Origin of the sequence: Halobaculum sp. EA56, from assembly GCF_051195075.1 — an archaeon.
Classification (GTDB): Archaea; Halobacteriota; Halobacteria; order Halobacteriales; family Haloferacaceae; genus Halobaculum.
Genome location: NZ_JBNTJX010000005.1, coordinates 286,567 through 388,007 on the forward strand (window position 1 = coordinate 286,567; position 101,441 = coordinate 388,007).

At 70.5% G+C, this 101,441-nt stretch carries 99 protein-coding genes (1 of these 99 running past the window's edge); 47 read left to right on the plus strand and 52 right to left on the minus strand.

Annotated elements, in window-relative coordinates; all coding sequences use genetic code 11:
• From ACQUQ1_RS11120 to ACQUQ1_RS11160, 9 genes are all read right to left on the minus strand, one after another.
• On the minus strand, positions 1-692 hold the 5' portion of the coding sequence (locus ACQUQ1_RS11120) for an extracellular solute-binding protein (RefSeq protein WP_435064366.1). 547 nt of this gene lie to the left of the window's left edge; the window shows 692 of its 1,239 coding nt (coding positions 1-692); it begins with the start codon at positions 690-692; its stop codon lies off the left edge, out of view.
• Positions 685-1,866 carry an alpha-1 4-glucan-protein synthase gene (locus ACQUQ1_RS11125; protein ID WP_435064367.1) on the minus strand — a complete coding sequence of 394 codons (1,182 nt, stop codon included), beginning with the start codon at positions 1,864-1,866 and terminating at the stop codon, positions 685-687. Before ACQUQ1_RS11125 ends, ACQUQ1_RS11120 begins: the two co-directional genes overlap by 8 nt.
• A gap of 114 nt (positions 1,867-1,980) precedes the next feature.
• Positions 1,981-3,072, minus strand: coding sequence for a D-xylose 1-dehydrogenase Gfo6 (gene gfo6, locus ACQUQ1_RS11130; protein WP_435064368.1), 1,092 nt, complete (start codon positions 3,070-3,072; stop codon positions 1,981-1,983).
• Between the two features lie 110 nt (positions 3,073-3,182).
• Entirely contained in the window at positions 3,183-3,542 is a 360-nt protein-coding gene (locus ACQUQ1_RS11135) for a hypothetical protein (RefSeq protein WP_435064369.1), read from the minus strand.
• On the minus strand, positions 3,539-3,916 hold the full coding sequence (locus ACQUQ1_RS11140; RefSeq protein WP_435064370.1) for a MarR family transcriptional regulator: 378 nt from the start codon (positions 3,914-3,916) through the stop codon (positions 3,539-3,541). The genes ACQUQ1_RS11135 and ACQUQ1_RS11140 overlap by 4 nt, the downstream gene beginning before the upstream one ends.
• A gap of 52 nt (positions 3,917-3,968) precedes the next feature.
• The gene (locus tag ACQUQ1_RS11145) at positions 3,969-5,585 is read right to left on the minus strand and encodes a GMC family oxidoreductase (protein ID WP_435064371.1); all 1,617 of its coding nucleotides are present in this window, start codon (positions 5,583-5,585) and stop codon (positions 3,969-3,971) included.
• Positions 5,582-6,142 carry a gluconate 2-dehydrogenase subunit 3 family protein gene (locus tag ACQUQ1_RS11150; protein ID WP_435064372.1) on the minus strand — a complete coding sequence of 187 codons (561 nt, stop codon included), beginning with the start codon at positions 6,140-6,142 and terminating at the stop codon, positions 5,582-5,584. The genes ACQUQ1_RS11145 and ACQUQ1_RS11150 overlap by 4 nt, the downstream gene beginning before the upstream one ends.
• A 77-nt stretch (positions 6,143-6,219) precedes the next feature.
• Positions 6,220-6,687, minus strand: a complete 468-nt coding sequence (locus ACQUQ1_RS11155) for a hypothetical protein (protein WP_435064373.1) — start codon at positions 6,685-6,687, stop codon at positions 6,220-6,222.
• Between the two features lie 5 nt (positions 6,688-6,692).
• Positions 6,693-8,834 (minus strand): alkaline phosphatase PhoX, encoded by a 2,142-nt coding sequence (locus ACQUQ1_RS11160; RefSeq protein ID WP_435064374.1) that lies wholly within the window; start codon positions 8,832-8,834, stop codon positions 6,693-6,695.
• Positions 8,835-9,150: 316 nt separating this feature from the next.
• Between ACQUQ1_RS11160 and ACQUQ1_RS11165 the strand changes: the two genes are divergently transcribed.
• Positions 9,151-9,627 (plus strand): HalOD1 output domain-containing protein, encoded by a 477-nt coding sequence (locus ACQUQ1_RS11165; RefSeq protein ID WP_435064375.1) that lies wholly within the window; start codon positions 9,151-9,153, stop codon positions 9,625-9,627.
• A 132-nt stretch (positions 9,628-9,759) separates the two neighbouring features.
• On the opposite strand, the gene ACQUQ1_RS11170 is transcribed toward ACQUQ1_RS11165, so the two are convergent.
• A complete protein-coding gene (locus tag ACQUQ1_RS11170; RefSeq protein WP_435064376.1) occupies positions 9,760-11,193 on the minus strand; it encodes a methyl-accepting chemotaxis protein in 1,434 nt (477 codons plus the stop codon).
• Between the two features lie 156 nt (positions 11,194-11,349).
• On the opposite strand from ACQUQ1_RS11170, the gene ACQUQ1_RS11175 reads away from it, so the two are divergent.
• Complete coding sequence (locus ACQUQ1_RS11175) at positions 11,350-11,676, plus strand: hypothetical protein (protein WP_435064377.1); 327 nt, start codon at positions 11,350-11,352, stop codon at positions 11,674-11,676.
• A gap of 55 nt (positions 11,677-11,731) precedes the next feature.
• On the opposite strand, the gene ACQUQ1_RS11180 is transcribed toward ACQUQ1_RS11175, so the two are convergent.
• Positions 11,732-13,225: an aldehyde dehydrogenase family protein gene (locus tag ACQUQ1_RS11180; protein ID WP_435064378.1), complete on the minus strand. Its 1,494-nt coding sequence runs from the start codon at positions 13,223-13,225 to the stop codon at positions 11,732-11,734.
• Between the two features lie 228 nt (positions 13,226-13,453).
• Here ACQUQ1_RS11180 and ACQUQ1_RS11185 point away from each other — a divergent pair, with 228 nt between their 5' ends.
• Both ACQUQ1_RS11185 and ACQUQ1_RS11190 read left to right on the plus strand, forming a co-directional pair.
• Positions 13,454-14,329 (plus strand): fumarylacetoacetate hydrolase family protein, encoded by an 876-nt coding sequence (locus ACQUQ1_RS11185; RefSeq protein WP_435064379.1) that lies wholly within the window; start codon positions 13,454-13,456, stop codon positions 14,327-14,329.
• Between the two features lie 76 nt (positions 14,330-14,405).
• Positions 14,406-15,896, plus strand: a complete 1,491-nt coding sequence (locus ACQUQ1_RS11190; protein WP_435064380.1) for a DUF3179 domain-containing (seleno)protein — start codon at positions 14,406-14,408, stop codon at positions 15,894-15,896.
• Positions 15,897-15,945: 49 nt separating this feature from the next.
• Here ACQUQ1_RS11190 and ACQUQ1_RS11195 read toward each other — a convergent pair whose 3' ends face one another.
• The 5 genes from ACQUQ1_RS11195 to ACQUQ1_RS11215 form a co-directional block, all read right to left on the minus strand.
• Entirely contained in the window at positions 15,946-17,031 is a 1,086-nt protein-coding gene (locus ACQUQ1_RS11195; RefSeq protein ID WP_435064381.1) for a cupin domain-containing protein, read from the minus strand.
• 189 nt (positions 17,032-17,220) lie between these two features.
• Positions 17,221-17,397 carry a hypothetical protein gene (locus ACQUQ1_RS11200; protein WP_435064382.1) on the minus strand — a complete coding sequence of 59 codons (177 nt, stop codon included), beginning with the start codon at positions 17,395-17,397 and terminating at the stop codon, positions 17,221-17,223.
• A gap of 98 nt (positions 17,398-17,495) precedes the next feature.
• On the minus strand, positions 17,496-17,903 hold the full coding sequence (locus tag ACQUQ1_RS11205) for an acyl-CoA thioesterase (RefSeq protein ID WP_435064383.1): 408 nt from the start codon (positions 17,901-17,903) through the stop codon (positions 17,496-17,498).
• Complete coding sequence (locus ACQUQ1_RS11210) at positions 17,896-18,678, minus strand: acetate--CoA ligase family protein (RefSeq protein WP_435064384.1); 783 nt, start codon at positions 18,676-18,678, stop codon at positions 17,896-17,898. The genes ACQUQ1_RS11205 and ACQUQ1_RS11210 overlap by 8 nt, the downstream gene beginning before the upstream one ends.
• Positions 18,675-20,060, minus strand: a complete 1,386-nt coding sequence (locus ACQUQ1_RS11215; protein WP_435064385.1) for a CoA-binding protein — start codon at positions 20,058-20,060, stop codon at positions 18,675-18,677. The genes ACQUQ1_RS11210 and ACQUQ1_RS11215 overlap by 4 nt, the downstream gene beginning before the upstream one ends.
• 247 nt (positions 20,061-20,307) lie before the next feature.
• On the opposite strand from ACQUQ1_RS11215, the gene ACQUQ1_RS11220 reads away from it, so the two are divergent.
• Positions 20,308-21,732, plus strand: coding sequence for an SLC13 family permease (locus tag ACQUQ1_RS11220; RefSeq protein WP_435064386.1), 1,425 nt, complete (start codon positions 20,308-20,310; stop codon positions 21,730-21,732).
• Between the two features lie 119 nt (positions 21,733-21,851).
• Here the strand turns inward: ACQUQ1_RS11220 and ACQUQ1_RS11225 are convergent, their stop codons facing one another.
• Entirely contained in the window at positions 21,852-23,402 is a 1,551-nt protein-coding gene (locus ACQUQ1_RS11225; RefSeq protein ID WP_435064387.1) for a class I adenylate-forming enzyme family protein, read from the minus strand.
• A gap of 129 nt (positions 23,403-23,531) precedes the next feature.
• Here ACQUQ1_RS11225 and ACQUQ1_RS11230 point away from each other — a divergent pair, with 129 nt between their 5' ends.
• Entirely contained in the window at positions 23,532-24,449 is a 918-nt protein-coding gene (locus ACQUQ1_RS11230; RefSeq protein ID WP_435064388.1) for a UbiA family prenyltransferase, read from the plus strand.
• A gap of 47 nt (positions 24,450-24,496) precedes the next feature.
• Here the strand turns inward: ACQUQ1_RS11230 and ACQUQ1_RS11235 are convergent, their stop codons facing one another.
• Positions 24,497-25,264 carry an IclR family transcriptional regulator gene (locus ACQUQ1_RS11235; RefSeq protein WP_435064389.1) on the minus strand — a complete coding sequence of 256 codons (768 nt, stop codon included), beginning with the start codon at positions 25,262-25,264 and terminating at the stop codon, positions 24,497-24,499.
• A gap of 628 nt (positions 25,265-25,892) precedes the next feature.
• Here ACQUQ1_RS11235 and ACQUQ1_RS11240 point away from each other — a divergent pair.
• Positions 25,893-27,821, plus strand: coding sequence for an aconitate hydratase (locus ACQUQ1_RS11240; protein ID WP_435064390.1), 1,929 nt, complete (start codon positions 25,893-25,895; stop codon positions 27,819-27,821).
• Positions 27,822-27,875: 54 nt separating this feature from the next.
• Here the strand turns inward: ACQUQ1_RS11240 and ACQUQ1_RS11245 are convergent, their stop codons facing one another.
• Positions 27,876-29,099, minus strand: coding sequence for an FAD-dependent monooxygenase (locus tag ACQUQ1_RS11245; protein ID WP_435064391.1), 1,224 nt, complete (start codon positions 29,097-29,099; stop codon positions 27,876-27,878).
• Between the two features lie 112 nt (positions 29,100-29,211).
• Entirely contained in the window at positions 29,212-29,973 is a 762-nt protein-coding gene (locus tag ACQUQ1_RS11250) for an IclR family transcriptional regulator (RefSeq protein ID WP_435064392.1), read from the minus strand.
• Positions 29,974-30,502: 529 nt separating this feature from the next.
• Between ACQUQ1_RS11250 and ACQUQ1_RS11255 the strand changes: the two genes are divergently transcribed.
• The 8 genes from ACQUQ1_RS11255 (at position 30,503) to ACQUQ1_RS11290 (ending at position 34,798) form a co-directional block, all read left to right on the plus strand.
• Positions 30,503-31,276 carry an SDR family NAD(P)-dependent oxidoreductase gene (locus ACQUQ1_RS11255; RefSeq protein WP_435064393.1) on the plus strand — a complete coding sequence of 258 codons (774 nt, stop codon included), beginning with the start codon at positions 30,503-30,505 and terminating at the stop codon, positions 31,274-31,276.
• Positions 31,277-31,442: 166 nt separating this feature from the next.
• On the plus strand, positions 31,443-32,396 hold the full coding sequence (locus ACQUQ1_RS11260) for a 1,2-phenylacetyl-CoA epoxidase subunit PaaC (protein ID WP_435064394.1): 954 nt from the start codon (positions 31,443-31,445) through the stop codon (positions 32,394-32,396).
• A 34-nt stretch (positions 32,397-32,430) separates the two neighbouring features.
• On the plus strand, positions 32,431-32,802 hold the full coding sequence (locus ACQUQ1_RS11265) for a metal-sulfur cluster assembly factor (protein WP_435064395.1): 372 nt from the start codon (positions 32,431-32,433) through the stop codon (positions 32,800-32,802).
• Positions 32,799-33,011: a phenylacetic acid degradation PaaB family protein gene (locus ACQUQ1_RS11270; protein ID WP_435064396.1), complete on the plus strand. Its 213-nt coding sequence runs from the start codon at positions 32,799-32,801 to the stop codon at positions 33,009-33,011. The genes ACQUQ1_RS11265 and ACQUQ1_RS11270 overlap by 4 nt, the downstream gene beginning before the upstream one ends.
• Positions 33,008-33,769, plus strand: coding sequence for a Phenylacetic acid catabolic protein (locus ACQUQ1_RS11275; RefSeq protein ID WP_435064397.1), 762 nt, complete (start codon positions 33,008-33,010; stop codon positions 33,767-33,769). Before ACQUQ1_RS11270 ends, ACQUQ1_RS11275 begins: the two co-directional genes overlap by 4 nt.
• Positions 33,766-33,975, plus strand: a complete 210-nt coding sequence (locus ACQUQ1_RS11280; RefSeq protein WP_435064398.1) for a PaaD-like zinc ribbon domain-containing protein — start codon at positions 33,766-33,768, stop codon at positions 33,973-33,975. The genes ACQUQ1_RS11275 and ACQUQ1_RS11280 overlap by 4 nt, the downstream gene beginning before the upstream one ends.
• 53 nt (positions 33,976-34,028) lie before the next feature.
• Complete coding sequence (locus ACQUQ1_RS11285; RefSeq protein ID WP_435064399.1) at positions 34,029-34,514, plus strand: GNAT family N-acetyltransferase; 486 nt, start codon at positions 34,029-34,031, stop codon at positions 34,512-34,514.
• On the plus strand, positions 34,514-34,798 hold the full coding sequence (locus ACQUQ1_RS11290) for a 2Fe-2S iron-sulfur cluster-binding protein (protein WP_435064400.1): 285 nt from the start codon (positions 34,514-34,516) through the stop codon (positions 34,796-34,798). Before ACQUQ1_RS11285 ends, ACQUQ1_RS11290 begins: the two co-directional genes overlap by 1 nt.
• 357 nt (positions 34,799-35,155) lie before the next feature.
• On the opposite strand, the gene ACQUQ1_RS11295 is transcribed toward ACQUQ1_RS11290, so the two are convergent.
• Both ACQUQ1_RS11295 and ACQUQ1_RS11300 read right to left on the minus strand, forming a co-directional pair.
• Positions 35,156-35,974 carry an enoyl-CoA hydratase/isomerase family protein gene (locus tag ACQUQ1_RS11295; RefSeq protein ID WP_435064401.1) on the minus strand — a complete coding sequence of 273 codons (819 nt, stop codon included), beginning with the start codon at positions 35,972-35,974 and terminating at the stop codon, positions 35,156-35,158.
• A gap of 111 nt (positions 35,975-36,085) precedes the next feature.
• On the minus strand, positions 36,086-36,940 hold the full coding sequence (locus ACQUQ1_RS11300; protein WP_435064402.1) for an acyl-CoA thioesterase: 855 nt from the start codon (positions 36,938-36,940) through the stop codon (positions 36,086-36,088).
• Positions 36,941-37,174: 234 nt separating this feature from the next.
• Between ACQUQ1_RS11300 and ACQUQ1_RS11305 the strand changes: the two genes are divergently transcribed.
• Both ACQUQ1_RS11305 and ACQUQ1_RS11310 read left to right on the plus strand, forming a co-directional pair.
• A complete protein-coding gene (locus ACQUQ1_RS11305) occupies positions 37,175-37,900 on the plus strand; it encodes an ABC transporter ATP-binding protein (RefSeq protein ID WP_435064403.1) in 726 nt (241 codons plus the stop codon).
• Complete coding sequence (locus ACQUQ1_RS11310; protein WP_435064404.1) at positions 37,897-38,589, plus strand: ABC transporter ATP-binding protein; 693 nt, start codon at positions 37,897-37,899, stop codon at positions 38,587-38,589. The genes ACQUQ1_RS11305 and ACQUQ1_RS11310 overlap by 4 nt, the downstream gene beginning before the upstream one ends.
• Before the next feature lie 51 nt (positions 38,590-38,640).
• Here ACQUQ1_RS11310 and ACQUQ1_RS11315 read toward each other — a convergent pair whose 3' ends face one another.
• The 3 genes from ACQUQ1_RS11315 to ACQUQ1_RS11325 form a co-directional block, all read right to left on the minus strand.
• Positions 38,641-39,693, minus strand: a complete 1,053-nt coding sequence (locus ACQUQ1_RS11315) for a branched-chain amino acid ABC transporter permease (RefSeq protein ID WP_435064405.1) — start codon at positions 39,691-39,693, stop codon at positions 38,641-38,643.
• Positions 39,690-40,592, minus strand: a complete 903-nt coding sequence (locus ACQUQ1_RS11320; protein WP_435064406.1) for a branched-chain amino acid ABC transporter permease — start codon at positions 40,590-40,592, stop codon at positions 39,690-39,692. The genes ACQUQ1_RS11315 and ACQUQ1_RS11320 overlap by 4 nt, the downstream gene beginning before the upstream one ends.
• A gap of 120 nt (positions 40,593-40,712) precedes the next feature.
• Entirely contained in the window at positions 40,713-41,996 is a 1,284-nt protein-coding gene (locus ACQUQ1_RS11325) for an ABC transporter substrate-binding protein (RefSeq protein ID WP_435064407.1), read from the minus strand.
• A 213-nt stretch (positions 41,997-42,209) separates the two neighbouring features.
• Here ACQUQ1_RS11325 and ACQUQ1_RS11330 point away from each other — a divergent pair, with 213 nt between their 5' ends.
• The 8 genes from ACQUQ1_RS11330 to ACQUQ1_RS11365 all read left to right on the plus strand — a co-directional run bounded on the left by ACQUQ1_RS11330 (position 42,210) and on the right by ACQUQ1_RS11365 (position 49,760).
• The gene (locus tag ACQUQ1_RS11330; RefSeq protein WP_435064408.1) at positions 42,210-42,431 is read left to right on the plus strand and encodes a hypothetical protein; all 222 of its coding nucleotides are present in this window, start codon (positions 42,210-42,212) and stop codon (positions 42,429-42,431) included.
• A complete protein-coding gene (locus ACQUQ1_RS11335) occupies positions 42,431-43,816 on the plus strand; it encodes a phenylacetate--CoA ligase family protein (RefSeq protein ID WP_435064409.1) in 1,386 nt (461 codons plus the stop codon). Before ACQUQ1_RS11330 ends, ACQUQ1_RS11335 begins: the two co-directional genes overlap by 1 nt.
• 76 nt (positions 43,817-43,892) lie before the next feature.
• The gene (locus ACQUQ1_RS11340; RefSeq protein ID WP_435064410.1) at positions 43,893-45,026 is read left to right on the plus strand and encodes an amidohydrolase family protein; all 1,134 of its coding nucleotides are present in this window, start codon (positions 43,893-43,895) and stop codon (positions 45,024-45,026) included.
• Positions 45,027-45,028: 2 nt separating this feature from the next.
• Positions 45,029-45,418, plus strand: a complete 390-nt coding sequence (locus ACQUQ1_RS11345; RefSeq protein ID WP_435064411.1) for a Rieske (2Fe-2S) protein — start codon at positions 45,029-45,031, stop codon at positions 45,416-45,418.
• Between the two features lie 134 nt (positions 45,419-45,552).
• Positions 45,553-46,458 (plus strand): CoA transferase subunit A, encoded by a 906-nt coding sequence (locus tag ACQUQ1_RS11350; protein ID WP_435064412.1) that lies wholly within the window; start codon positions 45,553-45,555, stop codon positions 46,456-46,458.
• Complete coding sequence (locus ACQUQ1_RS11355) at positions 46,448-47,320, plus strand: CoA-transferase subunit beta (RefSeq protein WP_435064413.1); 873 nt, start codon at positions 46,448-46,450, stop codon at positions 47,318-47,320. Before ACQUQ1_RS11350 ends, ACQUQ1_RS11355 begins: the two co-directional genes overlap by 11 nt.
• 148 nt (positions 47,321-47,468) lie before the next feature.
• Positions 47,469-49,115 carry an acyl-CoA synthetase gene (locus tag ACQUQ1_RS11360; RefSeq protein ID WP_435064414.1) on the plus strand — a complete coding sequence of 549 codons (1,647 nt, stop codon included), beginning with the start codon at positions 47,469-47,471 and terminating at the stop codon, positions 49,113-49,115.
• A 198-nt stretch (positions 49,116-49,313) separates the two neighbouring features.
• Complete coding sequence (locus tag ACQUQ1_RS11365) at positions 49,314-49,760, plus strand: MaoC family dehydratase (RefSeq protein WP_435064415.1); 447 nt, start codon at positions 49,314-49,316, stop codon at positions 49,758-49,760.
• 27 nt (positions 49,761-49,787) lie between these two features.
• On the opposite strand, the gene ACQUQ1_RS11370 is transcribed toward ACQUQ1_RS11365, so the two are convergent.
• Positions 49,788-50,564 carry an enoyl-CoA hydratase/isomerase family protein gene (locus ACQUQ1_RS11370; RefSeq protein WP_435064416.1) on the minus strand — a complete coding sequence of 259 codons (777 nt, stop codon included), beginning with the start codon at positions 50,562-50,564 and terminating at the stop codon, positions 49,788-49,790.
• Between the two features lie 137 nt (positions 50,565-50,701).
• On the opposite strand from ACQUQ1_RS11370, the gene ACQUQ1_RS11375 reads away from it, so the two are divergent.
• On the plus strand, positions 50,702-51,646 hold the full coding sequence (locus ACQUQ1_RS11375) for an MBL fold metallo-hydrolase (protein ID WP_435064417.1): 945 nt from the start codon (positions 50,702-50,704) through the stop codon (positions 51,644-51,646).
• Between the two features lie 84 nt (positions 51,647-51,730).
• Here ACQUQ1_RS11375 and ACQUQ1_RS11380 read toward each other — a convergent pair whose 3' ends face one another.
• Together ACQUQ1_RS11380 and ACQUQ1_RS11385 are read right to left on the minus strand one after the other, a co-directional pair.
• Complete coding sequence (locus ACQUQ1_RS11380; RefSeq protein WP_435064418.1) at positions 51,731-52,885, minus strand: acyl-CoA dehydrogenase family protein; 1,155 nt, start codon at positions 52,883-52,885, stop codon at positions 51,731-51,733.
• Between the two features lie 91 nt (positions 52,886-52,976).
• On the minus strand, positions 52,977-53,462 hold the full coding sequence (locus ACQUQ1_RS11385; protein WP_435064419.1) for an Lrp/AsnC family transcriptional regulator: 486 nt from the start codon (positions 53,460-53,462) through the stop codon (positions 52,977-52,979).
• Positions 53,463-53,630: 168 nt separating this feature from the next.
• On the opposite strand from ACQUQ1_RS11385, the gene ACQUQ1_RS11390 reads away from it, so the two are divergent.
• Together ACQUQ1_RS11390 and ACQUQ1_RS11395 are read left to right on the plus strand one after the other, a co-directional pair.
• Complete coding sequence (locus tag ACQUQ1_RS11390) at positions 53,631-54,572, plus strand: DMT family transporter (RefSeq protein ID WP_435064420.1); 942 nt, start codon at positions 53,631-53,633, stop codon at positions 54,570-54,572.
• A gap of 634 nt (positions 54,573-55,206) precedes the next feature.
• Complete coding sequence (locus ACQUQ1_RS11395; RefSeq protein ID WP_435064421.1) at positions 55,207-55,536, plus strand: hypothetical protein; 330 nt, start codon at positions 55,207-55,209, stop codon at positions 55,534-55,536.
• Between the two features lie 86 nt (positions 55,537-55,622).
• Here ACQUQ1_RS11395 and ACQUQ1_RS11400 read toward each other — a convergent pair whose 3' ends face one another.
• Positions 55,623-55,907: a HalOD1 output domain-containing protein gene (locus ACQUQ1_RS11400; protein ID WP_435064422.1), complete on the minus strand. Its 285-nt coding sequence runs from the start codon at positions 55,905-55,907 to the stop codon at positions 55,623-55,625.
• A 411-nt stretch (positions 55,908-56,318) separates the two neighbouring features.
• Entirely contained in the window at positions 56,319-57,059 is a 741-nt protein-coding gene (gene fer / locus ACQUQ1_RS11405; RefSeq protein ID WP_435064423.1) for a ferredoxin Fer, read from the minus strand.
• Positions 57,060-57,380: 321 nt separating this feature from the next.
• Here fer and ACQUQ1_RS11410 point away from each other — a divergent pair, with 321 nt between their 5' ends.
• The 6 genes from ACQUQ1_RS11410 (at position 57,381) to ACQUQ1_RS11435 (ending at position 61,915) form a co-directional block, all read left to right on the plus strand.
• Positions 57,381-58,406 carry a thiamine pyrophosphate-dependent dehydrogenase E1 component subunit alpha gene (locus ACQUQ1_RS11410; RefSeq protein WP_435064465.1) on the plus strand — a complete coding sequence of 342 codons (1,026 nt, stop codon included), beginning with the start codon at positions 57,381-57,383 and terminating at the stop codon, positions 58,404-58,406.
• On the plus strand, positions 58,406-59,434 hold the full coding sequence (locus ACQUQ1_RS11415) for an alpha-ketoacid dehydrogenase subunit beta (protein ID WP_435064424.1): 1,029 nt from the start codon (positions 58,406-58,408) through the stop codon (positions 59,432-59,434). Before ACQUQ1_RS11410 ends, ACQUQ1_RS11415 begins: the two co-directional genes overlap by 1 nt.
• Positions 59,431-59,694, plus strand: coding sequence for a lipoyl domain-containing protein (locus ACQUQ1_RS11420; protein WP_435064425.1), 264 nt, complete (start codon positions 59,431-59,433; stop codon positions 59,692-59,694). The genes ACQUQ1_RS11415 and ACQUQ1_RS11420 overlap by 4 nt, the downstream gene beginning before the upstream one ends.
• 3 nt (positions 59,695-59,697) lie before the next feature.
• Positions 59,698-60,543: a 2-oxo acid dehydrogenase subunit E2 gene (locus ACQUQ1_RS11425; RefSeq protein WP_435064426.1), complete on the plus strand. Its 846-nt coding sequence runs from the start codon at positions 59,698-59,700 to the stop codon at positions 60,541-60,543.
• Positions 60,544-60,642: 99 nt separating this feature from the next.
• Positions 60,643-61,152 carry an Lrp/AsnC family transcriptional regulator gene (locus ACQUQ1_RS11430; protein WP_435064427.1) on the plus strand — a complete coding sequence of 170 codons (510 nt, stop codon included), beginning with the start codon at positions 60,643-60,645 and terminating at the stop codon, positions 61,150-61,152.
• Between the two features lie 193 nt (positions 61,153-61,345).
• Complete coding sequence (locus ACQUQ1_RS11435) at positions 61,346-61,915, plus strand: HalOD1 output domain-containing protein (protein ID WP_435064428.1); 570 nt, start codon at positions 61,346-61,348, stop codon at positions 61,913-61,915.
• 43 nt (positions 61,916-61,958) lie between these two features.
• Here the strand turns inward: ACQUQ1_RS11435 and ACQUQ1_RS11440 are convergent, their stop codons facing one another.
• The gene (locus tag ACQUQ1_RS11440) at positions 61,959-63,299 is read right to left on the minus strand and encodes an ABC transporter permease (protein ID WP_435064429.1); all 1,341 of its coding nucleotides are present in this window, start codon (positions 63,297-63,299) and stop codon (positions 61,959-61,961) included.
• A gap of 138 nt (positions 63,300-63,437) precedes the next feature.
• Between ACQUQ1_RS11440 and ACQUQ1_RS11445 the strand changes: the two genes are divergently transcribed.
• Both ACQUQ1_RS11445 and ACQUQ1_RS11450 read left to right on the plus strand, forming a co-directional pair.
• Entirely contained in the window at positions 63,438-64,400 is a 963-nt protein-coding gene (locus ACQUQ1_RS11445) for an ABC transporter permease (protein ID WP_435064430.1), read from the plus strand.
• Positions 64,397-64,978, plus strand: coding sequence for a hypothetical protein (locus tag ACQUQ1_RS11450; protein WP_435064431.1), 582 nt, complete (start codon positions 64,397-64,399; stop codon positions 64,976-64,978). The genes ACQUQ1_RS11445 and ACQUQ1_RS11450 overlap by 4 nt, the downstream gene beginning before the upstream one ends.
• 47 nt (positions 64,979-65,025) lie before the next feature.
• Here the strand turns inward: ACQUQ1_RS11450 and ACQUQ1_RS11455 are convergent, their stop codons facing one another.
• The 11 genes from ACQUQ1_RS11455 to ACQUQ1_RS11505 form a co-directional block, all read right to left on the minus strand.
• Positions 65,026-65,595, minus strand: a complete 570-nt coding sequence (locus tag ACQUQ1_RS11455; protein ID WP_435064432.1) for an adenylyltransferase/cytidyltransferase family protein — start codon at positions 65,593-65,595, stop codon at positions 65,026-65,028.
• On the minus strand, positions 65,592-67,043 hold the full coding sequence (locus tag ACQUQ1_RS11460; protein WP_435064433.1) for a hypothetical protein: 1,452 nt from the start codon (positions 67,041-67,043) through the stop codon (positions 65,592-65,594). Before ACQUQ1_RS11460 ends, ACQUQ1_RS11455 begins: the two co-directional genes overlap by 4 nt.
• Positions 67,025-68,320, minus strand: a complete 1,296-nt coding sequence (locus tag ACQUQ1_RS11465) for a hypothetical protein (protein ID WP_435064434.1) — start codon at positions 68,318-68,320, stop codon at positions 67,025-67,027. The genes ACQUQ1_RS11460 and ACQUQ1_RS11465 overlap by 19 nt, the downstream gene beginning before the upstream one ends.
• The gene (locus ACQUQ1_RS11470) at positions 68,320-69,588 is read right to left on the minus strand and encodes an acyl-CoA dehydrogenase family protein (protein WP_435064435.1); all 1,269 of its coding nucleotides are present in this window, start codon (positions 69,586-69,588) and stop codon (positions 68,320-68,322) included. Before ACQUQ1_RS11470 ends, ACQUQ1_RS11465 begins: the two co-directional genes overlap by 1 nt.
• 104 nt (positions 69,589-69,692) lie before the next feature.
• A complete protein-coding gene (locus ACQUQ1_RS11475; protein WP_435064436.1) occupies positions 69,693-70,115 on the minus strand; it encodes a hypothetical protein in 423 nt (140 codons plus the stop codon).
• A gap of 81 nt (positions 70,116-70,196) precedes the next feature.
• Positions 70,197-71,309, minus strand: coding sequence for a 3-oxoacyl-ACP synthase (locus ACQUQ1_RS11480; RefSeq protein WP_435064437.1), 1,113 nt, complete (start codon positions 71,307-71,309; stop codon positions 70,197-70,199).
• Positions 71,302-72,471 (minus strand): branched-chain amino acid ABC transporter permease, encoded by a 1,170-nt coding sequence (locus ACQUQ1_RS11485; RefSeq protein ID WP_435064466.1) that lies wholly within the window; start codon positions 72,469-72,471, stop codon positions 71,302-71,304. The genes ACQUQ1_RS11480 and ACQUQ1_RS11485 overlap by 8 nt, the downstream gene beginning before the upstream one ends.
• Before the next feature lie 163 nt (positions 72,472-72,634).
• On the minus strand, positions 72,635-73,681 hold the full coding sequence (locus tag ACQUQ1_RS11490) for a branched-chain amino acid ABC transporter permease (protein ID WP_435064438.1): 1,047 nt from the start codon (positions 73,679-73,681) through the stop codon (positions 72,635-72,637).
• Complete coding sequence (locus ACQUQ1_RS11495; RefSeq protein ID WP_435064467.1) at positions 73,678-74,370, minus strand: ABC transporter ATP-binding protein; 693 nt, start codon at positions 74,368-74,370, stop codon at positions 73,678-73,680. The genes ACQUQ1_RS11490 and ACQUQ1_RS11495 overlap by 4 nt, the downstream gene beginning before the upstream one ends.
• Before the next feature lie 77 nt (positions 74,371-74,447).
• Complete coding sequence (locus tag ACQUQ1_RS11500) at positions 74,448-75,281, minus strand: ABC transporter ATP-binding protein (protein WP_435064439.1); 834 nt, start codon at positions 75,279-75,281, stop codon at positions 74,448-74,450.
• Positions 75,282-75,284: 3 nt separating this feature from the next.
• The gene (locus tag ACQUQ1_RS11505; protein WP_435064440.1) at positions 75,285-76,712 is read right to left on the minus strand and encodes an ABC transporter substrate-binding protein; all 1,428 of its coding nucleotides are present in this window, start codon (positions 76,710-76,712) and stop codon (positions 75,285-75,287) included.
• 290 nt (positions 76,713-77,002) lie between these two features.
• On the opposite strand from ACQUQ1_RS11505, the gene ACQUQ1_RS11510 reads away from it, so the two are divergent.
• Positions 77,003-77,527: a hypothetical protein gene (locus ACQUQ1_RS11510; RefSeq protein WP_435064441.1), complete on the plus strand. Its 525-nt coding sequence runs from the start codon at positions 77,003-77,005 to the stop codon at positions 77,525-77,527.
• A gap of 130 nt (positions 77,528-77,657) precedes the next feature.
• Here ACQUQ1_RS11510 and ACQUQ1_RS11515 read toward each other — a convergent pair whose 3' ends face one another.
• The 3 genes from ACQUQ1_RS11515 to ACQUQ1_RS11525 form a co-directional block, all read right to left on the minus strand.
• A complete protein-coding gene (locus tag ACQUQ1_RS11515) occupies positions 77,658-78,362 on the minus strand; it encodes a helix-turn-helix domain-containing protein (protein ID WP_435064442.1) in 705 nt (234 codons plus the stop codon).
• 129 nt (positions 78,363-78,491) lie between these two features.
• Positions 78,492-80,126 carry an AMP-binding protein gene (locus ACQUQ1_RS11520; RefSeq protein WP_435064443.1) on the minus strand — a complete coding sequence of 545 codons (1,635 nt, stop codon included), beginning with the start codon at positions 80,124-80,126 and terminating at the stop codon, positions 78,492-78,494.
• A complete protein-coding gene (locus ACQUQ1_RS11525; protein WP_435064444.1) occupies positions 80,119-80,928 on the minus strand; it encodes an alpha/beta fold hydrolase in 810 nt (269 codons plus the stop codon). Before ACQUQ1_RS11525 ends, ACQUQ1_RS11520 begins: the two co-directional genes overlap by 8 nt.
• Before the next feature lie 89 nt (positions 80,929-81,017).
• On the opposite strand from ACQUQ1_RS11525, the gene ACQUQ1_RS11530 reads away from it, so the two are divergent.
• Both ACQUQ1_RS11530 and ACQUQ1_RS11535 read left to right on the plus strand, forming a co-directional pair.
• Positions 81,018-81,416, plus strand: a complete 399-nt coding sequence (locus ACQUQ1_RS11530; protein WP_435064445.1) for a MaoC family dehydratase — start codon at positions 81,018-81,020, stop codon at positions 81,414-81,416.
• A 319-nt stretch (positions 81,417-81,735) separates the two neighbouring features.
• On the plus strand, positions 81,736-81,879 hold the full coding sequence (locus ACQUQ1_RS11535) for a DUF7557 family protein (protein WP_435064446.1): 144 nt from the start codon (positions 81,736-81,738) through the stop codon (positions 81,877-81,879).
• Positions 81,880-82,063: 184 nt separating this feature from the next.
• On the opposite strand, the gene ACQUQ1_RS11540 is transcribed toward ACQUQ1_RS11535, so the two are convergent.
• A complete protein-coding gene (locus tag ACQUQ1_RS11540) occupies positions 82,064-82,879 on the minus strand; it encodes an IclR family transcriptional regulator (protein ID WP_435064447.1) in 816 nt (271 codons plus the stop codon).
• A 331-nt stretch (positions 82,880-83,210) separates the two neighbouring features.
• Positions 83,211-84,458: a Zn-dependent hydrolase gene (locus ACQUQ1_RS11545; RefSeq protein ID WP_435064448.1), complete on the minus strand. Its 1,248-nt coding sequence runs from the start codon at positions 84,456-84,458 to the stop codon at positions 83,211-83,213.
• A 208-nt stretch (positions 84,459-84,666) separates the two neighbouring features.
• Here ACQUQ1_RS11545 and ACQUQ1_RS11550 point away from each other — a divergent pair, with 208 nt between their 5' ends.
• From ACQUQ1_RS11550 to ACQUQ1_RS11570, 5 genes are all read left to right on the plus strand, one after another.
• Positions 84,667-86,319, plus strand: a complete 1,653-nt coding sequence (locus ACQUQ1_RS11550; RefSeq protein WP_435064449.1) for an ABC transporter substrate-binding protein — start codon at positions 84,667-84,669, stop codon at positions 86,317-86,319.
• A gap of 21 nt (positions 86,320-86,340) precedes the next feature.
• Positions 86,341-87,294 (plus strand): ABC transporter permease, encoded by a 954-nt coding sequence (locus ACQUQ1_RS11555; protein WP_435064450.1) that lies wholly within the window; start codon positions 86,341-86,343, stop codon positions 87,292-87,294.
• Complete coding sequence (locus ACQUQ1_RS11560; protein ID WP_435064451.1) at positions 87,294-88,196, plus strand: ABC transporter permease; 903 nt, start codon at positions 87,294-87,296, stop codon at positions 88,194-88,196. The genes ACQUQ1_RS11555 and ACQUQ1_RS11560 overlap by 1 nt, the downstream gene beginning before the upstream one ends.
• Positions 88,193-90,355 carry a dipeptide ABC transporter ATP-binding protein gene (locus tag ACQUQ1_RS11565; protein ID WP_435064452.1) on the plus strand — a complete coding sequence of 721 codons (2,163 nt, stop codon included), beginning with the start codon at positions 88,193-88,195 and terminating at the stop codon, positions 90,353-90,355. Before ACQUQ1_RS11560 ends, ACQUQ1_RS11565 begins: the two co-directional genes overlap by 4 nt.
• A gap of 1,097 nt (positions 90,356-91,452) precedes the next feature.
• Positions 91,453-91,737, plus strand: a complete 285-nt coding sequence (locus tag ACQUQ1_RS11570) for a hypothetical protein (protein WP_435064453.1) — start codon at positions 91,453-91,455, stop codon at positions 91,735-91,737.
• Positions 91,738-92,640: 903 nt separating this feature from the next.
• On the opposite strand, the gene ACQUQ1_RS11575 is transcribed toward ACQUQ1_RS11570, so the two are convergent.
• Complete coding sequence (locus tag ACQUQ1_RS11575) at positions 92,641-94,167, minus strand: amidase (protein WP_435064454.1); 1,527 nt, start codon at positions 94,165-94,167, stop codon at positions 92,641-92,643.
• Positions 94,168-94,383: 216 nt separating this feature from the next.
• On the opposite strand from ACQUQ1_RS11575, the gene ACQUQ1_RS11580 reads away from it, so the two are divergent.
• From ACQUQ1_RS11580 to ACQUQ1_RS11590, 3 genes are read left to right on the plus strand one after another with little or no spacing between them, the layout of a single operon-like run.
• Positions 94,384-96,447 (plus strand): hydantoinase/oxoprolinase family protein, encoded by a 2,064-nt coding sequence (locus ACQUQ1_RS11580; RefSeq protein WP_435064455.1) that lies wholly within the window; start codon positions 94,384-94,386, stop codon positions 96,445-96,447.
• The gene (locus ACQUQ1_RS11585) at positions 96,444-98,306 is read left to right on the plus strand and encodes a hydantoinase B/oxoprolinase family protein (RefSeq protein WP_435064456.1); all 1,863 of its coding nucleotides are present in this window, start codon (positions 96,444-96,446) and stop codon (positions 98,304-98,306) included. Before ACQUQ1_RS11580 ends, ACQUQ1_RS11585 begins: the two co-directional genes overlap by 4 nt.
• A gap of 43 nt (positions 98,307-98,349) precedes the next feature.
• Positions 98,350-98,991, plus strand: a complete 642-nt coding sequence (locus ACQUQ1_RS11590) for an isochorismatase family protein (RefSeq protein ID WP_435064457.1) — start codon at positions 98,350-98,352, stop codon at positions 98,989-98,991.
• A gap of 62 nt (positions 98,992-99,053) precedes the next feature.
• On the opposite strand, the gene ACQUQ1_RS11595 is transcribed toward ACQUQ1_RS11590, so the two are convergent.
• Genes ACQUQ1_RS11595 through ACQUQ1_RS11610 form a run of 4 tightly spaced genes read right to left on the minus strand, consistent with a single transcriptional unit; the run spans position 99,054 to position 101,169 of the window.
• Complete coding sequence (locus tag ACQUQ1_RS11595; RefSeq protein WP_435064458.1) at positions 99,054-99,875, minus strand: ThiF family adenylyltransferase; 822 nt, start codon at positions 99,873-99,875, stop codon at positions 99,054-99,056.
• Positions 99,796-100,557: a hypothetical protein gene (locus ACQUQ1_RS11600; protein ID WP_435064459.1), complete on the minus strand. Its 762-nt coding sequence runs from the start codon at positions 100,555-100,557 to the stop codon at positions 99,796-99,798. The genes ACQUQ1_RS11595 and ACQUQ1_RS11600 overlap by 80 nt, the downstream gene beginning before the upstream one ends.
• The gene (locus ACQUQ1_RS11605; RefSeq protein WP_435064460.1) at positions 100,554-100,904 is read right to left on the minus strand and encodes a hypothetical protein; all 351 of its coding nucleotides are present in this window, start codon (positions 100,902-100,904) and stop codon (positions 100,554-100,556) included. Before ACQUQ1_RS11605 ends, ACQUQ1_RS11600 begins: the two co-directional genes overlap by 4 nt.
• Before the next feature lie 28 nt (positions 100,905-100,932).
• Positions 100,933-101,169, minus strand: coding sequence for a hypothetical protein (locus ACQUQ1_RS11610; protein WP_435064461.1), 237 nt, complete (start codon positions 101,167-101,169; stop codon positions 100,933-100,935).
• Between the last annotated feature and the right edge of the window lie 272 nt (positions 101,170-101,441).

Here is a 101,441-nt window from a genome sequence, read left to right on the forward strand (position 1 = left end):
GTCTCGGGGAACTCCATCACGCTGTCGGGCACGTCGTCACGGGACAGCTCGGCGGTGTTGTACGGCACGGCACGGGCACGCCCCGCCGTCCCCACCCACTGGTCCTCGGGGTGGAACTCCTCGGGGACCGGGTCCACGACCTCGCCCGGCAGTTCGGCGGTCAGGCCCTCGTTCGCGACGGCCGCCAGCGACCCGGCGTCGACCGACCAGAACACGTCGGCGGGCGTCGCCGAGCCCTCGCTGATGATCGTGTTCGCGGCGTCGGCGGTGCCGGACTCGCGGAGCTGCGGGTCGAAGTCCGGGTAGATGTCGCGGAACCGGGCGACGAGGTCGCGGTAGAGGCCGCCCTCGCCGCCGCCGAGGTAGACGGTCAGCTCGCCGCTGAGGTTCGGCAGGTCCTCGATACGGGTACCGCCCAGTTGCCCCCGGCCGGAGGCGAGCGGGCCGGAGCCGCGGAAGTCGTCGAACGCCGCGCCGACGGAGTCGCCGGTACCGTTGCCGGCGCCTCCGCCGCCGGCACCGCCCCCGCCGCCCCCGGAATCGTCGCCGCCGAGGACGCCGTTACAGCCGGCCAGTCCGGCCGCCCCGGCCGCGCCGAGGCCCGCGAGCACCTTCCGTCGCCCGTACGCCCGCCGTCCGTCCGTGTGCGTGTCGTCGTGGGTCATGTCGGTGTCGGTCGTGTCGTCAGTCATCCGCGACCACCTCCGCGGCCTCGCCGGCGGCTGCGCGCGTCGCCGCCCCCTCGACGCGGTCGAGGCAGTCGAGCCAGTCGCGCATGTACTCGCCGCAGTGGTTGAGGAACGCGCCGTTGTTCCACCCGGAGAAGTCGCCCTCCGCGAGCGCGTCGGCCATCTCCGCGAACGCGCCCTCGAAGGAATCGGCGTCGTCGCCGACGCCGTCGAGCACCTCCCAGACGTGCTCGTTCAGCTCCAGACCGGCGACCTCGTTCGCGAGGTCGTCGAACGTCGAGCGCGGCGCCTTGTTGTGCTCGCACAGCGGGCCGCCGTTGTACACCTGCTTGCCCAGCACGTCCGCCGCCCGCTTGAGGAACAGCCCGGACCAGATGTCGTCGAAGCGGCCCACCTCCCACTCGTTGTCGTCCATCGGGAGCTGGTAGAACGCGGGGATCACCTCCCGGCGGAACGCGAGGTTCATCGAGCAGACGGTGAGGTACTCCCCCTCGGCGGCGACGAAGTCGCGCCGGAAGTCCTCGCGGGTCGTCCGGGTCTCCGCCTGCCCCCGCAGGTCGCCGTCCATCAGGATGCGCACGGCGTCGAGGTCGGGGACGTTCGTCCACAGCCCCTGGGAGGCGACCACGCTGTCCACGTACTCGGTGTCGGTCTCGACCGTCTCGCCCATCGCCGCGTAGGGGTAGCCGCGCGGGTAGAGGTCGGTGTCCGACTGGTAGAGCACGTTCACCCACGACTCGTCGGAGCTGACGGACTCGATCTCGCCCTCGAACGCGAGGTTCGCCATGTGCCCCCCGAAGAAGTCGTCCTCCGGGTGCGGGAGGGTGTCGTCGTCGATGAAGACCCCGTACTCGAAGCGCTCGTGGGCCCACATGTACAGCAGCCCGAAGGACGTCTGCGCGTGGCTCGCGGCGGGCACGAGGTGGGAGAACTCGGCGGCGTCGTGCGACTCGAACCACGCCTCGCGCGCGCTGCCGTCGAAGACGGCCCCGTCGACGCCCTCCTCCTCCAGCATCGCGCGCATGTCGGCGGTGTCACAGAAGTCCTCGGTGACGAGGACGAAGAACAGCCGGTCCGTGTCGAAGCCGTGCTCGCGCGCGTTGTCGACGTACGCCCGGAGACACTCGTACTCCCTGATAGTCGGGATGACCACGCAGATGTCCTGCGGTGTGCTCATTCGCCGCCAACATCGATTAGGGACGCCTAAAGCCTGTCGATGTTTCGGCCGGCCGAAATCCGGGGCTACCGCGGTCTGGTCCGGCGATCGCGGGGACGGACCCGGCGCCGCCGCTCAGTCCGTGACGTCGACGGTCGCGCCGGACTCGGCGGACTCGTAGACGGCCGCCAGCGCGCGCATGTCGACCAGCGCGTGCCGGCCGTCCGGGCGGATCCCCGCCCCCGCGAGCAGCTGGTGGCCGAAGTAGGCGAACTCCTCCTCCAGTTGGTGGACCTGCTCGAACGACACGTCGGCGCGGACGCCGTCGCGCTCGACCGCGAGCGCGCGGTCCTCGCGCTCGTAGAACGCCGGGTCGAGGATCAGCCGGCCCTCGGTCCCGGTCACCTCGAACCGGCTGGCGTGGCCGGCGTTCTGGCTGACCGTGCACGTCGCGTCGACGCCGTCGGGGAACGTCAGCCGGAAGGAGGCGTGCTCGTCCACGCCGGCGAACGCCCCGTGTTCGGTGCGCGTCCGGCCCGCCGCCTCGACCGGGTCGGCGTCGAGCACGAACCGCGTCGTGTTGAGCGGGTAGACGCCCAGGTCCATGAGCGCACAGCCGCCCGACAGCTCCGGGTCGAGCCGCCACTGGTCGTGGTCGGCCGACAGCTCCCCGAGCATCGTCTGCGACATCGACGCGTGGACGTGGACCGGGTCCCCGACGAACCCGCCCGCGAGCAGCTCCCGGACGCGCCGGACGGCCGGCTCCGTCTGCATCCGGTAGCCGACCATCAGCGGGACGTCCGCCCCCTCGCAGGCGGCGACGAGCCGCTCCGCGCGCTCGACGGTCGCCTCCAGCGGCTTCTCACACAGGACCGCCTTCCCCTGCTCGGCGGCGGCCTCGACGTACTCCAGGTGCGTCGCGTTCGGCGTCGCGACGTACACCGCGTCGTACTCGTCGGCGACCTCGCCGGCGCGGAACGCCTCAGGCGTCGCGCCGGTCAGGTCGTGCTCGTCGGCGACTGCCGCGACCGCGTCGGGGTTCACGTCGGTCGCGACGGTCGCCTCCGTGTAGGCGGAGCGCTCGATGCCGGGCAGCGCCCACTCCCGGGTGAACCACCCCGCGCCGACGACCGCGATCCGGATCGGGTCCTCGACCGCGGCCGGGTCCAGCGTCTGCCAGTCGCGTCGCGCGAAGTCGTCGACGTAGTCGGCGAGGCGTGTCTCCATCGTCACGGACCGTCGCCCGCCCCGGGCATAAGTCCGGGCGTCATCGGGTCCGTCTCGGTCGGGACCGCGGCGTCGAGCGGGATCCGGTCGGCGCGACGGTCCCTCGCGGCTCAGGGCGCCGCACGCTCCTCGCCCCCGTCGCCGACGACGTACCGTCGTAACCGGTCGACCGCGGAGTCGACGACCTCCCCGGTCGTCCGGGCCACCGCGCGGTCGACGTCGACGTCGCGGAGGGAAACGACGGCCCAGGGCGAGACGAACGACTCGCGGTTCAGCCGTCCCCGCCGGAAGCGCCCGGCGAGCGGGAGGCTCGCCTCGTACTCCTTCGTCGTGATCCCGAGTCCGATGTACTGTTCTCCCGCGAACGGGTGGCTGTCGTCGCTGACGACGAGATACGGGCGTCGCGGCGTCCGTCCGAACGGGTCCGCGGCGACGACGACTGTCCCCCGCGCGTACGCCGGCGCCGTCACGCGTCGCGCTCCCCGTCGTCGCCCCCCTCGCTGTTCAGGTCCGGGAGGTCGGCGTCCCAGTCTGGGTTCTCGTCGTAGTAGTCGCCGGCGAACTCCTCGGCGACCGTCCGGAGGCCGACCGAGCTCGCCGCGTGGGCGTCGAACGCCGTCGGATCGATCGCCCAGTACTCGCCCTTGTGCCGGACGAGCCCCCGCTCCTCAAGCCGGCTCAGCGTCGTTCCGACGCTCCCGCGGGGGATGTCCAGTTCCGCCGCCAACTCGCCCGCGCGGTACCCGAGGTCGGGTCGGTCCGCGAGGAACTCCAGGATCCGCCGCCCGTTCGTCCCCTCGTCCGGAAGGTCCGTCGGACGGTAGCTCTCGAAGTCGACCGGCATACGTAACAGTACGTAACGGGCTGTAATAACGACACCGGAGGACCGCGGGTCCCTACAGCCGCTCCGCGACGTGGTCTGCCGCCTTCAGCGCCAGCGCCGCGATGGTGAGCGTCGGGTTCATCGCCCCGCCGGTGACGAAGGCAGAGCTTCCCGCGATCGTGAGGTTCCCGAGGTCGTGGGTCCGAAGCTGCGGGTTCACGACGCTCTCCGCCGGATCGGTGCCCATGCGCGTCGTGCCCATGTGGTGGTACGCGGGGCCGGTGTTGTCCGGCCCGACCGTCCAGCCGATGTCGGCGCCCAGTTCCGCAAGCACCTCGCGCTGGATCTCGTTGGCCCGCTCGATGGTCCGGCGTGTGATCGGATCGAGGCCCCAGACCACGTCCGGGACGGGGTTGCCGTGGTCGTCGGTCCGCGAGGGGTCGAGCCGGATCCGGTTCTCCCGTCGGGGCAGTTGCTCGACGAGCGCGCCCATCGCGACGTGGGTGCCGTAGGCGCCGCGGATCTCCGCCAGGAGCTCGTCGCCGAAGGTGTCGGCCGTGAGCGCCACGTCCGCGGGCGCCGGGCCGGCGTAGTTGAGGAACTCCAGCTTGATCGCGGTGCGGGAGTCGTCGGGCCGGTCGTAGAACTGGTGGCTCTCGGAGGTGTTGAACCCGACGTGCTTCTGGCGCGTGGGCTCGTCGATCGTCCCGCCCGTCCCCGCGAACAGGTGGTCCATGAAGTACCGCCCCACGAGCCCCGAGGAGTTGGCGAGGCCGTCCGGGTACGTTTCGCTCTCCGAGAGCAGGAGTAGGCGCGGCGTCTCCACGCCGCCGGCGGCGACGACGAACTCCCGGGCCTCCTGTCGGTGCTCCCCGCCGTCGGGCGTCGCGTACACCGCCGCGGTGACGCGGTCGCCTGCGTCGTCGTGTTCGAGCCGCTGGACGGGCACCCGGTCGAGCACGCGCGCCCCGTTCGCCTCCGCGGCGGCGACGTGCCGCGTCGCGTCGTACTTGGCGCCGGAGGGGCAGACGGGCTTGCAGGTGCCGTACCCGACGCAGGCGCCCGCCTCGTCGGTCGGCTCGGAGTTGCGCGCGTTCGGCACCGAGTGGGTGGTCACCCCGACCGCCTCGCACGCCTCCGCGAACAGCGAGTCGCTGTAGGAGGGCGGGAACGCCGGGAGCGGGTGGGGCCGCTCGCGCGGCGGCGCGAACGGGTTGTCCGAGGCGCCCGCCACGGACAGTTCCTCCTCGGCCTCGGCGTAGTACGGCCGGAGGTCGGCGTAGTCGATGGGCCAGTCGTCGCCCAGCCCGACCGACGAGTCCAGCTCGAAGTCCTGCTCGTGCAGCCGCATCACCATCCCCTGCCAGTGGAGGGTGCTGCCGCCGATGCCCTTCACGCGGGCGACGTTGAGCGGGTAGAACCGGTCGCCGCTGGCGCTGAAGGCGTCGCGCTCGCCGCCCATGTCCCACACCGGCGCGTCCACGCCGGGGCGGAGGTGGCGCTCCATCCGCTCGTCGCGGTCGGCAGGGTCGAACCGCGGGCCCGCGTCCAGGACGACCACGTCGTGGCCGGCCGCCGAGAGCCGCGCGGCCACGAGCGCCCCCGCGGGGCCCGCGCCGACGATACAGACGTCGGCCCGCGGCGACGGCGTGCGGTCAACCTCCGGGGCGTCCGCGCCGGCGTCGCTCATCGGTCGGGCCCCCGTCGGTACGACTCCGTCCCGCCGGGGTGGCCGGGCGGGTTCTCCAGCCCCGCGAGCCCCGCGCCCGTCGGCGACGTGTAGAAGGCGTACAGCAGTTCGTTCACGACGTAGTGACGGACGCGCTCGGCGTCCGTCCCCTCCGGATCCGGGTCCACGTCGTCCACGCTCATGTACCCGAGCGCCTCCGCCCGCGTCTCGGTCGACAGGGCCGCGAACCGCTCGTCGTAGAACTCCTCGGCGTACTCGTCGAGTTCGCGGACCGCCTCGGCGACCCCGCGCGCGTAGGCGTCGCCGCCGTCGACCCGGCCGCCGGTGTACGTCCGGACGAACTCCGGGATCCCCTCCACGTCCGACGGGTAGACGGCCTCCGCGACGGCGACGAGCGTCGACAGCTCGTGCTCGCCGACCGGCGTCCCGTCCGTGTCGCCGTCGGCGCCGTCGCTCGCGCCGGCGTCTCGGGACGCCGTCGGCGCTCCGCACCCCGCGAGCGAGCCGGCCCCGGCGGCCGAGAGCGCCGCCAGCGCGTCGCGTCGGGACAGCTGCATTCGACCGCTAATTAGGGCGACCTAAACAAGAGGGTTGTGCTCCGCGCCGGTCCGGGTCGCGACGACGCCCCGGCGGGCTAGTCGTCCGGTTCGTCCGGTTCGTTCGACTCGTCCGACCTGTCCGGACCGATCCCGCGCTCCCGAACGCCGCGGCGGACCTCGGCGGCGCGCTCGCGAACCCAGCCGGCGTACCGCTCGACCGTCGCGGGGTCCTTCCCGAAGTAGGAGGCGACCCACTCCCGCGAGCCCCACGGGCGGGTCAGCAGGTACGCCGCGAGCGTGTCCCGGCCGGCCTGGACGACCTCCGGGGGGATCCCCCGCTCGCCGGTGTCGGCCTCCCGGAACCCGTTCGTGTCGAAGTACACGTCGGCGTACAGCTCCGCGTCGTCGGCGGACTCGAACGCGGCGCCGCGGTGGTCGGGCGCCTCGAAGCGGTATGTCTCGCCGTCCGGACCGCGGTCGACCTCGATCCGCACGCCGAGTACGTACTCCCGATGGACCGACAGGGACCCGTCGGGCACCCCGGAGTGTCGCGTTCGGGACACCGTGATCACCACAGGGGGCCGACGCGGCCCTCCCCGTCGTCGTCCCCGTCCTCGGCGTCGTCCGTGCCGTCGCCGCGGCCGTTTCCGTTGCCGTCGTCGTCCTCGTCGTCGGATCCGCGTCCGCCGTCCCGGCCCCGGCCGGGTCCGCTGTTTCCGTTCGGCTCGTACACGTACAGGCAGTCGTTGCTGTAGGTGCGCCCGAGCTGATCGGCGTCCTCACAGCAGAGGACGCGGCCGTCGTCCATGACGTAGACGTTGTCGACGTTGATCAGCGCGTCGTCGGCCACGTCCGCGGGGTCGGTGCCGTCCGGGCCGACGATGACCGGCTCCAGCTTGGAGACGTTGTAGTCGCGCTCCAGACGGGCGCGGTACACGATCCCGCCGTCGACGCGGTCGAGGCGGACGTCGCCCTCGTCGTTCGCCAGGTCGTCGTTGAACTCCGAGATGCCGAAGTAGACGTAGTCGCCCGGTCCCGCCCCGTCGACGCTGTCGACGCCCTCGGCCTTGTTGAACTCGATGCTGGCTCCGATCTCCTTTGCGGCCGCCCGCGTCTCCAGGAACGGCACCCGACGGAGTTCCTCGTCGACGCCGTCGGGGCCGTTCGCCTCGTACTGCTCGGCCCACCGCAGTATCTCCTCGTCGGTGACGTAGTCGCGGTTGCCGTCCTCGACCACCGCGCGGTCAGCCTCCGCCAGCGCCGCCTCCAGATCGTCGCGCCAGTCGGTCTCGGCGTGTGTCTCCAGGTAGTCCGCCTGCGTGAGGCCATCGTACTCGGCGATCCACGACTCGACCTCCGCGTTGCTCGCGTGTCCCAGTTCGAGCCACTCGACGTGCAGCGGGATCCGGGCCGGCGAGAGCTTCTTGCCCGCCGCGGGGTTGGCGATCTTCGGGGCGTACAGCGTCCCCGAGACGTCCATCGGGTCGTCGTACTCGTCGATCGGCTCGTCGGCGACGAACTTGTAGATCCCCTTGCTGTCGCCGTCGGAGCACTCGTAGACGGTCCGCCGGTCGCTCTGCACGTCCGGCGCCTCCCAGGCGGCACGGCCCATCACGTAGTACTTCACCGGGGTGGGCTCCTCGGCGGTCGGCTCGCGGATGTCCACGTGGTAGCCGTAGCGGTAGGGGTTGGGGTACACGTCCGTGATCGGATCGAGCGTGTTCCCGTCGTCGGCCTGATCGACCGGCTCGGCCCCGAGGTAGTACGCGAGGAACTCGGTTCCCGTCAGCGCCCAGTAGCCCTGCACGTACCAGCTCTCCTCGCCGTACAGCTCGTCGACCGCGTCCTGGATCCCGGAGGGGTTCGGCCGGTTCCAGAACTCGTGTGCGCCGCGGATCCCGACTCCAGAGCCCGCCTCGGCGACGTCGCCGACGGTCGCGGTGAGCGACACCCGCGGGTGGGCGTAGTTCTCCTCCGAGGAGATCATCGTCCCCCACGGGCTCAGGTCGCCGTAGCAGTTGATCCGGGTCCCGCCCACGGCCCGCATCGCGTCCGTGTTCGCGAGGTTCAGCGCCCCGTTGAGGTCGACCGACCACTCCCCTTCCTCTGTCCGTTCGAGCGGGATCCGGGTGACGTTGCCGGGGCTGTTCTCCCAGTTGGTGAACAGGTAGCCGGCACGCCCGTCCTCGTCGGTCGGCACGAACTGGTTGCAGTCCGGGTTCGTCGCCGCTCCGCCGTACTGGGTCCCCCGGAAGGTGTCGAGGGTGATGTCGGTGCCGTCGGGCGTCTGCACCACGCCGAGGCGTTCGTCGCCGCCGGCGATCGGGTCGCCCCCCTGCGCGAGGAGGTCGTAGTCCCCCTCGCTCACGCGGACCCGTTTCCGTTCGGCGTTGTCGGTCGGGACGCTCAGCTCGTCGAAGTCGTCGTTGCTTCCCCCCATTGTGAAGGTGAAGCCCCTCACGACCCCGATCCCGGCGGTGTCGTACGGCGGCGTGTTCTCCCCGCTCGGGTGCTGGAGGCTGTACAGCAGGGTACCGTCCGCGAAGACGAACGGCCCGGTCACCTCCGCCCCGAGCGCGGTCGTCGAGAAGCGCTTGAGGTCGCCGCGGACGCTCGGCGCGCCCTCGGTGTCCGACTCCTCGTACTCCGCGCTCGCCACCCCTGTCCCGGCCACGCTCGCCCCCAGCGCCGCGGCCACTGAACTCTCCATCAGCGTTCGGCGGTTGAATCTCGCCAATTATCCGCCATCTATAACCGATACGTACTGATTATTTATATTTGAACAACTGTGAACGCATGTGGGGTACGGAGCGATACGTTCGGCTCCGTATCCCCCGATCGCCGCTCCGACCGTCACGCCGCGTGTCGAACACACGTGTAGGGCTTTTATCACACACAGCTAACTAATTCGAGTGTATCATGGTACCAATGCACTCGAGTGACCCGACCGCCGACCGCCTCGACCGCCGGAGGACCACGTCGCCCGGGAGGCGCGGTCCGTCGACGGGGCCGGACGACGGGGCTCGATGACCGACGGCGCGAACGGGGACGGGAACGGGACCGGGCGCGCGGACCGGCCGGCCCGCCGGGAGGGACAGTCACGGGTCGCGGACGAGTCGTCGTTCCGCGCCGCCCTCCGGTCGCTGCTCGGCGAGGCGGTCGCCGCCGGCGTCGACGTGGAGGGGGAGTGGCGGCTCGCGGGTGCCGGCGACGCGACGACCTGGTCCGTCACGGTCGACGGGGCGACCACGACGACGGTGTCCGACCTGCGGGACCACTCGGAGTTGACCGTCGGGATCACCGACGCGGTCTGCGAGCACACCGGCACCGACCCGAGCGACCTCCCGCCCCTGTACGACGCGGTGGACCCGGAGGTCCTCGCGGCGGTCGTCGACGGGGAGGACGTCCCCGACGCCGACGCGACCGCGCGACGGTTCGTGTTCGAGTACGCCGGCCACGAGGTCGTCGTCCGATCCGACGGGACGGTCCGTGTCCGCGAGTAGCGCCGTCGCCCGCGGTCGCTGTCGATGCACAACGGATAAGTGATCCGTCGAGAACTAATCGACGAGCGACTGCTATAGCTCAAATTACTACCACCGTCCCGCCACCGCCCGGGACCGACACGGCCGACGGGCTCACGAGGCGTCGAGGTCCTCGACGGCGGCCTCGACCTCGCGGACCTGTCGACGTCCGGCGTCGGCGGCCTCGGAGGCGCTCCGGAGCCGGTCCTGCAGCGACTCGATCTCCGAGACGGCGGTCCCGACCGTGTCGGCGACCTCCTGTGCGGAGCGGGCGTGCTCGTCGGTCGCGGCGGCGACCTGCGCGGCCCCGCCGGCGGTCTCCTCGACGGCCTCCGTGATCTCCTCGAACACCGCCGCGACGTTCCCGACGCGGTCGCGCGCCTGCGCCACGTCGTCGGTCGTCTCCGCGAGGAGGTCGTCCACCTCGCGGCCGCGCGAGCGCACCTCCCCGACGAGCCCCTCGACGCGCTCGGCGTGGCGCTGGCTCTCCTCGGCGAGCGCCTTCACCTCCTCGGCGACGACGGCGAACCCCTCGCCGGCCTCGCCCGCCCGCGCCGCCTCGATCGAGGCGTTGAGCGCCAGCATGTTCGTCTGGTCGGCGATCCCGTCGATGAGGTCGATCACGTCCCCGATCTCCTCGGCGTGGTCGGTGAGCGACCCCACCGCCTCGCGCATCTCGGCGGCCGACTCGTCGACGCCGCGGATCGCCTCGGCCGCCTCGTCGGCGGCGTCGTCGCCGTCGGCGACGAGGTCGTCTGCCCGCTCGCTCGCCCGCTCTACCTCCTCGGCGCTGGCGGCGATCTCCTCGACGGCGGCGCTCTGGTCGGTCACCTCGTCGGCCACCCGCCTGAGCCGCTCGGTCTGCTCGCCGGCGAAGGCGTCCGCCTCGTCGGTGAACTCGTCCACCTCCTCGACGACCGACTTCAGTTCGGCCGTCTGTCCGGACACCTCGTCGCCGACGCGCTCCTGCAGCGACTCCAGGCGCCGCCGCCGCTCGACGTGGTCGGTCACGTCGTTCGCCACGGAGAACGCCCCCACGGGCTCCCCGTCGGGGTCGCGAAGCGGCACCGCGTACACCTGTAGCGCCTTGTCGACGCGATCGATCTCCCTGATCGCGTCCTCGCTGACCGTCTCGTTCGTCCGGGCCACCTCCTCGGCGAGCGTCTCGTCGGTGCCCTTCGTCCCCAGCAGGTCGTGGGCGTTCCTCCCGAGCGCCTCCGACCGTTCGATGCCCGTCATCTCGGTGTGGGCCTGGTTCCAGTGGGTTATCTCCCCGCCGTCGTCGACGACGAGCACGCTCTCGGGAAGTTCCGCGACGAGCTGATCGAACGCCTCCCGCCAGAACGACGCCTCGCGCTCGTGGCGCTCGGCGGCCGTCTCCGGCGCGGCCCGCTCGACGTACGCCTCCGCGAGCCGTTCCGCTCCCGTCGCCTCGTCCGCCGTGGTCCCGCGTTCCGGCGTCTCCTCCCCGGTCGCCTCCGTACCCGGTTCCCCCGTCCCCGTCGACGCGTCGCCGCGTCCGGGGCCAGCGTCCTGTGGCCTCGACATTCGTCCGGACCGTTCGCCCTTCCCCTTGTATACGTTCCCCGCCGGTTATCACGTCGGATACCTCTCGGGCGGCGATGCGAGGGGGCGTTTCGGGGCGGGCCGCGGGTCGCGTCGGTACCGGGGGGGTTTATGCCGGACGGGGTGTGATCGGGACGCATGGTGCTAGAGGACGACCTCTCGGAGCGGCCGGAGTCGCCGGAGGAGCTGCGCGAGCGGGCCGCCGCCGCCCCCCGCTCGGAGGACATCGACGTGACCGACGTGTTCGACGACGGGTTCGTCGCCGCCAACACCGACTTCGAGACGTTCGACGCGATGGTCGCCGCGAGCCCGTCGCCCGCGGACTCGGCGGCCGACCTGGAGCTGATCCCCGACGGCGCCTGGGACGAGTTCGTCGCCGAACACACCGTCTTCGAGGACGAGGAGGAACTCGTCGTGGAGGCACGCGACCACTGGGTCGCCGTCCAGCTCGACATCGAGGAGTAGCGACGGGGGGGCGCCGGGGTCGGCCGCCGGTTCGGGCGGCCGGACCCCGATCAGATCAGAACGGGTACTCGCGCGGCTCGTGCTGCAGCGAGATCCACTTCGTCTCGGTGACCTCGTTCAGGAACTCGTCGGTGTTGTACCCGCCCATCCCCGAGGCGTTGGTGCCGCTGAACGGGACGTGCGCCTCGTCGTTGATCGGCTGGTCGTTCACGTGGACCATCCCCGTGTCGAGGCGGTCGGCGATGCGCCTGCCCGCGCCCACGTCGCCCGCGTGCACGGATCCGGAGAGCCCGTACTCGGTGTCGTTCGCGAGCTCCACGGCCTCGTCGACGTCCGAGAACGGGATGACCGGCGCGATGGGGCCGAAGTGCTCGAAGCAAGCGGCGGACATGTCGTTGGTCACGTCGGAGAGCACCGTCGGCGCGACGACGAGCGAGTCGTCGACCCCGTCCAGGTCGACGGTGTGGCCGCCCGTCTCCAGCGTCGCGCCGGCGTCGAGCGTCTCGTCGACGTACTCCAGCATCTCGTCGCGCTGCGACTCGTCGATGATCGGCCCGACCACCACGCCCTCGTCGTGGGCCGACCCGACCGGCAGCGACTCGGCGCGCTCGGTCAGCCGCGCGACGTACTCGTCGTACACCGACTCCTGGACGAGGTGGCGGTTGATCGAGATGCACACCTGCCCCTGGTGGACGAACGAGCCGAAGACGGCCGCGTCGATCGCCTGATCGAGGTCCGCGTCCTCGGTGACGAGGTGGACGTTGTTGCCGCCGAGTTCCATCGCGGGCGTCGCGAGGTTCTCGGCCGCCTTCGAGGCGACGCGCCGGCCGACGGGCGTCGATCCAGTGAACGCGACCACGTCGCTCTCGGGGTGGCCCGCGACGCGGTCGCCGATCTCCGACCCGCGGCCGGTGACGACGTTGAGGACGCCCGCCGGGAGGCCCGCCGCCTCGAACAGCTTCGCGAACAGGAGGCCGCCCGTGATCGGCGTGTTCGTCGCGGGCTTGAGCACGACCGCGTTGCCGGCGGCGATGGCGGGCGCGACCGCGCGCATCGACAGGTTCAGCGGGAAGTTCCACGGGGAGATGACCGTGACGACCCCCGAGGGGATCCGCTCGACGACGTTCTCCTTGCCGGGGATGTTCGAGGCGGCGTGCTCGCCCTTCATCCGCCGGGGGACCGTCGCCGCCTCGGCCGCCTGGTCGGCCGCGAGGTGGACGGAGGTGCCGCCCATCGCCGCCGGGACGCCGCCCGCTTCGGTCGCGAGGAGGCCGACGATCTCCTCGTCGTGCCCCTCCAGCAGGTCGAGCATCTCGTGGATCACCTCCTCCCGCTGTGCCGGCGGCGCCTCCGCCCACTCCTCCCCGGCGGCCGCGGCCGCCTCGTAGGCGGCGTCCACGTCCGCCTCCGTCGCGCGGGCGACGCGGGCGAACGTCTCGCGCGTCGAGGGGTCCTCGACGGCGATGGTCTCGCCGCCCTCGGCCGATCGCCACTCGCCGTCGATGTACAGTTCGCTCCAGTCAGCGTCGGGTGACAGGTCTAGTTCCATCCCATAGAGGGTTCGGCCGTGCGACAATAGTGCGGCTGAAGCCGGATCGTTTCTCCGGTATTCGTGACCGAGTGACACGCGGGTCCGCGGTCGACCGACGCGCGAGCGGCGGGCGTCCCCGACGGGTCGCGTCCTGGCTGAAGGGGTCCAGCGCGTCCTACCTGAAGGGGTCTAGCGCGTCCTACCTGAAGGGGACCATTTATACCGATATCGGGCGCACATGCTCGCGTGAAGTTCGTCCGTTTCAACGAGGACCGTCTGGGCCTCCTGACCGACGACGACGGCATCGTAGACCTGACCGACCGCCTGGGCATCGAATCGCACGACCCGCTGCAGACGTACATCCGCGGCGACTACGACGCGAGCGAGTACGCCGACGCGGACCCCGACTTCGACCGGTCGGAGGTGACGCTCGGCTCGCCGGTCCACCGGCCGGGCAAGGTGATCGCCGCGCCGCTCAACTACGAGAACCACATCGAGGAGGCGCTGGCCGACCGCGACATCACCACCGACGAGTGGTTCTCCATCGAGGACAAGGGCTACTTCCTCAAGGCGCCCTCCAGCGTGGTGGGCCCCGACGACGGCGTCGAGCTCCCCTTCTCGGACCGCCGGACGGACCACGAGATCGAGCTGGCGTTCGTCATGGCCGACGACGTGAAGGACGTCGACGCCGAGGAGGCGTGGGACCACGTCTTCGGGTACACGATCCTGCTCGACATCTCCGTCCGCGGCGACCAGGACCGCTCGAACCGGAAGTCCTACGACACCTTCACCGTCATCGGGCCGTGCGTCGTCACCGCCGACGAGATCGACGACCCGCAGGACCTGGAGATGGAGCTGCAGCTCAACGGCGAGACCCGCCAGCGGGAGAACACCGGCGACATGGTGTACACCTGCGCGGACGTGGTGCAGTACGCCTCGCTCGGCGCGACGATCGAGGCCGGCGACGTGATCACGACCGGAACGCCCGAGGGCGTCAGCCAGCTGCACGACGGCGACACGATCGACGCCGAGATCGAGGGCGTCGGCGCCATGACCGTCGACGTGACCGAGCGCGACGTGCGGTTCGCCGACGTGAACGTGAACAAGGGCGGCCAGGAGTAAGGCCCGCCGCGTTCGGTCCCTCGACCCGACCGGCCGCGACCCGTACCTTTTCGTCGTCTCATCGGAGTGAGACCGTATGGCGCAGTCATCGACTGATCGGCTCCGTGATCTGACCGACGACCTGCTCGTCCGCGACGCGGACGCCCACGCCGAGGCCGTGGCGGCGCTCGCCGAGGAGGGCGACGAGCGCGTGATCCCGCACCTGTTCGAGGTGCTCGTGATCGACGCCATCGCGAACGACTGGGGACGGTTCGGCTTCCCGGCGGTGCTCCGCGGGCGGGACCCGCCGCGGTACCTCGACCTCCCCGAGGTCCGGTGGCCGGGCGTCCGCGACGCGCTCGGCGCGCTCGCGGAGCCGGACTACGACTCCGAACACGCCTGGGTGGAATGGGAATCGTGGTACTCTCAGCGGGACATCGCGCCCCTGGCCGGCTTCGACGAGTGGAAGCTCAGGCTGTACCGCTCGTACCTCCCGCCGGTCGGCGCGCTGCTCGACCGGGAGCCGCGGGCGTTCGACCTCCGGGACGTCCGGTGGGGCAACTGCGACCGGTCGTTCCTCGCGGCGCTCAACGCGCCCGACTTCGTCGCGGGCGACGCCGTCTCGACGGACGCGGCCGACGGCGACCGTTCCTCGGGTGCCGACGCCGAGCACGGCGACGCGTCGGTCGCCGGCGACGACGCCCCCGAGCGCTACCTCGACGACGACGACGTCGTCTTCGGGTTCGAGATCGACGGGGTCGCCTACGCGGTGCCGCGGTGGGTGATCTTCCCCCACGAACTCCTCAACGCCGTCGTGGCGGGCGTCCCGGTGAGCCTCACCTACTGCACGCTGTGTAACGCCCCGATCCTCTATGACCGGCGGGTCGAGGGCGACGTGCTCACGTTCGGGAGCTCGGGGATGCTCGTCTCCGGCAACAAGGTGATGTACGACGAGGAGACCGAGACGCTGTGGGACCAGCACACGGGCACGCCGACGGCCGGACGCTACCTCGAGCGCGACCCGGACCTCGCGCTCGACCAGCACCTCGTCACGCAGACGGACTGGGGCTCCTGGCGCGCCGAACACCCCGACACGCGAGCGCTCGACATCGACACGGGGTACGGGTACGACTACTCCCACTACGAGGACGACGTCGGCTTCTTCGAGCACTACTGGACGAAGGAGTCGGTGATCCAGCCGGGCGTCCGGAGCGAGTCGGGTCCCCTCCCGGAGAAGGCGTCAGTCTACGGGGTCACCGAGGGCTCGCGGGCGGCGTGGGTGATCCCGGTCGACGACCTCGACGACGAGTCCGTGATCGCGGGGGAGGCGGCCGGCCGCGAGGTCGTCGCGCTCCTCGACGCCACCGGCGACGTGGCCGTCTACGAGGCTCCGCCGCTCCCGGTGGAACGAACGGACGGGCGGCTGGTCGACGCGGACGGCACACAGTGGACCGTGACGCGGGAGGAACTCCGGGGCGACGGTGGCGAGACCCGAGAGCGCGTCCCCGGCCGCCACGGGCTGTGGTTCGCGTTCCGCACCCACTACGACGAGACCCACGTGCTCCCGGGGCCGACGGACGACGAGTAGGAGGCGACGGAAGCGGCCGGCGTAGTACGGTCGGGCAGACCCGGCCGGACTACGAGGAGGGCTCCGCCTCGGCGTAGAAGTTGAACGCCTCGAAGACGGGCCGGTCGGTCATGCCGAGCAGGACCGCCTCGTCGTCGGGCTCGTGGTGGTGGGTCGCGTCCGGCGGGACGACGAAGATGTCCCACTGGCCCCACTCCAGCGCCTCGCCGTCGACGTGGGTGGCGCCCTCGCCCTCGATGACGAAGTACACCTCCACGGCGTTGTGGAAGTGCGGGTCGGTCGGCCCGTCGTTCAGGAGCTGCGCGCGGAACGACATCGTCGGGAACAGCGGTTCCTTCCCGGTGGCGGGGTTGACGTACGCCAGCGAGTAGCCGTCGTACGGGTCGGGGTCGTCGTTGTCGGCGCGCTGGCGCAGCGCCTCCTCCATCTCGTCCCAGCCGAAGCGGTACGGCGGCGTCGGCTCCCGGATGCCCTCGAACGGGCCGGGGATCGTCCCGTCGTCGCGCTCGCCGGCCGGCCGACCGCGGCCGTACTGGGAGTCCCAGTACCCCTGCGTCTTCGTGACGGGCTGTCGTTCCAGCTCGTGGTTCTCGAAGACGTTGCTCGCGTTCAGCGAGTCGAGGACCAGCGGCAGGTCGAGCACGTCGAGCCACGCGGCCGTCTCGTCGGACTCGTTGACGTGGTCGTGCCACTCCCACTGCGGGGTCGTGATGAGGTCGTTGTCCTCCATCGGGAACTCCTCGCCGGCGACGACCGTCTTCATGTCCTCGTGGCCGTCGATGGTGTACCGGAGCGCGTTCGCGCCGTGACGGTGCGAGGGAGCGGTCTCGCCGGGCGAGACGGTCTGGACGCCGACGTAGATGGTGTTGGAGACGGCGTTCCCCAGCGAGGTGTTGATCGGGACGGCCACCCGGCGCTGGAACCCCGGAGGGAGCTCCGCGATCGGCACGTCCGCCTCGATGCCGTCGATGGACGCCTGGATGTCCTCCCACTTCCAGATGTCCGCCTCCAGGTCGTCGTAGGTGTTCCCGAAGTCGTCCTCGACCTCCCAGAGGGGACGGAGGCTGTTCTCTTCGAGGAGTTCCCGGGTATCCGCGCTCAGCTCCAGGAGCTCCTCCGGCTCTTGCTGGGCCATGTATCCACGTTCGCACAGATCGAGGATAAGTGTATTGGACGGATCGTCGGCCCGCCTCGCCCGTCACGCCTCCGACCGCCCCGTCGTCTCCGCCTCGTCGACGCGACAGTCGCGGTCGTCGTCGCGGCCGCCCCGCGGTCGCTCGCCCGCTCCGGCCTCCGCCTCCCCGTGCGGGGCTCGGCGTCGCGGTCAGATCTCCGCCTGCGACTCGAACACGTCGGCGGAGGGGAACACGGACCGACAGTCCTCACAGACCATCTGCCCCTGAATGGCGTACTCCCAGAGCTTCCCGCCACAGTCCGAACAGTCGAAGTGCGCTCGCACGAACGGGCTCTCCTCCGCGTACGGGTTCTCGAAGTCCGCCATACACGGGACTATCGACGGGGGAAGCAAAAGGATATCGTCCGTGGGGGCGGTCGGGCCGGCCGAGCGGCGCCGGATCCGCGCGTTCGCCGGTCGACTCGTCACTCCTCGGCGTACGGTGCCATCGCCGCCCGGAGGTCGTCGGGGATCTCGCGGGACCCGGCCTCCCGCTCGGCGCACACGCGCTGTTCGAACCCCGAGAAGGCGACCTCCCCGTCGCGTCGGGCGACGTACTCGAACCGGACGCTCCGTGTGCCGAGATCCGGGGTCAGCGTCACCCGCACGTCGTCGCCGGCCTCGACCGACCGCTCGAACTCGAAGTTCATCTCCACCAGCGGCAGGCCGTACCCGTGTTCCTCGGTGATCTCCCAGAACGGGAACCCGATCTCCTGCATGAACATGTCGGAGGTCTCGTGGAGCGCGTCGACGATCCGCGGGTAGTGGGCGATGCCGAACGGGTCCGTGTCCGAGAAGCGGACCGTCCACACGCGCTCGAAGCGCTCACTCACGGTCGACCTCCGCGGTGCCGCTCCCGTCGCCGACGCGGCCGTTGTCGCCGTCGACACCGTCGCCGACCTCCTCACCCCCGAGTACCACGAGCGCGTCCAGCGCGACCGCCCCGTCGGCCGTCGCGAGCACCGGGTTCACGTCCACCTCGGCGATCGCGTCGTGCTCGACGAGGAGGTCGCCGACGGCCGCCACGACGTCCGCGAGCGCGTCGACGTCGGCCGGCGCGCTCCCGCGGTACCCCGCGAGGAGCTTCGACGCCGTCAGCTCCTCGATCGCCTCGCGGGCCTCCGCGCGGTCGACCGGCGCGAGCCGGTGGCTGGTGTCCTCGAACACCTCCGTGAACACCCCGCCCAGCCCCGCCAGCACGACCGGCCCGAACGAGGGGTCGCGCAGCCCCCCGACGATGACCTCCGTCCCCTCGCCGGTGTCCGCCATCTCCTCGACGAGCAGGCCGGCCTCGATCCCCGCCGCGTCGGCCTCGGACCCGATCCGCTCGGCGGCCGCCCGGACCGCCTCGGCCGAGTCGAGGCCGACGGCGACGCCGGCGCCGCCGCCCCACTCGCTCTTGTGGACCACCGCCGGCGACGACACCTTCACGACCACCGGGTACCCGATCCCCTCGGCGGCCGCGACCGCCCCGTCTGCGTCGTCGGCGACGGCGAAGTCCGTCGTCTCGACGCCCGTCTCCCGGAGCAGGGTCTTCGACTCGGCCTCGGTGAGCGTCGCCCGGCCGTCGGCCAGCGCGGCCGCGACCGGCCCGTCGCCGCCGCTCATCCGTTCACCTCCCCGTCGGCGGCCGGTTCCGGGACGACTCCGTCCCCGCGCAGGGACGCGTACCGCGCGAGCGTCGCGGCCGCCTCCGCGCCGCGCTCGGGCTGGAAGTACACGGGAACGCCCGCCTCGCGGAGCGCGTCCACCTGGTCGTCCATCGCCTCGGGCGGGCCCTCGGAGACGAACAACACCGGCGTGTCCGCAGTTTCGTGGAGCCCGTCCAGCGCCTCGACCGGGAACCCCAGCGCCTCCTCGAACAGTTCGTACACGAGCACCACGTCGATGGCGTCGTCGGTCGCGACCGCCTCGACCACCTCCCCGAACTCGGGCATCGGCCGGCCGGTGTCGACCGGGTTGCCGGAGAAGGTGATCCCGGGGAGGATGCCGTCGATCCGCTCCCGCGTCTCCGCGCCCAACTCCGGGAGCGCGGCGCCCGCCCGCTGGAGCCGGTCGGCGATGATGATCCCCGGCCCCGCCTGCGCGGTGACGACGCCGACGTTCCCGCCGCTCGGCTCCGGTTCGTGCGCGAGCGCGACCCCCGCGTCGAGGAGGGCGGCCGTCGAGTCGACCGTCGGGACGCCGTACTGCTCGAACCCCGCGAGGTAGAGGTCGTGGTCGCCGGTGAGCGCGCCGGTGTGGGACTCGGCGAACTCGCCCACGTCCGACTGCCCCACCTTGTAGGCGGCGACGGGCGTCTCGGCGTCGCGACACGTCTCCAGCAGGCTCCGGGCGTCGTCGGTCCCCTCGACGTGGAGCACGATGGCGTCGGTGTCGGCGTGGCCGTCGAAGTACGCGATCGCCTCCTCGAAGCCGACGTTCGCGCGGTTGCCGAGGCCGACCATCGCCGAGACGCCGTACCCCTCGCGGGTCGACCGGAACGCGAGGTCGTGGGCGACCCCGCCCGACTGGGCGAGGACCGCAACGTCGCCGGCGGGGACGTCCTCGACGCCGCTGGCGAACGAGAAGCGGAGCTCGTCGCCGGGGACGAGATACCCGCTCGTGTTCGGGCCGAGCAGCGCGATCCCGTGTTCGTCCGCGACGTCGACGACCGCCCGCTGGAGTTCCTCGCCCTCCTCGCCGGCCTCGGCGAAGCCGCCGGCGTAGATGACCGCCCCGCCGACGCCGGCCTCGCCGCACTCCGCGAGCACGTCGGGGACGACCGGCGCCGGCACGCACACAAGCGCCAGGTCGACGCCGTCCACGTCGGTCACCGAGTCCACGAACGGCTCGCCGAACAGCGTCCCCTCGCCCGAGGGGTTGACGGGGTACACCGGCCCGTCGAACCGGACCGCGCTCGCCATCGCCTCGTGCCCGATCTTGTCCTCGTTCGTCGAGGCCCCGACGACCGCGACGGAGCCCGGATCGAACAGTCGCTGAAGGTTCACGCGGTTGGGTTCCTCGGGGCACCGCATATCCTTTTCCCCGCCGGCGAACGCGGCGTCGGCCGGTTCTCCCGGCACCGGGAAGTGACAGACGCGGACAGCCGCTCTCCGACCGCCGACGGACGCCGGTCGGCGGTTCCCCTCCTGTCCGACGACGCCGCCCGACGCCCGACGTGCGGGAAGCCCACGTAAGCGGAGCCGACGGGAGGGAAGATTATTGTAGCCGGCGGGCGCGCGGACTCCCACGACGATGTCAGCCCGTTCAGGACCCGGTCCGATCCCCCCTCCCTCGCTCCCGGTCGACGCCGCGTGGCTCTCGGTGCCGGTCGGCGTCCTCGCCGCGGCGGCGGTCCTCCTCGCGGCCCCGCTTCCGGCCGACGCGGCCCGCATGCTCGCGATCACGACCTTCTGCATCGCGCTGTGGGTCGGGACGCCCGTCCCGCCGTGGTTCACCGCGGTCGTCGGCCTCGGCCTCATCGGCGTCGGGTTCTCGACGGAACTCGCGCTGTTCGGCTTCCGGTCGCCGGCGACGTGGCTGATCGTCCTCGGCATCCTCATCGGGGAGGCGACCCGACAGAGCGGCCTCGCCCGGCTCGTCGAGCGCCGCGTCGTCGAGGTGATGCCCGCGGACGCGACCGCCGACCCGCGCGCGGCGTACCGGTACCTCCTGGGGGCCTTCTCGCTCATCGGCGCTGGGTTCGTCTTCCTCGTCCCCTCGGCGCTGGTCCGGGTCCTGATCCTCGGGCCGGTCCTGATCTCCGTCGGCGAGCGGTTCACGGAGCGGCGAGCCCGGGTGGGGCTGTTCCTCGGCCCGCTGTTCGTCACGTACTACGCGGGCGCGGGGGTGCTCACCGGCTCGCTCGGCAACATCATCATCGCGGGCATCGCTGAGTCGGCCGCCGGGCTCTCGATCGGGTGGGTCGAGTGGCTCGTCTGGCTCGGCCCGGTGATGACCGTCCTCCGGACGGGCGTGGTCGCCGCCGTCGCGTACGTCCTCTACCGGCCGACCGACGGCGACGCGCTCGCGGCCGACGCCGGGGAGGTGAGCGCCGATCCGGGGACGGCCGGCGGGGAACGCCGGATGCTCGCGTTCCTCCTGGTCGGCGTGGCGGTGTGGGCGACCGACGCCGTCCACGGCCTCCACCCGCTGTACGGCGCGCTCGTCGTGACGGTGTTGGTGTTCCTTCCGCGCGTCGGCGTCGTCGACCTCGACGCCGCCGGCGACGCCGACTTCACGATCCTCTTCTTCCTCGGCGCGATCTTCGCCATCGCGGAGGGGCTCCAGCGCACCGCCTTCACCGACACCGCCGCCGGCGCGGTGCTGGCGGCGGTGCCCGCGGACGCGTCGCTGCCGGTCGTGCTCGGGGCCGTCTCGCTCGTCACGGCCGCGCTGACGCTCGTGATGGAGGGGCTCGCGGTCGCGAGCGTGCTGACCCCGGTGCTCGTCGCGTTCGCGCGCGACGCGGGGATCCCGCTGCTCCCCGTCGCGATGGTCGAGGCGGTGACGCTCGTGACGTACTTCTTCCCGTATCAGTCCGCCGTGCTCGTCGCCCTGCTCGGACTCGACGTCGTGGACTCCCGCGAGGTGATCCGCATGGCGACCGCCTGCTCGCTCGCGACGCTGCTGGTGCTCTTCCCGATCCAGATCGCCGTGTTCACCGTCGCCTTCGGCTGATATCGTCCCCCCGGGGGACGTCGCGGCCGACCGTGAGCGACTCCCGGGGCCGGACGCGATCCGCGACCGCGTCCGGCCACGGTCGGCGGCGGCGGTGTCGTCCCTCGGTGGCGGCCGCGTCAGTCCTCGATCTCGTCCAACACGGCGTCGCGTTTGATCTTCCCAGTGCTCGTCCGCGGGATGGACGCGCCCGTGCGGACCGCGTAGTTCCGGGGGCGCTTGAAGTTCGCCAGGTCCGTCTCCTCCCGGCAGAACTCGTCGAGGTCGTCGCCGGTCACGTCGGCGTCCTCGTCGACGACGACCACCGCGCTGACGACCTTCCCCCAGTGCTCGTCGTCCTCGCCGTAGACGAACGCCTCCCGCACGGCGTCGTGGTTCTCCAGCGCGTGCTCCACCTCGACGGGGTAGACGTTCTCGCCGCCGCTCTGGAACATGTTGTCGACCCGGTCGACGATGTAGAGGTAGCCGTCCTCGTCGACCTCGGCGACGTCGCGCGTCCGGAGCCAGCCGTCGAAGAACGACTTGGCCTCCGCCTCGGGGTTGTCGATGTACCCGCGCGCCATCCCCGGGCCGCGGGCGATGATCTCCCCCTGCTCGCCGGGGTCGACCGTCGCCTCCGGGTCGGGGTCCTCGTCGATCGGCGCCGTCTCGACGACGCGGAGCTCGTAGGTGTGCGCCTCCTTCCCGATGGTCCCCGGGTGGTCGAGCTGCGCCGAGGGGTGCGCGAAGCTGAGGTTCGGCCCCGCCTCGGTCATCCCGTAGGTGTTGTACAGGTGCTCGGAGAGGTACTCGTGCGTCCGCTCGACGAGGCGCTCGCTCACCACCGAGCCGCCGGTCCGGATGTACGACAGCGACGACGTGTCGTAGTCCGCCTCCTCCTGCACGTCGTTCATCGCGGTGAGCTGGGTCGGCACCGCGAGCAGCCCGGTCACCCCGTGCTCCTCGACGAGCGACAGCGCGTCCGCCGGGTCGAAGTCGGACTGGACGAGCACCGCCGCGCCGGCGACGAGGTGAGGGTAGATCCACGCGTCGCTGGAGACCATGTGGTACCAGGGCGTCGTCATCACGCCCACGTCGGTGTGGTCGATGCCGTGCTCCATCACGCCCTGGATCGCGCCGTACCAGAGCTGTTCGCCGTCGAACGGCACCGCCTTCGGGAGGCTGGTCGTCCCGCTCGTGTAGAAGACGCTCACGTCGCCGTCGGCGGGCAGCGACCCGTCGAGTTCCGGCTCCGCGCCGTCGAGGAGGGACCCGTACTCCTCGGCGCCGTCCACGTCCACCGCGCGCTCGCCCGCGTGAACGGCCAGCGAGAAGTCGCCCCGGTCGAGCATCGCCCGCGCGGTCTCGGCCTTCCCGTCGTCGAAGATCAGCCCGGTGGCGCCGGCGGCCTCGCACATCCGGACCAGCTCGGCCGGCTTCGCGCGGAACGGGAGCTGCACGGTCGGCGTCCCGCGTTTGTGCCCCGCGACCATCGCCTCCACCATCTCCGGGCCGTTCACCCCGAGGGCGGCGACCGGGCCGTCGCCGAGACGCTCCGCGAGCCCGTTCGCGAGCCGGCTCGTCCGGTCGTCGAGGTCCGCGTAGGTGAAGCGCCGCCCGTCGTCGGTCAGGACCGCCGGCTCGGCGCCGTGACACCGAACGCTCCGTCGGAAGGCGTCAATGAATCTCATGCGTTATGGGTAGTGTGAGAGGTTCTCCCGTACCACATTAAACCTTCCATCGGGGTCGCTGCCGCGTTCGGGTCCCCGGCCCGGGCGCGGGCCGGTAGGCTTACTCCGACGGGCCGACGGGTCGTGCGTATGGACGGCGACCGACCGGGCCGCGGGGACGACGCCGACGCCGGGTCAGTCGATTCTCCGGCCCTGCGAACGGTCGAGACCGCCCGGGCGCTGGCAACCCAGATCAAACCCCCGTTCATGCTTCCGGCCGTCGCCGCCGCCGGGTTCGGCGCGCTGCTGGCGCCCTCGGTCGCCCCCCTCCCCGCCGGTCTCCACGGCTGCTGCGTCGCGCTCGCGCTGTACGTCGCGCACCTGCGCGACGAACGCGTCGACGCCCACGTCCGCGGCGAGGAGGCCCCGAGCGTGCCCGCCCGCCTCCTGCCGGCGGCGACGGTCGTCGCCGTCCTCGCGTTCGCCCTGTCGGCGGCGGGGCTGTGGGTCGCCGGCGCGGGACCCCTCGGCGTCGGCCTGACGCTCCCGCCGCTGGCGCTCGGACTGCTCCACGCGCCGTACCTGGACACGAACCCGGTCGCCGGGTCCGCGGACTACCCCGTCGCGATCGGGTTCGTGATCGTCGGCGGGTACGCGGTCCAGACCGGCTCCGTGCCCGGGTGGCTGGTCCTCGTCGCGCTCCCGTTCGTGCTCGTGCTCGCGGGGGCGACCGTCGCGCTCGACCGCCTCGACCGCGACTTCGACGCCCGCATCGGCAAGCGGACCGTCCCGGTGGTCCTCGGCGACGCGCGCGCCGCGGGTGCCTCGGCCGCCCTCGTCGCGTGCGGCGGCGTCTCGCTCCTCGCGTTCGCACTCCTCGGGTCGCTCCCGCGGACGACCGCCGTCGCCGGCATCGTTCCGCTGGCCGCGGCAGCGCTGTCCGTCCGGGCCCGGCCGACGCGCGCCGTGACGGTACAGATGGTCGCGGCCTACCCGTTCGCCGTCGCGCTGTTCCTCGCGACGTGCCTCGGCGTCCCCTGCGCCGTCGCGCGCTCGCTCGGGTGGTGACCGTCCCGGCTCGCCCGACGGCGATGGTCGCGTCCGGGGCCGCTATCCTACCGATAGACGAGGCTCACCTCGACGTCGTCGGCGGCGGCGCGGAGCCGGTCGGCGAGTTCGTCCTCGCAGCGCTCGCGGTCCATCCTGTGAGCCGGTCCGGCGACCGCGAGGGCGCCCCGGACCGTCCCCTCGGCGAACAGCGGCACGCCGACCGCGTGGATGCCGCGCAGGTCCTCGCCCATGTTCAACGCGAACCCGCGCTCGCGGATCCCCGCGAGCTCCTCGTCCAGTTCGTCGCGGTCGGTGATCGTCGCGTCCGTCATCGCGGGGAGCCCGTACCGGTCGACGATCCGGTCCACCTCCTCGGTCGGGAGGTGCGCGAGGATCGCCTTCCCTCCCGAGTTGGCGTGCATGTTCGCCCACGACCCGACGAGGGAGTCGACGTTGATCTCCGGGCCGGTCGCACGCCCGTCCAGGACCATCACGCGGCCGTGTTCGTGGGTCATCAGCCACGAACTCTCGCCGCTCTCCTCCGCGAGGTCCTCGAGGGCGGGCTGTGCGGCGCCGTACACGTCGCGCTCGGAGCGCACGTACTGCCCGTAGCTGAAGAACTCGAGGCCGAGGTGATACTCGCCGTCGCGTCGCACCACGAGCCCGTGGTCGCGCAGCGACGAGAGGTGCCCGTGGACCGTGCTCTTCGCGAGCCCCAGCTCCGAGGCGAGGTCGGTCACGCCCGCCCCGTCCAGCTCCCTCAGCTGTTCGACGAGGGCGAATAGCGTCTCGTCCGATTTTATTCCCCTCCCGCTGCCGTTCTCGACGCCCATACGAACGCATCCGCGCTCCCGATACTAATAGTTGTGACCGCGTGCCACGCTCTCTCGACAGACACGTCACCGTCGGATAGCGCCCCACTTCCTCCACGGTTCGCCGAGGACGAACGTCCGCGCCCGTTCGCCACCGTCGGCGCGCCCGTCCGCCCGTCCCCGGGAGATCGCCGTCCGTCGAGCCGAAGTGTTCGATGACACCGAACCGGTGGATCTCCCGCCGTCGTATTACAACAGTAGGGTTGTCACGCCCGACGACGCGACGGGCGTCGCGGAAGCGGCGGCGCACCGGGGCGCTCACGCCGCCCGATTCGTGGTCGTAGGGCGCCGCTCGACGGCGCACGTCGGCCGATCACCGGTGTTCGACGACAACGAACGAACTGGATCCGACGGAGACGGGGGTCAGCCCCCTCGAACCGAACGGATACTCCGGACACGGTGGTGTGGGTCGGGCCCGACCGGGACGCCGCCCGTCCGCGCCCGCTGCTCGGGCCCGACCGGCTCCGTCACCCGGAATCGCTCCGGGGGGGACAGCGGACCCGATTCGGTCGGGGGCCGCCCGGCCGGGCCGGGTCGTCGCCCCCGACGCAACGCTTAATCCCCCGGTGAGACGAGGGGAACTAGACTCATGAGCACGGACCCCTCGACCCTCACCGACCGGATCCTCTCCGACCACCTCGCGGAGGGCGACCTCATCCCCGGGGAGACGGTCGGGATCGACGTCGACCAGGTGTTGCTTCAGGACGTGCTCGGCCCGCTCGTGTGGATGGAGTTCGAGGCGCTGGGGATCGACCGGGTGCGGACCGGCCCGGTCGTCACCTACGCGGACCACCAGGTGTACGGAATCGACGAGGCGGACGCCGACACCCACCGCTACCTCCGCACGGTGGCGCGCCGGCACGGCGGCCACTTCTCGAAGGCGGGCGCGGGCATCTGTCATCAGGTCCACCGCGAGCGGTTCATCGAGCCCGGCGCCACCCTGCTCGGGAGCGACTCCCACTCGACGACGATGGGCGGGTTCGGCGCGCTGGGGATCGGCGCCGGCGGCCTCGACGTGGCGGTCGCGATGGCCGGGGAGCCGTACCCCCTGGAGGTGCCCGAGGTCGTCGCGGTCGAACTGACCGGGGAACTCCCGGCGTGGGCGGGCGCGAAGGACGTGATCCTCGAGCTCCTCCGTCGGGGCTCCGTCGAGGCCGGCGTCGGGCGCGTCTACGAGTTCGTCGGCCCGGGCGTCGGGACGCTGTCGGTGCCCGAGCGGTGCACGATCGCGAACATGACGACCGAACTCGGCGCCACCGGCGGCCTGTTCCCGAGCGACGAGCGCACCCGCGAGCACCTCGCCCGCCTCGGCCGGGAGGGGGCCTACCGGCCGCTGTCGGCCGACGAGGGCGCCGAGTACGCGGAGCGGATCGGGGTGGACCTCTCGGGGATCGAACCGCTCGTCGCCGCTCCCTCGATGCCCGACAACGTCGTGCCCGTCCGCGAGGTCGCCGGCGTCGAGGTGGACCAGGTGCTCGTGGGCTCCTGCACCAACGGCTCCTACCACGACCTCGCCACGGTCGCGTCCGTCGTGGAGGGGGAGACGGTCGCGCCCGAAACCGACGCGATCGTCGTGCCGGCCTCCAAGCGGAGCGTCCGCCTGCTGGCCGAGGCCGGCGGCACGGCCGCGCTGTACGAGGCCGGCTTCAACGTCTCCGAGAGCACCTGCGGCCCGTGCATCGGCCAGGGACACGTCCCCGCGCCCGACAGCGTCAGCCTCCGGGCGTTCAACCGCAACTTCGCGGGGCGCTCCGGGCTGGAGGAGGACCGCGTGTACCTCTGCTCGCCGGCCGTCGCCGCCGCGAGCGCCGTCGCGGGCGAACTCGTCGACCCCCGAGACACGGATCTCTCCCCGCCGGAGGTGTGCCTCCCCGAGGACATGACCGCCGGCGACACCGACGTGCTCGGGCCGGACCCCGACGTCGCGGTCGAGCGCGGGGACACGATCGGGACCATCCCCGAGCAGACGCCGCTCCCGGACTCGTTCGCCGGCCCGGTGCTGATCGTCGTCGGGGACGACGTGACGACCGACCACATCATGCCGGCGAGCGCGGAGGTGATGTCGCTGTGGTCCGACCCGCAGGCGTGCGCGCGGTACACCCTCGCCCGTATCGACCCCGAATTCGCCGCCCGCGCCGAGGCGGCCGACGGCGGCGTCGTCGTCGCCGGCGCGAACTACGGGCAGGGGTCCAGCCGGGAGAACGCCGCGCTCGAACTCGCGGTCCTCGGCGTCGACGCGGTGATCGCCGGGAGCTTCGCGCGCATCCACCGCGCGAACCTCGTCAACTTCGGCGTCGTCCCGCTGACGTTCCGCGACGGGGGCGACCGGGAGGCGCTCTCCGAGGGCGACGCGCTCGCGGTCGACGGCCTCCGCGCCGCCGTCGCCGGCGGCGACGAGTCGGTGACGGTCCGGACCGACGACGGGTCCTTCGAGGCGGATCTCGCGGTGTCGGACGCCGAGCGCGACGTGCTGCTGGCGGGCGGTCGCCTGCGGTACGTCTCGGAGCGACGCGGGTGAGGCGGTCCGACCGCCGCCGCGGGAAGCAGCGTCCGCGGATCGCTCGCCGCCGGGTCAGTAGTTGCCGGTCGTGACGATCGGCGGCGGCGTGTGCGGGCCGTACGGCGCGTCGTCCAGGTACTCGCCGGCGGGCTCGAAGTGGTCGGCCAGCGCGGCGGCCGCCTCCTTGCGGAGGTTGACGATCGGGTTGTCGCCCTGGAGGTACTCCAGCGCGGTGCCGGCCGCGTTCAGGTTGTACTCGGCGGCCGCCTCGCGGCGCGCGGCGTACAGCTCGACCTCGTCGCGCGCGGTCGGCCGGTTCGCGTCGACGGCGGCCGCGATGGCGCTGGCGGCCTCGTCGGCGTCCGCGATGCCCGAGTTCATTCCGCGGGCGCCGAACGGGGCGAGGAGGTGGGCGGCCTCGCCGGCGAGGAGGACGCGGCGGTGCTCGTCGACGAAGGTGTCGGCCATCACCTGCAGGAACTTGTAGCTGGACACCCAGGTGACGTTCTCCTCGTACTGCTCGCCCATCACGGTGCGCACGAACTCGCGCATCTTGTCGTCCCGGATCAGCTCGTCCGGGTCGTCGTCCTCGTGACACTGGATGTCGAGGCGCCACCCGCCCGTGAACGGCACGAGCAGGACGTTCCGGCCGCCGACGCGCGGGTCGTCGTAGTGGAACAGCCGTTCGAGCGGCCACGGATCCTCCTCTACCTCGTCCACGTCGGCGATGATGAAGGAGTTCTCCGACTGGTCGCCCTCGAAGTTCGCGCCGATCTCCTTGCGGACGGTGGAGCCGCCGCCGTCGGCGCCGACGAGGTACTCGGCCTCCCACTCGCGGCCGTCGCTGGTGCCGACTCGGACGCCGTCCTCGTCCGTCTCGACGGTCTCGACGGCGCAGTCCCAGTGGATGTCGACCCCCGCCTCGTCGAGCGCGTCGAGCATGTACTCCTCGGTGGTCTCCTGCGGAATGCTGGAGAAGTGCGGGATGTCGCCGGACCCGCCGGGGTCGTCGTAGGTCCGCTCGAACACCTTCTTCCCCCGCCACATCGTCCGCCGCGTCGGCCACACCAGCCCCTCGTCGACCAGGTCGTCCGCCAGCCCCGGGTGGACCCTGTCGAGCGTCCGGAGCGTCGACCCGTGGACGTAGATCGCGCGGCTGCCCGACCGGTCGCGGTCCTCGGGTTCGGCCTCCAGGATCGTCGCGGGAACGCCGCGGGCGTTCAGCGCGAGCGCCGTCGACATGCCGGTCGGACCCGCGCCGGCGATCAGCACGGGGTCCTCGGTAGCGTCACTCATAGGTTGGCGTGCTGTCGTACTCCCAGGGGGGCAAAAGCTATTGTGGTCCCGGCGGCGGAGCGACGGGGCGGGACCCCGCCGCGACCCGGGCGTCGATCGGCCGTCGGCCGGCTCAGATGCTGTACCGGTAGTTGAGCGACACCTCGTCGGCGGTCTCCGCGACCGCGCGGATCCGGGTCCGGCGGTACTCGTCGTTCCCCAGGCGGCCGGTCGGACACGCGATGGAGACGGTGCCGACGATGTCGCCCTGCACGAGGATCGGCGCCGCGATGATGCTCACGCCCACGTCCTGCTGGTCGCTGTCGACGGCGTAGCCGTCCTCCCGTATCCGGTCGAGCTCCGCGCGCAACTCCTCCGGTTCGGTGATCGTGTGTTCCGTCACGGGGTCGAGGCCGTGTCGCTCGATGATCTCCTCGACCCGCTCGTCGGGAAGGTACGCCAGCATGACCTTCCCCGCCGCCTGCGTGTGGATGGCGAACCGGAGTCCGGGGTACGTCCCCATGTCGACGGTGGAGGTGTCGCCGTCGTTGTGGAGCAGGACCCACTCGCCGTCCTCCTCGATGCCCACCTGACAGAGGTCGCCGGTCTCCTCCGAGAGCTTCCGCAGCGGCGCGCGCGCGGCGTTGAACAGGACGCTCCGGTACTTCAGCCGGCTCCCGAGCCCGAGGAACCGGTACCCGATCCGGTAGGAGCCGTCGTCGTTGATCACGTACCCCGTCGACTCCAGCGTGGACAGGTAGTCGTGGGCGGTGGCCCTACTCACGCCCAGTTCCGCCGCGACCGTCGACGGTCCGGCCGAACGCTCGCGCTCCAGCACGTCGATCACGTCGAACGCCCGAACGACCGTCTTCAACGGCGTCGTGTCCCCCGGCATACCGACAGCGACCGGGCCCGGATACTTAAAACTGTTCGAGATACTCTGACAATTCGACGCTCCGGCGAGCGGGAAGTGTCGGAGTAATTACATTTCGAGTGTCACGTTCGGGGTCGGAGGCGAACCGCGCACTCCCACGGGAGGCTCCCCGGACAGACGCCGGCGGCCCCGAGAGTCGTTCGTGGTCCGTCGCGCGGACGTTCGAATATATCTGACGCCGACGGCCTCCAGAGGAATTACAGGCGTAGTGTTGTAATGGGGCTGACCCGCCGCCGGCGTCACGTGGTCTCCCGCGGACAGGGACGCGGCGATGCGGCGCCGAGGCGCATGTGAACGCGTGACACGAACGGGGCGGAGGGCCCCGACCACTCGTTCGAATATCTCTGACAACCGCCCCGATCGGGAACGCGAGCGGCCCCGTCCGGGCCGGTCCGCTCGACGGCATCCACGACTCCGGCGCGACACTCGTCACACGCCGACTCCGCCGAGCGCTGGATATAACTGGGAGATGGGCGAGGGGACAACCGTCATGGGTCAGTCAACGCTCAGGGAGCAGATCGGGTTCGAGGACGAGGTCGTGTGCGTCACCGGCGGCGCGGGGGGGATCGGGACGGCGATCGGCGAGACCGTCGCGTCGCTCGGCGCGGACGTCGCGCTCGCGGACGTGGACCGCGAGGGGGCCGAGGAGAACGCCCGGGCGCTCGAGGCGGAGTACGGCGTGGAGGCCGTGGCCGTGGAGACCGACGTCTCGTCGTACGCCGACGCCGAGGCGATGGTCGAGACGGTGGCGGACGAGCTCGGGCCGATCACCGTCCTCGTCAACAACGCCGGCATCGCGAGCAACGAACGGTTCGCCGACACGGAGCCGTCGGACTGGGAGACGTGGTTCGGCGTCGCCACGTTCGGGACGCTGAACTGCACCCACGCCGTCCTGCCGACGATGCTGGCGCGCGGGAGCGGCCGGATCGTCAACTTCGCCAGCGGCTCCTACCGGGGGAACGACCCGGGGCTGTCCGTGTACGGTGCGGCGAAGGCGGCGAACGTCTCGTTCACGAAGACGCTCGCGAAGGAGGTCGGCCCGGACGGGATCCGCGTCAACTGCGTCTCCCCCGGGACCGTGCGGACGCCTGCCACCGAGGAATGGGTCGAGCAGTACGAGGACACGATCGCGGAGTCGTACGCGCTCGAACGCATCGGCGAACCCGAGGACGTGGCGAACGTGGTCGCGCTCCTCGCCAGCGACGCGACGGGGTGGGTGACGGGCGAGGTCGTCCACGTCGACGGCGGCTACCTCCGCCGGTGAACGGCGACGGGAGGTCGGTTCGGCCTCCGTCCGGCCACGGGATCGGGCCCCGTCCGGCTACGGGATCGGGCCCCGTCCGGCTACGGGATCGGGCCCGACGCCGATCCGCCGTGTGACTGCCGCACAAGGTGGATTTTTATGCATGGGTACCGTTGCCACGGGTACGATGGCAGCCAAGAGCCCACCGGAGAGTGAGGAGAAACTCAAACGGCAGATCCAGAACGGCCGCATGATCGAGTCCGTCTCCGAAATGACGCCCGGCTACAGGGAGGCGGTCACGATGCCGCTGAAGGTGAACGCGGACATCGAGCTGATGAGCGCGCCCGCCCTGTTCGAGCAGGCGATGAACGCGCCGAGCCTCGACGCGCGCAACGCCGAGCTGTCGACCATTCAGGACGAGGTCGGGCACTCGTACATCTCGCTGCGGCTGCTACGCAACCTCGGCGTCGACGTCGACGAGTACCTCTACGAGCGCGAGCCCGAGGAGTGGCGCTCGGCGTACGCCTTCGAGATGTACCTCGACGACTTCGCCGAGCAGACGGTGTTCCACGCGTTCCTCGACCGCGGGGGGCTCGTCCTGCTGTCGGACATCTACGAGAACACCTCCTACGCCCCGTGGAAGCGGGCGCTGCTGAAGGTGGAGAAGGAGGAGCAGTTCCACATCCGCCACGGCGAGACGTGGTTCCGCCGCCTCGCCAACAAGGACGGCCACACGAAGGAGAAGGTCCAGGACGCCGTCGACTGGCTGTTCCCGATGGGGCTCGAGCTGTTCGGCTTCCCGGACGACCTCAAGACCCACTCCGAACAGCTCGACTACGGCATCAAGGGGATGACGAACGACGAGCTCCGCCAGGAGTGGATGAGCCACGTCGTCCCGCTGTGTGAGGAGCACGACATCGACGTCCCGGCCCACTACGACGCCGAGGCCGACGAGTACGTCCTCGAGTTCGACTTCCCGGTAGCCTTCAGTGACGACGAGAAGCGCTGGCATTTCGACGACCCCGTGTCGTGGGACGACGTCCTCGACCGCTGGCGCAGCGGCGGCCCCGCCCGGGACGACTTCGTCGAGATGATACAGACCGGCGAGATCTACGACGGCGTGATCGGGCACGGCGCGTGAGCGACGCAACGAGTTCGACGACCACACCACGACAATGAGCACACAAAACGTACGAGTGACGGGGTCGGGCGCGGATCCCGACGGGGACGTATCGGAGCTGGAACGCCGCCTGGTCGATCGGATCGACGCCGAGGTGATGGACCCGCACATCCCGGTCAGCCTGGTCGAGATGGGGATGATCTACGACGTCCGGTACGACGACGGCGACGTGACGGTCGACATGACCTACCCCTGCATGGGGTGTCCGGCCTATCAGATGCTTCAGGACGACGTCAGGGACAGCCTACTCGCCTTCGAGGAGGTCGACGACGTGTCGATCGAGGTCGTCTGGGACCCGGTCTGGTCGAAGGAACGGCTCGACGAGGACGTCCAGCGGAAGCTCCGGGAGTCGGGGACGGCGATATGAACTACGAGGTGTTCACCCGGATCAGCCCGGGAGACGACCTGAAGCACATCGGCAGCGTGGAGGCGCCCTCGGACAAGCTGGCGAAGAACTACGCCGACACGACCTACGACGAGGAGGACTGGTCGGTCATGGTGCTCGTCAGGCGCGAGGACCTCATCGAGGTCACCGGCGACCTGGACGAGACCGTCGAGATGGGTGAGCTGGTATGAGCGAGGACTGGCCCCCAGAGGCGGTCGACTACGTCCAGGCGATCGCCGACACGAAGCTGCTGCTGTCGCACTGGTACGCCGAGCAGGCGTTCATCGGCCCCACCATCCAGGACAACATCGCCCTGTTCAGCCTCACGCAGGACGAGTACGGGCAGGTCCGCCAGTTCTTCCTCCAGCTCGAGGGGCAGGGTCGCGACGGCGACTGGCTCCGGAGCGACCGCGAGGGCGAGGAGTTCCACAACGCCGCCACCACCGACGAGGCGGCACCGGACTGGACCCGCTTCGAGGTCCGGATGGGGCTGACGGACCGCGCGGCCCACCTCATGTTCGACGCCATCGTCCACGAGGACTTCGCGGGGCTCACGGACAAGATGAGCGAGGAGGAGTACTCCCACTTCGACTTCCACGACGGCTGGCTCGAACACCTCGCGGACTCGAAGCCCGAGGAGTTCGAGGCGGCCCTGGAGGAGTCGCTCGCGGACGTGCTGGCGTTCATCGGCCCGGCCGAGTACGACGACGAGTCCGACCCGCTCCTCGAGGCGGGGTTCACGGACCGCTCGGTCGCCGAACTCCGCGGGGCGTTCCTCGACCACCTCGCCGGGATCACGGAGGGGACGGACGTGACGGTCCCCGATCCCCACCCGGTGCCCGTGAACGAGTGGGACGAGCGCCGCCGTCGACTCGTCGGCGGCGGGATCGGCCCGGACGTGATCGACTCGATCCGGGGCACCCGGAACGAGGAGTTCGCCGTCGAATGACCCGGGAGAACGGGGACGACGGGTCCGCCGACCCCGACTCCGACGAGGAGGGGCTCTCGTGTCCCTTCTGCGATTCGACGGACGTGGTCAAGGACTCGGACTTCGGGCCCGAGATCTCGAAGAGCCAGTACTACTGCCGGGGCTGTGAGACCCCCTTCGAGCGGATCAAGTTCGGGGAGTCGAGACGCCCGGAAACCGGCCGCTGAGCGCGCCACCCGGGCTCCGAGGCTTTAATACGCGGGCGGGTTGTGACGACTGTATGGATATCACCGTCCGCGAGGCGACGCTGGAGGAGGGGGACGCGCTCCTCGACCTGTGGTACGAGTTCACCGCCCACCTCTCGGCGTTCAACGACCGGTACGAGGCCAAGGAGGGCGCCGACGAGCACTGGCTCTCGTACTTCGAGAACCAGCTCGTCGACTCGAAGTACAGCGCGGTGCTGCTCGCCGAGAACGGCGACGGGGAGTACGTCGGCGTCCTGGAGGTCCGGATCGTCGGCGAACACCCGATCTTCCAGCTCGAGCGCCACGGTCGCATCCACGGCATGTTCGTACGAGAGAGCGCGCGCGCCGAGGGTGTGGGCCGGGCGCTGCTGGACGCGGCCGAGGACTGGCTGCGCGAGGACCCCCGCGACGTCGACTTCTACCGCATCGACGCCATCGAGGGCGACGACGAGGCGGCCGCGGCGCTGGAGGAACTGGGGCTGACCCCGGTGAAACACACCTACGAGGGGAGGGTCGAGTGATGGTGGAGACGTACGAGGTGGAGTTCGTCGACGAGGGGGTCACCATCGAGGTCCCCGAGGACAAGTCCATCCTCGACGTCGCCGAGGAGATGGGGCTCCAGCTTCCCTATCGCTGCCGACGGGGGATCTGCGGCGTCTGCTGTGCCGAGCGCCAGGAGTGCGGCGAGGTCGACCAGTCCGAGGGCATGTTCCTCTCGCAGTCGGAACAGGAGGAGGGGTACGTGCTGACGTGCGTCGCGAAGCCGCGGTCGGACCTGCGGATCGAGACGAACTCCGGCCCCTGACACCGGGGGCGGCCGGACCCGCCCCGACGCGGGTCGACGCTCCGTCGGTGCCGTGGTGACGGGTCGGTTCGATAGCATCGAACGGAAGGTCCGGGGTCAGTCGCCGCCGTGACACCCCCGCCCGGTCACGCGATCTGAGGGCCCGCTCGGTGGAGCCGGATCGCCACGTCCGTCGGGCCCCGTTCGACGTCGAGCGATCGTATTTACACTGATATCGCTGTAATCGAAATTAATGTTCACGTACGTTACCGAGTTCCGAGTACCGGTGTTCGACTCGGAGTCGTCCGACCCGAATCCGGGACGGGGACCACGCCGGCGGGACACGGGCGGCGACCGTCGACCCTCCGGGTAGGGACGTTACTTCCCGACGTACTCGGGCTCGCGGTCCTCGGCGAACGCGGCCATCCCCTCCGCGAAGTCCTCCGTCTGCGAGAGCGACACCCAGATGTGTCCGCCGTACTCCAGGGCCTCCTCGTAGCCGACCTGGCGGGTCATGTTCGTCGCGTCCTTGATGCCGCGCAGGGCCAGCGGGGGCTGGCCGGCGAGCGTCTCCGCGAACTCCTCGACGGCCTCGTCGAGGTCCTCGGCGGGGTGGACCTCGTTGAGCGCCCCGTACTCCAGCGCCTCCTCGGCGCCGATCTGCTTGCCGGTCATGCACAGCTCCTTCGCGTTGCTCACGCCGATGATCGTCGAGAGGCGCTGTGCGGCGCCGCCGCCGGGGAGCAGCCCGAAGTTCACCTCCGGCTGGCCGAAGGTGCTCCGCTCGCTGGCGTAGCGGAAGTCGCAGGCGATGGCGAACTCGAACCCGCCGCCGAGACAGAGCCCGTCGACCTTCGCGATCACGGGCGCGTCGTACGACTCGATGGCGTCGGTCGCCTCGCAGAAGAGGTCCGGGATGAGCTTCCGGTCGTCGTGGGTTTCGAGCCCCTCCATCTCGTTGAGGTCGAGCCCGCTACTGAACGCCTTCTCGCCCGCGCCCTCCATGACCACCACGCTGACCGCGACGCCGTCGGCCTCGCGGTCGAGTTCCTCGAACCGCTCGAACACCTCGATCACCTCGCGCTGCATCCGCTCGTCGATGGCGTTCATCGCCTCCGGTCGGTCGAGGGTGACGCGGCCGATGCCGCTCTCGTCGTCGAAACTCCACGTTACGGTGTCGAACTCGTTCTCGGACATCGGATCCGGGTTCTCCGTGTACCCACATAAGATTCGTGGGTGCGGCGACCGCTACCCGGCGGCCGATCCCGTCGCCGGTCGGGGTTCGGACCCGCAGCCGGCGGTCGCCGCTCACTCGCCGTCCACGACGTCGACGGCCTCGGGTGGGAACGCGACGCGCCGGCCGTCGCCGTCGAAACAGCCGTAGGTGAAGTCGGCGCGGATGCAGACGTCGTCGGTCGACGGGCGGCGCAGCTCGTAGGCCACGTCGACCGCCCGCTCGGTCGCGTCGAGCACCCGTCCCTCGATCGCGATCTCGTCCTCGAAGCGGATCGAGTTCTCCAGGGCGACGTCCCAGCCGACGGGGGCGAACGGGTACGTTCCGTCCGTCAGCGACCCAAGCGATCGACCGCGGCCCTCCAGGAACGTCTCCAGACATATCGACAGTTCCCGCGCGTAGTCCTCGAAGTAGCCCAGCCCGGCCGCCTCGATGTGCGGGGTCCTGAACACCACGTCGCGCGCGAGGCGGGCGCCGTCGCCGTCCGGGGCGCGCGGTTCGATCCGGACCGGATCCCGGTCGGCCGACCCGAGCGACGACAGCTCCGCCCGGAGGTCCTCGGAGACGGGCTCGGCGGTTCCCTCCGGAGTGATCGTCACCTGCACCATCGTGGCGCGGCCGAACTCCGCCCCGTCCGCCGCCCGCTCGAACCGGTAGGCGAACTGGACGTGGCGCTCCCCGATCGAGACCGGCTCCGCGTCGACGACGACCGTGTCCTCGTATCGGGGGTACCGCGACATCTCCGCGTGGATCGCGACCGGCGCGTACGGGACGCCGCCGGCCTCGACGATCTCCTCGACGGTGTACCCCAACTCGTAGGACAGCTCCTCCGTCGCCTCGATCAGGAGGTCGAAGAACGTCGCGTTGTGCAGCAACGGCCCGTAGGAGAGTTCACCGAACCGGACCTTGTGTCGGAGCAGTTCGACCATGAGCCCCCAAACTCCCGTCCCTATGAAAAGCCGTCGGGAACCGGTATTCCCCGACAGGGTCGCTCGGCCCGCCGACTGACGGGTCCGGAACGGGGGGATCGCCGGCGTTCCCCGCGTGTGGCCCGGCGCGAGCTGCCGACCGTGGCCGTCCGACGCCGAGGATATCGGCTCGTTGTCGGGTTCGCGGCGATGCAGGCAGGATTTATGGTCGGTGGGGTACGTCACCAGGTAACGATGTTAGAAGTCGATGACGTCACCAAGAACTTCGGCGGTCTCGTCGCCGTCGACGACGTCGATTTCGAGATCGGCGACGGGGAGATCGTCGGGCTGATCGGGCCGAACGGCGCCGGCAAGACGACGCTGTTCAACACGATCACGGGGATCCTGGACCCGGAGCCCGGCGCGTCCATCGAGTTCGACGGGCGCGACCTCGTCGAGCTCGAGACCCACGAGATCGCCCGCCACGGGGTGATCCGGACGTTCCAGATCGTCCGCGTCTTCGACGAGATGACCGTCCTGGACAACGCCGCCGCCGGCGCACTGTTCGGATCGGAGGAGTCGCTCTCTCGCGCCGAGGCGCGCGAGCACGGCCGCGAGGCGCTGGAGTTCATCGGGCTGGCCGACAAGGCCGACCTCGAAGCCGGGTCGCTCCCGATCGCCCAGAAGAAACAGCTCGAGCTGGCTCGGGCGCTCGCGGCGGACCCGAAGCTCGTCCTGCTCGATGAGATCGCCAGCGGGCTGACGCCGGGGGAGATCGAGGTGCTCACCGAGACCATCCGGCGGATCCGGGACGAACGCGGCGTCTCCGTGTTCTGGATCGAACACATCATGGACGCCATCATGAGCGTCGCCGACCGGATCATCGTGTTGAACAGCGGGCGGAAGATCGCCGAGAACACCCCCGACGCGATCCGGCAGGACGCCGACGTCGTCGAGGCCTACCTGGGTGAGGAAGCATGATCGAGGCCGAGGAGATCGAGGCCTCCTACGGCGGCATTCAGGTGCTGTGGGACCTCTCGATGTCCGTCTCCGAGGACGACGGCGTCGTCGCGATCGTGGGACCGAACGGCGCGGGCAAGTCGACGCTGCTGCGGGTGCTCTCGGGGCTGCACCCGATCGACGACGGCCGCGTGACGGTGTGGGGCGACGACATCGGGACGCTCGATCCCTCCGACATCGTCCGGAAGGGGTTCGTCCACGTTTCCGAGGAGCGCAACCTCTTCGGCGAGATGTCCGTCCAGGAGAACCTGGAGATGGGGGCGTACACCCGCCGCGACGCCTTAGCGGAGAACCTCGCGGAGATGTACGACCTGTTCCCGGTCCTCGAGGAGCGCAAGGACCAGCGGGCCGGGTCCCTCTCGGGCGGGGAACAGCAGATGCTCGCGATCGCGCGGGGGCTGATGGCCGAGCCGAAGATCCTCGCGCTGGACGAGCCGAGCGAGGGGCTCGCCCCGCAGATCACGAGCCGAATGTTCGAGAAGATCGAGGAGATCAGCGAGGACGTGACCGTCCTCGTCATCGAACAACACGTCCACCGCGCGCTCGAGCTGGCCGAGCGGGCCTACCTCCTGGAGAACGGCGAGATCGTCGCCGAGGACACCGGGAGCGCGCTCCTGGAGTCCGAGCACGTCGAGAACGCGTACCTGTAGCGACGCGACGGTCGCGTCGCCACGGTCGTTCGAGAAAGAGTTCCTCCGCGACTACTCGGCCGGCTCCTCGGACGCCGTCTCCTCGGGCGTCGTCTCCTCGGCAGTGTGTTTCTCGGATCCGCCGACCTCGTCGAGCGCACGCGACGCCAGGTCTCCGAGGACGGGGACGACGCCGCTTCTGAAGTAGAGGAACAGGAAGATTAGCAGCAGGCCGAAGATCGGCGACCGCCAGTCCGTGAACGTCGTCACAAGGATCTCCTCGATGGCGACGACGATACCCGCCCCCACGACGGGGCCGAGCGTCGTCCGGAGGCCGCCGACGATCAGGACGATCAACACCAGCACGTCGACGGTGAGGAACGAGAAGGCGCTCGGGAGGATGTACGCGGACTCCCTGGCGTAGAACGCCCCGACCAGCCCGAAGACGAAGGCGGCGACGAATCCGGCGATCACCTTGTACCTGACCACGTCGATGCCGATCGACGCCGCGGCCGTCTCGTCCTCCCTGATCGCGGCGAACGCGACCCCGAACTTCGAGTTCACGAGCCAGACGTAGAGCACCAGGAGCGCGACCAGCAGCGCCAGCATGACGTAGTAGAGGACGATCTTCTCGCCCACTCCCGCCGGGCCGGCGATCGCCCCGAGCGAGAAGTACTCGTAGGGGAACCCCGTGGAGCCGCCGGTGAGGTCGCGCGCGCCGACGAACACCTCCGTCAACACGATCTGGAGGTTCAGGGTGAGAATGGAGATCAGCACGACCGTGAACTTCCGCTTGGCGGACACCCAGCTGACCGCGAGGCCGATCAGGCCCGCGACGAGCGCGGCGATCGGCACCGTGATCCAGGCACTGACCCCGACGGAGTCCGCGATGAGGGCGGTGCCATAGCCACCGATCCCGGCCAGCCCGCCCATGAACAGGAACAGCTGGTCGGTCTGGCCGAAGACGATGTTCAGCGCGACCGCGAACATGGCCACGACCACCAGGTGTGCGAGGATGCTCTCGTAGTAGCTGCTGCCCATCACGGGCAGCGGCGCCAGCGCCAACAGGACGGCGACGATCCCCACGTTTCGGAGCTCGTCGGTCGGGAGCGCGTTCGCGTTCATGCTATCGCCTCCGGCTTCGCCAGCAGGAAGACGATCGCCGCCCCGAACAGGATGATCGTCGCGACGTACGAGCCGATGAAGAAGTTCGCGAACTGGTTGACGAACCCGAGGAGGACGCCGGCGACGATCGCGCCGCCCAGGCTCCGCACCCCGCCGACGATCGACACGATGAGCGCGAACGTCGTGTACTGGAACCCGTCCGCGACGGAGATGGTGTGGCCGAGCGACCAGACGACCCCCGCGATACCCGCGACCGTGACCGACAGCACGAAGATGAGCGTCCGGATCCGGCGCGGATTGACGCCGACGAGGCGGGCGCCCCGCTCGTCCTGAAACACCGTCCGGGTGGCCTTCCCGAGGTACGTGAACCGGAGGAACGCGAACAGGACCGCGAGCGCCACCGCGCCGACCCCGATCACGACGATCGAGCTCCCCCTGACGAGGGCCAGCCCGACCGACACCGTCGGCAGGTCCACCGGGATGCTGTAGCTCCCCGGGAACGACGGGATAGCGAGCCAGCCGGCGATCGACGTCAGGTCGACCCCGTTGATGAAGAAGCCGTCCAGGAACACCGCCAGCCCCAGGGTGACGAAGATACCCAGCAGGATGCGCTCCTCCCCGCTCGATCGGTACACGAGCGAGAGGAGGGTTCTGTCCACGAGCAGCCCTATCGCGGCCGCGACGACGACGCCGATCACGCCCGCGACGATCGGGCCCTGCCCGCTGGTGACCGCCCACGAGGCGATCAGGACGGCGATCACGGAGAACACGCCGATAGAGAGGTTGAGCACCTCCCCCAACCCGAAGACGAGCGTGATACCGACGCCCAACAGTGCCAGAAAGACACCGAAGGCGAGTCCGTCGATGGCGACCGCGGCCATCGTGCTGATTGTTACCATAAACGTGTTCTCACCAGCGTCGGTATAGTCCGTATAAGTTTCGGCTTTTCACTGTCAGGTGTCCCGTCGATATCGGCCGTACGGCACCGAAATAAACGGGGCGTCCCGCGGGTCGATTCGCTACTCCCCTGGGACGCGGGCCGGGACGGGCTCGGACCGGAACACTTCCGCGTAGCTGTGGTCGCCGTTCGAGTCGTACGACGGCGCCTCGAGCTTCAGGTTGCTGAACAGCACGACCTGCTGGTCGAGTTCGCCGTACTGGTTCCACTGGATGGGCTCGGCGAACAGCGTGTCGACGGAGGTGTTCCGAACGGCGTCCGCGATCGCCGTCGGATCCGCCGACCCCGCCTCCTCGATGCCGGCCGCGAGGATGTACGCGGTGACGTACCCGTAGGCCGTGTGGGTGTTGAACTGCATCTCGTACTCCCCGGCGAAGTTGCTCCCCGCCTGTGCGAACGCCTCCTCGTAGGGATTGGAGTTGTGGATGTGGACGAAGTCCTGGATCGCCCGGTCGCTGAGCGCGCCCGCGAGCAGTTGCGGCGGCGCGCTGGCGCCCGTGACGACGTCCGGTTCGAGCCCGAGTTCGTACGCCTGGTTCGCGATGCTGACCGCGCCCGGCGGGTGGCCGCTCGCGATGAGCATCTCCAGGTCGCTGTCGAACTGTCTGATGTACGAACTGAAGTCGCTCGCCCCGACCGGGGCCACCTTCACGTCCACGTCGACGTCGAAGAACTCGTTGATGGCGCTCTGGGCGGACCGGCCCCACGCGTAGTCGCCGATGATCGCGCCGACCTTCGAGTAGCCGGCGTCGGAGAAGGCGCTCGCCTGCGCCTGGATGTACTTCGACGCCGGGAGGAGCCCCACGCGGAACACGTGGCGGGTGTCCTGGCTGATGATCTCGTCGGCGCCGGCCATGTGCAGCAGGTGTGGCACCTGCAGTTCCTCCGCCGTCTGGGACACGCGCAGGCCCACGTCTGAGGACACCGAGCCGGTGGTGGCGACGGCGCCCTCCTGTTCGACCAGGCGCCGGAAGCTCGAGTCCGCCTGCGACGGGTCCGCCCCCGTGTCGGTCACGTTGACGGTCAGCTCACGGCCGTCCAGCACGCCCCCGTTGGCGTTGATCTCGTCGACCGCGAACTGGAGTCCGTCCCGGTGGGGCGTCGCCCACGCCGCGAACGGACCGGAGACCGGTTCGAGCGCCCCGATGGTGATCGGCTCCGAACTGCCGCCGTCGCCCGAGGTTCCGGTCGTGGCGCCGCCGCCGTCGCCGCCGCCTCCGCCGTTGCCGTCTCCGCCCCCGTTGCCGTCGCCGCCGTCCCCGCCGCCCGCACAGCCCGCGAGGACGCCGAGGGTCGCTGTGCCGCCGCTGCTCTTCAGAAACGCACGCCTGCTTATGCGTGTCATTACCATGCGGTCGGAGTGGGGGAGTTTAATAGTGTCGGTCGGAACACCCGTGACCCGCGCTTCCGTACTGCAATTAACAGGACGGGCGATTCAATCTACGCGATCGATAATTGATGAAACGGCGTGCGGCGGGGTCCGGGACGCAGCGGCCGTGAGACCCCGCGGATCGGCGTCCGCGAAAAGCTTATGCGAGTCACTCACAGTCGATCGCCAATGTCCGCGGAAGACGGCCTCAGCCGCGCGGAAATAACCGACCGTATCGCCCGGGCCAGATCGCTCATCCAGGAGGTCCGCGACGAGGCTCCGATCCCCGTCGTCGCGCACTCGGCCCATCAGGCCGACATGTACTGCCACCGCCTCATGTGGGAACTCGGGGAGGAGACGGCGAACACCCCCGAACTGGAGGAGCCTGTCGACCCCGAGGGGGACGAGTGATGCGCGACAGCTACCGCCCCCGGTACAACGACGCTGCGGCGGGCAGCGACCACTGGAACGAGTACATGGAGACGATGCCCCGTGAGGAGCTGGACGACCTCCACCTCAGGCGCATCCGGCGGAACGTCGAGTACGCCTACGAGAACATCCCGTTCTACCGGGAGATCTACGACGACGCCGGCGTCGAGCCGAGCGACATCAGGACGCTGGAGGACTTCAACACGAAGGTCCCGATCATCGACAAGCCCCAGCTGATGGAGATCCAGCGGGAACACGGCGGCGATCCGTTCCGCGGGCGCGACCCGGCCGGGGCCGAACACCACATCTACCGGTTCCAGACGAGCGGGACGACCGGTACCCCCCTCCAGGAGGCGGTGACGCAGCCGGCGACGATGGCCGTCGGCGACGCGTGGAACTACGGCTTCTGGCGGTGCGGCGTCCGCCCCGACGACACGTTCTACTTCGCGTTCCCGTTCGGGACGTTCCTCGGCTTCTGGAGCGCCTACTGGGGCGTCCGGCGGCTCGGGGCGACCGTCAGGAGCGGCGCCGGTCAGTCCACCGAGGAGCGCATCGACGACATCGTCAGCGTCGACCCGGACGTCGTCGTCATGACCCCGACGTACGCGATGTACCTGCTCGAGAAGGCCGACGAGATGGGGGTCGACCTCTCGGACACGAGCGTCCGGCTCACCGTCCACGCGGGGGAGAAGGGGCCGTTCGTCGACTCCGTCCGCTCGCGGATCGAGGACGGCTGGGGCGCGGAGGTGTGGGACGCTTACGGCCAGTCGGAGTCCATCTTCCTCGGGACGACGATGGACGTGAACGCCGGCGGGGTCAACCCCGTGGAGCCGTACTACTACTCGACGATCGTCGACCCGGACACCGACGAGGTCATCCACGAGGACGGCGCCCGCGGGGAGCACATCATCACCTGTCACATCCCGACCGCCCCCGGCCTCACGCTCCGGTACCGCTCGCACGACATCGTGGAGATGTACCACGACTCGCGGGACGTGTTCGACACCGACCTCACCTGGAAGTTCTTCGAGGGGAGCGTCCTGGACCGGACCGACAACATGCTCACGCTCCGGGGGACGAACATCTACCCGCGTGCGGTCGAGGAGATAATGACCGGCGTCGAGCACGCTACCCCCCACTACGAGATCCACGTCGACCGCGTCTCCGGCAACGACCAGATGACGGTGAAGATGGAGGCCGACCCGGACCTGGACCGCGACGCCTACGACGACCTCGCACACGATCTCCAGGCGGAGTTGCGGGAGGCCGTCGGCGTCAGGATCGACTTCGAGATCCTGGAGCCGCGGAGCCTGCCGCGGTACGAACTCAAGTCGCGGCGGTTCTTCGACCACCGGGACGAGTCGTGAGCCGCCCGCACGGAGCCGTCGGTGTTCGATCACACCCACCAGAACGTTCAATGCGAACAGCGTTGCACGCTAGGGCATGACATCCTCGGTCAGGAGGCTCGACGCCGACGCGGAGGTGCCGCCGGAGGCCTTCGACGACTACATCGTCGACATGGACTTCCACGTCAACCCCGTGGAGGAGGAGCTGCTCGCGTACGTGGAGGACGACCGCGCCCTCGACAAGCTGACGACCGAGTTCGGCGCGACGCCGATCATGGGCAAGTGGGACGCCGCCTACGGCATCGAGGAGGGCCAGGAGGGGCTGTTCACGCAGGGTCGGGCCAAGTACGCCGAGGACGTCCGGGAGGCCTGCGCGGACATCGCCGTCGACGACCCCGTCGTCAACCCCGGGATCAACAACCTGAACCTGCAGCACCACCCGGTGCTGAAGAACGCCGTCTGTCAGGCGGCCAACGACTACATGCTCGACAACTTCGCCGACGAGGGCATGTACACGGCGATGATGGTGCCCAAGTGGGACCCCGAGTACGCCGTCGAGGAGATCGAGCGCGTCGGGCGCGAGGACGGCATCGTCGCGGCGTACTCCTGGTTCGACCCGAAGGTGCCCTGGGGGAACGAGCGGTTCGACCCGGTGTTCGAGGCGCTGGTCGAGCACGACCTCCCGCTCCTGCTCCACGGGTCGCTCGCGTACTGGCCGCAGCACTCCTACGTCGGCGACGACATGCTCACGTGGACAGAGGTCCTCGGCTTCGACTGGCCGATCCACGGGATGGTCAACCTGGTGAACATGATCATGCGCGGCGTGTTCGACACGTACCCCGACCTGAACGTCGTCTTCCAGGAGGCGGGCCACTGGTGGACGCCGTTCCTTCGCTACCGGATGGACGAGTTCTACGAGATGCACCCCGACGACGTCCAGATCACGCCGCGGAAGATGGAGTCGGGCGAGCGCTACCTCCGGCGCGCGCCCAGCGAGTACCTCCGGGACAACGTCTCGCTGTGCACGCAGCCGTTCGCGCTCCCGCGCAACTCCGGGGAGGCTCGCAAGCTGTTGGAGCTGTCCATGGCCGAGGACCTGTTCACCTACTCCAGCGACTGGCCCCACCAGACGCTGGACCCGCCGACGTGGTTCTACACGTCGAACGCCTTCGACGACGACCTGCGCGACCGGATCCTGCACGGCAACGCGGAGGAGGTCCTCCGGATCTGACCATGAGCACGAACGATCCCGCCGACGGCGGCGTCGGCGACGACTTCACGAGGGTGGCGGCGGCCGACGAGATCCCCGAGGGCCGCGGGATCGGGGTGAGCGTCGACGGCATCGAGGTCGCGGTGTTCAACGCCGGCGACGAGTTCTTCGCGATCAGCAACCGGTGTGCCCACCAGGGGGCGCCGCTGTGCAAGGCCGGCGAGGCGAAGATCAACGCCGACGACACGTGGACGGGGACGCGCGGCGGCGTCGACGTCGAGGAGAACACGGTGGCGTGCCCGTGGCACCTCTGGTCGTGGGACCTGGAGACGGGCGAACACGAGCCGTCGGGCAAGCGGATCGGCACCTTCGACTGCGCGGTCGAGGACGGCGACGTGTTCGTGCGGATCTGATCGGGCGTCGCCGTCGAGGGCGCCGCGGTCGCCGGCCGGTCGCGCCCGTCCTCGTCGGTGCCGCCCGCGTCGCCGGAGGCGTGGCGTGGCCGGCCGGCTCTAGCTTTATGGTGGCCGCCCGCGCGGGTCGGGACGTGCAGCGCGACAAGACGACGGGGATGGCCGAGGCCGTCTCCCGCATCGACGCAGGGAGCTCGGTCGCCGCGGGGCTGGCGCTGGAACACGCGATCCCGTTCGCGGCGGGCCACGAACTGATCCGGCAGGGTATCGGCGACCTCACGCTCGTGGGACCGATCAGCGACGTGCTGTTCGACCAGCTGGTCGGCGCGGGACTCGTCTCCCGCGTCCGCGCGGCGTGGGTCGGGAACGTGAGCGCGGGCAGCGGCTACAACTTCCGCCGGGCGGTCGAGGACGGGGGACTGGCCGTGGAGAACCACTCGAACTACTCCATCGCGCTCGCCCTGCAGGCGGCGGCGATGGGGGTCCCCTACCTCCCGACCAGGTCGCTGCTCGGCAGCGACATCGCGAGCGAGCCGCAGTTCGAGACCGGGGAGGACCCCTTCGAGGGCGAGCGCGTCGTGCGGGTGCCGGCCGTGTCGCCGGATTGGGCGGTCGTCCACGTCCAGCGGGCGGCGCCGACCGGCGACGCGCACCTGTGGGGCAACACCGGGGTCACCTACGAGGCGGTCCGGGCCGCCGACCGCGTCCTCGTCACCGCAGAGGAGGTCGTCGACGAGTCCGTGATCAAGCGCGACCCGAGCCGGACCCGGATCACCCGCGAGCAGGTCGACGCCGTGGTCGAGGCGCCGTTCGGCGCGCACCCGTCCCCAGTCGCCGGGCACTACGACCGCGACAACGAGTTCTTCCTGGAGTACGCGGAGCGGACGCGGGACCCCGGGGGGTTCGACCCGTGGGCCGAGGCGTGGGTCCACGGGGTCGACGACCGGGAGGAGTACCGCGAGCGGTACGAGCGCGAGGTCGGCCGCGACCTCGCCGTGACGGAGCCGACCGTCGCCGCGGAGGTGCGCTATGGGCAGTGAGGACTCGGGGGACGGGACCGGCGCGAGCGGCGTCGGGGACGACGCGGGCGGTGTCGCGCCCGATGCGACCCCCGACGGCGGTGAGGCGGTCGCGCCCGACGACTACACGCCGCGCGAGCAGATGGTGAGCGCGGCCGCCCGCGAGATCGACGACGGCGACGTGGCGTTCGTCGGGATGCGCCTGCCGCTCATCGCGTTCCAGGTGGCGGTGAGCACGCACGCGCCGAACGCCACGTCCGTCTTCGAGAGCGGCGTGGTCAGGGACGACCCCGCCGACGGCTTCCTCCACACGATGTGCGACCTGCCGAACCTGAACCGCGCCGTCTCGCTGACCGGGATGACGGACGTGATGGGGCGGCTGGCCCGAGGCGACGTGGACGTGGGGTTCCTCGGCGGCGCCGAGATCGACCGCCACGGCAACCTCAACACGACGCGCGTCCGCGCCGGCGACCGGGAAGTCAGACTGCCGGGGAGCGGGGGGGCCTGCGACATCGCCTGCATGGCGGGGCGGACGGTGATCCTCATGGCCCACGAGCCGCGGCGGTTCGTCGAGCGCGTGGAGTACGTCACCAGCCCGGGCCACGGCGCAGACGGTGACCTCCGGGACGGGGACGGCCCGCCGGGCGGCGGCCCGGACGCGCTCGTGACGACGAAGGCGACGTTCGGGTTCGAGGACGGCGAGCTGTACCTGCGAAGCCGGCACTCGGGCGTCGAGGCCGGCGAGGTCGCGTCCGACTTCCCCTGGGACCTCAGGACGAGCGAGGACGTCCACGGTACGCCCGTCGGCGAGACCGATCCCCCGACGGTCGAAGAACTCGACCTCGTCCGGTCGTTCGATCCGGACGGGTTCTGGACCGTGTGAGCGCCCCCGGATAGGTGAGCAACTCCGGGCGAGGTAGCGCCGCCGGGGTGTTTCGAGCATTCGTCGGGCCGTCAGGCCGGACCGGCCGACCATCATAAACGACGCGGTAGGAACTTCTATAACGTCCCCGTCTACACTGTCCATTGCTATGCAAGCCCACGTTCCGGACGGGAAGCTACCGGACTCTGCGGCCGGACCGGATCTGGTCCACGCCGTCCCCGAGGTGCACTACCCGAACGAGATCAACGTCGCGACCGAGCTCGTCGACTGCCACGTCGATGAGGGCCACGGCGACGACGTGGCGATCCGGTTCGAGGACGAGGAGATCACCTACGCCGCGTTGCGGGAGCGGGTGAACCGCCTCGGCGACGCGCTCGCCGGCTCCGGGGTCGGTCCGGGGGACCGCGTGCTCGTTCGGTTCCCGAACCGACCGGAGGCGGTGATCGCGTGTCTGGCGGTCCAGAAGATCGGCGGCGTCGCGCTCCCCTCGATGAAGCTGCTCCGGGCGAAGGAGCTGGAGTACATCGTGAACGACGCGGGCGCGACCCACGCCGTCGTCTACGACGACCTGCTCGACGAACTGGAGAACGCGATGCCGGAACTCGACACGCTCGAGGAGGTGATCGTGGCCGATCGGGGCGCCGGCGTCGACCACGACCACCGGCGGTTCGACGACCTGCTGGAGGAGGGTGACCCCGACCTCGACGCCCACGACACCGAGCGGGACGACCTCGCGCTGATGCTGTACACGAGCGGGACGACCGGGCGCCCGAAAGGCGCGGTCCACACCCACCGACAACTGCTCGCGACGGCCGACACGTACGCCCGGTACTGTCTGGAGCCGACCCGCGACGACGTGTTCGGCGGGAACCCGCCCCTCCCGTTCGCGTACGGCTACGGCGACCTGGTGACCTTCCCCCTCCGGTTCGGCGCGACGACGAGCCTCGTCGAGGACGCCACCCCGGAGGACCTCCTCCACGCCGTCGAGGACCACGGGATCACCGTGCTGTGTTCCATCCCGACGGCGTTCAACCAGATGCTCTCGGGGCACCCCGACGCCCCCGACGAGTTCGACCTCTCGTCGCTCCGGGTCGGGATGAGCGCGGGCGAGCCGCTGGCGCCGAGCACCTTCGAGGCGTTCGAGGAGGACTACGGGATCACGCTGCTCGACGGGATCGGGACGACCGAGATGCTCCACATCTTCGTCAGCCACCGCCACGACGAGGAGGTCGACCCGAGCGCGACGGGGTTCCCCGTCCCCGGCTACGAGTGCAAGGTGGTCGACCCCGAGACGAGAGCGGAGGTCGAACGCGGCGAGGCCGGCCTGCTCGCCGTCCGCGGTCCCACCGGGATCAGCTACTGGGGGCGCCCCGAGAAGCAGGAGGAGGCCGTCGTCGACGGCTGGAGCTACCCGGGGGACATCTTCGTCCACCGGCCGGACGGTCGCCTGGAGTACAAGTCCCGGCGCGACGACCTCATCATCTCCTCGGGGTACAACATCCCCGGACCGGAGGTGGAGAACGCCGTCCAGGAACTCGACGAGGTCTCGGAGGTCGCGGTCATCGGCGCGCCCGACGAGCAGCGCGGGAAGATCGTCAAGGCGTTCGTCGTCACCGCGGACGGGGTCGAGGGGAGCGACGACCTCCGCGAGTCGATCCAGGATCACGTCAAGAACACCCTGGCGCCGTACAAGTACCCGCGGGCCGTGGAGTTCGTCGCCGAACTCCCGCGGACGGAGACGGGGAAGATCCAGCGCGTGAAGCTCCGCGAACGCGAGCAGGGGGCGACGAACTGATACTGTCAGACGTACCTTCGTGAAGAGATTCGCCACCTCGGGGTGGCGAAATTCTCGAAGTGCGTACGTCTGACAGTATGACCCGTCGGGTGACCCCGTTCGGCCGGAGGGGCGACGCGACTCCCGCACCTGAGCCGCCGTGCGCCCCGCGCCGCTATCGGGTGTGTTTTTATCGGACGCCGTGCCACGTGTGACCGCATGACGAAACGAACCTTCGAGGACATCGAGGAGGGCGCGGTCCACGACGTCGGGAGCTTCGTGGCGCGCGAGGAGGAGATGCTGGCGTTCGCCGAGCGGTACGACCCCCAGCCGATCCACGTCGACCCCGAGGCCGCGGCCGACTCCGTCTTCGGCGGGATCATCGCCAGCGGCTGGTACACGGCGTCCTGTTGCATGCGGCTGGCCGTCGACGGGTTCTTCAACGACACGGTCAGCATGGGGTCGTTCGGGATGGACGAACTCCGCTGGCGCACGCCCGTCCGGCCGGGCGACGAGATCGACGTCGAGTTCGCGGTCGTGGACAAGACGGCCTCCGAGAGCAGGGACGACCGCGGATACGTCGACAACGAGATCACGGCGACTAACCAGGACGGCGACGAGGTCGTCTTCTGGCGGGCCACCAACATCTTCGGCCGCCGCGGGTGACCCCGGAGGGGCGCCGCCCCGGCTCACCTACTCGCCGGTGAACTCCGGGTCCCGTTTCTCGCGGAACGCCTCGATCCCCTCGGCGTGGTCCGCGGTCTCCAGCAGCGTGCTCTGTGCGAGCGACTCCAGCAGGCCGGCGGTCCGGCGGTCGGCGTCCGCCGACGCGTCGATGACGCGCTTGGCCAGGCCGAGCGCCTGCGGGGGCTTGTCCAGGAGCGTGTCGGCGTACTCCGCCGCCGCGGATTCGGGGTCCTCGGCCACGCGCTCGACGATCCCGAGGTCGCGGGCCTCCGCGCCGTCGAGCAGGTCGCCGGTGAACACGAGGTCCTTGGCCTTCCCCGGGCCCACGAGGTCGACGAGGCGCGAACACCCGCCGAGGCCCGGGATGAGTCCGATGTTGTGCTCGGGGAACCCCAGGGTCGCGTCGGGGGCGGCGATCCGCACGTCGCAGGCGAGCGCCAGTTCCAGGCCCCCGCCGACGCAGGTCCCCTCGACCGCGGCGACGGTCGGCTTCTCCATCGACTCCAGGCCGTCGAACACCCGGCCGAGCACCCGGGAGTTCCGCCTGAACTCGGCGGTCGTCCACTCGCGGGCGGCCTCGAACAGCGACACGTCCGCGCCCACCGAGAACACCTCGCCGTCGCCGAGGACGACGACGACCCGGACGTCCCCCTCGCGGAGGCGGTCGAGCGCGTCGCGCAACTCGAAGCGCATCTCCTGGTCGATGGCGTTGACCGGCGGGTTCCGCAGGCGGACCGTCGCGACGCCGTCGGTCACGTCCACGTCGAGCGTGTCGTGCGACATACCCCGGGATCGGCGTACCGCCCGATAAGTACTCCGCAGGGACGAACGGCCAACCATTTATCCGGTCGACGGTTCCACCCTCACGTCACCGGAACCGACCATGTCATCCATCGAGACCGCTCCGCGGCGACCGACGAATGCCCGCTGAACGGATCCCGGTGAGCGCCGGGGGGCCCGAGGGGACCAACAGCGCGTACGTGCTCCCCGAGCGCGGCGTCCTCGTCGACCCCGGGCCGCCCGGCGACGACGCGTGGGCCGAGCTTCGCGCCGGCCTGCGTGACGCGGAGGTCGCGCTCGACGCGCTCGACCACGTCGTCGTCACCCACTGGCACGCCGACCACGCGGGACTGGCCCCCAGGCTCGCGGACGCGGCGGACGCGACCGTCCACATGCACGAGCGCGACGCCCCGCTGGTGGCCGAGTATCGGGCCGAGCGCGAGCGCCGGCTCCGCCGCGACGAGCGGACCATGCGCTCGTGGGGCGTCCCCGCGGACGTCGCCGCCGCGGTGGTGGACGGCGACGCGCCGTCGCCCCTCCCGGCGGAGACGCCCGTGGAGGCGCACGCCGACGGCGACGCGATCGCGGGGGCGACGGTCCTGCACACGCCGGGGCACACGGAGGGACACCTCGCGCTGGCGGCCGACGGCGACGTGTTCGTCGGGGACACGCTGCTCCCGATGTACACGCCGAACGTCGGCGGGAGCGATACCCGCGCGGGGAACCCGCTGGCCTCGTTCCTGTCGTCGCTCGCCCGCCTGGAGGGTCGCGAGGGGACGCTCCGTCCGGGCCACGGGACGGACCTGGCGGTCCCCGGGCGGTTCGAGGCGATCAGGGACCACCACCGCACGCGGAGCCGTCGGGTGTTCGAGCGCGTGCGGCGGTTCGAGCGCCCGACGCCGTGGGAGGTCGCCGCGGACCTGTTCGGCGAGATGCGCGGCGTCCACGCCAAGTTCGGCGCCGGGGAGGCGGCCGCGCACCTCGCGTACCTCGCGGACGCCGGCGACGTCGTCGCCGTCGCGGACGACCCGGTCCGCTTCGAGCCCCGCCGCGCGGCCGACGAGGGGCCGACGGCGTTCGAGTAGGGACACCGGTCCGTCGGTCCGGGCCTCCGGCGCCGGCGTCCCGCCGCGAACGCCGGGACCGTCGACTATCCGACCCCGGTCACCTCACAGGTCCAGCGTCTCGGTCGCGATCGTCGTCCGCTGGATCTCGGAGGTGCCGCCGATGATGCTGAGGATCTTCGCGTCCCGGTAGTACCGCTCCACCGGCGTCCCCTTCCGATACCCCTTCCCCCCGTGGATCTGGATCGCGTTCCGGGAGACGAACTCGGCGGCCTCGCTGCCCGAGAGCTTCGCGACGCTGGAGGCGCGGGTGTCGCCCTCGTCGGCCGCGATGGCCGCGGCCGAGGAGTAGACGAGGTGGCGCGCCCCCGCGAGGTGCTGGTACATGTCGGCGACGAGCACCTGCACGGCCTGATACTCCCCGATGGGGCTCCCGCCCTGCTCGCGGGCCCCCGCGTACGCGGTCGCCTCGTCGAACGCCGCGCGGGCGATCCCGACGCCGATCGCGCCGAGGCCGGTCCGGGCCATGTCGATCGTCCCCATCGCGATGCGGAACCCCTCGCCGACCGAGCCGAGGAGGTCGTCGGCGGGGACCTCCACCCCGTCGAGCGTGGTGTCGCCGGTGACGTGGCCGCGCATCCCCATGTACTCGACTCGCTCGAACTCGAAGCCGGTGGCGTCGTCGACCCCGGGGACGAGGAAGACGCTCACGCCGTGGGAGTCTTCCGGCCGTGGCCGCTTCCGGGCCACGACCAGATGGACGTCCGCCACGCCCGCGTTCGTGCCGAACGCCTTCTCCCCCGAGAGTCGGTAGCCGTCGTCCGTCGCCTCCGCCACCGTGCTCAGTTCCGACGGGGAACTCCCCGCGTCCGGTTCGGTCAACAGCATCGCGCCGACCGCCTCCCCCGACGCCATGCGCGGGAGGTACCGCTCGCGCTGCTCGTCGGTCCCGAACCGCGCGATCGGCAGGGCGGCGAACGTGTGACCCTGGATCGTCTCCGCGACCGCGCCGCTCTCGGCGGCGACGCGCTCGACGGCGAGACAGTAGCCCAGGAAGTCGGTCGTCAGGTCGCCGTACCCCTCGGGGAGGAGCAGTCCGAGCAGCCCCCGCTCGCCGGCCTCCTCGATCACGTTCCGCGGGAACTCGTCGGCCGCCTCGATCTCGGCCGCGCGGGGGGCGACGACCTCCGAGGCGAACGCGTCCGCCCGGTCCAGGACCTCACGATGGGTGTCGCTCAGCGCCGACTCGATGAGGTGCATACGCTCGCGAGTCCGTTCCGAGTCAGATAAACCTACGCGTCCGACAGGCATCCGGCCGTCCGGCCCTCCGGGGTCACTCGTCGCCGTCCGCTCACTCGTCGGCCAGCGCGTCCACCAGCGAGTCCAGCGAGTACGACGACAGCGCGCGGGCGTCGTCGTACAGCGTCTCGATGACGTACGTCGAGTTCGTCCGCTCGACCGCGGGGACCTCCTCGAACTCGCGGAGCAGTCGCCCGACCGCCTCGTCGTCGGGGAGGTGGGCGACCGCGACGAAGTCCGTCTCCCCCATCGTCGACAGCAGCGTCGTCACGCCCTCGATCTCCGCGATCGTCCCGGCCACGTCCTCGTGTGCGCCGGCGTAGTCGGCGAGCACCTCCACCAGCACCGTCACGCCGAGGCCGAGCGCGTCCAGGTCGAGGTCGTAGAGGTCGTTCCTGATCACGCCGGCGTCCCGGAGGTTGTTCAGCCGGTAGTGGACAGTCGACACCGGGATCTGAGTCTCCTCGTGGATCCGCTCGGGACTCCCGGTCCCCAGGTCCGCGATCGCCTTCAGGATGCGGAGGTCGCGTTCGTCCATACCGCCACCGGGGCCCCCACCCAAATAGTTCCAGTCCTCTCCGACGTCGCCCCCGCCGTTTCGGACGGCATCCAACTGTCACGATGGTAAATGAGTGATAACTTCGAGCAAACCGCGTCTGTGTAGAAGGGCTTATCAATATAAGTGGCTATATCCGGAACAAGAACAATGGAACGCGCAACTCTTTGGACGAAGCTCTCGTCCACACCGGTGTTGTTCGTGCTGCTCGCCACGCTGTGGGGCGGCTCGTTCGTCGCCATCGAGGCCGGCGTGAAGGAGTGGCCGCCGCTGCTGTTCGCGGCGGTGCGGTACGACGTCGCGGGTGCGCTCGTGCTCGGGCTCGCGGTCGCTCGCGGCGGGCGGGCGCTGCCCGGCACGCGCGACGACGTCGCGGCGGTCGCCGTCGTGAGCGTGTTCGTCGTGTTCGCCCACCACGCGCTGTTGTACGTCGGGCAGGGAAGCGTCCCCGGCGCCGTCGCGTCGGCGGTCGTCGCGCTCGCGCCGGTCGTCTCCGCGCTGCTGGCCCCCCTCGTGCTCGGCGACGAGGGGCTCGGCAGGACCGAGGCTATCGGCGTCGGGGTCGGCTTCCTCGGCGTCGTCGCGGTGACGAACCCCGGGGGAACGGGCGGCGTCCCGGTACGGGGGACCGCGCTCGTGTTCGCGGCGACGGTCGCGTTCGCGGTCGGCACGCTGCTCCTGCGCCGGGTTCGACCGACGCTGTCGACGGCCGCCCTGCAGGGATGGGGGATGCTCGCGGGCGCGCTGTTGCTCCACGCCGGCAGCGGCGTCCTCGGCGAGCCGCAGGTCGTCTCGCCGTCGCCGGCGGGGCTCGCAACCCTCGCGTTCCTCATCGTCGGCCCCGGTGTCGTGGCCTACCTGCTGTACTTCCGGCTCCTCGACGACGTCGGCGCCACCCGGACGATGCTCGTCGGCTACGCCGAGCCGATGGCGGCCGCGGGCCTGTCGTTCGCCGCGTTCGGGTACGTGCCGACGACGGGGGCCGTGCTCGGGTTCCTGCTCGTTCTCGTCGGCTTCGCGCTCGTGCAGGGACACGCCCTCCGCGTCGCGGCCGACGGCGCGGTCGGCCGCGTCCGCGCCGCGCTCCCGTAGTCCCCCCGACGCTCGGGTCGGCCGCCCCGACCCCAGTCGGTGTCCGGGTCGTCGCCGACCCGCACGGAAGGCGGACGGTACCGGGCGTATGCTCCCCCATTTCTATCGAAAACGGACCGACTAGCGGCCGTACGTCCCGCCTACGGGGTCGACATCGACGCCGAGTGTCGACCGCTCGCGACGGATCCGCCGGCGACTGGAACGCGGACGGTATGGGGGCGGCTACCGACCCGGGCGACCCCAGTTTCCCGTTCCGGGTGATCGGACGGGCCCCTCGTCGGCGGCGCACCGATGTCGTCCGGTACGCGCCCGTGGATCGTGCGCGACGACGGTTCCGTCGTGTTCCGGCCGATACGCCCCCGGGCGAGAGGGCCGACGCGTCCGTGTCGAACGACGCGCTCGGCGCCTCCCTCGTCGCTCGGTACGACGCGGGGCCTCGCTCTCGCCCCTGTGGGGGACGGGTAGGCGGCGTACTCTGGGGAGCGGAGTCACGAAACGACTATATAACTTAGTCCGATAGAGTGAAGATCAGAGATATGAGCACTGCCGACGACTCCGAGCGCGGTTCGTCGCCGGACGGCGCTCCGGAAGGGGCGTGCGAACGGGTTCGCGCGCGTGACCGACGGGCCCGTCCGTGAGCGACGAGACCCCCGGCGGACGCGTCCCCCGCGGGCCGTGCGTTCCCCGCGACACGGCCGCGCCGGTCCCGAACCTCGGGACCCGGTCACCCGACGCGGTCGACCCGCGGAGCCGGTGGCATCCGCCGTCGGAACAGCTCCTGCTCCTGTTCGATCGTGTGGGCGTGGAGCCCGAGACGGAGCCGGCCGTGCTTCAACGGGCGGTCGACGTCGACGCGCTGAACGCGATCGGTCGGCAGTCGACCGCGGTCGTCACCTTCGAGCTCTGGGGGTACTGGGTGCGGATCACTCCGGAGGTGATCGAGCTGTACGAGGAACCGACCTGACGGTCGGCGGCGAACCCGACGAACGGGAGGGACGTGGGCCGTCGATCCGCGAAGCGGGGGAGGGAGACCGACGCGGTCGATCCGGCTTACTCGTACGTCTCGACGACGAGGCGACCGCTCCCGGAGACGTGTACGGTCGCGTCGTCGTACGTGAAGGAGATCTCGACTCGGTTCGACGAGCCGGAGACGAGCGCGTCGAGCGCGTCGCCGTCGATGTAGTCGTTGAGCACGGGCGTCGACTGCTCGTCGCGGCCGGTCGCCTCGGCGACTGCCACCACGACCGCCGTGCTCGGGCTCTCGAAGTCCGTCCATTCCGTCTCGTACGAGCGGTGGTCACCCTCCGCCCCCCCAATCGAACTGTCCACAGTCATCTATTGTCGTCTGCCCCGTACTTAGGGCTAACACTGTTAAAATCACCGAATTCCGGCGGACGTTGTATCGTTCTACGTATAACTGAGACCACGAAACTCCGTCGTCCCTATCCTATCGTTTCGAGCGGTTCCGTGCCTCCGGTGTTAATTCGGTCCTCGATTTGAAATATATCTGATACTCCGAATATTGTCGGTTCCCCACTTTTAAACCCCGGCACGGTCCCGGACCTCCTGCCCCCCGCAGAACGGAATTACCTATTCTACCTATTTTACCTATTTTACCTATTTTACCTCGTCCACAAATCTCCTAATAGGTGTCTACGCTACCTTTCGGGATGCTCCGGACGCGACGCGGTTCACCGCCGGGCCGGTCGCGGGTATCTCGTATCGGGGGCCGGGCGACGGGCGGGATCAGTCGTCGGCGCGTGCGCGTTCGAATCGGTCGGCCGGCAGCCGAAGCTCCTCGAGTCCGGGGAGGTGCTTGACGTTGAACACGACCCGCAGGTCGTCGGTGACCGGCTCGCCGATGCACGAGAGCCGGAAGCCGTCCGCGGTCATCTCGTCGGTGAGGACGTTGTCGACGGTCGCGCCCAGGTCGCCGTCGACGACCGCGACCGCGCAGTTCGCGCACGCGCCGCCGCGGCAGGCGTACGGCCACTCGAACCCCCTGTTCTCGGCGGCCTCCAGGAGCGTCTCCCCCGGCTCGGCGAGGAACACGCCGTAGTCGTCCGCGTCCAGGTCCGCCTCGCCCGCCTTCTCGAAGAGGTCCGGGTCGTCGAGCTCCCAGCCCCTGTCGGCCAGCACCTCGTAGTCGAGGTACTCCACGCGTGACTCGCGGGCCGCGCCCGACCCGGCCGGCGGTGACCGGTCCCGTCGGCGCCGCCCGCGACCCGCGGTCCCGGCGTTCGACCCCGGACCGCCGCCCTCGCCGGCGGCCCCGTCCCGTCGGGGCGACGCCGCCGGCCCGGGATCCGTCGGCGGTGCCGCCTCCCCGGACACCGCCGCCTCGTACGCCTCGCGGACGCGCTGGAACTCCGCGGCCGACCCGCCCCTGTCCGGGTGCGCCTCCTTGACGCGGCGGCGGTACGCCCGCTCGATCTCCGTGTCGTCCGCGTCGGCGTCGACCCCGAGAACCTCGTACGGAGAATCCACGGACCACGGTAGGGGCGAGGGCTTTATATCGCCTTTCCCCGACCGCCCGTCGCTCCGGAGCGCGCGGACGACGCACGACCGCGACGTGATTATGAGCGGACACGACCGACTCCGTACGTCGGGGCGACACGGGGCGGGTGAGACGTCAGAGGGCCCCGTGCACTCCCGCCATCGGTTCGTCGGCCGGGTCGACCGCCGCCGTCCGACCTGAGGAATACAACGTAACTGACACGTCAGCCCCCCGAGACAGCATTTGATGTGTTGTCGCGGGAACAGCTACACTGTGCTATGACATCACCAAGCACGGAACGGCTGCGACTGATGTACGAGGACATGGTCACGGCGCGGCTCTACGAGGAGCGCCTGCAGGACGAGTACATGGAGGGGAAGCGGCCGGGCTTCGACATCAGCGCCGGCGAGATCCCCGGGGAACTCCACCTTGCGGCGGGCCACGAGGCGGCCGCCGTGGGCGTCTGTCACCACCTCCGCGACGACGACACGGTGACCGCGCCTCACCGGCCGCACCACATCGCCGTCGCGAAGGGGGTCGACCTGAAGCGCATGACCGCCGAGATCTTCGGGCGCGAGTCGGGACTGAGTTCCGGGAAGGGCGGGCACATGCACCTGTTCGACCCGGACGTGAACTTCGCGTGCAGCGGCATCATCGCGCAGGGGTGCCCCCCGGCGGTCGGCGCCGCCATGGCGGCGAAGAAGCGTAACACGGACGCCGTCGCCGTCGCGTACCTCGGCGAGGGCGCGCTCGACCAGGGCGGCTTCCTGGAGTCGCTGAACATGGCGAGCGTCCACGACCTGCCGGTCGTGTTCGTCGTCGAGGACAACGACTGGGCGATCAGCATGCCAAAGGAGCGCGTCACGAGCCCCCGCGACGGCTCGAAGCGCGCCGACGGCTTCGACATGCACGGGGTGCGCGTCGACCGCGACGACGCCCGGGCGGTGTACGAGGCGGCCGGCGAGGCGGTCGGCCGCGCCCGCGACGGCAACGGCCCGACGCTGCTGGAGGTACAGGTCCACCGTCGGATGGGCCACTTCATGGGCGACCCGGAGACGTACCGCCCGGAGGCGGACCAGCGGCGCGCGGAGGAGCGCGACTGCATCGAGCGCCTCGCGGCCGACCTGCGGGACTTCGGCGTCGACGACGACGAGATCGAGGGGATCCGCGAGCGCGCGGCCGACCGCGTCGACGAGGCGGTCGCGTGGGCGAAGGAACAGCCGCTCCCGGAGCCGGAGGCGGCACACGAGGACGTGTTCAGGAGCCCGCCGTCGGGCGTGACGGACGAGGAGCCGGAGCGGCCGGGCGCCGGCACTGCCGCCGGAGGTGACGACTGATGAGTTCCCAGGAACAGCAGCAGGCGGGACGTACCGCGACGATGAGCGACGCGATGGTGGAGGCCATCGCGACCGAGATGCGGGCCGACGAGGAGGTGTTCTACATGGGCGAGGACGTCGCCGACTACGGCGGCATCTTCGACTCCACGGAGGGCCTGCTGGAGGAGTTCGGCCGCGACCGCGTGATGGACGTGCCGATCAGCGAGACGGCGTACCTCGGCGCGGCCGTCGGCGCCGCCCAGGCCGGGATGCGGCCGATTGCCGAGCTGATGTTCGTCGACTTCTTCGGCGTCTGCATGGACCAGATCTACAACCAGATGGCGAAGAACACGTACATGAGCGGGGGCTCGTTCGGCGTCCCGATGGTGCTCACGACCGCGGTCGGCGGCACCTACAACGACGCCGCTCAACACTCCCAGACCCTGTACGGGACCTTCGCGCACCTCCCCGGGATGAAGGTGGTCGTGCCCTCGACGGCCTACGACGCCAAGGGGCTCATGCACAACGCGATCCGCGACGACGACCCGGTCGTCTACATGTTCCACAAGCGCCTGATGGGCATCGGCTGGATGCCCGCCCCGGACGGCCCGAAGACGCCGGTCCCGGAGGAGGAGTACACCATCCCCTTCGGGAGCGCCGACGTGAAGCGCGAGGGCGAGGACGTGACGGTCGTGACGCTCGGCCTGCACGTCCACCGCGCACTGGAGGCCGCCGAGACGCTCGCCGAGGAGGACGACGTCGACGCGGAGGTGATCGACCTCCGGACGCTGGTCCCGCTGGACCGCGAGACGGTGATCGAGTCAGTCCGGAAGACGGGACGGCTCGTCGTCGTCGACGAGGACTACCGCTCGTTCGGCGTCACCGGCGAGGTGGTCGCCAGCGCCGCGGAGGCGGACCCGGGCGCCCTGGAGGCGGTCGAGCGCGTCGCCGTGCCGGACGTGCCGATCCCGTACTCGCGGCCGCTGGAGGAGGAAGTGAACCCCGGCGTCGAGGACGTCGCCGAGGCCGTGCGGGCGGTCCGGGAATGAGCGACGGGGACCGCGTCGCCGTCGACAGCGGGGCGCTGTGGCCCGGCGAGACGGACGACGACGTGGGCCTCGTCCTCGACTGGTTCGTCCCGGAGGGGAGCCGCGTCGAGGCGGGCGAGCGCATCGCGGAGTTCCAGGTGGAGAAGGTCGACGTGGACGTGCCCGCGCCGGCGACGGGCGTGCTCGCGGAGGTCGTCCGCGGGGAGGACAGCGAGTTCGAGCGCGGCGACGTGCTCGCGTACATCGAGCCGGAGGGGTGAGCGATGACCGACGACACCGCCGCCGACGACGCGGGCGACACGGCCGACGAGGACGACGAGTCCGGGGGCGGGCCGCGTTCGGAGCCGGCGCCCCGGACCGTCGCCGAGGAGCGGACGCCGAGCCCGATGCGGCGCACCATCGCGAAGCGGCTCCACGAGAGCTACAGCGAGGCGGTCCACGTCACGGCGACCCGCGTCGTCGACGCGGAGGACATCCTCGCGGCCGTCGACGCCGCCGACGAGCGGGTCGACGCGTCGGTCTCCGTGACCGACCTCCTGATCGCGGCGCTGTCGGAGGCCCTGGCCGAGCACCCGGCGTTCAACGCCACCTTCGAGGACGGGACACACCGGATCTACGAGGAGCACAACGTCGGCTACGGCGTCGACCTCGACGCCGGCCTCGTCGCGCCGGTGATCCCTGACGTCCGCGGCCGCACGGTGGGCGAGATCGCCGACCGACGGTCGGCGCTGGTCGGGCGCGTCCGCGCCGGCGACTACGACGCCGCCGACCTCCGCGGGGGAACGTTCACGGTCTCGAACCTCGGCCCCCTCGGCGTCGACTCGTTCACCCCGGTGATCAACCCGCCCGAGGTGGCGATCCTCGGCGTGAACCGGATCCGCGAACGGGCGGTGCGGGAGGCGCGCGGCGACGCCGCCGACGCGGGCGGTTCCGCCGGCGCCGACCGCGGGGCCGACGACCAACCCGGGACGGACGGCGTCGCGTTCCGCCGACAGCTCCCGCTGGACCTGAGCTTCGACCACCGCGTCGTCGACGGCGCGGACGCGGCGCGGTTCCTGGACACGCTGGCCGACCGGATCGAGGTCGCGGGAACGCTGGTTGACGAGTGACAGGCCCGTCCGGTCGCGCCCGGGGGGCGCGACCCTCGCCGCGGGTGGAGCGGGGTCCCGAGTCACAGATGACTTATACCCCTTTCAGCAATCCCCACCATGGCACGCGAACTGGACAGCGTCGACAGGGGGGTCCTCTACATGCTCCAGGTGGACGCCCGGAACACGACCTCACAGGAGATCGCGGACAAGCTCGGCGTCTCCGCCAGCACCGTCCGCAACCGCATCGACCGGCTCGAGGAGGACGGGATCGTCACGGGGTACCACGTCGAGTTGGACTACGAGCGGGCGAACCTCCCGTTCCGCGTCGTGTTCGTCATCACCGCCGACCCCTCCGAGCGGGAAGACGTCGTCGACTCTCTCATGGACGTCCGCGGCGTCGTCGACGTCCGGGAACTGCTGACGGCACGTCGGAACGTCCAGGCGGAAGTCGTCGGGAGGACGAGCGACGACGTCGTCCGGGTCACCGACGCGATCCACGACCTCGGCGTCGAGGTGGAGAGCTCGGAGATCGTGAGACAGCGACGGACGCAGCCGTTCAACCACTTCTACTTCTCGAAGGACGCGGACGACGACGACCGGTTGGACCCGGAGAATCTCGGGGAGTGACTCCGCGATAGATTGCTAATTGAGCAGTATATCGTGTGTATTCTCTTCTTTCGTCCCGATATGTGTCGGAGTACGCCAATGTAGCTTCGAGGATATTGCTATTTCGACATCACATACTGGAGGTGTTAAGAAAGTCATTTCCCGGTGTGCCCGCTACGTCCGGGCATGATCGACCCCCGGTCGCGTGGTCCCGATGGGTGACGACCGCACGGCGGGATCGGCCGGGCGGGGTGCTCCGGCGAGGGAACCGTACCGAGCCAGTTTCGACCCAGACTCCGAGTCCGCGAGCGACGCCGTCGACGCGGCGGTCTCGGCCGTCCGCGACGGGCCGGACGACGAGGGCCCGGGGATCGACTCGGTGTTCGACCCGATCGTCCTCGACGCGCTCGTCCGGCGGCGACGGGGGACCTTCCGGCTCACCTTCGACTACGACGACCACGTCGTCAGCGTGCGCAGCGACGGGGAGGTATCGGTGTGGACCGGCACGGGGTCGAGCGACCCGAGCTACACGTACCGCGTCGGCCCGGACGAGTCGCCGTCCGACGCGGTGATCCGGGCCGTCTCCGACGTGCGGGGGACCGATCCTTCCTCTTCCTCGGAGCCGCTGTACTCGTTCGTCGGGCCGGACGCGCTCGATGCGATCCTCGAGGGGACGCGGGGGGCGGAGGACCGGCGCGTCCGGGTCTCCTTCGAGGTCGACGAGCTGCGGGTCGTCGTCTCCGACGACGGCCGGGTCGTCGTCCACCCGCCGCAGATCGTGTAGCCGAGCCGACGGCGGGACCGCCGGCGGACCGTCGCCGCCCGTCTCACCCGGTCGGGTCGAGGGCGTCCCGGAGCGCGTCGGCGGCGAGCTTGAACGCCAGCGTCGTCCCGGCGAGCGCGGCCACCCCGGCGCCGGCGACCCACCACTGCGCGACGACGCCCGAGTCGACGCCGTTTGCGATGAGCGCGCCCCACGACGGCTGGTCGATCGCGTTGAGGTCGAGGTAGGCGATGGCCGCCTCCGTCACGAGCAGGAGGGGGACCTGCTGGCCGAAGGCGGTGACGACGCCGTGGGAGACGTTCGGGAGGACGTGCCGCCGGAGGCGGTAGCGCCTCGTCCCGCCGAGCCCCTCGGCGGCGCGGACGTACTCGGCGTCCCGACGCTGTCGCGTCTCCGCTCGGACGACGCGGGCGACGCCGCCCCACGAGAACAGCCCGAAGACGAGCACGAGCATGAACAGGCTCTTCTCGATGACGAGCACGAGCACGACGTACGCGACGACGGCGGGTATCGTCTGCTGCACGTCGATGTATCGGCTCAGCACGCGGTCGACGCGACCGCCGTAGAAGCCCGCGGTCGCGCCCACCAGCGCCCCCACGGGGACGACGATGGCGGCGGTGATGACGGCGACGTACAGCGCCAGCCGGGTCCCCGCGACGAGCAGCGTCGCCACCCCGTAGCCGTACGTGTCCGTTCCGAGGGGGTACGCGAGCGACCCCCAGCAGCGGCCGGCCGACACCGTCCCCGCGCAGTTGGCGACGGCGTTCGCGTCCACCGAGAGCAGCGGCGGGGGCTGGCCGCCCAGCAGGAACCGCGACTGCGGCGACCCGACCGCGAGCGGTCCGACCAGCCCGACGACGAAGAAGGCGCCCAGGACGGCAAGCGCCGCCATCGCACCGCCGTCGTCGCGGATCCGCGACCAGTACCGCTCGGCCAGCGCCCGGTTCGGGACGACCCGCGTCGCGAGCGTCGCCAGCAGCCACAGCGACGCGAGGAACAGCCAGTCCGAGCGCGTGGGGTCCCACTCCCACGACTCGACGAGGTAGACGTGGACGACGAACACGTCGTACAGGAAGACGGCGACCAGCGCGAGCCCCAGCGCCGCCATCGCGAGCGTGTGTCGGGCCGGCAGGGCGGAGCGGAGTCCCTCCGCCCGGTCCGCTTCGTCCGTCCCCGGCCCGTCCGCTCTCGGCCCGCGGCCGACGCGTCCGACGGCCTCCCCGTCGCGGGCCTCGGTCGCCGGGCTCCCATCGTCGCTCCCGACAGTCGCGCGGTCGTCGTCGCCGAACCCGCGGACGACCGGCCCGCCGTGGCCGTCGCGGGCGAACCGACGCGGCGCGTCGGCGTCCGGGGCGGGGGACCCGTCGTCCCGATCGGAGGGCATCGGCCGTGCTGCGCGCGGTGACGACCTAAATCCGGCGGTAACTGCACTCGTCGCTTCAGCAAACAATTTGGTGTGAGCGGGTCGAGGGACGGGAGACGTGGACCGAGTCCCCGCGGCCCCCGCGCGGAGGTGCGACCGATGAGGCGCCGGTGGCTCCTCGCGCGCCTCGCCGGCGCCGCCGTCACGGTGCTCGTGGGGCTCTCGGCGACGTTCCTGGTCGTCGCGCTCGCGCCGAATACGGCCGTCGAGGGTGCCGTCGCGGGCGCGTCCTTCGCCTCCGGCGGGGAGCTGAACGAGTCGGAACTGGCAGCGCTGCGGCGGTCGTACCTGGAGGCGCGCGGCCTCGACCGGCCGCTCCACGAGCGGTACCTCGGGTACATGTACGACATGGTCACCCTCCGGTGGGGCGTGTCGTTCACGCTGGGCGCGCCGGTGACGGCGCTCGTCGCCGACCGCCTGGAGCGGACCCTCCGGTACGCGCTCCCCGGGTTCCTGCTGGCGGTCGTCTTCGGCGTCGCCGGCGGGCTGTTCACGACCGCCCGCGACGGCACCCGGCTGGCCGCCCTGGTCCGCGTGGGCGGCTACCTCTCGTTCGGCGTCCCCAACTTCTGGCTGGCGGCGCTGTGCCTGTGGGCGGTGACGCTCCCCGGCGTCTCCGCCCGGATCGGTCAGGGCTGGTGGCTCACGAAGTTCCTCGCGCCCGCGCTCCTGCTGGCGACGACGCTGTTCGCCAGCCAGTTGGCCTACACCCGCTCGGAGACGCGGGAGGTGGTCGGCGCCGACTTCGTCCGCTACCTCCACGCGAAGGGGCTCCCCGGACGGCAGGTCGCGCTGCGGGTGCTGAAGAACGCGGCCGCCCCCGTCGCGGCGCTGTTCGTGACCGACCTGCTCGCGGTGCTGGTGCTCGCGGTGTACGTCATCGAGTTCGCCTTCGACATCCCCGGCATCGGGCGCCTGTCGTACGACGCGGCGATCGAACGCGACATGCCGCTGCTGCTCGGGACGGCAGTGGTCGTCGTCGTCGGCGTCGTCGGGAACCTCCTCAGCGACGTCGTCGCGGCCGCGGTCGACCCGCGGACCAGGGACGGGGGTGACGAATGACGCCTCGCGACGGCCGACCCGACGGGACCGCGGACCTCGACGGGGAGGGCACCGAAGACCGCGACGGCGACGCGGTCGCCGGGCCACGTCTCGACCGGCGTCGCTTCCTCGCGGCGGTGTCGGGCGTGGGTGCCGCGGCCGCGACCGGGCTGGCCGGCTGCCTCGGCGGCGGCACCCCCTCGGAGGCGACCGACGCGTGGCGGGACGTGACCCGCGGCGACCCGCCGGGGACCATCCTGGAGGGGCGGGCAGTCCTCCGCCCCGGCCAGTACGCGGCCGTCCCGATATCCTGGCCCGAGTCCGAGGGGGCGGGACTGCTGTCCGGGCGCATCGTGGAGCGCCTGTCGCTCCCGCTCGACGTGCACACGCTCACGGCGGAGGCGTTCGAGGCGTACCGCGCGGGCGAGGCGCTCGACGGCATCTCCGCCGCCTCCGCCGCGGGCGGCCCGACGGTGCTGTTCCGCGACACGCGGCTCCCCCACGGCGAGTACACGCTCGTCGTCGACAACACCCGACTCGGGGGCGAACCGCCGTACGACGAGCTGTCCGTCGGTGTCGAGCTGTCGCTTGAGTTCTGATCGGGGGGCGGGGGACGGCTCCCCCGACCGCGCCGGCGCCCTCGCCGTCAGTCCCGCCACAGCGACCGCACGCGCGCCTCGCCGTCGATGTCGTCGACCACGGCGGCGACCGCCCGGGGAACCTCGTCGCGCCACGCGCCGTTCCCGGCGGCCATCGACTCGCGGATACCGGTACCGCTCACGGTCCGCTCGGCCTCGACGGTCCGCACCGCCCGCCCGTGGTCGCGGAGGCGGTCCGCCTTCACCTCGTGCCACTCCTCCAGCACCCGCAGGAGGTGGAGCGCGTCGGCCGGGGCGTAGTGCTCCCACAGTTCCGGCCGGTTGATGGGGAACGGCAGGACGCGGACCGGGACCGGCAGGTCCGCCGCCGCGAGCGCGTCGGTGGCCATCCGGTGTCGCTCGTGGTAGCGGAACGGGTTGTTCCTCGGGTCGTCGCGGTCCGGGTCGGCCGCCTCCCGCTCGACGTGGGCGGGGTCGGCGTTCGTGATCCCGACCAGCAGTTCGTCGCACTCGCCGGCGGCCCACTCGCAGTACGCGCGGTGGCCGTCGTGGAACGGCTGGAACCGGCCGTGGACGTGGCCGACGACCCGCCCGCCGGGGCGTCCGTCGGTCGTCACCGCGAATCACCGGCCGTCGGCCACCGCGCTGCCGGCTCCACCGCGCGGGCGAGCGCGCCGTCCGTCGCGTCGAGGATCGCCGGCCCCACCTCGTCGAGGGATCCGACCCGTCGTGGGTCGGCGCCGTCGACGCCGCGGAGCCCGTCCGCCAGTTCCCCGAGGACGGCGGGCGCCGCGAACACGGCCAGCGGGCCGTTCGTCTCGACGGTCGCGTCCGGGACCGTCCACGCCTCGGCCGCGGCCTCGGCGCCGGTCAGCAGCGGGAGCCGGCGGAGTCGCAGGGACCGTCCCTCGGCCGCCGCGAGCCGGCCGAGTCCGGCGATCCCCTCGCCGGAGACGTCAGTGACGCGGGCGACGTGTCGCGCCGGGTCGAACGCCTCGCCCGACGCCGGTCGGAGCGAGTCGACCGCCTCGGCGACGGGTCGGGTGTCGCGGCGGAGCGCCGCCAGCCCGCGCTCGCGTCGGTCGCCCTCGCCGGCGACGACGCCGCGGGCGAAACACGCGAGCCCGCCGAGCGGGCGGGTCAGGAGGACCTCACACTCGCCGGGCAGCGCGGGAGGCGTCGCGCCCTCCGCGACGTGACCCCCCGCCGCGGCGACGCTCGCGCCGAGCAGCCACCCGTCGCCGTCGTGCGAGACGGTTGACGGCGGCAGGACGGTCACGTCAGCCGGCACGCCCTCGCGATACCAGCCCGTGACCCGGCCCGGTTCCGGTTCCCCGCCGTGCGGCGTCGCGACCAGCGGGCGGACGGTCCGCCGGACGGTCGCGCCGACGGCGTGCGCGTCGTTCAGGGCGTTCAGGACGGCGATCCGCGCCTGCGTCGGCGGGTCGAGAACCGGGAACGCGTGTACGGCGTCGACGTTCGCGGCGACCGCCCTCCCCTCGTAGTCCGAGTCGGCAGCGCTCCCGTCGTCCGGGACGGCGCCCCCGCCCGCGTCCGGTTCCGGCCGGAGGTGTTCGACCCAGAGCCGACCGCCGCTCGCCCCCGGGACCTGGACGGCGTGTCCCTTCCCGATCCGCACGTCGGGACCGTCGAGCCCGCCGTACGCCGTCGCGAGCGCGTCGCCGAGGCGGTCCGGGTCGGCGAGATCGTCGCCGAGGACGGCACACGCGAGGGTCACGACGGGGGCCGATCGGTCGCGCTCCGCCGCGCTGTGGGCGTCGTCCCCGTCGTCGAACGGGACGGACAGCGGGGTGCCGTCGAGCGCGACCGCCTCCGTCGCGCGTTCGATCCGGGTCGGACTGTCGGCCGTCGGGAGGACCGCCGCGTCGGCGTCCGCCCCGAGTTCGACGCTCGTTCCCCCCAGCGCGTCGGCGACCCGGTCGCGGGCGGGCAACACCACCCGTCGGAGCGGCGTCTTCCCGGCGCAGCCGCACCGGGTCGGGTCCGCCCCGTCGGCGGGCGTCCGGTCGGCCCGGTCGTCCCGGCTCACTCGGTCTCCGGCCACAGGGGCGTCACCTCCGTCGTGGGGTAGTCGCGGACAGCGGGCGTGCGCCGCAGGCCGTCGAGCAGCACGCGGTCGGCGGCCGCGCGGGCGACGCGCAGGAGGTCTCGCCCCCCGACCCCGCGCAGTCCTCCCGTCGCCGCGGGGCGCTCGCCGGCGGCGTCCACGTCGTCGACGCGGACCCCCTCGGCGACCATCGTCACGGGCACCGGCTCGCCCGAGTGGACCACGTCCTCGGTGCTCGGGGTCGTGTGGTCGGCGGTGGCGACGGTGACCAGCTCCGGATCGGCGAGCGCGCGGTCGACGACCGGCCCCAGAGAGGCGTCGATGGCCGCGAGCTCGTCGCGCTTGGCCGCCGGACCCGCGGCGTGCGACACCTCGTCGGGCTCGGGGTAGTGGACGTGGAGGAACTCCCGCTCGTCGAGCGCCGAGAGCGCCCGCTCGGCACGCGCCCCGTAGCCCTCCGGCGGCGACTCGTGGGACAGACCGACCGTCCGCGCCAACCCCGTCAACACCGGCTTGGGCGTCAGGCTGGCGCCGTCGAGCCCGTGTCGCTCGCGGAACGGTTCGGGACCCGTCGCCGCCCCGGCCCACTTCGAGAGCACCACGTCCGCCGGCCCGTCGGAATCGGCGTCCGCGAGGGCGTCGCGGGTCGACCGCGTGTACGCCCGCAGCGCCTCGGCGGTGCGTCCGGCGGCCGCCGGGTCGGCCGCGTCCGCGACCGGTTCGCTCGCGACGACGGGCAGCCCCTCGGCGAACGGGTCCGCGTCCGTGACCGCGGGGGACACCACCGTGTCCGCAGTAACCGTGACCAGTCCCCGGTTCTTCCACGTGTACTCGAACGAGACGCGGCACCCCTCGACGCCCGGCACGTCCACCTCGGCCACGCCCGGACCGTCCGCGAGGGCCGGGAAGTCGGCCGCGTCCGCCGGGAGGTGACGGTCGGCGACGGTCCCGTCGCCGTTCAACGAGGCGAACGAGGCCGAGCAGACGACGCTCTCCGGGTCCGGGTCGCGACCGAACCCCCGCGCCTCCAGTACGCCCCGCCCCGGAAGCTCCGCGGGGTCGTAGCCGAACAGGCGCGCGTGCGCGAGGTCGCTGGAGAGGGGAACGCCCGGGTCGGCGACGTGCATCGTGCCGTTGATCCCCGCGGCCGCGAGCCGGTCGAGGTTCGGCGTGTCGGCCGCCTCCAGCGGCGTGCGGTCGCCCAGTTCGGCCGCCGGCCGGTCGGCCGCGCCGTCGAGCAGGAGCAGCAGGATCCGCCGGTCCGCCCCCCGCATCACTCCAGTCCCAGCGTCTTCGCGATGGTCCGCTTCTGGATCTCGGTCGTCCCCGCGGGGATGCGGAGGTTCCGGGCGACGCGGAACACGCGCTCGACGCCGCCGGCGCGCATGAGGCCGTAGCCGCCGAGCACCTGGATCGCGCGGTCGGCCCAGTCGAACAGCCGGTCCTCGGGGTAGTACTTCAGCATCGAGAGCTTCCGGCGCGCGCTCGCGGGCTGGTCGAGGTCGTGGAGGCTCGCCTCGGCGTCGTAGGCGCCGAGCAGCGCCGTCCCGAACTCGCGCACGGCGTGGATCTCGGTCGCCGTCTCGACGATCGGCCACTGCACGGCCTGGTTGGTTCCGATGGGTTCGCCGAACGTGTCCCGCTCCTTCGCGTACGTGAGCATCCGGTCGAGGAGGTATCGCCCCATCCCGGCGCACATCCCCGCCCGGCCGGCGCGCCGCCAGTTCACCCACGAGAGCGCCAGCGGGAGCCCGGCGCCCACCTCACCGACGAGCTGGTCGCCGTCGACGCGACAGTCGCGCAGGTGGACGTCGGAGGTGATGCCGTCCATCATGATGTTGAGGTTCGGCTGCCCGACCTCGTATCCCGGGTTGTCGGTGTCGACGAGGAACATCCCCATCGTCTCGTGGGCCGGGCCGTCGGCGCCCTCGACCCTCGCGAGGATCTGTGCGGTGTCGGCGAACGGGCCGTTCGTGATGTAGCGCTTGTCGCCGTTCAGGACCCAGCCGTCGCCGTCGCGTTCTGCGGTCGTGGAGACGGCTGTCACGTCCGACCCCGCCCCGGGCTCCGTGATCCCGATGCAGGCCGTCTCCCGGCCGTTCACGAGCGGCTCGAGCCACTCCTCGCGCTGTGCCTCGTCGAGGTGGAGCAGCGCGGGCGAGGGGCCCTCGGTCCAGGCCATCATCGCGCGGGCGACGCTCGACCCGTGGCCGGTGCCGTAGCGGAAGACGGCCTCCTGCACGTAGAAGTGTTCGCGGTTCGAGAGCCCGCCGCCGCCGACCTCCTCGGGGAGGTGGAGGGCGTACAGCCCGGCGTCCGCGCTCCGCTCGCGGATCTCCTCTTGCATCGCCCGCGTCTCGGGCTTCATCAGCCCGTCGTCGTCGAGGTAGTCGAGCGGGCCGCCGATGTCGTCGGCGTGTTCCTCCTCGTACGGGAGGACCTCCTCCTCGATGAACGAGACGACGCGGTCGACGACGGGTCGGACGTCGTCGGGAACGGTGAACTCGCCCGCGAGCGCGTCGTCCTTCGGGAACGTCGGCATGTGCTATCGCATCGCGGATGCCCGGATAAGTGTTCGGTCGACGGCGGCCGTCCGTCGAGGTCGCCCGGTGTTCCGCCGGTGTCGCCGCGTGGAACGTCCCCCCGTCACTCCCGCAGCGGACCGATCGCCTCGTTCCTGTCGGGGGCGTCGGCGCCCTCCGACCGCCACTGCCAGTAGGCGTACTCGTACCCCTCCTGCGGCTCCTTCACGCTGACGTACGCCCGCTCGGGCACGCCGTCGTAGTCGTCCGGGTTCGCGGAGTGACCGCTCGCGCGGACGCGCTCGCGCAGGCGGCGCTGTCTGTCGGGATCGCGCTCGGTCGCGTCGACGCCGCGGGCCGCCTTGTGCGAGGCCAGCCGCGCGGCCCACTCGGCGATCGCTCGCAGGCGCTCGGGAGACTGTCTCCGGAGCGGGTCGACGACGTAGGCGGGCGCGTCCTCGGGCGGGTCGGGCGGATCGCTCCCGTCCGCCGTGTCGTCCTCGTCGAGGACGTCGGGCCGATGCGAGTGTTCGTCCGGGCCGCTCATCGGCGGACGTTGGAAGCCGACCGTGCTAACGGTGTCGGCGGTCGGGGGCGGTGCCGCCCGCGCGGGTGCCCGCGCCCGTCGTCAGCCGTCGACCCACTCCAGCACGGTCGCGGCCCACGTGTAGCCGGTGCCGGCCGCGAGGAACAGGACGACGTCGCCGTCGTCGACGCGCCCGCGGTCCAGCCCCTCGGTCAGCGCGAGCGCCTGGTCGGCGCTCTGGACGTGGCCGTAGTCGTCGAGGTAGTAGCTCCCGCCCTCGCCCACGCCGAGTTCGTCGCACAGGTACCCGTGAAACGAGCGCTTCATGTGGGTGAGCGCGAGGAAGTCAACGTCGCCGCGGTCGCACCCCGAGGCCGCGAGCGCGTCGTCGGCGACCGAGAGGAACGCCGGCGCGGACGCGTTCGCGAGGCGCTCCTTCATGCCCTCCGGGTCGGGGACGGTGAGCGCGTGCTCGCCGGCGTCGACCGTCCCGTGGCTCGGCGGCCGCGCCGACCCGCCCGCCGGCATCACCACGTCGCGGGAGAAGCTCCCGTCCGTCGTCGCCGCGGACTCCCGGACGACCGCGCGCGTGCGGTCGTCGGCCGGGTCCGCCTCCAGCACCGTCGCCGCGGCGCCGGAGCCGAAGTTGAACATGAAGCTCGCGTCCTCGTCGCCGTAGTCGACGAGGTCCTCCTCGCGGCTCGCGGCGACGAGCAGCGCGCGGTCGAGGTCGCCGACGCGGATCTGTGCGGCCGTGTGGCGGAGCGCGACCGGCGCGCCCGCACACAGCGTGTACGACTCGTGGGCGTACGCGTCCTCGGCGCCGAGGCGCTCGCACACGTCGGCGGCGGCCGACCAGACGACGTGGTCCTTGTACTCGCTCCCGTGATAGAGGACGAGGTCGAGGTCGGCGGCGTCGACGCCGGCGTCCGCCAGCGCGTCCCTCCCGGCGGCGACGCACATGTCCGACACGTGGTCGTCGTCGGCCGGGCAGACGTGCTTCTCGCGCATCCCCATCTTCTCGGTGACCACCCGCTCGGGGATGCCGCTCTCGGCGGCGATCTCCTCGCCCGTAACTACCTCGTCCGGGACGTACGTCGCCAGTCCCGTGAGGCCGACCCGGCGGCCGGGCGACCCCGACCCGTCCGGCTCCGGGGACGCGTCGCCGCCGTCGGCCGGATCCCGGGCGTCGCCGCCGGCGTCTCCCTCAGCCATCGAACCACCGCCGGACGTGGCGCGGGGCCGCCTTCGCGAGTCTGCCGCCCAGTCGGTCCCGGAGGGTGCCGAGCAGGCCGTTCGGCACGTACAGCACGAACAGCACGAACATGAGCCCGACGTACAGCGCAGCGTGGCCGTTCAGGAACGTGTCGATGGCCTCCGCGACCGTCAGGCCGTTGTAGAGTTCGGTCGCCAGCGTCGCGTCGCCGACGTTCGCGCGGAGGTACGGGAGCAGGCCGCCCCCGCCACCCTCCTTCGAGAGGAACTCCCTGACCGTCTCGTCGAACAGGTGGCCGAACAGCGGGCCGGCCAGCGTCCCGAAGCCGCCGATGATCGACGCCAGGAGCGCGTCGCCGGCGACGAGGAAGTAGAAGCCGTTCTCGGGCGTCACCGAGCGGCGGAAGCCCGCGAACAGCGCGCCGGCGACGCCGGCGAAGAAGCCCGACCCGACGAACGCGCCGAGCTTGTACACGTAGGTGTTGTACCCCACGGCGCGGGCGCGTTCCTCGTTCTCGCGGATCGCGATGAGCGTCCGCCCGAACGGCGAGTGGACGAGCCGCTGCATCGCGAGGTAGCAGGCGAGGACGACCGCTCCGACGGCGTAGAACGACACCTCCGTCGTGGACAGGTCGATGAACCCCAGCAGCCCCTCGATCGAAGCGCCCGTCAGCTGGCCGATGGCGACCGAGAGCCGGTCGACGCCGGGGACGCCGATCCGGAACCCCTCGTTCGTTCCGGTGACGGCGACGCCGTCGCGGGGGGCCGAGCTCACGAAGTCCCAGTCGCGCACGAACACGTACAGCACCTGCGAGAAGCCGAGGGTGATCATCGCGAAGTACACCCCCGACAGCCGGAAGGAGACGCTCCCGATGGCGAGCGCGAGGACGGCGGCCGCGAGCCCCGCGAGCACGAGCAGGAGCATGTACGGCGTCTCCGGGCCGAGCAGCGGGAGCTTCCCGTTCGCCGCCAGCACCACCAGGTACGCGCCGGTGCCGTAGAAGGCGGCGTGGCCGAACGAGAGGTAGCCCGTGTAGCCGCTGACGAAGTCGAACGACATCGCGAACAGCGCGAAGAACAGCACGACCACCAGCGTCTCGATCCGCGGCAGCAGCGCGGTGAACTCCGCCGACAGCGGCGAGTTCACGAGCAGCGTGTACACGCCCGGGTACGCCGCGAACGCGAGCACCACGACCAGGTGGACGAGGTGGTCCTCGGCGTACTGGCGGTACCAGGCGATCCCGTCGTCGGCGGCGGCCTCGCCGCCGTCGGCGGCCGAGTTCGAGGGGTTCCCGCCGCCGGCCTCGGGGTCCGGGTCGGGGTCGCTAATGGCCCCCCACCTCCGAGACGCCGTACAGCCCCTGCGGCTTCACGATCAGCGTGATCACGAGCACGAGGAACACGACCATCTCCGGCAGGCCGGTGAAGTCGACGAAGTTCTGGAACCACCAGGTCATCGAGGAGTCGACGAGGCCCACCAGCAGCGCGGCGACGACGGTGCCCCGGAACGTCCCGAGGCCGCCGACGATGACGACGACGAACGCCGGGAGCAGCGTCTCGGCCGCCAGGGGGACGGACGCCCCCCACGCCGGGTCCCACGCGAGCAGGACGCCCGCGGCGCCGGCGATGCCCGTGCCCAGCGCGAACACGACGGTGAACACGCGGTTCACGTCGACGCCCAGCGCCGACAGCATCTCGCTGTCCTCGCCGCCGGCGCGCACGAACAGGCCGTAGCGCGTCCGCGTGAGGAACAGGTGGACGCCGACGACCGTCGCGAGGCCGAACAGGATCTGGAACAGTTCGAGCCCGCTGGCGGAGACGCCGGCGACTCCGATGGACTCCGCGAGGAACGTGGGCTTCGTCCCGAGGACGTCCTGCCACACCGTCGACGGCTGGAGGCCGTAGAACAGCACGAGGATCCGCGCGAGTTCGTCCAGCACCAGCGTGACGCCGAAGGTGAGCAGGATCTGATACAGCGGCGGCCGGTCGTAGACGGGCCTGACGAGCCCGACCTCCAGTCCGGCGCCCAGCGCCGCGAGCGCGCCGAACGCGACGACCACGGCCACGCCGAACGCCAGCAGGCGCGCGCCGCCGCCGCTGGACCCTGCGACGACGGTGACGAGGACCAGGCCGCCGAGGTACGCGCCGAGCATCGTCACCGAGCCGTGGGCGAAGTTGAGCACGCCCATCAGCCCGAACACGAGCGTCAGCCCGGCGGCGATCATCACGTAGAGGCTCGCCTCCGCGAGCCCGCGCACGAGCACCTCCGCCAGCGTCGACGGCGAGAGGAACTCGAACAGCGCGTCGAGGAACTGCAGCGGGAGCGTCGCGTCCGGCGACGCGACCGACCCCGCCGCGAGCGCGAGGCTCATGCCGACAGGTACCTCCGGAGCCGCTCGGCGTCGGCGTCCACCTCGCTCGTCTCGCCCTCGTCGACGACCGTCCGGTGATCGAGCACGTAGAAGCGGTCGGCCAGGTCGAGCGCGAGCGGGAGGTTCTGCTCGACGAGCAGCATCGTCGTGTCGGTCGCGGTCTCGGCGAGCGCCTCCGCGACCGCCTCGACGACGAGCGGCGCGAGCCCCTCGCTCGGCTCGTCCACGAGCAGCAGGTCGTTGTCGCCGACGAGCCCGCGGGCGATCGCGAGCATCTGCTGTTGCCCGCCGGAGAGGTCGCCCGCCTTCGCGTCGCGCCGCTCCCGGAGGTCCGGGAACGTCTCGAACGCGAGGTCGAGGGCCGCGGCCGCGTCGTCCGGGTCGGGGACGGCCACCCGGACGTTCTCCTCGACGGTCAGCTGGGCGAACATCCGGCGCTCCTCCGGGATCCACCCGACGCCGCGCTCGGCGACCTCGTGGGTGTCCATCCCGACCAGCTCCTCGCCCCGGAGGCGGACCGACCCCTCCCGCGGCGGCGTGAGCTGGAGAACGGAGCGCAGCGTCGTCGTCTTCCCGACGCCGTTTCGCCCCATCAGCGCGACGACCTCGCCCTCGTACACCTCCAGGTCGACCCCTTCGAGCACGTGGCTGTCGCCGTAGTACGTCTGGACGCCCTCGACCGCGAGCAGCGGGTCGCCCCGGTCGCGGGCGTCGGCGGCGTCGGAACCGCCGGACTCCCCCGCGTCCGGGGAGTTCACGTCGGCGCTCACGCGGGCTCGCCCCCGTCGGAACCGGTATCGGCGTCCGCGTGCGGGTCGTCGCCGCCGGCGGACCCGGGCTCGTAGCCGCCGAGGTACGCCCGCTGCACCGCCGGGTCGTCGCGGACGGCGGACGGCTCGTCGTCGGCGATGACCGACCCCTGATTGAGCACGACCACGCGGTCGGACACCTCCATCACGATGTCCATGTTGTGCTCGACGAGCAGCACCGCGTGGTCGGTCGCCACGTCCTCGATGAGGTCGACCACGCGGTCGACGCTCTCGGAGGAGACGCCCGCGTTCGGCTCGTCCAGCAGGAGCACGTCCGGGTCACCCGCGAGCGCGACGCCCACCTCCAGCTGGCGCTTGGCGCCGTGGGAGAGGGCGCTTGCGGGCTCCTCCGCGCGGTCGGCGAGGTCGACGCGGTCGAGGACCTCGTACGCCTCCTCGATGTACCGGTCGAGCTGTCCCGCGTTCCGCCAGAAGTTGGTGCCGTCGCCGCCGGCGGCCTGGGCGGCCACGCGGACGTTCTCCAGCACCGTCGACCCGGCGAACACGTTCGTCACCTGGTAGGACCGGTGGACTCCGAGCTGTGCGACCTCGTGGGCCGGGGCGGCCGTCAGGTCGCGCCACGCGTCGCCCCCCTCGGCGGCGTCCGTCCGGAGCTCGACGGTACCCTCGGTGGGCGCGAGCGCCCCGGTGAGCAGGTCGAAGAACGTCGTCTTCCCGGCGCCGTTCGGCCCGATGAGCGAGCACAGCTCGTCGGACGCGAGTTCGAAGTCCACGTCGTCGACCGCGGTGAGGCCGCCGAACCGCTTCGTGAGGCCCCGTGTGCGCAGCATCGCTTACAGCGAGCAGTTCATCCCGTCCGCGTCGGCCGGGATCGTGGTCTCGTCGGCGCCGATACGGGCGACCGGCTCGCTCGGCTGGACCGGCGCGCCCCACGAGTCGCTCCACTCGTCGGCCGTCGGCGCGACGTTCGCGACCGTCATCTCCGAACGCGCCTGGTTGTTGTACTCCTGGAAGGTGTACGCGTCCGCGCCCTTCGGCGTGTCCGCGACGGTCATGCCGCGCAGCGCCGACGCGATGTCGGCGCCCTCGGTGGAGCCGCCCTCCTCGACGGCCTGCACGATGGCGGAGGCGGCGGTGAACGTCCCCGAGGTGAACAGGTCCGGTACCTTCCCGTAGGCGTTCACGTACCCCTCGACGAACGCCGAGTTGATCTCGTTGTCGTACTGGTTCCAGTGGTAGCGCGTCGTGAACGGGCCGATCCCCGCGCCGTCGAGCTTCTCCCGGGTGAGCGGCTCGCCAAGCTGGTTCTGGAGGAGGCCGCCGACGACGCTGTTCGTGATCTCCGTCGCGAAGCCGCCGAACACCGTGTAGTCGTAGTCGCCGTTCAGGTACGACGTGAACAGCGCCGGGAGCGTCGCGACGGTGAAGCCGCCGACGATCCCCTCGGCGCCCGCCTCCGCGGCGTTGTCGAGCAGGCCCTCCCACTCGCTGTACCCCTGCGGGACGAACCGCTTGCCGACGATCTCGACGCCCTCGGCGGAGAGCACCTCCTCGTAGTTGTTGACGACCGCGCGGCCGAACGAGTAGTCGGCGCCGAACAGGTACACCCGCGAGACGTCCGACTCACGGGCGACGTAGCGGCCGCCCGAGCGCGCGTCCATCGCGGTGTTCTCGGAGGCGCGGAACACCTGCTCGCCGCACGCCTCCGACTCGGCGGTGATCGACGCGGACGCCGCGGGGCCGATCATCAGCGGGACGCCCGCCTGCTTGGCGACCGTCTGACTCACGCGCGTGGCGGCGCCCGAGGAGGTGAGCCCGAACAGCATGTCGACGTCCTCGTCCGTGACGAGGTTCGTCGCGAGGGACTGTGCCTGGTCGGCCGAGAACTGCGTGTCGCGGATCAGCAGTTCGTAGTCCACGTCGCCCACGGTGACGGTCTGGCTCCCCGACTCGGCCGCCAACTGGGGCTCCCCGCCGGCTTTGTACGCCAGCCCGGAGGAGAAGCCCCACAGCGCCTGCTGACCGTAGTACTGGAGGTCGCCGGAGATCGGCTGCAGCACGCCGATCTTCACCGTCCCCGACGCCCCGCCCGAACTCCCCGCTGTCGTGCCTTCCATGTCGTCGCTCGCCTCCGTGTCCGCCCGCGTGTCCGTCGACCCGTCCGTCCCGTTTCCGTCGCCGCCGGTACAGCCGGCCAGGCCGGCGATCCCGGTCGCCCCGAGCGCCGCCAGCGTCCGACGTCGTGTGACACGTTCGCTCATACGTACCCATACTGTGCGGTATCCGGCAAGAACTGCGTGGTTAACATGTGAACGCGGCGGCGCTCGCCGGGGGACCCCCGTCGATTCGCGGCTGCCGACCGGCTCGACGGACGACGGTCCCGAGCGGGACGTCGGGGAGGGTTCGGGGAACGTACCCGGCAGGGTACGGTCTCGAATCGGGACGGAGAACTCGGTTCGCGTCGGAACGGGCTCACAGCTGAGAGGGGAGGGAACGTCGCCGGGCGGGTTCCAGCCATTACCTATTTTTCACTCACGGGGGAAATCGCGGTATGGAACTCGCTGTGGACTCTGCGCCCTCCAGATCGCTGCTCATCGGCGAGGAGCGTCGGCTCACCGCGGTAGCCATCCTCGCCGCGGTGGTGCTGTTCGTGGCGGCAGCGGCCGTGGAGTATACGTGGATCTCTCTGTGTGTCCAGCGCCGGGCGGGCTGTTATCCGAACGAAACGCTCCTGTTCAGGGTCTCGAACGTCCTCGAATCGGGGCCGCACATGTGGTGGTACGACGAGTTCCTCGTCGTCGCGCTGGCCGGCCTGCACGCGTATTTCAACCGGGGGTACGTCCCCAGCCTGCTGCTCGCGTCGGCGCCGCAGTTAGGGGGACTGCTGTTCTGGATCGGCGGGTCGGTTTCCGATCCCGCGCTCGAATTTCATCCCGAGAACGCGGTCGTGCGGTTCCCACTCGCTGTCGTTCTGTTGGCCTCTGTCGGGTTCGTCTGTGGGATCGGCGCCCGCGCTCTCGCCCGTCGGATTCGACGTGGTGAGGCCTGGCCCGGGTTCGATGCCCCGTCCGAGTGACCGGAGATCGAGGCTCCTCGGCGGGTGCGCTCGTCGGGAGGACGCTCGCGGCGGTCCCGGTTCGCCGCCGGGACCGGGCTTGGGTCGCCTCCGGGCGCGCCGCCGGCCCCCCGCGGTCGACGACCGTTCCTTACTCTTCGAGTTCGCTCATCGCGTCGACGACGCGTCTGAGCATCTTCCGCTGCCCCCGGCGGAGGTTCTTCGAGACGGCGGGCTTGGACACGTCGAACCGCTCGGCGAGCGTCCCCAGCGTCGCCGAGCGCGGGCTCTCGAAGTAGCCCTCCGAGGCGGCCGTCTCCAGCGTCTCGCGCTCCACGTCCGAGAGGTCCTTGCAGCCCTCGATGAGCGTCGTCGCCGCGCCCGCGTTCTGGATGAATCCCTGGAGCTCCGGGAGGTCGGGCTCGTCGCGGTCGAGCACCTCGTACTCGTTGTCGCGGTCCAGCCGCGAGAGGGTGCCGTCGGCCTCGCCGCGGTCGTCGAAGCCGACGTGCCACAGCTCCGAGCCGTCGGCGATGTAGAAGGGGCCGGTGATGTAGCCGCCGCCGTCGCGGACCGTCCCCATCGCCGCCGTCTCGTCGATGACCGTGCGGATGTGGGCGACGCCGCCCGTCTTCGAGAGCAGGCTGTACTCGCGCAGGCCCTCGTGCTCGCGCAGTTCCGTGAGCCCCTCGCCGAGCGACTCGCGGTCGTCCCCCTCGACGACCATCCTGGTCTCCAGCGAGTCGGTCGCCGTGTCGAACTCCCAGTGGACCGCGGAGAACGCCAGGTCGTGCTCCTCGGTGGCGTGGATGAACGGACAGTCGTACTGTTCCATGTCCAGCGTGACGTCGATCATGTGTGCCCCCGCTTCCCAGAGATATTCGCGAACACCTACATAATTGTTCGTGTCGGTCGCGGACGGACGGGAACCGGGCCGTGTCGACACCGTCCCCGCCGGCACCTCGCGGTCCCCCCGCGGGGCGTGTCAGGCGTCCTCCCCGAACCGCTCGCGGACGGCGTCGCGGTCGATCTTCGAGGGGCCGGAGTGGGGGAACTCCTCGACGAACGCGAGGTGGCGCGGGTGTTTGAACCCCGCGAGCCGACCGTCGAGGAACCCCCGCAGTTCCTCCAGCGTGAGCGACTCGTCCCCCTGAACGACCGCCTTCCCGACCGTCCCCCAGGTGTCGTCCGGGACGCCGACGACGACCGCCTCCCTGACCTTCGGGTGATCGGTCACGACGTTCTCGACCTCGGCGGGGAAGACGTTCTCGCCGCCGCTGACGTACATGTTCTTTTTTCGCCCCTCGATGTGGTAGTAGCCGTCCGCGTCGACGCGGGCGAGGTCGCCCGTCGAGACCCAGCCGCCGCCGAACGTCTCCTCGGTCTCCTCGGGCGCGTTCCGGTAGCGGTCGGCCGCCGCCGGGCTCGACAGCTCGAGTTCGCCCACCTCGCCGCGGGCGACGGGACTGCCGTCGGCGTCGACGACGCGCGCGGAGACGTGCGGGGCGGGCACGCCCACGGACGCGGCCTTCTCGCGGGGCCAGTCGTCCGGCATCGCGAAGTTGTTCGGGCCGCACTCGGTGAGGCCGTATCCCTGCGAGAGGTCGACGCCGCGGTCCCACCACGACTCCAGCACCGACCGGCGGCAGGGGCCGCCGCCGGACTTCGCGAACCGCAGCGACGAGAGGTCGGACCCCTCCCAGGCGTCGTGCTCGGCCATCATCCGCAACACCGCCGGCACCGCCACGACCACCGTCGCCTCCCGGTTGTCGACGATGTCGAGCACCCGTCCCGGGTCGAACTCCCGCGCGATGACGACCGTGCCGCCGACGTGGAACAGCGGGACGGTGAGGACGTTCCACCCGCCGGTGTGGAACATCGGGAACGGCATGGGCGTCACGTCGTCGCCGCGGAGGTTCCACGCCGCGATCGTCGTCATCGAGTTCCAGTACACGGCCCGGTGCGGGATCACCGTCTCCTTCGGCGTCCCCGTGGACCCACCCGTGTGGAGGAACAGGTGGGGGTCCGACAGCGACACGGCGGCCCTGTCGGGGGAGTCGGGTGACTCCTCCGGACGCGCCGCCGCGAGCGGCCGACCGCCGAGCGTCGCCGCGGCGTCGTCGACCGACTCCGGGTCGTCGCCGACGACGAACGTCGCCGGCCCGGGTTCGGTTTCCACCTCGGATCCCGCGTTCGTCCCGCCGAGCGCGTCGGCCGCCTCCGCCGCGAACCCGGCCTCCACGACGACGGCCGTCGGGTCGACGTCCCCGGCGAGTTCGGCGAGTTCGGGCGGCGCGAGCCGGTGCGAGAGGGGGGCGAGCACGGCGCCGAGCTTCCCGGTCGCGAAGAACAGGTCGACGAGTTCCGGCCGGTTGCGCGACAGCGTGAGCACGCGGTCGCCCTTCCCGACCCCGGCGTCGCGGAGCGACTCCGCCGTTCGCGCCGCCCGGTCGTCGAGGTCGGCGTAGGTGTACTCCGTCCCGGTCGTCGCGTCGACCAGCCCCACCCGGTCCGGCGAGAGCCGCGCGCGACGGCCTGACCAGTCGCCGACCCAGTCCGCCGCCCGGCTCGTGTCGTCCCCGTCGTCGGGCGCCCCGAGCCCGCTCGCACCCTCAGACATCCGCGAGGAAGGCGAGCAGTCGGTCGTTCACCCGGTCCGCCTCCTCGATGAAGAACAGGTGCGAGCCGCCGTCGACGAACTCGGACTCGGCGTCCGGGATCCCCTCGGCGAGCAGTTCGCCGTTCTCGACGGGGAGCACCCGGTCGGCGGTGCCGTGGGACACCAGCGTCGGCACCCGTATCTCGCCGAGCTCCCCGCTCGCGTCGAACGCCCGCACGGCGGCCCCCTGCGCCTCGCGCGCCCGGGGCGGGGCGTCCGACTCCAGGCGCCAGTCGACGATCCGCTCGACGAGGTCCTCGTTCTCCTCGATGAACCCCTCGCTCACCGCCGGCGCCATCCTGTACCGGATCGCCTCGCGCTCGTCCGCGCCGTCCGGGACCGAGAACATCCGCTCCAGCGTCGACTCCGGGGTGGGAACCGCCTCGGGGCCGCCCGAGGAGGTACACAGCAGGGTCAGCGACGCCGCCCGGTCGTAGTCGAGGGCGTACCGCTGGGCGACCATGCCGCCCATCGAGGCGCCCACGACGTGCGCCTCCCCGACGCCGGCGTCGTCGAGGACGGCCTCCAGGTCCCCGGCCATCCGGTCGATCGTGTACGGCCCCTCGGGGACGTCCGACTCGCCCGTCCCCCGGTTGTCCCAGCGGACGACGTGGTACTCGTCGGCGAGGGCGTCGGCCTGCCAGTTCCACATCCACCGGCCGTAGCCGAGTCCCTCGCACAGGACGACCGTCTCGGCGGCCGCCGGGTCGCGACCCTCCCGTTCGTAGGCGACGGCGACGCCGTCGTGATCCGCGGTAGGCACGATCCAAGGCTCGTGGCGCGACTCCTTCAAGCGGGCGTTTCACATGTTAACCCCCGGTGCTTTCGGGTCGCCCGACGGAGTCGGATACCATGCCAGTCGCGACCGTCGGCGACGCCGCCAGCGCCAGCATCGACGTGACGACCGACGACATCGACGCCTACGCCGATCTCACGGGGGACGAGAACCCGATCCACCTCGACGAGTCGTACGCGGCCGAGACGATGTTCGGCGGCCGCATCGCCCACGGAATGCTCGGCGCGGGCGTCGTCAGCGCCGCCCTCGCCTCGCTCCCGGGCGACATCGTCTACCTAGGGCAGGACCTCTCCTTCGAGGCGCCCGTCCGCCCCGGCGACACGGTTCGCGCCGACGTCGAGGTGATCGAGGACCTCGGGAACGACCGCGTCCGCGTCGAGACGGTCGCCCGCGTGGACGGCGAGACGGTCATCGACGGCGAGGCCGTCGTCATGTCGGTCCCGCACGGGGAGTGAACGCGGGCGACACGGCCGGCCCGTCGACCGACCCCCTCGCGTCTCGTCCATTCGCCGAACGCGTCGTCCGACAGTTTTATGCGTTCGGTATTAGAAATACGAGCTGTTAGTCTCTACTGAGTGCTTATTTAATGCAGTATCGCCGTCGCGGGCCGGGAGTCGGTTCGCCTCCGCCGGGGCGACCGCTCCGCGTGCCGGCGTCGGGTACGGCGTTCGAGTGGGTCTCCGAGAGCCGAACCCCCGAGGCGACGACCCGGAGCGATCGGCGACCGTCCGAACCCGGGCGAGGTTTATGCCGACTTCGGTCGTATTCCGACCGATGGTCACGACGATCGAGATCAGCGACGGACTCGCGAACCGCATCGAGGGTCACCTCGAGGACGACGAGACGATCCCGGAGTTCATCGAGGAACTGGTCGGGATATACGAACAGGAGGGACGGTTCCTCCGGGAGGGCGTCTAGCGCGTCGGACGCCCCTCGCCCGCCGTCGCTTCGCGATCCGTCGTCGCGGGGAGCGACGCTTCTCCTCCGTCCGTGTGCGTGCGAGCCTCGCCACCGACCCCGTCGCGGTCGGGATCGGCATTACACGCATAGGTCTGTAATATCCACGTCGGCCGGCCGGTTTCCCTCTCGGGAACGCGGACCGTCAGCTGAACGTGGGGAACTCGTCCTCGGAGTCGCCCATGTTGACGTTGACCTCGATGACGTTCGCCGTGTTGACGACCTGTTCGACGACGTCCTCGTGGTACTCCGGCTGTTTCATCCGCCTGACGGGCCCGGAGACGCTGACCGACCCGAGGACGCGGTCGTGGCGGTTCAGGATGGGGGCGCCGATCGCCTGCAGACCGGTGATCTCCTCCTCGTCGTTGAGCGCGTACCCCCGCTCGCGGACGGCCTCGAGCTCGTCGAACAGCTCCTCGCGGTCGGTGATCGTCTCGTCCGTCTTCGCGGGCAGCCCGTAGCGGTCGACGATCCACTCCACGCGCTCGCGCGGGAGGTGCGCGAGGATCGCCTTCCCGGTGGCCGAGAAGTGGAGGTAGTCCGCCCGCTGGAGCTTGCTCACCTGGTAGCTGTCGCCCACGGCCTTGTCGCCGCTCACCTTGTAGAGGTTCACGCTCAGCCCGTGCTGTTCGGTCGTGAGATGTGCGAACTCCCCGGTCTCCTCGGCGAGCGTGTCGAGCTCCTCCTTGCCGATCCGATACAGGGTGTTCTGATTTCGGACGTACTCCCCGATGAGCAGGAACTGCAGCGAGAGCCGGTAGGTGTCGTCCTCCTTCACCACGAACTTCTCCTCGCGGAGCGTGCTCAGGTAGTTGTACACGACGCTCTTGGAGCGGTCGAGGTGGTCGGCGAGTTCGGTGACGCCCGCGCCGTCGAGCTCCTCCAGCGCCCGGACGACCTCGAACGCGCGCGACACCGTCTCGAGGGTCCGCGGCGACCCGGACGGGGTGTCGTTCGGCATGGGCGGTACTCACGGTCGGGGACCATAGGTGTTTGTATTTCACAAACTACATATCTCGGCGGATCCGGCTCGCGTTCCCGATATCGGCCGTTCGCTCGATATCCAGTTCGGTGTATTTTCCTCGCGTAGTCGAATACGGTCGATAAAGCGCCTCTGTCAATCGTTCCTGAAATTCCCCGAATCGTTCGTACAATGAGAACGGATGTCCGGCGTGCCGTGGGCGTCCCCGGCCGGGCGAAACGCGGGACCTGGGGTCGCCTCCCCCGAACCCGAGGTCGTCCTCGCGGAACCGGGACCGGATCGACGGCGGTCGGTCCGTACCGTCGGCGCGCTATTCGGTCGCGACGTCGGCGATAGCCCGTGCCAGAACCCGGGTGACGGCCGCGCAGTCCTCCCACTCGGTCCACTCGCGGGGGTTGTGCGAGACGCCGTCGACGGAGGGGGCGAACAGGAGCGCGGTGTCGGTGACGCGCGCGACGTGCATGGTGTCGTGGCCCGCCCCGGAGTGGAGGTCCAGCGTGCCGACGCCCTCCGCCTCGCCCGCGTCCCGGAGGGCGCCGCGCAGTCGGGGGCTCATCTCGACGGGCCGCCGGTCCCACGCGTGGTCGAAGGTCGTCTCGACGGGGCGCTCGCGTTCCAGCCGGGAGAGGCTCTCGCGGGCGGCGTCCGTGATCGCCTCGATCGACCCGTAGTCCACGTCGCGGACGTCGACGGTCAGCTCGACCGACCCGGGGATGACGTTCGGCGCGTTCGGGGAGACGGTCAGTCTCCCGACGGTCGCGACGGCCGTGTCGAGCACCTCCGGCCGGCCGTCGGTCGCTGCCTCCACGTCGACCACGAACTCCCCGGCGGCCGCCAGCGCGTCCGCCCGCTCGGCCATCGAGGTGGTGCCGGCGTGGTCGGCCTCGCCGACGATCTCCACGTGACACCGGGTGAGACCGACGATGCTGGTGACGACCCCGGCGGGGACGCCCGCGTCGACGAGGCGCCCGGACTGCTCGACGTGGACCTCGAGCCAGGCGTCCCACTCGCTCGCGTCCAGCCGACCCTCGCCGCGGTAGCCGATGTCCGCCAGCGCGTCGCCCAGCGGGATCCCGCCGTCGTCCTCGATGGAGAGCGCGTCGTCGAGGGACAGGTCGCCGACGGCGACGCCCGACCCGATGAGCCCGCCCCCGAAGCGCTGGCCCTCCTCCTCGGTGAACGAGACGACCTCGACCGGTCGACTCGGCTCCACGCCGGCCTCCTGAAGCGCTCGAACCGCTTCGAGGCCGGCGTACACGCCGAGCGGTCCGTCGAAGATCCCGCCCTCGGGCACCGAGTCGAGGTGGCTCCCGGTCGCGACCGCCCCGGCGTCGGGGTCGGCGCTCCCGGGACACCAGCGACCGACGACGTTGCCGACCTCGTCGACGCGGACGTCCAGTCCGGCGTCGCGGAGCCGTTCACAGAGAAACTCCCGGGCCCGGCGATCGGCCGTCGTCCCCGTCAGCACAGTCCGTCCGAGGCCCTCTGCCGCGGGCACGGCGCCGAACTCGGCGGTCGCTCGGAGATCGCTCTCCAACCGCTCGCGATTGACGTCCATGGATACAGTCCGGGTCGGACCGCCCCCTATATCAGTGTACGGTAACCTGCACGATCGCTGACGGATCGGCCCGCCCGTCCCGACGGCCTGTCGTCCGGCGGGACGGGCGGGGCGGGGGCTGTCCCGGGGAGTGCCCGCCGATCCGTCGGACGTGTGACGCTACCGTGAACCGAACGTTTATGTGGGGTGCGGGAAACGTAGCTAACGTATGCAAGACGGTAGCAAGGGGTCCGATCCCTCGAACAGCCGCAGCGCCGGGCGTCGTGCGTTCCTCAGCGCGGTCGGCGTGACCGGCGTGTCGGCGCTCGCCGGCTGTAGCGGAGGCGACACGACGACGAGTCAGAGCGACGGCGGCGCAGGCGGCGGAGCCGGCGGCGACACCGAGAACACGCCCACCGCCGACCCGGGCACCGCCCAGGTCGGCGGGACGCTCCGGTGGGGCGGGGCGGTCCCCGTCCAGGGGCTCGACCCGCACATCGACACGTCGGCGGCGTCCAAGCGCGTCCTCGAGAACATCTACGAGGAGCTGGTCAAGCTCCAGGACGACTACTCCATCGAGCCCCACCTCGCGAGGACGCTGGAGCAGACCGAGGACAACACGCTGTTGTCGATGGAACTCCGCGAGGGCGTGACGTTCCACGACGGCTCGGAGATGACGTCCGAGGACGTGCTGGCCACCTACGAGCGCGTCCGGAACGGCGACTACCTCGCCACCGGCTTCTTCGAGAACGTCGAGGAGCTCCGTGCGCCGGACGACTACACCTTCGAGATCAAGCTGACCCGGCCGTTCGCCCCGTTCATCGCCAAGATGGCGACGGCCGAGCTGGCCATCATGCCCGCCGAGAACGCCGAGAAGGACATGGTGGAGGAGCCGATCGGGACCGGCCCGTACCGGTTCGAGAGCCGGGAGGTCGAGACCTCCTTCACGATGAGCCGGTACGAGGACTACTGGGGCGCAAGCGAGGAGGACGGCCCCTTCATCGACGAGATCGTCAAGAGCGAGATCCCCGACCCGAGCGTCCGCCTGCAGTCGTTCAACGCGGGCGAGTACGACTTCATCAACGGCATCGCGCCCAAGGACGCCGAGTCCGTCCGCAACAACTCCGAGGTCCGCTTCGAGACGCAGTTCCCGAAGTCGCTCGTCTACCTCGGGATGAACTGCGACCGCGAGCCCTTCGACGACAAGGACGCGCGCCTGGCGCTCGATTACGCCATCGACAAGGAGAAGGTCGCCGAAGCGGCCCTCTACGGCACCGGCCAGACGACCGCCTCCCCGGCGGCGCCCGGCAGCCCGTACGTCCACCCGGACATCGAGCCCCGCGGCCGCGACCTCGAGAAGGCCCAGGAACACCTCGACGCCGCGGGCATGTCCGACGGCTACTCGGCCACGTTCAAGATCCCGCAGTCGTACCCGACGCAGGTGCAGGGCGCCGAGGTGATCGCCGCCGACGCCGCCGAGGCCGGCATCGACCTCGAGATACAGCAGATCACCTGGAGCACCTGGCTGTCGGACGTCTACTCGAACCGCGACTTCCAGGCGACGACGAGCTCCTACCTCGCGCTGTGGTACCCGGACGTGTCGTTCTACAAGTTCCTCCACCCGGACGGGGCGTTCTTCTTCACCGGCTGGGAGAACGAGGAGTACAACTCCCTCGTCGAGGAGGCCCGCACCATCTACGACGAGGACGAGCGCGCGGAACTCTACCACGACGCGACCGAGATCCTCCACGAGGAGCGCTCCGGGCACCTCCTGCTGTGGTGGCAGCCGAGCCTCTACGCCGCCCAGCCGGAGTACAAGGGGCCGATCGGCGCGCCCGACGGGTCCACCCTCCAGTTCCAGGACAACTGGCTCGACCGCTAACCTCCCCCAGTACGCTCATCGATGTACAACTACGTACTGCGCCGGATGGGGTTCATGGCGGTGACGCTGTTCTTCGTCACCCTGATCGCGTTCGCCGTGACGAACGTGCTCCCGGGGGACGTGGCGCTGCTCATCCTCGGACCGAACGCCACGGAGGAATCGCTGGAGGCGCTACAGACGCAGCTCGGCCTGAACCGCCCGCTGTACGTCCAGTACCTCGACTGGGTCGTCGGGCTGTTGCAGGGAGACATGGGGCAGTCGCTCCGCTTCGGCGAGCCGGTCTCGGCGCTGGTCGCCGAGCGCCTGCCGCGGTCGCTGCTGCTCGCGGTGTCGGCCACGGTCGTCGCGGTGATACTGTCCATCCCGCTGGGGGTGTACGCCGCGGTCAACCGGAACGAGGCGCCCGACGTCTCGGCGTCGATGTTCGCGTTCGTCGGAATATCCATGCCCATCTTCCTGTGGGGGCTGGTGTTTATCCTGCTGTTCGCGGTGCTGTTCAACTTCTTCCCCACCGGGGGGTACGTCCCGCCGAGCGAGGACCCGATCGGCACGCTCACGCACCTGGTGTTGCCGGCGGGCGCGATGGGGTTCGCGCTCACCGCGTACATCATGCGCATGACGCGCTCGTCCATGATCGAGGTGCTCGGCGAGGAGTACATCAACCTCGCGCGGGCGAAGGGGATGAGCCAGCGCGTCGTCGTGTTGCGGCACGCGCTCAAGAACGCGGTCATCCCGGTGATCACGGTGATCGCGTTCCAGTTCAGCTACGCCTTCGGCGGGGTCGTCGTCCTCGAGGAGGTGTTCTTCTGGCCCGGCATCGGCCGGCTGACGCTGACCGCGATCCAGAGCCGGGACATCCCCCTCATCCAGGGGTGCATCATCGTCGTCGCACTGATATACATGTTCTCGAACTTCGCCGCCGACCTGCTGTACGCCTACTTCGACCCGCGTATCCGGTACGGGGGTGAGGAGTGATGGCGACCGAACAGAGCGATCGATCGACCGGCCGGTTCGGCCTCGACGACGCCCAGCGCGAGCGGATCGCCCGCTTCGCGCGGAAGTTCCGCGGCAACACGAAGGCGATGGTCGGGCTGAGCATCGTGGTCACGCTCGTGCTCGTCGCGGTCTTCGCGCCGGTCATCGCGCCGTACCCGGTGGCGGAGACGAACATCCCCGACCGGACGCAGGCGCCGTCGATGGCGCACCCGTTCGGCACCGACGACCTCGGGCGCGACATCTTCAGCCGGGTCGTCATGGGGAGCCGCATCTCCCTGTACGTCGGCTTCGGGGCCATCTCCGTCGCGCTGCTGGTCGGGTCGGTGCTCGGCGTCGTCGCGGGCTACGCCGGCGGACTCACCGACGAGCTGCTGATGCGGGTGATGGACGCCGCCATGGCGTTCCCGCCGGTGTTGCTGGCGCTGACTCTGCTCGTCGTGCTGGGTCCGGAGTTGAGCAACGTCATCATCGCGCTCGCGTTCGTGTACACGCCCTACATCGCCCGCGTCTCCCGGAGCGCGGCGCTGGCCGAGCGCAACGAGTCGTACGTCGAGGCCGCCGTCGCACGCGGCGAGAGCAGCTCCCGGATCGTCTTCAGCGAGGTGTTCCCGAACTGCACCGCGCCGATGCTGGTCCAGGGGTCGCTGAACGTCTCGTTCGCGATCCTGGCGGAGGCGAGCCTCTCGTTCCTCGGGCTCGGGGCCCAGCCCCCGCGGCCCTCGTGGGGGCTCATGATCAACACGGGCCGGGGCTTCATGGAGACGGCGCCGTGGATGCTGCTGTTCCCGGCGCTTGCTATCGGCATCGCCGTCGTCGGGTTCAACATGCTCGGGGACGGGCTCCGCGACGTGCTCGACCCGAAGGTGGAGGCGATAGAATGAGCGCCGACGCGCCCGAGGGGACGGCGCGGACGGACCCGACGGCGGGAGCCGACGCGCCGCTGCTCGACGTCCGGGACCTCCGCACGGTGTTCCGGACGGAGGACGGCGAGGTCGTCGCCGCCGACGGGGTGTCGTTCACGCTCGACCACGGCGAGACGATGGGACTGGTCGGCGAGTCCGGCGCGGGCAAGTCGGTGACGGCGCGCTCGCTCATGCGGCTCATCGACTCGCCGGGCGAGATCACCGGCGGGGAAGTGCTGTTCGACGGCGAGGACCTCCTCTCGTACACGGAGCCGGAGATGCGCGACGTGCGCGGCAACCGGATCGCGATGATCCCGCAGGACCCGATGTCCTCGCTCAACCCCGTGATGACCGTCGGCGAGCAGATCGCCGAGACGATCCGTCGGCATCAGGGCGCCTCGAAGGGTGAGGCGCGGCGCCGGGCGATCGAGGCGATGGACGACGTGGGTATCCCGGACGCGGCCGAGCGCGTCGACGACTACCCCCACGAGTTCTCCGGCGGGATGCGCCAGCGCGTGCTCGTCGCCATCGGCTTCTCCTGTGAGCCCGACCTCATCATCGCCGACGAGCCGACGACCGCGCTCGACGTGACGACCCAGGCGAAGATCCTCGAACTCCTGAACGACATGCAGGAGCGGGAGGGAACCGCCGTGCTGATGATCACCCACAACCTCGGCGTCGTCGCGCAGACGTGCGACCACGTCGGCGTGATGTACGCCGGGAACCTCGTGGAGACGGCGCCGCTGACCGACCTCTTCGACCGGCCGCGGCACCCGTACACGCGGGCGCTGATCGACTCCATCCCCGAGGTGGACGCCGGCTACGACGAGCTGCCCACCCTCGACGGGTCGATGCCCGACCTCGCGGACCTCCCGTCAGGCTGCAACTTCGCCCCGCGCTGTCCGCACGCCACCGAGGAGTGCCGGACTGGCGGCGACCCGGCCCTCGACGGGGTCGGCGACTCGGCGACGCGTGCGGCCTGCATCCACGCCGACTCGCTCGACCTCTCCGAGCGCGCCAGGCCCGACCGGTCGGGCGGACGCGGCACGGTCGACCGGAGCGGGGAGCCGCTGTTCGAGGTCCGCGGCCTGAAGAAGCACTTCCCCGCGGGCGACGGGATCCTCGGCAACGTCTCGGTGACGCGCGGGGACGGCGGTCTCCCGAAACTGGAGCGTCGTTCGGTGAAGGCCGTCGACGGCATCGACTTCGACATCTACCCCGGCGAGACCGTCGGCCTGGTCGGCGAGTCCGGCTGCGGGAAGTCGACGGTCGCCCGCACCGCCCTCCGGCTGATCGAGCCGACCGCGGGGGAGGTGTACTTCGACGGGCAGCCGCTGCACGACCTCGACGACACCGACGTCCGGAGCCTCCGGCGGGAGATGCAGATGATCTTCCAGGACCCGGGGAGCTCGCTGAACCCGCGCAAGACCGTCGGCCGGATCGTCGGCCGGGCGATGGAGAAACACGACATCGCCACCGGCGAGGAGAAGCGTCGTCGCGTGTGCGAACTGCTCGAACGGGTCGGCCTCTCCGCGGAGGCCGCCTCGAAGTACCCCCACGAGTTCTCCGGGGGGCAACAGCAGCGCGTCGCCATCGCGCACGCCCTGGCGGTCGAGCCGAAGCTCATCGTCTGCGACGAGCCCGTCTCGGCGCTGGACGTGAGCGTGCAGGCGCAGATCCTCAACCTCCTGAACGACATCCAGGCGGAGCGGGGGCTCGCGTACCTGTTCATCTCGCACAACATCGGCGTCGTCCGTCACAGTTGCGACCGCGTGGCCGTGATGTACCTCGGCAAGATCGCCGAGTTCGGGTCGGTCGATCAGGTGTTCTCGGCGCCGTTCCACCCCTACACCGAGAGCCTGCTGTCGGCCGTTCCCGAGGCGGACCCGCGGCGGCGGCCGGACCGCATCCTCCTCGAAGGGAGCGTCCCCTCGCCGATCGACCCGCCCTCGGGCTGTCCGTTCCGGACGCGCTGCCCGAAGAAGATCGGCGACGTCTGCGAGACGGACGTGCCCGAACTCGCGGACGTCGGCGGCGGCCACCGGATCTCGTGTCACCTCTCGGTCGAGGAGATGAGCGAGCGCGAGTCGTTCATCGGCGCGCCCGGGGCCGAGGTCCGGGAACCGAACTCGGACTGACCCCACGCAGACCGTCGGACCCGGGTCACCCGAGGGTCCCGACGGTCGGTCCCGCTCTCGGGAGCCTGTTCGTCGGCCGTGGATCCGTACCCGAACTCCGGGATCCCTCGCCGTCGTACGTGCGAGCACGGACCGGGGGCCGTGTCGCGAACTCCCCCGGCCAACGAGGACGTCCGACCCGCCGCCTCGAAAACTGTTCGAGATACGGTTCGTTCGATATCGTTCCATATTATCGATACTTCTCCGCGGTTCCGATCGACGGGGACGGAAACCTCGACGGCCGGCCGGGCGGCGACGGACCGGGGAGACGGGTCCGTCGGCGAGAACGACCACGTCCACCGCGAAACTCCGCCTTTCGGCGGAGCAAAGGAACTCGGGGGACCCGTGGCACCGGCGAGTGAGGCGGACAGGTAATACGCGTCAGAACGGACCGGAGGACGGACCCTACCGGTCGCGGTCCGACGGATCGCGGAGCGGGCGACAGCGACGTAAGCCGGCTCTCCCTTCCCGGAGTCAGATCCTACCTGCCCATACGTTGGATATTCCCGTTCACACCTGGACTAAACGCGGAGGTGAAACAATACGCAGATAGATATATAGAACGGATTGATAGTGTGGAAAATCGGTAGTTCGGGGCAGTTCTCGCGGGTCGCTGCCAGTGTCGTCGGCAGGAATCCCGAGGCAGTCCGCGGGCCGACCGTCGCGAGGCCGACGACCCCGACGAGCCGGACCGAGGCGCTCCATCGACCGCCCTCCCGAGATCGTCGGGCTTACCGGCGTTGAAGGCTCCGTATGCCCGTCCTATCTGTCGTCCGTCGATACACCTGCCGTCTTTCTTGCGGAACTGACACGCCTGATCGATCGTGGTACCATACCGTCGTCCGACGCGACTGATCTCCGAAGATGGTTGTTTGTTACTATGATGTTGCTGGATAATATTTCCGGACACATCGCGCCGTGTTCGGCCGGCTTCCGGCGACACGCCTGACCACCGCGGCCACGAGACCGGCCTCTCCTGTGACCTCCGTCTCCCACGCACCGACGGGACCGCGCCCGGCGACACCACCCACTGGTCGGACGACTACGACCGGCGGAGCATGCGGGAGATGCTCGAGGCCGTCGCCGCCCAACCCCTCGTCGAGCGCGTGTTCTTCAACGACCCCGACCTGGTCGACGCCGGGCTCTGCACCGACCTCTCCGGTCACGACGACCACGTCCACGTCGAGATCGAACCGCCGGCCATCAGCGAGGCCGGCCGGGTCGGGGGCGCCGACGCGGCGGGCGAGAAAGCCGCCACGGCCGCCCGGGACGAAGCGCGGGCCGCCTCCGAACCTACCGAAGCGGCGCAACCGCCCTCGGACGCCCTCGAGGCGTCCCGGTAGGCCCCGCGCCCTTCGGTAGCGCCCCGACGCTCGGATCGCGACGGCTTCCACAACCTCGGAGGATGGCTTTGATGCGTGCCTTCTGTTCGTCCGAATATAGTGTGAAAAGGGAGCTATCATGCGGTTCTCATTTTATATCAGCAAGAAAACTTTTCTGAGTAATATACTGCGTGGCTGTTTACTAATCACCGGACGCAAGCCCGTCCATCCGCAGTATGCGTGAAAATAAGCCACGCATCAGATCCCAAACTCCGAAACTCTGGCTTCCGCCTCGAACCTTTTGATATAGCTATATACGATTTATATATTCGACAGCAGCCGCGTACGGCCGATATCTCGGCGGTACAGTCCCCCAGCGGGCGGATCGGTCGCACCAGCGTACCACTTTTGCTTAATGCACTAAGCCAAAGTGGTTTCGGGCGGGTCGCCGCCCTCGGTGGAGCCGAACGGACGCACCGGGCCCAGATGTGCAACGTGCCGCGTTCGAGTCACTCCGTCGCCGGGGCGGCCCGCTAGCAGTCACACGCGTGCCGCCACGCGATTCCGGACGCCCCGCGGGGGACATCCGCAACGGTAACCGTCACAACAACAGGTCCGGTCAGTACCCGTTCGCCGACCACGACGGGCGGCACAGCAACTCCTCGGTCTAGCTTCTCGATTACGGCCCGACGTCGGTCGACCGCTCGGTCGACAAACTCGTTAATTGTGGCCGGTCCCCGACCGGAGTTCCGCGGAGATGCTCCCGGTGGGAAAGACACACAGCGGGCGGAGCGGCCTCCCCCTCGGAAGCCGGAGATTCAGGCCGATACGTACGTCGTGGTCGCCTACGGGCCCCGCATCGTCGTCCGGGCCGACGGAAGGTCGATGTACCGACGTCGCTCCCTCCGTTTCCTCGCCGGCCCGTCAGCGATCGGGGTCGACGTGTCGTTCGAAGGCGTGGGCGCTCGCGAGGACCGTCGCGTCGTCGAAGCTGTCGCCGACGAACATCGCCCCGACCGGGAGGCCGTCGGAGTACCCCGCGGGGACGCTGATCGCGGGGTGGCCAGTGTTGTCGAACGGCGCCGTGTTCGGGAGCATGTTCAGGGCCCGGTCGATCGCCTCGACGCGGGAGACGTCCGTGTCGACCTCGTGGGCGGTCTGGGGGGTCGTCGGCATCGCCAACACGTCGACGTCCTCCAGCGCCCCGTCGTAGGCGGCGGCGAGCTTCCGGGCGAGGTTCTGTCCCTTCGCGTAGTAGTGGCCGCGGTACTCGTCGGCGAGGTACTGCCCGGCGATCAGCGTGAGCTTCATCGTCGTGAGGTAGTCGTCGGCCTGCGCCCGTCGGGCGCGACCGAAGGCGTCCGCGAACTGCGTGTCGTAGAACCCCTTGCCGTAGTGACCGACGCACTCGGCCTCGACGGTCGCCGTGATCTCCTCCAGGCCGATCGCGTTCCAGATCGGGAGGCCGTCGAGGTGCATCGGGACCGACACCTCGGTGACCTCCGCGCCCGCCGCCTCGAAGGCGTCGAGCGCGTCGCGGACGGTTTCGTCGACCCCGGGCTCGCTCTGGTCGTGGCCGAACCCCTCCCGCAGGAGGCCGACGGTGACCTCGTCGGGATCGATCCCGAGCGCGTCGCTGTAGTGGTGCGTCGGCACCTCGCCCTGGCGGGGGTCGAGGCCGTCGGCGCCCGCGAGGACGTCCAGCAGCAGCGCGCAGTCCTCGACGGTCGCGCACATGGGCCCGACGTGGTCGAAGGACCGACCGAGGCCGGCGACGCCCGTGTACGGGACGAGACTGTGGGTGGGTTTGTGGCCGACGATGCCGCTCCAGGCGGCCGGGATACGGATCGAACCGCCCTGGTCGCCGCCGATAGCCACGTCGACGTCGCCGGCGCCGACGGCCGCGGCGCTCCCGCTGGAGGAGCCGCCCGCGAGGTAGTCGTCGTCGACGGGGTTGCGGACCGGCCCGGTCGCCGAGAGCTCGCCGCTCCCGGAGAGCGCCATGTCTTCCATGTTGAGCTTCCCGGTGATCGTCGCGCCGGCGTCGAGCAGCCGGGTGACGATCGTCGCGTCCGTCGAGGGGACGTACCCGTCGAACAGTTTCGACCCGAGGGTCATCTCGACGCCCGCCAGCGACACGGAGTCCTTCAGCCCGACCTCGTAGTCGGAGAGGGGGCCGTCGTCGGCGCCGCGGACCTCGCACCGGCGGACGAACGCGTTCAGCGGGTCCTCGTCGGCGTCCGGCTCGTAGCCGGGGTCACGGGTGTGGTACGTCACGTCCGGCGTCGGCTCGGCCAGCTCGTCGATGCGCTCGTACCCCTCGAACAGCCCGTCGATGATCGCCGCGAAGTCGGCGACCTCGTCGTCGGACAGCGACATGTGGTGGTGAGCGGCCAGTTCGCGGATCTCGTCCTCGGTCGGGCGGCGGACGTTCGGCGGCGACTCGGACATGCCGGTTCGTCGAACAACACGTGTTCGCAAATAACTATGTGTATTGACAACACCCGGCTAGCTCGGCGGGGTCGTGGGCGTCGCTCGTCCCCCTCGTATCGGATCCGCGGGCGGCGTCGAAACCGACGGGCTGGCCGTCGACCGTATAAATACGCCCAACACTCGTCGGGAGAACGTTTAGGCGACGCTCGGTAGCAACGTGCGATACGGTTTCACATGACATACAACCTCGGTGTGGACGTCGGTGGGACCTTCACCGACGTGATCGTGTTCGACGAGGACACCCACGAACTCACCATCGACAAGGTGTTGTCGACCCCGGACGCGCCCTCCGAGGGCGTGCTCGCCGGTATCGAGGAGGCGACCGGGAAGGCGGGCACGTCCGTCTCGGAGCTGGAACTCCTGTTTCACGGGACGACGGTCGTGACCAACATGTTGCTCGAGGAGACGGGGTCGCGGGTGGGCCTCATCACCTCGCCCGGCCACGAGGACGTCCTCCACCTCGCCCGGGCGTGGACCCCGGGGCCGCTGTACGGGTGGATGGACATGGACAAGCCGGACCCGCTGGCGGACCTCGTCGACACGCGGAGCGTTCCCGGACGCGTCGACTCGCCCGACGGCTCGATCGTCGAACCGCTCGACGAGGCCGCCGTTCGCGAGGCGGTCCGCGACCTCGAAGCGTCGGGGGTCGAGGCGCTGACGGTCGCGTTGCTGAACTCGTATCTCAACCCCGTTCACGAGGAGCGGATCCGCGAGATCGTGAGGGAGGAAGCACCGGGGCTCCCGGTGTCGATCTCGGCGGATATCGTCCCGGAGTACGGCGAGTACGAGCGCACGCTGACCACCGTCATCAACGACTACGCCCGCCCGCAGGTCATCGACTACCTCGACGACCTCGACGACTCGCTCGCGGAGGCGGGGTCGACGGCGACGATGAACGTCGTCCGCTCGGACGGCGGCCTGATGAGCTCGGCGGCCGCGAAGGCGCGCCCGGTGGAACTGGCCTTGTCGGGACCCAGCGGGGGCGTGGTCGGCGCGGCGACGATCGCCCGCACGAAGGGCGTCCCGGACGTGCTGACGTTGGACATGGGCGGCACCTCGACGGACGTCTCGCTCGTCGAGGACGGCACGCCCGAGACGACCCGACAGACGAAGGTCGGCTACCGCGAGTTCAAGTCCCGGTCCGTGGACGTGAACACGGTGGGCGCCGGCGGCGGCTCCATCGCTCGCGTCCAGCTGTCGGGGTCGCTCCAGGTCGGTCCGCGCAGCGCCGGCGCCGATCCCGGCCCGGCCTGCTACGGGCAGGGCGGCGAGGAAGCGACGGTCACGGACGCGAACGTCGTCCTCGGGCGGATCCCCCCGACGGTGCAGCTCGGCGGGAAGATGGAGCTCGACCGTGCGGCCGCCCACGACGCCGTCGCCGCGGTCGCCGACGAGCGCGGCTCCTCCGTCGAGGAGGCCGCGCAGGCGATCCTCGACCTGGTGAACGAGAACATGCACGGCGCGCTGCGGGTCGTCTCCGTCGAGCGAGGGTACGACCCACGCGACTTCGGGCTGGTGGCGTTCGGCGGCGCGGGCCCGATGCACGCGAACGCGCTGGCGGACGTGATGGGCGCCTACCCGCTCGTCGTCCCCCCGGGTCCGGGCGTGATGTCGGCGTTCGGCTTCCTCACCTCGGACGTCCAAAACGAGTTCTCCGAGACCTACCTGGAGACGGATCGCGACGTCGACGGGGACGACGTGTACCGGGAGTTCCAGTCGCTCCGCGGGGAGGCGGCCGAGTGGCTTCGGTCGGAGGGGGTCGACGACGAGGATCACGCCTTCGAGTACGTCGCGGACTGTCGCTACTTCCGTCAGGACATCCAGATGTCCATTCCCGTCGACGTGACGAACCTGCGTACCGAGACCGGGATCACCGAGATCAAGGGCGACTTCGAGGCGCGCCACGACCGCCGGTTCGGCTTCTCGCTGGAGGCGCCGCTGGAGATCGCGAACCTCCGGGTCATCGGGAGGGGAACGCTCGAGGGCGTCACGATCGAGGAGTACGAGAAAGGCGCCGTCGATCCGAGCGCCGCGGAGATCGGGACGGACGAGGTGTACTTCGACGGGCGCTACCACGACACCCCAGTGTACGACCGGTCGCACCTGGATCCGGGCAACGAGATCGCCGGCCCGGCGATCGTCGTGGAGGACGACTCGACGGTGGTCGTCCAGCCGGACCACACGGCGACCATCGACCGCTACGCGAACATCGAGATCACGAGAGGTGATTCCGCATGAGCCAACGGACGACAGAGACGCCCGACTTCGTCGGCGACCACGCGGTCGACGCGACGACGCTGGACATCATCGAGAGCACGCTGGCGAACACCCGCGAGGAGATGGACCGCGTGGTGGAGACGACGGCGATCAGCCCCGTCATCCGGGAACAGTCCGACCAGTTCCCCCTGATCGCCGACCGCCACGGCCGGATGGTCATGGGGCAGTTCGGCTCCGCCATCGACACGATCATCGACAACTCGCCGTTCGACTGGGACGACCTCGAGGACGGCGACGTGATCGCCACCAACGACCCGTACACCTGTGCGGGCGCCGTCTCGCACACGCCCGACATGCTCCTCCTGCGCCCGATCTTCTACGAGGGCGACCTCGTCGGGTTCGGGAGCCAGTGGGGGAACCTCATGGACGTCGGCGGCAAGACGCCGGGGAGCATGCCCGTGCAGGCTCGCACCGTCTTCGAGGAGGGGATCCGCCTGCCGCCGGTCAAACTGTACAAGCGCGGGGAGTTCGACGAGGAACTGCTCGCGACGTTCGCGCACAACACGCGGCTGCCCGACCACGCGGAGGCGGACATCAAGGCACTCGCGGCCGGGACCAAGGCCGCCGAGGACCGCGTTACGGAACTGTGTGACCGGTTCGGCAAGGGGACGTACCTGGAGGCGTGTGACGCCATCCTCGACCGGACACGCGACGGCATGATCGACCTCATCCGGGAGTTCGTTCCCGAGGGGGAGACGTACACCTTCGAGGACTACGTCGACGACGACGGGCTCGGCAACGGTCCGATCAAGCTCCACCTCGAGATCCGTCGCGAGGGCGACACGGTCCACCTCGACTGGACCGGCACCGACGACCAGGTCCCGGGGACGGTGAACTTCCTGCTGAACGAGAAGATGTTCAAGATGTTCACCGGGGTGTTCCTCATCATGGCGTTCGACCCGTTGCTGACGTTCAACGACGGGTACTACGACCTCTTCGAGGTGACGCTGCCCGAGGGGTCGGTCGTTCAGCCGGAGTTCCCGGCCGCCCTGGGGAACCGGCTGCCGATGATGGCGCGGCAGTTCGACGTGCTGCAGGCGACCTTCTCGAAGCTCATCGACGGCTTCTCCGTCGCCGGCAGCTACGGCACCTCCCCGAACCTGGTGTACGCCGGCACCGACTCGGAGGGCAACGACTTCCAGATGCTGGAGATCCTCTACGGCGGCATCCCCGCCCGGCCGGGCGGCGACGGACTCGACGGCCACTCGTGGTGGCCGCTGTTCCGGACCGTCCCCGCGGAGTATCAGGAGGCGTACTACCCGCTCACCATCGAGGAGTACAGCACCCGTACCGACACCGGGGGCGCCGGACGCCACCGCGGCGGCCACGGGATCACGAAGGTGTACACCTTCGAGGAGGACGGCGCGATCACCTTCCAGGACGACCGCGCCCACACGTACCCGTGGGGCGTCGAGGGCGGCGACCACGCCCGTACCAGCGAGAAGCGACTGATCCGCGCCGACGGCACCGAGGAGGAGCTCCCCTCTAAGGTCGAGAACGTCCCCGTCGAGGCGGGCGACAGGCTCGTGTTCCGGACGGCCGGCGGCGGCGGGCTGGGGGACCCGCTCGAGCGCGATCCGGACCTCGTCGCACAGGAGGTCCGCCGTGGACTCGTCTCCGCGGACGCCGCGCGCGAGGACTACGGCGTGGTCCTCGCGACCGACGGGACCGTCGACGGGGACGCCACCGACGACCGCCGGGCGGCGATCCGCGAGGAGCGCGACGACCTCACGGAGTTCGACTACGGTCCGCTCCCCGAGGAGGAGGAACTCGCCGGGCGGATCGCCGCGGAGCGCCGCGACTTCGAGCGCGGCGACTGACTCCCCCGCCACGGTTTATCAGCTCCCGAACACACTCCGACCTATGGACTGGATCGACGAGACGGAGGCGTTCTACGCCGACCACGAGTTCGGCGCGGAGGTCGGGACCGGCGACCGCCCCGCGCTCGTGGTGATCGACCTCATCAACGCCTTCACGGACCCGGAGACGGACCTGGGCGCCGACTTCGCCGACGTGGTCGAGGCGACGGGCCGGCTCCTCGCGGCGTTTCGCGACCGCGACCTCCCGCGATACTTCACCACCGTCGCGTACGAGGAGTCGTACGGCGACGCCGGTCGCTTCATCGAGAAGGTGCCCGCGCTCCGGGAGCTCGAACTCGGGACCGACGCGGTCGCCGTCGACGACCGGATCGCGCCCGCCGACGACGAGCGCGTGATCCTGAAGAAGTACGCGAGCGCGTTCTTCGGCACCGATCTCGGGACCGAGTTGACCACCGACGGGGCGGACACGCTGGTGATCGCGGGCGTGACGACCAGCGGCTGCGTCCGCGCGACGGCCGTCGACAGCCTTCAGCACGGGTATCGGACCGTCGTCCCGGCCGACGCCGTCGGCGACCGCGCCGACGGGCCCCATCGCGCCAACCTCTTCGACATCGACCAGAAGTACGGCGACGTGGTCGACGTCGACGCGGTCCTCGCCGCGCTGCCCGAGGCGACGGATGACTGACCGGTGGAGCCACGCGCAGTACGACGACGGCTACTCGTTCGTCCACGAGTAGCCGAGGCAGGTCAGCCACCGCAATCGGGGCAGTCTGCTCGTTGTGGCACCTCGACGGCAGTAGTCGGTAAGACGCCCGAGAGGTAGAACTCGAACGCATCCCACTCTCGGTAGCGATCCATCAGCACCGTGTCGGCGGCATACAGCGCGATCCCGGACACCACCTTTGTGGGATCGACGACAGCCGGAGCAGCCGGACAGGCTCCGCCTGCATTCGCCCCGGGACGGTAACACCGGAAGCAGGGGGCCTCGGTCGACTGCACGAACACGTACCCACCGTTCGCCTCCGAATCCAGGCCGGTGAACACGACCGGAACGGACCCGTGGAACTGGTCTGCGACAGCCACCCGTGCGGCGTCATTATCGGGAGCGCAGATGACGAGGTCGGGATCGAATTCCGTCCCTGTGGCGATCGCATCCTGGAAGTGCTGCGGAATCCCGACCATCGTCGTTCCAGTCGTCCCGTGATCTGCGAGGTTCTGCACCAACGACGTTGCCTTGTTGGCATCGATATCGTCGACGTGGAACTTCTGCCGATTGAGATTGCTGGCGTCGACGATGTCCTCGTCACAGATCGTGAGTTCACCGACCCCTTTCCTGACGAGTCCCTCTGCGATCTCGCCACCAATACCGCCAGCCCCGACAACAAGAATGGACGCATCGTCGATCACCGACTGATCGAATCCTGCGATGCGCTCCTGGCGGTCGGTGACGGCGACGTCCTGGTGGGTGACCTCCGTCGCGGTGACCCGCTCAGGCGTCGTTGATTCGGGTGCTTGCGTTTCGAGCCGGTTCTTCAAGGAAGTACTTCCGTTCGTCGAGTTGTTTGACATGGTTGCCGTGGATCTGGACGTCGATTTCGAGGTCGTTCATGAACACGCGCATGTAGCCATCGACGGTCATGATCAGTCCGATAGCCTCGTATCCGCCCCCTTCGAGCTGGGCCTGGTAGGTGCGGTCATCGTCAGACGGGATCGGACACCGATCGTTCCTCCCAGGGTGGTTATGACAATGCGCGAGGAGGCGGTGATCCGAACGGTCGAGCTCTCGGAGCGTACTGAAGGACCCGTCCGGATCGCCCGACGCTTTGACCGCCGATTGGACGTCGTGGTCCATCGGAATCCGACGGTTCACCGTCGCGTCCGTCTCCGAGATATCCATCCCGGTCAGATAGACGATGGATTCGACATCCGGGTCGACAAACAGCGTCTGATAGCAGTCAGCCAGTACGAGCGAATCGATATGCACGGTCGGTGACCCGCCACTGCTGGTGAGCTCGTTCAGGACCGCTCGCCAGCCGTGGAGCCGTTGTAACGCCTTCTGCCCTCGACCGAGATCGGCGTCCGTCCACGCGGATCGGAGATCGGACAGGGCGTTTTCGTACTGCTCTCGAGCGAGTCGGACCCCGAGTTCACCATCCCGGTCGATGGCGACATCGCTACTTTCGGCTGGGTCAGTCTCACCCAGGAGTTCTTCGGCCGTCTCGACGGTGATCTCGGTCCTGTCGTCACTCATGCGTTACCTCGCAGCATCTCGCGAAGCGACCACACACCGTCCGCGATGGACTCCGGTCGCTTCTTGAAGTGCACTCGAAAGATGTTCTCACCGTCGGCCACGCCGCGGCTGGTGAGACACCGGCCATCGTGGGCCGCCGCCCGGAACTCGTCGGGGGGGTCCTCGACGTAGAACTTCCGGCGGCCGCCGGGGGTTAACTCGATGAACACCTGGAGTGTGAGCCCGTTCTCGGTGAGCTTTCGGAACCAAAACTCACCGTTGACGTCTTTCAACTGCAGGCGATTCCAGCCGTGCTGCTGGAAATAGAACGGCTGGTCACCTGGATCTGCGAGTTCTTTTTCGGTCATTGTGGCTGATAAACGTAGTCGGTGAGTGTTACGCTCCGACGACGGGCTGGGTCGCCGCGTAGGTGACCTCACCCTCGTCGATCTCCTCGTGGACATCGGTGTCGGGGTCGATCACGTCCCCGTCACCGCGTCGGAGCGAGTACTCGTCCTCGTTCTCGACGACCTCCCAGAGGACGTCGTCGGGCTGGTCCCCGGGAGAGACCGGAACCTCGAAGCTCCGGCCGCTCCCTGCTACCGTCACGGTGATGATCTTCTCTTCTGCCATGGTGCGGCACTTCTCTCTTTACCGGGGTCGATTGTTGATATATCGAGCAAGCAATAGCTGATACAGTAGTTTATATATTTAGAATATCAAAACTGGATCGAATCGACGGGTTGGCAACTCGATTCTCTCGACCTGAAATACGACAACAACGGATTGGAAAGGGGTCCCGAAGGGTCCTCAGTAGAACCCGCGTAGCTGGTCCGCTAACTCTCGGTCATCGTTGGTTTCGACAGAGTCCAACAACTCCTCAAAATCCTCCGTACTATTGTTAT

Excerpts from the sequence above, each read along its gene's own strand:
- ACQUQ1_RS11430 (WP_435064427.1), top strand. The coding sequence starts at position 60,643 with ATGGCACGCGAACTGGACAGCGTCGACAGGGGGGTCCTCTACATGCTC.
- ACQUQ1_RS11530 (WP_435064445.1), top strand. The coding sequence starts at position 81,018 with ATGCCAGTCGCGACCGTCGGCGACGCCGCCAGCGCCAGCATCGACGTG.
- ACQUQ1_RS11400 (WP_435064422.1), bottom strand. The coding sequence starts at position 55,907 with ATGACTGTGGACAGTTCGATTGGGGGGGCGGAGGGTGACCACCGCTCG.
- ACQUQ1_RS11540 (WP_435064447.1), bottom strand. The coding sequence starts at position 82,879 with ATGCCGAACGACACCCCGTCCGGGTCGCCGCGGACCCTCGAGACGGTG.
- ACQUQ1_RS11610 (WP_435064461.1), bottom strand. The coding sequence starts at position 101,169 with ATGGCAGAAGAGAAGATCATCACCGTGACGGTAGCAGGGAGCGGCCGG.
- ACQUQ1_RS11425 (WP_435064426.1), top strand. The coding sequence starts at position 59,698 with ATGACCGACGACACCGCCGCCGACGACGCGGGCGACACGGCCGACGAG.
- ACQUQ1_RS11310 (WP_435064404.1), top strand. The coding sequence starts at position 37,897 with ATGATCGAGGCCGAGGAGATCGAGGCCTCCTACGGCGGCATTCAGGTG.
- ACQUQ1_RS11125 (WP_435064367.1), bottom strand. The coding sequence starts at position 1,866 with ATGAGCACACCGCAGGACATCTGCGTGGTCATCCCGACTATCAGGGAG.
- ACQUQ1_RS11235 (WP_435064389.1), bottom strand. The coding sequence starts at position 25,264 with ATGGGCGTCGAGAACGGCAGCGGGAGGGGAATAAAATCGGACGAGACG.
- ACQUQ1_RS11465 (WP_435064434.1), bottom strand. The coding sequence starts at position 68,320 with ATGCGGGGGGCGGACCGGCGGATCCTGCTGCTCCTGCTCGACGGCGCG.
- ACQUQ1_RS11500 (WP_435064439.1), bottom strand. The coding sequence starts at position 75,281 with ATGCTGCGCACACGGGGCCTCACGAAGCGGTTCGGCGGCCTCACCGCG.
- ACQUQ1_RS11195 (WP_435064381.1), bottom strand. The coding sequence starts at position 17,031 with ATGGCCCAGCAAGAGCCGGAGGAGCTCCTGGAGCTGAGCGCGGATACC.
- ACQUQ1_RS11345 (WP_435064411.1), top strand. The coding sequence starts at position 45,029 with ATGAGCACGAACGATCCCGCCGACGGCGGCGTCGGCGACGACTTCACG.
- ACQUQ1_RS11505 (WP_435064440.1), bottom strand. The coding sequence starts at position 76,712 with ATGAGCGAACGTGTCACACGACGTCGGACGCTGGCGGCGCTCGGGGCG.
- ACQUQ1_RS11165 (WP_435064375.1), top strand. The coding sequence starts at position 9,151 with ATGACCGACGGCGCGAACGGGGACGGGAACGGGACCGGGCGCGCGGAC.
- ACQUQ1_RS11140 (WP_435064370.1), bottom strand. The coding sequence starts at position 3,916 with ATGCCGGTCGACTTCGAGAGCTACCGTCCGACGGACCTTCCGGACGAG.
- ACQUQ1_RS11510 (WP_435064441.1), top strand. The coding sequence starts at position 77,003 with ATGGAACTCGCTGTGGACTCTGCGCCCTCCAGATCGCTGCTCATCGGC.
- ACQUQ1_RS11555 (WP_435064450.1), top strand. The coding sequence starts at position 86,341 with ATGTACAACTACGTACTGCGCCGGATGGGGTTCATGGCGGTGACGCTG.
- ACQUQ1_RS11595 (WP_435064458.1), bottom strand. The coding sequence starts at position 99,875 with ATGTCAAACAACTCGACGAACGGAAGTACTTCCTTGAAGAACCGGCTC.
- ACQUQ1_RS11470 (WP_435064435.1), bottom strand. The coding sequence starts at position 69,588 with ATGCCGACGTTCCCGAAGGACGACGCGCTCGCGGGCGAGTTCACCGTT.
- ACQUQ1_RS11390 (WP_435064420.1), top strand. The coding sequence starts at position 53,631 with ATGGAACGCGCAACTCTTTGGACGAAGCTCTCGTCCACACCGGTGTTG.
- ACQUQ1_RS11445 (WP_435064430.1), top strand. The coding sequence starts at position 63,438 with ATGAGGCGCCGGTGGCTCCTCGCGCGCCTCGCCGGCGCCGCCGTCACG.
- gfo6 (WP_435064368.1), bottom strand. The coding sequence starts at position 3,072 with ATGGAGACACGCCTCGCCGACTACGTCGACGACTTCGCGCGACGCGAC.
- ACQUQ1_RS11150 (WP_435064372.1), bottom strand. The coding sequence starts at position 6,142 with ATGCAGCTGTCCCGACGCGACGCGCTGGCGGCGCTCTCGGCCGCCGGG.
- ACQUQ1_RS11585 (WP_435064456.1), top strand. The coding sequence starts at position 96,444 with ATGAGCCAACGGACGACAGAGACGCCCGACTTCGTCGGCGACCACGCG.
- ACQUQ1_RS11180 (WP_435064378.1), bottom strand. The coding sequence starts at position 13,225 with ATGGAACTAGACCTGTCACCCGACGCTGACTGGAGCGAACTGTACATC.
- ACQUQ1_RS11490 (WP_435064438.1), bottom strand. The coding sequence starts at position 73,681 with ATGAGCCTCGCGCTCGCGGCGGGGTCGGTCGCGTCGCCGGACGCGACG.
- ACQUQ1_RS11190 (WP_435064380.1), top strand. The coding sequence starts at position 14,406 with ATGGCGCAGTCATCGACTGATCGGCTCCGTGATCTGACCGACGACCTG.
- ACQUQ1_RS11325 (WP_435064407.1), bottom strand. The coding sequence starts at position 41,996 with ATGACACGCATAAGCAGGCGTGCGTTTCTGAAGAGCAGCGGCGGCACA.
- ACQUQ1_RS11600 (WP_435064459.1), bottom strand. The coding sequence starts at position 100,557 with ATGAGTGACGACAGGACCGAGATCACCGTCGAGACGGCCGAAGAACTC.
- ACQUQ1_RS11565 (WP_435064452.1), top strand. The coding sequence starts at position 88,193 with ATGAGCGCCGACGCGCCCGAGGGGACGGCGCGGACGGACCCGACGGCG.
- ACQUQ1_RS11320 (WP_435064406.1), bottom strand. The coding sequence starts at position 40,592 with ATGGTAACAATCAGCACGATGGCCGCGGTCGCCATCGACGGACTCGCC.
- ACQUQ1_RS11340 (WP_435064410.1), top strand. The coding sequence starts at position 43,893 with ATGACATCCTCGGTCAGGAGGCTCGACGCCGACGCGGAGGTGCCGCCG.
- ACQUQ1_RS11515 (WP_435064442.1), bottom strand. The coding sequence starts at position 78,362 with ATGATCGACGTCACGCTGGACATGGAACAGTACGACTGTCCGTTCATC.
- ACQUQ1_RS11450 (WP_435064431.1), top strand. The coding sequence starts at position 64,397 with ATGACGCCTCGCGACGGCCGACCCGACGGGACCGCGGACCTCGACGGG.
- ACQUQ1_RS11475 (WP_435064436.1), bottom strand. The coding sequence starts at position 70,115 with ATGAGCGGCCCGGACGAACACTCGCATCGGCCCGACGTCCTCGACGAG.
- ACQUQ1_RS11580 (WP_435064455.1), top strand. The coding sequence starts at position 94,384 with ATGACATACAACCTCGGTGTGGACGTCGGTGGGACCTTCACCGACGTG.
- ACQUQ1_RS11380 (WP_435064418.1), bottom strand. The coding sequence starts at position 52,885 with ATGCACCTCATCGAGTCGGCGCTGAGCGACACCCATCGTGAGGTCCTG.
- ACQUQ1_RS11410 (WP_435064465.1), top strand. The coding sequence starts at position 57,381 with ATGTACGAGGACATGGTCACGGCGCGGCTCTACGAGGAGCGCCTGCAG.
- ACQUQ1_RS11145 (WP_435064371.1), bottom strand. The coding sequence starts at position 5,585 with ATGAGCGACGCCGGCGCGGACGCCCCGGAGGTTGACCGCACGCCGTCG.
- ACQUQ1_RS11365 (WP_435064415.1), top strand. The coding sequence starts at position 49,314 with ATGACGAAACGAACCTTCGAGGACATCGAGGAGGGCGCGGTCCACGAC.
- ACQUQ1_RS11570 (WP_435064453.1), top strand. The coding sequence starts at position 91,453 with ATGCGGGAGATGCTCGAGGCCGTCGCCGCCCAACCCCTCGTCGAGCGC.
- ACQUQ1_RS11575 (WP_435064454.1), bottom strand. The coding sequence starts at position 94,167 with ATGTCCGAGTCGCCGCCGAACGTCCGCCGCCCGACCGAGGACGAGATC.
- ACQUQ1_RS11240 (WP_435064390.1), top strand. The coding sequence starts at position 25,893 with ATGAGCACGGACCCCTCGACCCTCACCGACCGGATCCTCTCCGACCAC.
- ACQUQ1_RS11545 (WP_435064448.1), bottom strand. The coding sequence starts at position 84,458 with ATGGACGTCAATCGCGAGCGGTTGGAGAGCGATCTCCGAGCGACCGCC.
- ACQUQ1_RS11440 (WP_435064429.1), bottom strand. The coding sequence starts at position 63,299 with ATGCCCTCCGATCGGGACGACGGGTCCCCCGCCCCGGACGCCGACGCG.
- ACQUQ1_RS11225 (WP_435064387.1), bottom strand. The coding sequence starts at position 23,402 with ATGAGATTCATTGACGCCTTCCGACGGAGCGTTCGGTGTCACGGCGCC.
- ACQUQ1_RS11265 (WP_435064395.1), top strand. The coding sequence starts at position 32,431 with ATGAGCACACAAAACGTACGAGTGACGGGGTCGGGCGCGGATCCCGAC.
- ACQUQ1_RS11335 (WP_435064409.1), top strand. The coding sequence starts at position 42,431 with ATGCGCGACAGCTACCGCCCCCGGTACAACGACGCTGCGGCGGGCAGC.
- ACQUQ1_RS11385 (WP_435064419.1), bottom strand. The coding sequence starts at position 53,462 with ATGGACGAACGCGACCTCCGCATCCTGAAGGCGATCGCGGACCTGGGG.
- ACQUQ1_RS11295 (WP_435064401.1), bottom strand. The coding sequence starts at position 35,974 with ATGTCCGAGAACGAGTTCGACACCGTAACGTGGAGTTTCGACGACGAG.
- ACQUQ1_RS11210 (WP_435064384.1), bottom strand. The coding sequence starts at position 18,678 with ATGAGCGGCGGCGACGGGCCGGTCGCGGCCGCGCTGGCCGACGGCCGG.
- ACQUQ1_RS11250 (WP_435064392.1), bottom strand. The coding sequence starts at position 29,973 with ATGCCGGGGGACACGACGCCGTTGAAGACGGTCGTTCGGGCGTTCGAC.
- ACQUQ1_RS11330 (WP_435064408.1), top strand. The coding sequence starts at position 42,210 with ATGTCCGCGGAAGACGGCCTCAGCCGCGCGGAAATAACCGACCGTATC.
- ACQUQ1_RS11370 (WP_435064416.1), bottom strand. The coding sequence starts at position 50,564 with ATGTCGCACGACACGCTCGACGTGGACGTGACCGACGGCGTCGCGACG.
- ACQUQ1_RS11375 (WP_435064417.1), top strand. The coding sequence starts at position 50,702 with ATGCCCGCTGAACGGATCCCGGTGAGCGCCGGGGGGCCCGAGGGGACC.
- ACQUQ1_RS11360 (WP_435064414.1), top strand. The coding sequence starts at position 47,469 with ATGCAAGCCCACGTTCCGGACGGGAAGCTACCGGACTCTGCGGCCGGA.
- ACQUQ1_RS11260 (WP_435064394.1), top strand. The coding sequence starts at position 31,443 with ATGGCAGCCAAGAGCCCACCGGAGAGTGAGGAGAAACTCAAACGGCAG.
- ACQUQ1_RS11535 (WP_435064446.1), top strand. The coding sequence starts at position 81,736 with ATGGTCACGACGATCGAGATCAGCGACGGACTCGCGAACCGCATCGAG.
- ACQUQ1_RS11275 (WP_435064397.1), top strand. The coding sequence starts at position 33,008 with ATGAGCGAGGACTGGCCCCCAGAGGCGGTCGACTACGTCCAGGCGATC.
- ACQUQ1_RS11270 (WP_435064396.1), top strand. The coding sequence starts at position 32,799 with ATGAACTACGAGGTGTTCACCCGGATCAGCCCGGGAGACGACCTGAAG.
- ACQUQ1_RS11230 (WP_435064388.1), top strand. The coding sequence starts at position 23,532 with ATGGACGGCGACCGACCGGGCCGCGGGGACGACGCCGACGCCGGGTCA.
- ACQUQ1_RS11415 (WP_435064424.1), top strand. The coding sequence starts at position 58,406 with ATGAGTTCCCAGGAACAGCAGCAGGCGGGACGTACCGCGACGATGAGC.
- ACQUQ1_RS11290 (WP_435064400.1), top strand. The coding sequence starts at position 34,514 with ATGGTGGAGACGTACGAGGTGGAGTTCGTCGACGAGGGGGTCACCATC.
- ACQUQ1_RS11300 (WP_435064402.1), bottom strand. The coding sequence starts at position 36,940 with ATGGTCGAACTGCTCCGACACAAGGTCCGGTTCGGTGAACTCTCCTAC.
- ACQUQ1_RS11355 (WP_435064413.1), top strand. The coding sequence starts at position 46,448 with ATGGGCAGTGAGGACTCGGGGGACGGGACCGGCGCGAGCGGCGTCGGG.
- ACQUQ1_RS11550 (WP_435064449.1), top strand. The coding sequence starts at position 84,667 with ATGCAAGACGGTAGCAAGGGGTCCGATCCCTCGAACAGCCGCAGCGCC.
- ACQUQ1_RS11520 (WP_435064443.1), bottom strand. The coding sequence starts at position 80,126 with ATGTCTGAGGGTGCGAGCGGGCTCGGGGCGCCCGACGACGGGGACGAC.
- ACQUQ1_RS11560 (WP_435064451.1), top strand. The coding sequence starts at position 87,294 with ATGGCGACCGAACAGAGCGATCGATCGACCGGCCGGTTCGGCCTCGAC.
- ACQUQ1_RS11420 (WP_435064425.1), top strand. The coding sequence starts at position 59,431 with ATGAGCGACGGGGACCGCGTCGCCGTCGACAGCGGGGCGCTGTGGCCC.
- ACQUQ1_RS11480 (WP_435064437.1), bottom strand. The coding sequence starts at position 71,309 with ATGGCTGAGGGAGACGCCGGCGGCGACGCCCGGGATCCGGCCGACGGC.
- ACQUQ1_RS11590 (WP_435064457.1), top strand. The coding sequence starts at position 98,350 with ATGGACTGGATCGACGAGACGGAGGCGTTCTACGCCGACCACGAGTTC.
- ACQUQ1_RS11435 (WP_435064428.1), top strand. The coding sequence starts at position 61,346 with ATGGGTGACGACCGCACGGCGGGATCGGCCGGGCGGGGTGCTCCGGCG.
- ACQUQ1_RS11175 (WP_435064377.1), top strand. The coding sequence starts at position 11,350 with ATGGTGCTAGAGGACGACCTCTCGGAGCGGCCGGAGTCGCCGGAGGAG.
- ACQUQ1_RS11220 (WP_435064386.1), top strand. The coding sequence starts at position 20,308 with ATGTCAGCCCGTTCAGGACCCGGTCCGATCCCCCCTCCCTCGCTCCCG.
- ACQUQ1_RS11605 (WP_435064460.1), bottom strand. The coding sequence starts at position 100,904 with ATGACCGAAAAAGAACTCGCAGATCCAGGTGACCAGCCGTTCTATTTC.
- ACQUQ1_RS11160 (WP_435064374.1), bottom strand. The coding sequence starts at position 8,834 with ATGGAGAGTTCAGTGGCCGCGGCGCTGGGGGCGAGCGTGGCCGGGACA.
- ACQUQ1_RS11315 (WP_435064405.1), bottom strand. The coding sequence starts at position 39,693 with ATGAACGCGAACGCGCTCCCGACCGACGAGCTCCGAAACGTGGGGATC.
- ACQUQ1_RS11245 (WP_435064391.1), bottom strand. The coding sequence starts at position 29,099 with ATGAGTGACGCTACCGAGGACCCCGTGCTGATCGCCGGCGCGGGTCCG.
- ACQUQ1_RS11170 (WP_435064376.1), bottom strand. The coding sequence starts at position 11,193 with ATGTCGAGGCCACAGGACGCTGGCCCCGGACGCGGCGACGCGTCGACG.
- ACQUQ1_RS11285 (WP_435064399.1), top strand. The coding sequence starts at position 34,029 with ATGGATATCACCGTCCGCGAGGCGACGCTGGAGGAGGGGGACGCGCTC.
- ACQUQ1_RS11305 (WP_435064403.1), top strand. The coding sequence starts at position 37,175 with ATGTTAGAAGTCGATGACGTCACCAAGAACTTCGGCGGTCTCGTCGCC.
- ACQUQ1_RS11255 (WP_435064393.1), top strand. The coding sequence starts at position 30,503 with ATGGGTCAGTCAACGCTCAGGGAGCAGATCGGGTTCGAGGACGAGGTC.
- ACQUQ1_RS11200 (WP_435064382.1), bottom strand. The coding sequence starts at position 17,397 with ATGGCGGACTTCGAGAACCCGTACGCGGAGGAGAGCCCGTTCGTGCGA.
- ACQUQ1_RS11280 (WP_435064398.1), top strand. The coding sequence starts at position 33,766 with ATGACCCGGGAGAACGGGGACGACGGGTCCGCCGACCCCGACTCCGAC.